Raw genomic sequence first — 114,494 nt, forward strand, 5'->3', positions numbered from 1 at the left:
TACGACGGGAAGATCTCATGGGGACTCACTCCATTTATATTGAACTGACGCCGTTCTGATGACGACGGTCCCCAAGCATAGCAATGAAGCCGCCGCGCGTGACGGTCCAAATGATAGAGATAAGCGGATCGGTAGGGAGACGGGGCACAACAGGGCACGACGGGGCGCGACGAAAGGCGCCGCGCCTCGCGCATTCGCGTGCATTTACGTACATCAGGCGTGTCGTGCGTATCAAGCGCGCCCGGCCAGTTCGCAAACCCGCTGCGCAATCGCGAGCGACGCGGTCAAGCCCGGCGACTCGATGCCGAACAGATTGACGAGCCCGCGCACGCCATGCGCCGCCGGCCCCTGAATCACGAAATCCGCGGCGGGCTCGCCGGGACCGGACAGCTTCGGGCGAATGCCCGCATAGGCGGGCTGCAATGCGTCGTCGGGCAACGCGGGCCAGTACGCGCGAATCGCGGCGTAAAACGATTCCGCGCGGCGCGGATCGACGTCGTAATTGATCGTGTCGACCCATTCGACATCGGGGCCGAAGCGCGCCTGGCCGCCGAGGTCGATCGTCAGATGCACGCCGAGGCCGGCCTCGTTCGGCATCGGATAGATCAGGCGGCTGAACGGCGCGCGCCCCGAGATGCCGAAGTAGTTGCCGCGCGCGAAATAGAGCGGCGGCACGTGACGCGCATCGAGCCCGCGAATCTTGCGCGCGAGCGCGTTCGCATGGAGGCCCGCGCTGTTTATCACGCACGCGGCGCTGATCGTGGTCGGCGCACCGCCGCCCACCGAGATGACGAAGCGCCCGTTGCGCGCCTCGATCGCCTCGACCGGCGCATGAAACGCGCACATCGTGCCATCGCGCTCGGCATCGCCTTGCAGCGCGAGCATGAACTGATGACTATCGACGATCCCCGTCTGCGGCGAGAACACCGCCGCCACGCATTCGAGCGCTGGTTCGAGCGCCTGCGCCTGATCGCTGGTGATACGCATCAGATCGAGCACGCCGTTATCGCGCCCTTTCGCCATGATGCTTTCGAGCTGCGGAATCTGGTTGCGCGAGGTGGCGACGAGCAGCTTGCCGCAGCGCGAATGCGGCACGTTGTGCTCGGCGCAATAGTCATAAAGCATTTCGCGGCCGTGCACGCACAGCGCGGCCTTCAGCGAGCCGCGCGGATAGTAGATGCCCGCGTGAATCACTTCGCTATTGCGCGAGCTGGTGCCCACGCCGATCGCCTCGGCGGCTTCCAGCACGATCACCTCGCGCCCGCGCGCCGCCAGCGCGCGCGCCGTCGCGAGGCCGACCACGCCGGCGCCGATCACTACACATTCGATCTGATCCATATCCTTTGACGCGGCCTGCTGCGCCGCGCACTGCCTCATTCAGCCGATGGAGAGGAAGACAGGATGCCGCGCCTGCGTGCCGCGGTCCGCTCGCTGTCGAACACCGCTGTCAAACACATTGGCCTGCATCTGTCCGCTCGCGTCCTTCTATAACCGTCATTAAAATTGTACGACGCGGTACAGACAGAAATGCCCGCAGGTCGTAGAGCTGCGGGCATTTCTGTCTCGAGCGCACGCAAGATGCGGCGGCCCGACTGCTTCAGTGTATGCCGTCGAAGAGCGCAGTGCCGACTTCTTCGCACCGCAAGCCGGTGCGCCGCCGGGCTCGCCGAAGCCGCTCACGCGGGTCGGCCAGCCGGCCTGCGCACGGGCCCGGCATCCGGCCAGCCCGCCACGTACCATCCGATACGCATCGAGTGCGCCTCAAAAATAGCAATAATTGCCGCAACATTGATCTTATTCCAGGTACGAATTCCCGCCCCAAGTCCCACAAACTGCCAAGAAAGGTGGTTTTCTGTCGAAAAATGGGCAAAAAACCTCAAAAACCGATCGGTTTTCGCCGGTTTCCGTAATCGAGGCGGATATCGGCGGATTCGATCTCGTTGCGGCCGGCGATCCGCGCCGCGCCGAAGCCGTTCAGAATCGCGCGGCGCATTTCGCGCGGCGAAGCGCGCTTGAGCGCGTCGAGCGCCGGGTCGCCGAGCGTTTCCGGGAAGCGCAGCCCCCAGTTGTGCGCCGAGCGGATCTCGTCGTAGATCGATTGCGCGATGCGCCGCGCGCCGTCGTGGTCCGGCGGCGGAATCTCGTACACGTTCATGCGGTTCAGGATCGGCTCGGGAATCGCGCGCTCGTCGTTGGCGGTCGCGATCCAGATCACGTTGCCCGCGTTGATCGGAATCTCGGCGAACTCGTCGATGAAGCTCTGCGCGGTATCGTGCTCGAGCAGCGCATAGAGCGCGCCGAGCGGGTCGTACTGCGAATCGCCGGTGGCCTTGTCGATTTCGTCGACGGCAATCACCGGATTCGCATAGCTGCCGTTGACGAGCGCATCGAACACCTTGCCCGGCTTCGCGTTCTTCCATTGCGACGACGCGCCCGACAAAATCCAGCCGGCCGTCAGCGAACTCATCGCGACGTACTGATAGGCGGTGCCGAGCAGACGCGCGAGCTGCTTCGCGAAATGCGTCTTGCCGATGCCGGGGTCGCCGAGCAGCAGAATCGGCATCAGCTCGAGCCGGTCTTCGGTTTCGAGGCACAACGCGACCTGCTTGCGGATGTCGTCGAGCGGTGCGGAAAAATTGGGCAGCGCGTCGATCAGATCGTCGATCGACGGCATCCGGTTCGGCTTCACGCAGAAACGCAGATTGCCGGTTTTCAGCATCTTCTCGTAGGTCACGCGCAGCGCCTCGTTCGCGCTGTCGCCAAGGCCGTTCAGCGCGGTTTCGACCTGATCGAGGTCGTACACCCGGCTGAAGGAGGCCACGGCGATTTCCTGTTTGACCATTGCTGTCGTCATCGCTCACCCCGTTTGGCTGGTCCCGCTGCGGCGGCGCCTCGTGGGCGCCGGTTCAGGTCCAGTGTAGCGACGACTTGATCGCGTGCAAGCCAGCAGTCGTGCGGCTCTGCTGCTAACAGCCGCGTGTTTTTGGCGCCTGTTTTGGGCATCTGTTTCCAGAGCCCGTTTCCGGCGACGCCCCGAAGGGGCTCCCTTGGGAAACACCCCGAAGGAAGTGCCCTTGGGGCATTCCCATCCTTATCCGGAATGGATTGTTGCTGAACCGGAGCGCCGTTGGGCCTGTCAGAAACCGGTGCGGCCATCCGGGGTAAGATGGCTTTCTGCCTACTTGGTAACTTACCCGGCAACTGCACGAACCGACGCCGTGACCGGAGATTCCTTCCATGTGGAAAACCAGTATCGCCGCCATGCTGCTTGGCGCTTCGTTGCTCGCACACGCGCAACAACGGCCGGCGCAGCAGGTCGTGCAATGGCAGTTGCAGGTCATGCAGGACGGTCAGCAGATCGACTCGTTCGAGGGCACCACCACCGTCGGCCAGGCGCGCACGGACACGCATCACCGGGTCGTGCAGCATAACGTCGGCTGCAAGGATCAACCGGCCGGCAGCATCGACCTGTCGCGCACGCTAACCGTCTCGCCGTTGCGCGTGGACCCGGAAGGCGTGATGCTGTCGATCGAGACGCAGGAAACGCTCGAAGACGCCACCGCCCAGCGCACCGACATCGGCTGCAAGCTGCCGCCGCAGCCGCGCCAGGTGAGCGCGAGCCATCCGGGCCTCGTCGTGCCGCCGGATCAGTGGGCGAGCTGGACGATCATCGAGCGCAACCCGAACCTGGTTTATCGCGTGCATGCGAGCGCCGTGAACGGCAACGGCGGTGCGAACGGCAATGCGGCCAGTGCGGCGAACGGCAATGCGAGCGGCAACGCAGCCAGTGCGGCGCACGGCAATACGAACGGCAACGCGGCCGGCAACTCGAACTGACATGAACAGCGGACCCGAGCACCACGCTTTACCAAAGCCTTCAAACAGAACACGTGGATAACGCGGCATGCGAAACCCAGAAGAATTGATCCGCGAGAGCCTCGCGCCGAACGATTTCGTCGCGGTGAGCTGGAACCTGCACAAGGGCCGCACGCCACTCGGCTTTCAGGCCTGGCAAGCCATGCAGCGATGGGTGCAATCGACCCACGCGGATGCCTACTTCCTCCAGGAAGCGATGGCGCGGCGCATGCCGTCGCCAATGCTCGCGAGCAGCTTCGGCGCACCGATGGAGGATCCGCTGTCAGACGTCTGGCACTGCCAGGCGACCGAAATCGCCCGCTCGCTCGAACTCGAAGTCGCGCTCGGGCCGAACGTGTTCAAGCCGTCATGGCGGCACGGCAACGCGATTCTGTCGCCGCATCCGCTCGATCTCGGCGGGCGCTGGGACATCTCCGCGCACCGCTTCGAAAAGCGCGGCCTGCTGGTCGCGCGCGCCACGTTCGGCGGACACCTCGTCACGCTGCTGTGCGCCCACCTTGCACTGACGCGCCCGGCACGCCTGCGGCAGATGAACTGGATCGCGCACTGGATCGCGAAGGAAGCGCCCGCTGGCCCGCTCGTGCTGGCCGGCGATTTCAACGACTGGCGCAACGACTCGGTGCCGCTGTTCCGCGAGCATGGTCTGCAGGAAGTGGCGACGCTGCTCGGCGAACCGGCTCGCACGTTCCCGGCGTTCTCGCCGGCGCTCTCGCTCGACAAGATGTTCGTGCGCGGCATGCAGCCGGTCGAATGGATCCAGCCGACGCAGGAAACCGCGTGGCTGTCGGATCACCTGCCCTATATGGCGCGCTTGCGGCTCGAGTAGACGCCATCACTCCCGATGCGGCGTCCAGGTCAGCGCCGCCTCGATCTCCTCGCCCGGCTGCAACACGCAGCCGCCGACCTGTTCGCGCATGCCCACCGCGTTGAAGCAGTCGGTCGTGTTCGTCACCGGCTCCACGCACAGTTGCGGATCGTTAGCGGGCGCGAACACCACCATGTGGTCGAACGGCGCGTCGGCGGTCATCGTCAGGCTGCGGTGTTCGTCGGGCCACGCAATCGTCGCCTCGCGCGCCCAGTTCGCGAAGTTGTTGTCGAGATCGAACGCATCCGGCGACATGCCCGCGCGCAACGCATCGACTGCGGGATGCGCGCCGAAATGGGTGGGCAGCACCTCGGCGTCGGCGTGCCACATCGCCTGCACGTCGGCATACACGCGCGTCTGCGCGGTGCGCGGGTAGTACGGGTGATGTCCCATGCCGAACGGCATCGGCCGGTCAGCGAGATTCTGCGCGGACAGCGTGATGCGCAACGCGCCGCCGCTCAACTCGATGCGCTGCCGCGCGCGGTAGCGAAACGGCCAGTCGCCGCGTACGCGCGGGTCCGGCCGATGCTCGAAGGACAGTTCCGCCGCGCTTTCGTCAAGCGCGTCCACTCGCCACGGATGCCGCCACGCGTTGCCGTGCAGCGCATGCGCGAAGCGCGCGTCGTTGCCGGCGAGGTCGATCGTCGCGCCGTCGAACTCGAAACGCGCGTCGCGAATCCGGTTGCAATACGGAAACAGCGGGAAGCTCGCCATGCGCAGCGGATCGCGCGCCTCGAACGCTTGCGGGACCGCCGGGCGCAGCCAGTGCAACGGTCCCGCGGACGTGGCTTCGTAGAAAGCCGCAAGCGCGCCGCCGACGTCGGGCGCGATCACCACCCGCAAAGCGCCGGCCGTCAACGTGACGAGCCGCGCGGCGATGACGGGATCGTCCAGCCACGAAAGTTGTGCCGCGAGATGTGTCATAGGCTGTGTCGCAAGCGGCCGGCGCGGATTAAGGGAAGCGTCGCGCATAGTCAGAAAAGGCGAAAAAATGGTTGCTGTAACGTGCCGCACACAGCCCGCGGCCGGCGGACCGTCTGGGCCCGCCCGAGCGAGAATCGCACGACCGGGCACGATTGGTCAATATTATTAGTAATAAATTCGCTGAAAGAATTGGTTAGGAACGCGGCTCCAGGTTCCCAAATGGCGGGTTAGCGCGCGTTGCCGTGTGCATATTATTAGTGGTACCGTCATCGGCATGATGCCAGCGGCATCCCCATGCTTTCGCGCCGTCTCCATGCGGCCCGCACAATGAAAAAATCGACTCAACGCCGTCCGACCATGACCGACATCGCCAAACTCACCGGCGTGTCGCAATCCACTGTTTCGCTCGTGCTGAACAACGCGGCCGGCGCGAAGTTCTCCGAGACCACCCGCAACAAGGTGCTGAAGGCCGCGCACGACCTCGGCTACCGGCTTTCGCTGCGCGAGCCGGTCGCGGCGTCGGGCGACGAGCGCAACCTGATCGTCTATCTCGCCGACGAGATCTCGACGAGCCCGCATCCGGTCGTCAACGTCGACGGCGCGCGCGACGCCGCATACGCGAGCGGCAAGATGCTCGCCGTCTATTCGACGCACGGCAATGCCGACATCGAAAAGCAGGTGCTCGACACGGTCCTCACCAACCCGCACGTGTTCGGCGTGATCTACGCGACCGTCTACACGCGCAAGGTCGCGCCGCCGGCCGCGCTCTCGCAGATGCCGACTGTGCTGCTCAATTGCTACACCGGCGACAGCACGTTTTCCTCGGTGGTGCCGGCCGAGGTCGCGGGCGGCCATCTCGCCACCGACTACCTGCTGCAGGCCGGTCACCGGCGCGTCGGCTACATCAACGGCGAGCCGTGGCAGGACGCCGCGAAGGACCGCCTCAAGGGCTACCGCACCGCGCTCGCCACGGCCGATCTGCCGTTCGCGCCCGAACTCGTGCGCGACGGCGACTGGAGCTCCGGCCTCGGCTTCGAGATGACGCTTTCGCTGATGCGCGAAGCCAATCCGCCCACCGCGATCTTCTGCGCGAACGACCTGACCGCGATCGGCGCGATCGAAGCGCTCAAGCAGCTCGGGCTGCGCGTGCCCGAAGACGTGTCGGTGCTCGGCTACGACGACCAGGAAATCGCCCGCCACACGCATCCGCCGCTCTCGACGGTGGTGCTGCCGAACTATGAACTCGGCCGCTGGGCCGTCGAGACGCTGCTGCAGGAAGAGCACAACCGCGCGGCCGGCGCGCCGGTGCGGCATCGCACGGTGAAACTCGACGGGCCGCTCGTCGAACGCGCCTCGGTCAGGGTAATTACCGAGGCTAAAAAGCCAATAATTAATATTATTAGTGATTGACCGATAATAATTCTGAGTGGAATAATCGGCACGTCGGGTCGGGAAGGAAACGCACCGGCTGGTGATAGTGATAACCCGGCCGTCTCGCTTCGGCGAAAAACTGGCAGGACCCGGCAAACACCCGAGGCAATACCGAGCAGCACAAAAAGCAAATACAACCCTCACCCGGTTACTGGAGGAAGACATGGCGTCGCTCAATACGCAGTCGCGCAAGCACGCGCGCAAGCAGCAGATTCGTCCGCTGGCAGCTTCGCTGCTGGCTCTGGCAATCGGTCTCGGCGCCGCGGCCGCGCACGCCGACGACGCGTTGCCGAAGTTGCCCAACAAGACGCCGCTGAAGGTCGGCTTCGCGCAGACCGAAAGCAACAACCCGTGGCGTCTCGCGGAAACCAAGAGCTTCAAGGACATCGCCGCGAAGTGCGGCTGGCAGATCGTGATGACCGACGCCAACGGCTCGAACTCCAAACAGGTTTCCGACATCCAGAACATGATCGCGCAGCACGTCGATCTGCTCGTGTTCCCGCCGCGTGAAGAAAAGCCGCTCGCGCCGGTCGTGCTGCAGGCCAAGAAGGCCGGCATTCCGGTGATCCTCGTCGACCGCGACGTCGACCAGTCGGTGGCCAAGGCGGGCCGCGACTACATCACGTTCATCGGCTCGGACTTCATCGATCAGGGCCACCGCGCCGCCGACTGGCTCGTCAAGGCCACCAACGGCAAGGCGAAGATCATCGAACTCGAAGGCACGACCGGCGCGTCGGCTGCAAACGACCGCAAGAAGGGCTTCGACGAAGTGATCGCGAAGAATCCGGGCATGACGATCATCGCTTCGCAAAGCGGCGACTTCGCGCGCGACACCGGCCGCAAGGTGATGGAAACGCTGCTGCAGGCGCATCCGGACGTGACCGCCGTCTACGCGCACAACGACGAAATGGCGCTCGGCGCGATCGCCGCGATCAAGGCGGCCGGCAAGCAGCCGGGCAAGGACATCCAGATCGTCACGATCGACGGCACCAAGGGCGGCATGGACGCGATCGCCGCGGGCGAACTCGGCGCGAGCGTGCAGTCGAGCCCGTTCTTCGGCCCGCTCGCGTGCGACGTCGCGCAACGCTACGCGAAGGGCGAAAAGATCCCGACGTGGGTCAAGGTGTCCGACCGCTTCTACGATAAGGAAAACGTGCAGCAGAACATGCAGTACGGCTACTGATCGCAAGCATTGGGGAGCCCCCTGAGAACAGCATTTCCTCAGGGACTTCCGCAGGCGTTGTAGCAGGAAGTCACCCGCCTTCCATGAATGTCTCCTCGTCGGGCGGGTGGCGGGAAGGGTTCGAAGCGACGCGCCCGTGACCGCACGGACCGTCGCTTCGTTTTTATGCGGCGTAACATGGGTCGGGTGCGCGTGCACCGCAGACCCGCGTCGACCGCACGTGGCCGCTCGCCGGTTCACGCTCTGCGCTACTCGCGCTGCGCGCCGGACGGCATAGACGCAGCGGCGCAGGCGTCACGACAACGCAGGCAGCAGCACAGACAGCCGGTCGACATGGACGCCAAAGCGGCAACATCGGCAGTATCCGCATCAGGAGAACACCCGTGACGGAATCCGGCAAAGAGACGCCACATTCCCCCCTCAACCGTTCGCCGCTGCTCGAGATGCAGGACATCGGCATCAGCTTCGGCGGCGTGCCCGCGTTGCGCAGCGCCAATCTGAGCGTCGCCGCGGGCGAAGTGCATGCGCTGATCGGCCAGAACGGCGCCGGCAAATCGACGATGATCAAGATCCTGACCGGCGCCTATCGGCGCGGCTCGGGCAGCGTGCGCTTCGAAGGCCGCGAGGTCGATTTCCGCACGCCGAAGCAGGCGCGCGAAGCAGGCATCAGCACGATCTACCAGGAGATCAACCTGGTGCCGTTCCGCTCGGTCGCGGAAAACATTTTTCTCGGTCGCGAGCCGCGCCGCTTTGGTCTGATCGACTGGCGCACGGTGCAGCAGCGCGCGGCCGCGCTGCTCGAATCGTTCGGTCTGCAGATCGACGTGAAGAAACCGGTCAGCCGCTATTCGACCGCGATCCAGCAGATGGTGGCGCTCGCGCGCGCGGTGTCGTCGGACGCGAAGATGGTCATCATGGATGAATCGACCTCGTCGCTCGACGAACGCGAAGTGGAACTGCTCTTCACGGTCGTGCGCAAGCTGCGCGACGACGGGCGCGCGGTGATTTTCGTCTCGCACCGGCTCGACGAACTGTACGCGCTGTGCGACCGCGTCACCGTGATGCGCGACGGCCAGACGGTCGCGCAAAGCACGATGGCCGAGATGGACAAATTGCAGCTCGTCACGACGATGCTCGGCCGCACACTCGCCGCCGTCGTGCAGGAAGACACCGCCTCGCGCGAAGCGAATCTCGCGCGGCGCGGCAAGCAGGTAATCGGCGCCATGCAGATCGGCGCGCCGCCGAAAGTCAATGAGGTCTCGCTCAACGTGCATGCGGGTGAAGCGGTGGGCCTCGCGGGCCTGCTCGGCTCGGGCCGCACCGAAACGATGCGGCTGATGTTCGGCGCCGATCCGCTCGCGCAGGGCTCGCTCTCGATCGGCGGCGAGACCGTCGCGCTGAAGTCGCCGCAGGACGCGATTGCGCGCGGTCTCGCGTATCTCACCGAAGACCGCAAGGGCGAAGGCATCGTCCCCGAACTGTCGGTGCGCGACAACCTCACGCTCGTGTGCCTGCGCACGCTCGCGAAAAACGGCGTGGTCGACGTGAAGAAGCAGCAGGCGATCGTCGATCGCTTCATTGCGTCGCTCGGCATCAAGCTGCGTTCGGCCGATCAGCCGATTCGTGAACTGTCGGGCGGCAATCAGCAGAAGGTGCTGCTCGCGCGCTGGCTCGCGGCCGAGCCGTCGCTGCTCCTGCTCGACGAGCCGACGCGCGGCATCGACGTCGGCGCGAAGGCCGACGTCGCGAAGATCGTGCGCGAGCTGCGCGACGCGGGGCTCGCGGTGCTGCTCTCCGCGTCCGAACTCGAAGAGCTGACCGCGGTGGCCGATCGCGCGGTCGTAATTCGCGACGGGCGCACCGTCGCCGAACTGAACGGCGCCGAGATGAGCGAAACCGCGATCATGGACGCGATCGCCTACGGCAGCGAAGGCCAGTCGGCATTGGCCGAAGCGGCCCAATCCGCACATATCGAAGACGCGTTGGAGGGCGACCGTCATGGCGCTTAAGCTTCATTCAGATTCGCTTCATTCAGATTCGCTGCACCCGGCTTCCCTGCCCGCCGACACCTTGCGCACCGATGCGGCGCGCGGCGACACCGCCACGCTGGAATCGGTCAACGCGGCCAACGCTCCACGCGCGAAACCGGCGAGCACCGTGCAGAAATGGCGCCATCTCGCGATGCAGCGCGAAGTCATCGTGCTGCTCGCGATGGTGCTGTTCAACCTGATCTTCACGCCGCATTTCTGGTCGCTGCAGACCTTCAACGTGAACATGACGCAGGTCGTGACGATCGTGATCGTCGGCATCGGCATGACGCTCGTCGTGGCGACGGGCGGCATCGATCTGTCGGTCGGCGCGTCGATGGCGATTTCCGGCGCGCTCGCGCCGATGCTGTTTCTCAACATCCCGGGGCCGCTCGGCATCGCGCTCGCATTCGTGCTGCCGGTACTCGCGGCCGCCGCGTGCGGCGTGTTCAACGGCCTGCTCGTGACAAGGCTATCGGTGCAGCCGATCGTCGCGACGCTCGTGCTGTTCATCGCGGGACGCGGCATCGCCCAGGTCGTCACCGACGGCAGCCTGCAGGCATTCGACACGCCCGCGTTCCAGTGGATCGCGCTAGGCAAGGTTGCGGGCGTGCCGTTCCAGGTGCTGCTGATGCTCGCGCTCGTCGCCGTGTTCGTGTGGGTCGTGCGCAAGACGCTGTTCGGCCAGTACCTGCTGATCACCGGCGGCAACGAGAAAGCCGCGTACCTGTGCGGCGTGCCGACCGCGACCGTCAAGCTGATCGCCTACACGCTGTGCGCGGCGCTCGCGGGGCTCGCCGGGCTGATCTCGATCTCGGTGAATTCGTCGTCGGATGCGAATGTGGTCGGGCTTGGCGTCGAGCTCGATGCGATCGCGGCGGTCGCGGTCGGCGGCACGGCGTTGACGGGCGGCAAGGCCTATATCGGCGGCACGCTGATCGGCGCGCTCATCATCCAGTTGCTGCGCTATACGCTGCTCGCGCACGGCATTCCCGATGCGGCCGCGCTCGTCGTGAAGGCCGGCATCATCATCGCGGCGGTTTATGTGCAGCGGCGCTCGCGCTGACGCTTCACGTCGCCCACCGACACTCCCGGACTCGATGCGATGAAAAAGAATCTTCCTATCCTGATTGCGCTCGCGGCTCTCGTCGTCCTTGGGCTCGTGCGCTACGAACACTTCGGCTCGGCGTACAACATCACGTCGTTCTGGCGCTACAACTCGATGTTCGCGCTGATCTCGATCGGCATGGCCTTCGTCATCATCACGGGCGGCATCGATCTGTCGGTCGGCACGGTGGCCGCGCTCGCGAGCGTGGTCGCCGCGCTGACGAGCGTCTACGGCGGCTGGGTCGCGGTGCTCGCGGGCTGCGCGGCCGGGCTTGCGGTCGGCGTGCTGAACGGCATCATCATCACGCGGCTCAAGATTCTGCCGTTCATCGTGACGCTCGCCACCAGCCTCGGCGCGCACGGCGTCGCGCTGCTGCTCGGCAAGAACGACGCCGTATCGATCGCAGCCGATTCGAACTTCGGCAACTTCGGCCAAGGCGATCTGTTCGGGCTGCCGATTCCGGGACTCGTCGCGCTCGCCGCGGCCGTGGCGGGCTGGCTCGCGCTGCGCAGCACGCGCTTCGGACGGCACTCGCTCGCGATCGGCGGCAGCGAAGAGGCCGCGCGGCTGATGGGTCTGAACGTCGACCGCACGCTGGTCACGGCCTATGCGGTGAGCGGTCTGCTTGCCGGCATGGCGGGCGTGATCCTCGCCGCGCAGTTCGGCGCGGGGCAGCCGAACGAAGGCGTCGGCTGGGAGCTGTTCGCGATTTCGGCGGTCGTGCTCGGCGGCACGCTGCTGACCGGCGGCGAAGGCTCGGTCGCGATGACGATTGCCGGCGTGCTACTGCTCGGGCTCGTGTTCAATCTGCTGAACTTCGAGAACGGGCTCGGGTTTATCAGTCTGTCGGCGTACTGGCAGTCGGTGATTCGCGGTGTGTTCCTGCTACTCGTGATCGTGATGCAGGCGCGGGTGTTGAAACAGCGCGGCAAGAAGCGGGTGGCGGCAGCGTGAGCAAGCGGCACCCGCGAGTTGAGCGTCACCAACTGCATCGGACAGAATTTCCTTACCTGACTGAGACTTGCCCCGGCAATCACCGTCCCGGCCCCCTATCTGTGTACCGATAGACTCACCGTCGAACCGTGCGGGCGTGGCGTGCCGCCGACGCGTCACGGCGCCCCAGATCGTCGTCCTGTTTCCGCTTATTGACTGTCTTTGCGCAACGTCCAGACTGTCGCCGTATTCGTGTTGTCGTCTACCGCGGCAAACTGCAGGTGGCGCTTGCTGTCGAGGCCGAATGCAAGACCAAATGCGGAGCCCGACGCAGCGTCGACCGACAGTTGCGCGACGAATTGTCCCTCAACAGTGAACTCGACAATTTCGCTGGGATGCTTCGGGTCGGGATTGACCGCGTCGCCGTTTGCAGTAACGAGATGCCCGTTGGGTGCGAGTGCCAGCGCAAGCGGACCGTGCAGGTGGGTGTTGTCCTGGTAAATCATCCGACCCATTCCGCCATCATGATTCGCGCCGGCAGCGCCGTAGATCGCGAACACCGCGTTGTCGCCTGTCGAGGCGACGTAAAGCGCATCATGCGATGGGTCGTAAGCCAGCCCCGTCGGGCCGACCACGAGCGCCGCCGGGTCGGTGCGGTGCAGGTAGCCTGACGCGATGATGGTCGAGCTCGGCAGCACCTGAACGCCATTCTCCCCGATGGCAAGATCGATCCGCGCGACCTTGCCGTTCAACACATCCGAGACGAAGACCCTGGCGAATTGCCCGCCGTCGATCACGGCCAGGTCCCAGGGACCATCCAGCAGGTTGGGATCGATCAGTTGCTTGACGAGACCGCCCTGCGGATTGATGACGAGCAGCGAGCCCGGCGCGACGACGTTCTTGCCATCCGTAGTCGGCACATTGCCCACCAGCACGAAGCCGCTTCTCAGCACGGCGAGCGCCGTCGTGAGACCGAGGTTGTGGCCCTGGAAGAACGTCACCGGGTTGCTATTGGACACGAGCTTGACGATCGTCGTACCGGTTCCCTGCAGATTCGACTTCGCATTGAAATTCGACACCACCACATCGCCAGGTTTGAGCGTGCTCCAGGACGGCACGCCGGCCGGCACGAACGCAATGCCGTACGGATTGACATCGCCGTTGGCCGGAACGGTCGATGAGGTCACCGAATTTGGCGGCAGGATCACCTCCTGCGCCCCGGCCCCGAGCGTCCCCAACGATAAAGCCAGTAGCCCGGCTCGACACACCGCACGACGCACGAAGCGCGCTGCGCGTACCCGTATCACCAACCCGTTGAAGCCAACGTATGAACCGGATGCAGACATAGCACGAGAAGCTTCCATTTGACACCTCCTACTCGCAGGGACGGCCGGAGCCGTCAGGACGAGTCGCGCAGTCACCCCACTGCATTGCTTCACGCGACTCGCGTGCTGCGTAAACGAGGCAACGTCTGGTGTATTCCCCAAAAAATCGCGCCACGCGAACGATGTCGAAAACCAGGCGATCCCGATTGCGCCGGGAGGGTTCCGCCCCACTTGCCAGTTTTATCAGCAGGGTCAATGCTGCAGCGCACGCCGCCTTTCGGTATGATCCTGAAATTGTTGCCCGCGCGGCGCGCCGCTTTCGCGCATGCCAGGCAGCCAATGGCCCGCCGCCTCGCGCGGCATTCGCCGAATCGCCGTACCCCGCTGAAGCGCGGCCGCACTCACGCCAACGTACTTTGCAGCGCCAAAAAACCGGCGCCGCCGCTTCCTGGTCCGGCAACCCGCTTCACCACGCTCAACCGCCGCGCCGCGGCCCCGCACCGCGGGCACGGTAAAATGGCGGATTGCGCGTGTTTCCCGACCACGGGTTAGCGCAGCATCGCCCTTGCCGTGCCGGCCGGCTCAGACGACTGGCCGCCTTTGTTTTCGCACTATCCAAGAAGCCATGAGCAACCTCAATTCACAAACCGTCCTGAGCGTCCATCACTGGACCGATACGCTTTTCAGCTTCACCTGCACGCGCGATCCGTCGTTCCGCTTCGAAAACGGCCAGTTCACGATGGTGGGCCTCCAGGTCGAAGGCAAGCCGCTGATCCGCGCATATAGCCTCGCCAGTGCGAACTACGAAGAACATCTCGAATTCCTGAGCATCAAGGTGCAGGACGGCCCGCTCACGTCGCGCTTGCAGCACCTGAAGGTCGGCGACGAAGTCCTGATCGGCAAGAAGCCGGTCGGCACGCTGGTGGCCGACAACCTGCTGCCGGGCAAGACGCTGTGGCTGCTCTCCACCGGCACGGGCCTCGCGCCGTTCATGTCGATCATCAAAGATCCGGACATTTACGACCGCTACGAGCGCGTGATCCTCACGCACACCTGCCGTTTCGTCGACGAACTCGCGTACAAGGAATACATCACCGACCACCTGCCGGCGCACGAGCACCTCGGCGAACTGGTGCAGGAAAAGCTGCTGTACTACCCGACCGTCACGCGCGAGGCGTTCCAGAACCGCGGCCGCATCACCGAGCTGATCGAAACCGAAAAGCTGTTCGCCGACCTCGGCGTGCCGGGCTTCTCGCTCGAAAACGACCGCATCATGCTGTGCGGCAGCCCGCACATGCTGCGCGACACGCGCAAGCTGCTCGACGACCTGGGCTTCAAGGAAGGCAGCAACAACGACCCGGGTCACTACGTGGTCGAAAAGGCCTTCGTCGGCTGAACCCCATCCGTTTGCGGCCCTCGGTGCCGCGAATCCCGCAAAAAGGAGCCTCCGGGCTCCTTTTTTGTTGCTGTTACAAATTGCCGCCAGCTAGTTGACATTCTGCGTCGGTATTATTCCGACAAATTTCGATCCGAAAAACATCAAGCAGCGTATGAGAAGTACGCGCTAACCGTTGGTGCGACTGCGCTTTTCTTATTTTTGAGATATTATCGCGCCGCAAGATCAGACGATTCGGCAGCCTTTCGTGGTTCACCTCAATTGTTACTAAACGTAAATTTCGTTACGTTCCAGCTTGGCAATCTGTCCGTTGCGCCCCGTGTGCGACGGACGCACCCGGAGACTTGAGAGTCGCATGCCTTCTTCTGTCTTCATGCCGCCTGTACGCACCTGTTTCGCTGTCCACACCGCATCCTGAGAGGGGAATTCATGGATACGTCGACTGCCGTCCCGTTCAACGCTCCGCCTGCGTCGTCAGCGGCTCGTGATGGCTTCGACGCGCCGTCGCTCGCTGTTGCGCGCGAGCTGGAGCGGCTGCGCGCGCGGGTGCGCGAACTGTCGGCCGAACTCGTGCAGGCGCAGGAGAGCGCGCGCCGTCACGTGGCGCGCGAGTTGCACGACGGCGTCGGCGCCGAGCTGACCGCGACGCGCTTCGCGCTGGCCGGCGTCGAGACCTGGCTGCCCGCCGACGCCCCGCCGCAATGCTCGACCGCGCTCGCGGTCGCAAACCGCTCGCTCGACGCCGTCTATGCCGCGAGCCGCGAGGCCGTCGTGCAACTGCACGCGCCGTCGTTCGAAGCGGGTGTAGCCGGCGCGCTCACGCGCTGGATCAACGAATTCGCTGCGCGCACCCAGTTGCGCGCCACATTCACCTGCGCCGACGACGCACGGCTCGCGCGGCTATCTGCCGACGCGGCGCTCGCCGTGTTCCGTGTCGCGCAGGAAGCGCTGAACAATATTGCGAAACACGCGCGCGCGAGCTGTGCCGAGGTGCGCCTCGAGACCGGCCCGCGCCATCTGACGCTGCTCATCAGCGACGACGGCATCGGCCTGCGGCGCGGCGCGCGCGCGCGTGACGGCCAGGGTGGTGCAGGCGGTCCAGGCGGCCAATTCGGCCTCTCCGGCATGCAGGCGCGCTGCGCCGCGTTCGACGGCACGCTGCAGGTGAGCGCGCGGCGCGCGAGTGCCGGCCGTGGTGGCCGCGGCATTAGCGGCATTAACGGCCGGAGCGGCGACAATCATCAGTCCAGCCACACCGCCAACAACCCAGCCAACGCAAGCAACCAGCCCGCGCGCGGCACCCTCGTCCATGCGCGCTTCGCCTGGGACGCGATGCTCGCGCCCGCGTCGCGCGCCGCCCGGCGCGCGCTGCAATCGTGAGCACGCCATCATGAGCCTGCGCATTCTGATCGCCGAAGATCACGCCGTGGTCCGCGAGAGCGTCCGCCAGTTGCTGCTCGATCGCGGCGTCGCACGCGAGGTCGCCGAGGCGCAAAGCGGCGCGGAAGCGCTCGACGCGGTCGGCCAGCAGAGCTTCGACGTCGCACTGCTCGACATTTCGCTGCCCGACATGAACGGTGTCGAAGTGGTCAAGCGCCTGAAGCGCAAGGCGCCGCGTGTAGCCGTTCTGATCTTCTCGATGTACCGCGAGGACCAGTACGCGGTGCGCGCGCTGAAGGCCGGGGCGTCCGGCTATCTGTCGAAAACGGTCGACGCCGCGCAGATGATCGGCGCGATCCAGCAGGTCGCCGCGGGCCGCAAGTACGTGAGCCCGGCGATGGCCGAAGCGCTCGCCGATTACGTATCGTTCGACGGCGAGCAGCTGCCGCACGAAAAGCTCTCCGATCGCGAATACCAGACGCTCTGCATGCTCGCGTCGGGCAAACGGCTGACGGACATCGCCACCGCGCTGTCGCTATCGGTGAAGACGGTCAGCGTGTACCGCACGCGCCTGCTCGAAAAAATGAAGCTGCGCAACAACGCCGAGCTGACGTTCTACGTGATGAGCAACCGTCTGGTGGACCTGAACCCGGCAATGGCGGGCTGACCTCTCGCCGCACACGCGCGAGGATCCGCCGCGGGAAAAGTGGCCTGCGGCGCCACGGCAACGGCCACGGAGAGATTCCCTCCCCATTCGTCGCTCATCCGGTAAAAGCCATGTTCACAGTTCGCCCTCTGTACGCGAACGCCACCCGGAAGCCCCATCCCGGCGGGAATTTCCGCTCTCCGTCCGTGCCCCAAACGTGCCGCTCCCAGCCGGAGAAGCGGTACGTATCGGCTAGAATGCCGGGTTTTCCCCGACATTCGGCGCGCAACACGCGTGCACTACTGGAGACCCCACGCCAATGTCCCTGTTTCGCAAAAAGAGCGTCGAGCACATGCTCGCGGCGAGCGCTCAGAACGCCGGCCTGAAAAAGGCGCTCGGCGCGCTCGACCTCACTTTCCTCGGCGTCGGCGCCATCATCGGCACCGGCATCTTCGTGCTGACCGGCACGGGCGCCGTGCAAGCCGGCCCCGCGCTGATGATCTCGTTCCTGATCGCAGCGATCGCCTGCGGCTTCGCCGCGCTCGCCTACGCGGAATTCGCGTCGACCATTCCGGTCGCCGGTTCGATCTACACGTACTCGTACGCGACGCTCGGCGAGCTGGCGGCGTGGATCATCGGCTGGGACCTGATGCTCGAGTACGGGCTCGCGACCTCGGCGGTGTCGGTCGGCTGGTCGGGCTACCTGCAATCGCTGCTGTCGGGCTTCGGCGTGTCGCTGCCGATGGCGCTGACGGCGGCCCCCCGCGCCATCCCCGGACACGCAACGCTGTTCAACCTGCCCGCGTTCCTCGTGATGATGGCGATCACCACGCTGCTGTCGCTCGGCGTGCGCGAATCCGCGCGGATCAACAACATCATGGTCGCGATCAAGGTGACGGTCGTGCTGCTCGTGATCGCCGTGGGCGTATTCCACGTGAACCCGGCCAACTGGCATCCGTTCATGCCGAACGGCTGGAGCGGCGTGTTCGGCGCGGCCGCGGTGATGTTCTTCGCGTTCATCGGCTTCGATTCCGTGTCGTCCGCGGCGGAAGAAGTGAAGAATCCGAAGCGCGATCTGCCGATCGGCATCATCGCATCGCTCGGCGTGTGCGCGGTGCTGTACGTCGCGGTGGCGGCGGTTGTGACCGGCATCGTGCCGTCGGCGAAGTTCATGGGCATTTCGCACCCGGTGTCGTATGCGCTGCAACTGGCTGGGCAGAACTGGGTCGCGGGCTTCATCGACCTCGGCGCCGTGCTCGGCATGCTGACCGTGATTCTCGTGATGGCCTACGGCCAGACGCGCGTGATCTTCGCGATGTCGCGCGACGGCCTGTTGCCCGCGAAGCTCTCGAAGGTGCATCCGCGTTTTGCGACGCCGTTCTTCACGACGTGGCTCGTCGGCATTTTCTTCGGCCTGATCGGCGCGCTCGTGCCGCTCAACGTGCTCGCTGAGCTGATCAATATCGGCACGCTCGCCGCGTTTTCGATGGTGTCGATCGCGGTGCTCGTGCTGCGCAAGACGCACCCCGAATTGCCGCGCGCGTTCCGCTGCCCCGGCGTGCCGGTCGTGCCGGTGCTCGCGGTCGCATCGTGCCTGTTCCTGATGTTCAACCTGCAAGGCATCACGTGGGCGGCCTTCGTGATCTGGCTCGCGATCGGCATGGTGATTTACTTCGGCTACTCGCGCCGGCATTCGAAACTGGCGAAGTAAGGGCCGCAGTCTCATCAAACGGCGACCAAACTGCGACCGGACTAACGCTCGCCGCGTAGCCCCCGCTTTCCGCTGATCTATCATGCGCCCCGTCATGCACCGCATACGGGGCGCAACTCTTTTCGGCGTCCCGTTCCTCAGACGTCACACCGCTCTCCGTGCGCTTTCACCCGTCCTCTCGCGTGGAACACACTTCCCCTCATAGCGCGCTCGCGCGATTTGTGCTTTACTTTTCGGCAGACCTATAAAACCCGCAACACCCTCATCGGACCTCGCGAATCGCAATCAGCACGCAGTCGAAGGAAGGCAAGGGCAATAAAAATCACAGGTCCGGTCTCACCCACAGCAACCATCTTGCATGGGATCGGGGTAAGTGCCGAAGCACCCATTCCAGTCGACACGCCATAGCGTGTGGGATCGGAGTCGGTGCCAAAGCGCTCACGCCGATCAACAAGGAGACAGCTTCATGGCGATCAGCATCAGTCTGACGGTCAACGGCGCACCCGTGAGCGCCTCAATCGACCCTGGCACCCTGCTAGTCCAGTTCCTGCGCGAGCAATTGCGTCTGACCGGCACGCACATCGGCTGCGATACGGCCCAATGCGGCGCGTGCACGGTGCATCTGAACGGTCGCGCGATCAAGTCCTGCAACATCCTCGCCGTGCAAGCAGATGGCGCGGAGGTCACGACCATCGAAGGGCTCTCGCACAACGGCACGCTGCATCCGATGCAGGCCGCGTTCAAACACTGCCACGGTCTGCAATGCGGCTTCTGCACACCGGGCATGGTGATGAGCGCGGTATCGCTCGTGCAGCGTCAACCCGATCTGACCGGCGACGACGTGCGCGACCAGCTCGACGGCAATCTGTGCCGCTGTACGGGCTATCACAACATCGTCAAGGCCGTGCTCGAAGGCGCCGCGGGTATGAAGTCCGCCGGCGCCACCGCCGACGCAGCGGCCAGCGCGCCGGCCAACGCCTGAGGAGCCGACGATGAACGCACCCGATACCCCGAGCCTCATCGGCGCCGCTGTCGAACGCAAGGAAGACTATCGCTTCCTGACCGGCAAAGGCCAGTACACCGACGACATCGTCCTGCCGCAACAAACCTACGCCGTGTTCCTGCGCTCGCCGCACGCGCACGCGAAGATCAATCACATCGACACGGCGGCGGCGAAACAGTCGCCGGGCGTCGTCGCGATCTTCACCGGCGCGGACCTCGCCGCCGAGAACGTCGGCGGACTGCCGTGCGGCTGGCTGATCCACAGCATCGACGGCAAGCCGATGAACGAGCCGCCGCATCCGGTGATCGCACATACGAAAGCGCGGCACGTCGGCGATCAGGTCGCGCTCGTGATCGCCGAATCGATCAAGGCCGCGAAAGACGCGGCCGAGCTGATCGACGTCGATTACGACGTGCTGCCGGCCGTGGTCGACACCACGCATGCGTCCGACCCGGGTCAGGCCGCCGTGCACGACGAAGTGCCCGACAACGTCTGCTACAACTGGGGCCACGGCGACAAGGCCGCGACCGACGCCGCGTTCGCCAAAGCCGCACACGTGACCACGCTCGACATCGTCAATAACCGGCTCGTGCCGAACGCGATCGAGCCGCGCGCGGTCAATGCGAACTATTCGGTGCAGGACGAGAGCTACACACTGTACGTGGCGAATCAGAACCCGCATGTCGAGCGGCTGCTGATGGCCGCGTTCGTGCTGTCGCTGCCGGAATCGAAGCTGCGCGTGATCGCACCGGACGTCGGCGGCGGCTTCGGCTCGAAGATCTTCCTGTACGCGGAAGACGTTGCGCTCACATGGGCGTCGAAGAAGATCGGCCGCCCGGTCAAATGGACCGCCGAGCGCTCCGAGGCCTTCCTCTCCGACGCGCACGGCCGCGATCACGTGACGAAAGCCGAACTCGCGATGGACGCCGACGGCAAGTTCCTCGCGATGCGCGTGCACACGATCGCAAACATGGGCGCCTATCTGTCGACGTTCGCGTCGAGCGTGCCGACGATCCTGTACGCGACGCTGCTCGCCGGGCAATACGCAACGCCCGCGATCTACGCGGAAGTGAAGGCGGTGTTCACCAACACGGTTCCCGTCGACGCCTATCGCGGCGCGGGCCGCCCGGAAGCGACGTTCGTCGTCGAGCGTCTCGTCGAAGCCGCGGCGCGCGAGATGAAGCTCGACCCCGCGGAAATCCGCCGCCGCAATTTCATCACCCAGTTTCCGTACGCGACGCCGGTCGGCCTCACGTACGACACCGGCGATTACAACGTGCTACTCGCGCGCGCGCTCGAACTCGCGGACGTCAAAGGCTTCGCCGCGCGTCGGCAGGAATCCGAAAAGAATGGCAAGCGGCGCGGGCTTGGCTACTCGTGCTACATCGAGGCATGCGGTCTCGCGCCATCGAACATCGCGGGCGCGCTCGGCGCGCGTGCGGGTCTATTCGAAGTCGGGCAGATTCGCGTGCATCCGACCGGTTCGGTGACGGTGTTCACGGGCTCGCACAGTCACGGCCAGGGGCATGAAACGACCTTCGCGCAGGTGGTCGCGGACCGGCTCGGCATTCCGCTCGAAAACGTCGAGGTCGTGCACGGCGACACTGGCCGCATCGCGTTCGGCATGGGCACGTACGGCTCGCGCTCGATCGCGGTGGGCGGCTCGGCAATCTCGAAGGCGCTCGACAAAATCGAAGCGAAGGCGAAGAAGATCGCCGCGCATCTGCTCGAAGCATCGGCCGAAGACATCGAATTCCAGAACGGCGTATTTCGCGTCGCGGGCACCGACCGCACGAAGGCATTCGCGGAAATTTCGCTCGCGGCCTACGTGCCGCACAACTATCCGCTCGACGTGCTCGAACCGGGCCTCGAAGAAAGCGCGTTCTACGATCCGACCAACTTCACGTATCCGTCGGGCGCGTACATCTGCGAGATCGAAGTCGATCCTGAGACGGGCGTGTCCCTCATCCAGCAGTTCACGGCGGTCGACGATTTCGGCAACGTGATCAATCCGATGATCGTCGAGGGCCAGGTGCATGGCGGGCTCGCGCAGGGCATCGGCCAGGCGATGCTCGAGCGCTGCGTGTACGACAACGAAAGCGGCCAGTTGCTGTCCGGCTCGTACATGGACTACGCGATGCCCCGTGCGTCCGATCTGCCCAACTTCACGGTGGAAACCGCGAAGGGCACGCCGTGCACGCACAATCCGCTCGGCGTCAAAGGCTGCGGCGAAGCGGGCGCGATCGGCTCGCCGCCGGCGGTCATCAACGCGATCATCGACGCGCTCGCGCCGCTCGGCGTGACCGATCTGCAGATGCCGGCCACGCCGCATCGCGTATGGTCCGCGCTTCAAGCGGCAAAGCAACCCTGACCCAACGATCCTGAGCGGAGCATTCGACATGTATTCATTCGAGTATCAACGCGCGACGGATCCCAAAGCGGCCGCCGCAGCCCTCACCGCCGACAGCGATGCGAAGTTCCTCGCCGGCGGCCAGAGCCTGTTGCCGACGATGCGCCTGCGTCTCGCACAGCCGTCGCAACTGATCGACGTGACGCGCATTCCCGCGCTCAAGTCGATCGCCGCCGACGCGAAAACGGTGACGGTCGGCGCAGCGGTTTGTCACGCTGACGTGGCCGATCACGCGGACGTGCGGCGCGTGCTGCCCGCGCTCGCCGATCTCGCCGGACACATCGGCGACCGGCAGGTGCGCGCGCTCGGCACGATTGGCGGCTCGCTCGCCAACAACGATCCGGCCGCGTGCTATCCGGCAGCCGCCCTCGCGCTCGATGCGACCATCGTCACCGACCGGCGGCGCATCACGGCTAGCGACTTTTTCGTGGGGATGTACGAGACCGCGCTCGAACCCGACGAGCTGATCGTCGCCGTCGAGTTTCCGGTGCCCGAGCGCGCGGCCTACGAGAAGTTCAACAATCCCGCGTCGCATTTCGCGCTCGTCGGCGTGTTCGTCGCGAAGTTCGCGAGCGGCGTGCGCGTCGCGGTGACGGGCGCGGCGTCGTCGGTATTTCGTGTGCCCGAACTCGAAAGCGCGCTGTCGGCGAACTTCGCGCCGGACGCCGCGCGTGCGGTGAGCGTGCCGTCCAGCGATCTGAACGACGACATGCACGCAAGCGCCGAGTACCGCGCGCATCTGATTCCGTTGCTCGCCGCGCGCGCGGTCACGAAGGCAAATAGTTAGCAATCTTGACTAATCAGGCCGACTTGCCGCGCATCGATTCATTGCGCGGGCAAGCCGGCTTCGCTCACTTCGCGCGCAAGGCAAATGCGAGGCCTTATTCCGCTTTTTCGCGCCTTGCTCGTTTTTTGCATGGCACTCGCGCCACGCTTCAGCGAGCGCCAGCCAGACACTAGTCAGGCATCCGTCACACCAGATCGCGCAGATTCAGGACCACCATGCAGCCGGCTTCAATCGACGACACCCTCGCCCAACTCGCCGCCCAACGCTATTTCGCGAGCCGCGAACTCGCGACCGCGCTGTATCTCGCGCTGCGTATGGAGCGGCCACTGTTCGTCGAAGGCGAGCCGGGCGTCGGCAAGACCGAACTCGCGAAAGCGGCGGCGGGCATGCTCGGCACCACGCTCCTGCGGCTGCAATGCTACGAGGGACTCGACACCGCGAGCGCGCTCTATGAATGGGACTACCCGCGCCAGATCATGGCCCTGCGGCTTGCCGAAGCCACCGGCGAGCGGCCCGGCAACGACACGCTGTATCGCAACGAATTCCTGCTCAAGCGTCCGCTCTTGCAGGCGCTGATGCCCGACGAACATCACCCCGGCGCGCGGCGCGTGCTGCTGATCGACGAAATCGATCGCGCCGACGAACCGTTCGAGGCGTTCCTGCTCGAACTGCTTTCGGACTTCCAGGTATCGATTCCCGAATACGGCACCGTGCGCGCGGCGCAACCGCCGCTCGTCGTCATGACCTCGAACCGCACGCGCGAAGTACACGACGCGCTGAAGCGCCGTTGCCTCTATCAATGGATCGGCTATCCCGAGCGCGAGCGCGAACTCGAGATCGTCGCTGCGCGCGCGCCGCAAACGTCGGCGGAATTGCAGCGGCGCGCGGTCGATTTCGTGCATCGGCTGCGCGGCATGGATCTGTTCAAGGCGCCGGGCATCGCGGAAACGATCGACTGGTGCCGCGCGCTCGAAGCACTGGCCGTGACGGAACTCGATCCGCAATCGGTGCAGAACACGCTCGGCGTGCTGCTCAAGTACCAGGACGATCTCGCGCGCGTGGACGCCGCGCAGATCACGCAGTGTCTGTCCGCCTGAGGATAGTTGGCATGGCGAACCAAACCGGCCCGGACAATCGCAGCGACGTGCGCCAGCGAGCCACGCCGGACGATAGCGCGCCGATGCTCGCGCGCAACGTCGTCCATTTCGTGCGCGTGCTGCGCGGCGCGGGCCTGCCGATGTCTCCCGCGCAATCCGTCGACGCACTCGCCGCGCTGCACTGGATCGACCTCGGCCGCCGCGACGACGTGCGCGCCGCCCTCGCCGCGCTGCTCGTCACCGCGCCCGACGAACGCGAACTCTTCAACGCCGCGTTCGACCTGTTCTGGCGCGACCCCGACTGGGAAGGCAAGCTGCGCGCGCTGCTGCTGCCGAAAGTTCGCGACGGGCTGCCACCGCCAAAACGCAACAACCGCCTCGCCGATGCGCTCGCGGTGCGCATGCCGGCGTCCCCGCACCTCAAAACGCAGCAGGAAACCGAACAGCACGAACTGCGCGCGCACCTCACGTTCAGCGCCGAAGAGCGCTTGCGTCATCGCGATTTCGACACGCTCACCGCCGACGAATGGCGCACGCTGCGCCATCTGATCCGCGCTCAGCGTCTGCCGCTCGCCACCGAGCCGACACGACGCCTGAAGGCCGCCTCGCACGGCACGCATGCGGACCTGCGCGCGAGCGCGCGGCACGCGGTGCGCGCGGGCGGCGACTGGACCGTGTGGAAATATCGCGCGACCGTCGAGCGCAAGCCGCCGCTCGTGCTGTTGCTCGACATCTCCGGTTCGATGAGCAGCTATTCGCGCGCGGTGCTGTACTTCTGCCACGCACTGCTGCAATCGCGCGAACGGCTACAGGTGTTCCTGTTCGGCACGCGGCTCACGAACGCGACGCGCGCATTGCGCGAGCGCGACCCGGACGTGGCGATTGCCACGCTCAGCGATCAGGTGCTCGACTGGTCGGGTGGCACGCGCATCGGCATGGCGCTCGCCGAATTCAACCGGCGCTGGGCGCGCCGCGTGCTCACAGGCCGCGCGACCGTGCTGCTCGTCACCGACGGTCTCGATCACGAAGCGATCGACGTGCTCGACACCGAAATGGCACGCCTCGCGCGCTTCGCGCATCGCATCGTCTGGCTCAATCCGCTGCTGCGTTTCAGCGGCTTCACTCCGAAAGCGCGCGGCGTGCAGGCGATCCTGCCGTATGTCGACGCGCATCGTCCGGTTCATAATCTAGACAGTCTGGCAGCGTTCGGCCGCGATCTCGCGCAACTCACGCGCGCACCTCGCCACGCCGTTGCCGCTACGACAATCGCAGGAGCAACGTCATGGAATTGAGCGAAACTCACTCGCTGCCGGTTGCGCAGCAGCAAACGTGGGATGCGTTGAACGACACGGAGATTCTGCGCGCCTGCATCCCGGGCTGCGAAAGCATCGACCCCGATGGCGAGAACGCGTATCTGGTGGCGCTGAGCGCGGCGGTCGGCCCGGTCAAGGCGCGCTTCAAGGGGCGCATGCAATTGACCGACATCGATGCGCCGAACGCCTATACGATCGTCTTCGAAGGCCAGGGCGGCGCCGCCGGTTTCGCCAAGGGCAACGCGCACGTCACGCTCGAAGCCGACGGCGATGCCGCGACGACGCTCTCGTACACGGCGAACGCGCAGATCGGCGGCAAGCTCGCGCAGATCGGCTCGCGGCTCGTCGACGGCGCGGCGCGCAAGATTGCCGGAGAATTCTTCAAACGCTTCAGCGCCCAGTTCTCGGGCGACAATAACGAAGAAGCGGCGGATGGCGACGCAGCGGTTGCGGCCGGGGCCGAAACCGGCGCCGCGAGCGCATCAACTGAATCGAACGAGGCCGCGGACGGCGAGTCCAGCGGCGAGGCAACGAAAGGAAAGAAATCATGGACAGCGTGGATCTCGAAGTTCTGAAGTCCAGCGCCCGCTGGCTGCACGAAGGACATCGCGCGCTACTGGTGACAGTCGTGAAGACGTGGGGCTCGTCGCCGCGTCCCGAGGGCGCGATGCTCGCGGTGCGCGATGACGGACTCGTGGTGGGTTCGGTATCGGGCGGCTGTATCGAAGACGATCTGATCGATCGCGTGCGGCAACGGGGCATCGAGCAGACACATCCGGAAGCGGTGAAGTACGGCATCACGGCGGAAGAAGCGCATCGCTTCGGTCTGCCGTGCGGCGGCACGATCCAGCTCGTGCTCGAACCGTTGACACAGCAAAGCGGCATTGCCGAGCTATGCCATACGGTGGAGAGCGGGCGGCTCGTCGCGCGCGAAGTCGACATGGTGAGCGGCGCGGTGCGGCTCGACGACGCGCTCGCCACCGACGGCGTGCATTTCGACGGCGAGCGTCTGCTGACGATTCACGGCCCGCGCTACCGCATGCTCGTGATCGGCGCGGGGCAGTTGTCGCGCTATCTGTGCAATATCGCGGTGGGGCTCGATTATCAGGTGACGGTGTGCGATCCGCGCGAGGAGTACACGGAGGAGTGGGACGTACCCGGCACGAAGATCGTGCGCACGATGCCGGACGACACCGTGATCGACATGAAGCTCGACGAGCGCTGCGCGGTGATCGCGCTCACGCACGACCCGAAGCTCGACGACCTCGCGCTGATGGAAGCGTTGAAAACGCCGGCGTTTTACGTCGGCGCGCTCGGTTCGCGAAGGAACAATCACGCGCGGCGCGAACGGCTCAAGGAGTTCGATCTGAACGAAGCCGAGCTGGCGCGTCTGCATGGACCAGTCGGCATTTATATCGGCAGCCGCACGCCGCCCGAGATCGCGGTCTCGATTCTCGCCGAGGTGACGGCGGCGAAGAACGGCGTATCGCTGCCTACGCTGCTGCAGGTCGAAGGCGCGAAGGCCGCGCGAGAAATTGCGGCGTCGGGCGGGGCCGCGTGTAGCGTATAGCGCTCCGGATGCAACGCGGCGGGCGCGGCGTGGTTACATCAACCCGCAAACCACCGCCGCGAGCACCGACCCGCCCACGAGCATCACGCCCACGGTGCGGCGTTTATTCAGTTCGGTCCACAGCAGCACGCCGGTCAGCGAAAGCAGGATCAGACTACCCGCAAGCGTGTCGATCAGCAGCACCCAGCCGACGCTCAGGCCCACGCCTTTATGCAGGTTGTTCAGCGTCGCGAGAAACGTGTTGTGCGTGCGCTTCACCGAGACGAAGCCGTTGCCGACCCAGTACTCCGCCTGCACGCCTTGCTTCGGTCCCATGATGCCGACCTGCCACAACTCCGGCTGGATCGTGCCGTGCTCGCCCCACGCGACCGGATGCGCGGGCTCGCGCTTCGTGCGCCCAGGTTTACCGTCGATCTTCAGTTCGCCCTGCAGCCACTTCGCCATTTCCATCGGCGAGCGCCATGGTTTCTGCGGCACCGCGATCTGCATTTCCTCGACCTGCGGCGCGCCCGTCGAAATCTTCAGCGGACCGCCGCGGTGGTTCAGCATGAAACCGGTGACACCGAACATCAGACCCAGCACCGCGCCCCACAGACCGACCCAGCCATGTACCTTGCGCAGCCACTTGATGAAACTCGCGCGCCGCGAGCGCTGCCGGCGTGCCCCCTGCTCCGCGTCGTCCAGCAGCGGAAGAGCGCGCTGCGATGCATCGGCGGTATAGGGCATCTCGCCAGCGGCGGCAGGTTTGAAATCGGTCGACTCAGGCGCGTTCACAACGAACTCCAGACGCAGCGGGTTAAGCCGTTGCCGACGCGCGGGCGGCGCAAAGAGGATGCGCGCAACCCGCAACCGTATGGCAGCGGTGGAAAAAAATCCTTGGGGAATGAACCGGATCGCCCGACTTGGAGTTCAGGCGGTCCGGCCGAGAGGCTGGCTGGCAGTCACAGAGGAGGAGAAATGTGACAGGAAGCTGGCGGCGCCTTTCAATTGAGAATTGTTATCATTACACATTCAGGCGGTTTGCTCAATGCCGTCGTGCGCCGAACGGATAGAAGCGATCAAGGGCGCGACGCGCGCCGAGGTTTCAGACAGGCCAGAGCGGCCCTTCCTGCATCGCGCCGATCTGCTCGCGCATCTCCAGGATGCGATCTTCCCAATAGCGCTGAGTGTTGAACCACGGAAACGCGGCCGGAAACGCCGGATCGTCCCAGCGGCGCGCGAGCCACGCCTGGTAATGAATCAGGCGCAGCGTGCGCAACGCCTCGATCAGATAGAGTTCGCGTGTCTCGAAGTCGCAGAAATCCTCGTAACCGGCGAGCAGGTCGGCAAGTGCGCGCGACGCCTCGGCGCGCTCGCCCGGCAGCAGCAGCCAGAGGTCCTGAATCGCCGGGCCCATGCGGCTGTCGTCGAAGTCGACGAAATGCGGACCCGCGTCGGTCCACAACACGTTGCTCGGATGACAATCGCCGTGCAAACGCAGCGCGCGAATTTCGCCGGCCCGCTCGAACGCGCGCGCGACGCCTTCGAGTGCAAGGTTCACGACGGTTTCCCACGCGGTGCGCAGGTCGTCGGGCACGAAGCGGTGAGTGAGCAGGAAGTCGCGCGGCTCGTAGCCGAACGTGTCGATATCGAGCGTGGGACGCTCGGCGTAGTTTTGCGTCTGCCCGATCGCGTGAATGCGGCCGATGAAGCGCCCCAGCCATTCGAGCGTATCGCGCCGGTCGAGATCGGGCGCGCGGCCGCCGCGCCGCTCGAAGACCGAGAAGCGAAAACCGTCGAAGGTATGAAGCGTGCGCCCGTCGAGCACGCGTGCAGGCACGGCCGGAATTTCGCGCTCGACGAGTTCCGCGACGAACGCGTGCTCTTCGAGGATCGCGGCATCACTCCAGCGCTCGGGGCGATAGAACTTCGCAACCACCGGCGGACCGTCTTCGACGCCCACCTGATACACGCGATTTTCGTAACTGTTGAGCGGCAGCAGGCGACCGTCGGTGCGCACGCCGGCCGTGGCGAGCACGCCGTCGAGTGCATCGAGCACGGTTTCCGGCGTGAGTCTGGCAAACGGCACGGCGCTGTTCGCGCCGGCCTCGGGATCGGGAATGTCGGGAGTGGTGTCGTTCATGCCCGCATTGTGCGCCGCGCCGCCGGTAAAGACGAGGCCGGCGATTCACACACGGATCAACCGTGCCTTACAGCACCACTACAACTGACGCACCAACGGGCACGCGCGTGCCGCTCGAAACTGCGATCGACTCGCGAGCCACCGAGTACAACAGCCACAAGCCACAGCGTTCAATGCATCTGCGCGCCGGCCGGGCGCACGAGCTCACCCGTGTCGATCAGATCTTCGAGAAAAAAGGGTTCGGTATTCAGTTGCGGCGATGCGCCGGGTTCGCCGGCGTACCACGCCACCATCGCCATGTCGCCAAGGATGCGCATGACGATTCCGCGCGCGCCTTGCGGCACGGCGATATGCACCGATCGGACGATGGAACCGACTTGCATGATATTTCCCCGTTTCCCCTTGCCGGCTTTATGATTTCACGCCGGTCGAGATGATGATAAAAAGCGCCGCTTCGCCGCTAACGTTGCGTACGCACCTAATCTGCCGCGCGCATTGCGCGTGAGAGGCCTCGGGTCATTGTTGCCGTTTTGCAGTGCTTTGGGAAGCGCGAACCCATGGCTTTTCACCAGTCGTTTCGCCCTATTCCAATTACGCTGCGCACGGCCGATGATCTCGCCGTAAGACCTCGTAACGAAGACCATCATAAACCCTGCGGGGAGGAGACATCAAAAACGTGCACTGCCCGGACGATCAGCCTGACAGGGGCGCAGCGCCGGTGCGCGCCCGTTTTCGCTGCACCCGCTGCACGTCTTGCGCGCGCCGCGGCCATTGCGTTCGCCCCGCGCGCGGCGCGGCTGCCCGCCTCGCCTTAGCCCGCTTCATTCGTTCGCACTAGTCATGTGGATCGTTCGCCTCGCCCTGCGGCGCCCCTATACGTTCGTCGTGCTGGCCCTGCTGCTGTTGATCGTCGGACCGTTGACGATTCTGCGCACGCCCACCGACATCTTTCCGAACATCGACATCCCGGTGCTCTCGGTGATCTGGTCGTACAACGGCCTGCCCGCCGACGAGATGGAGCGGCGCATCGCGCTCAACTACGAGCGCGGCTTGTCGGTCGCGGTCAACGACATCGAGCACACGGAATCGACGTCGCTGAACGGCATCTCGGTCATCAAGATCTTTTTCCAGCCGGGCGCGAATATCGACGAAGCGCTCGCCCAGGTCACCGCACTCTCGCAATCACAAGTGCGCTCGCTGCCGCCCGGCATCACGCCGCCGTTCATCCTGCGCTATAACGCGTCGACGGTGCCGATCTTGCGGCTCGCGTTGTCGTCCGCATCGCTGACCGAGCAGGAACTGTTCGACTTCGGCAACAACTTCCTGAAGACGCAACTCGCCACCGTGCCCGGTGCATCCGCGCCGTTGCCGTACGGCGGCAAGCAGCGGCAGATCATGGTCGATATCGATTCGCGCAAGCTGCAGGAGCGCAATCTTTCGCCGATGGACGTCGTCAACGCGGTCTCCGCACAGAATCTGATCCTGCCCTCGGGCACCGCGAAAATCGGCTCGACCGAGTACTCGGTGGAAATGAACGGCAGCCCCGATTCGCTCGCGGGTCTCAACAACATTCCGATTCGCACGACCGCGAACGGCACCGTGTATATCCGCGACGTCGCGCACGTGCGCGACGGTTTCCAGCCGCAGACCAACATCGTGCGCGTGAACGGCCAGCGCGCCGCGCTGCTCACGATCAACAAAAGCGGCAACACGTCCACACTCGATATCGTCGATCGCATCAAGACCATGATGCCGACGCTGCGCAATCTCGTGCCGCCGTCGCTCAATATCGACCCCGTCGCCGACCAGTCGCTGTTCGTGCGCGCCTCGGTGCAGGGCGTGCTGCGCGAAGCGCTGATCGCCGCGTGCCTGACCGCGCTGATGATCCTGCTGTTCCTCGGCAACTGGCGCGCGACGCTGATTATCGCGGTGTCGATTCCGCTCTCGATGATTACATCGATCATCGCGCTCTCCGCGCTCGGCCAGACGATCAACATCATGACGCTCGGCGGGCTCGCGCTCGCGGTCGGGATTCTCGTCGACGACGCGACCGTGGCGATCGAAAACATCAGCCATCAGCTCGAGCAGGGCAAGACGCTCGAGCAGGCGATTCTCGACGGCGCGCATCAGATCGCGATTCCGACGCTCGTGTCGACGCTGTCGATCTGCATCGTGTTCGTGCCGATGTTCCTGCTCACGGGCGTCGCGCACTATCTGTTCATCCCGCTTGCCGAAGCGGTGGTGTTCGCGATGCTCGCGTCGTATTTCTTCTCGCGCACGCTCGTGCCGACGCTCGCGAAATATCTGCTGCGCTTTCATCACAAGTCCGCGGATTCGCATCACACGTCCGCGCCGACGCGCAATCCGTTCATGCGCGTGCACTATGCGTTCGAGCGCGGCTTTGCGCGTTTGCGCGAGCGTTACCGCATGTTCCTCGAAGCGCGCGTCGCGCGGCCGGGATGGTTCGTCACGCTGTTCCTCGTGTGCTGCTGCGCTTCGATGCTGTTGCTGCCGTTTATCGGCCGCGACTTTTTCCCGGCCGTCGATGCGGGCACGATCGCGCTGCACATGCGCGCGAAAACCGGCATGCGTGTCGAGGAAACCGCGGTGCTGACCGATCGCGTCGATACGCGCATCCGTCAGCTGATTCCGGCTGGCGAACTGCATTCGATCATCGACAACATCGGCCTGCCGGTGTCGGGCATCAACCTCTCGTACAGCAACACGGGCACGATCGGCACCTCGGATTCGGACATCCTGATTACGCTGAACCCCGGTCATCATCCGAGCGCCGACTACGTGCACACGCTGCGGCGCACGCTCAGCGACGAATTCCCCGGCGTGCAGTTCGCGTTTCTACCCGCCGATATCGTGAGCCAGACGCTCAACTTCGGTATGCCGTCGCCGATCGACATCCAGATCGTGGGCCGTGAAGTGGCAGCGAACCGCGCATTCGCCGCGAAGCTGCTGAACCGTCTGCGCACGGTGCCGGGTCTTGCCGACGCGCGCATCCAGCAGCCCGCCGATCTGCCGCGTATCTTCATCGACGTCGATCGCACGCGCGCGCAGCAGGCGGGCTTCTCGCAGCGCGATATCGCGAGCGACCTGCTCATCACGCTGTCCGGCAGCCAGCAGACCACGCCGACGTTCTGGCTCAATCCGCGCAACGGCGTGAGCTACAACGTCATCACGGAAGCACCGCAATACACGATCGATTCGCTGCAATCGCTCGCGAACATTCCGCTCAACGCAAACGGACGCAGCAACATTCTCGGCTCGCTCGCGACGATGCGCCGCGAAGCCGGCAACGCGGTGCTCACGCACTACAACGCGCAGACCACGATCGATATTTACGGCACCGCCGATGGCCGCGATCTCGGCGGTGTCTCCGACGACATTCGCAAGATCATCGACGAATCGAAAGCCGAGCTGCCGCAAAGCTCGACCATCGAACTGCGCGGCCAGGTGCAGACGATGAACGATTCGTTCTCGGGTCTGCTCGCCGGTCTGCTGTTCGCGGTGCTGCTCGTGTATCTGCTGATCGTCGTCAATTTCCAGTCGTGGCTCGATCCGTTCATCATCATCACCGCGCTGCCGGGCGCGCTCGCGGGCATCGTGTGGACACTGTTCCTCACGCACACCACGCTGTCGATTCCCGCGCTCACGGGCGCGATTATGTGTATCGGCATCGCGACTGCAAACTCGATTCTCGTCATCAGCTTCGCGCGCGAACAACTGCTGCTGCACGGCGATGCGACGCGCGCCGCGATCGAAGCGGGCTTCACACGCTTCCGTCCGGTGCTGATGACGGCGCTCGCGATGGTGATCGGCATGGTGCCGATGGCGATCGGTCTCGGCGAAGGCGGCGAGCAGAATGCGCCGCTCGGGCGCGCGGTGATCGGCGGTCTCACGGTCGGCACGATCGCCACGCTGATCTTCGTGCCCGTCGTGTTCTCGATGATCTATCGGCGGCTCGCGGCACGGCATCGGCGCGCGGCGGAACACGTGGTGCAGAAGCCATGAACATGAAGCGCGGGACGATGACGAGAAGCGGCGTGCGCTGCACGCGAAATTTCACGGCAACCGTCTTTGATGGGACCACAGTAAGTGCTGAAGCACTTACTCCGGTCGACCGCAAAAATTGCATGGGACCAGATTAAGCGCTGAAGCGCTAACTCCGGTCGACACAGGGGAAGTTTGATGGAAGCACAACGTCCAGACGACTCTGGTTCCGGTTCGGGGTCCGGTTCGAGTCCGGCCTCAGGCGGCAACGCCGCGCATGACCCCGCGAAAGCGCGGCGCACGCGCTGGATCGCGATCGCCGCGGCCGTCGCGGTGCTCGCGCTCGCCGCGCAAGGCATCTGGTCACGCCACGATGCGCACGCGGCGCTCGAACGCGATGCCGCACATGCGAGCCAGATGAGCGTCGAGGTCGTGCTGCCGCAGAAGTCATCCGCCGGGGTCGATCTCGTGTTGCCCGGCAACGTGCAGGCTTTTCTCGATACGCCGATCTACGCGCGCACCAACGGATATCTGAAGAAGTGGTACGCCGACATCGGCGCGCACGTGAAAAACGGCCAGTTGCTCGCGGAAATCGACACGCCCGAAGTGGACGACCAGTTGCGCGCCGCCCGCGCCGATCTCGCGAACGCCGAAGCGAACTATGCGCTCGCGAAAAGCACCGCCGATCGCTGGACCGACATGCTGAAGAGCAAATCGGTCTCGAAGCAGGAGACCGACGAGAAAGTCGGCGACATGCTCGCGAAGAAAGCCACGCTCAATGCGGCGAGTTTCAACGTCGCGCGTCTCGAGAAAACGCAATCGTTCCAGAGGGTCTATGCACCGTTCGACGGCATCGTGACCGCGCGCAACGTCGATGTCGGCGCGTTGATCGATGCGGGCAGTTCCGGCGGTCCCGCGAAGGAGCTGTTTCATGTCGCGCAGGCGAACCGTCTGCGCGTCTATGTGAACGTGCCGCAGGCGTACGCGCAACAGGTGCGCGCACGGCAGTCGGCTTATCTGACGCTGACCGAGACGCCAGCGCGGCACTATCCGGGGACGGTCGCGCGCACGGCGGGCGCGGTCGATGCGCAGCAGCGCACGATGCTCGTCGAAGTCGATGTCGACAATCGCGACGGCGAACTGTTGCCGGGTGCGTATGCCCAGGTGCATTTCGCGCTCGGCACGGGCGCGGCGCCGTACACGCTGCCAGGTAATGCGCTGCTGTTCCGGCCTGACGGCGTGAAAGTCGCGACCGTCGACGCTCGACACAAGGTGAAGCTGCTGCCGGTGTCGCTCGGCACGGACTTCGGCACGCGTGTCGCGATCGTGTCCGGTTTGAACGGCCGCGAGCAGGTGATTTTGAATCCGCAGGATTCGATCGTCGATGGCGCGCCGGTACGGATCGTGCCGCGCAAAGCAGAAGGTGGTGGCGGTGCGGAAGGTGCTGCTGGAGCAGCAGGGGCAGCGGCAACCGGCGCGGCGGCAAGTTCGGCGGCTGCGTTGGGCGGCGGCCAGCCGGCCGCGAGGACGCAATCATGAAGATGCTGGTTTTGCGGCGCGCTGCGGCCTCTGCCTCTGCGGCCGCGGCCGCACACGTCCTCATTCGCGCATCGACGCGCCCGCGTGCACGAACTTCGCCTGGCATTGCGATACGCCTCCCAATGAGCACCGCAATACGCGCGTCAATACGCGCCCCAGCATTCGCCTTGACGCTCGCCTGCACCCTCACCGCCTGCACCGTCGGTCCCGACTACGTGAGGCCCGTCACCGCCACGCCTGCGACCTGGCGCGAACTCGAAGGCACCGGCTGGAAGCCCGCGCAACCCGCCGACACGCTCGCGCGCGGCGCCTGGTGGCAGATCTACGCAGACCCGTCGCTCGATGCGCTCGAGCAGCAGGTCGCAGGCGCGAACCAGGACGTGCAGGCCGCCGAAGCGCGCTTTCGCGCGGCCCGCGCGAGCGTCGCGCAATATCGCTCGGAGTTTTTCCCGGTGGTCAGCGCGAGCGGCAACTATTCGCGCGCGCGAACCTCGGAGAACGTGCTGCACAAATCGACTGCGGGCCTCACGCTGAACGACTACATCGTGCAGGCCGACGCATCGTGGGAGCCGGACCTGTGGGGCCGCATCTCACGCAGCGTCGAGGGCGCGAAAGCCGCCGCGCAGGCGAGCGCCGCCGACGTCGAAGCCGCGCTTCTCTCGATGCAGGCCGAACTCGCGACCGACTACTTCGAGCTGCGCGGACTCGATCAGGAGCGCCAACTACTCGACGACACGATCAAGGCCTACCAGGAAGCGCTGGAGTTGACACAGCATCGCTACGCGGGCGGCATCGCCACCGACGCCGACGTCGCGCAGGCCCAAACGCAGTTGAAGACCACGCAGGCGCAGGCGCTCGACCTCGGCGTACAGCGCGCGCAACTCGAACACGCGATCGCGATCCTGATCGGCCAGTCGCCCTCGACGTTCACGCTGCCGGCCGCGCCGCTCGTGGCCGTGCCGGTCGTCGCGGCGGCCGGCGTGCCGTCGGATCTGCTCGAACGGCGTCCCGACATCGCGTCGGCGGAGCGGCACATCGCCGACATGAACGCGCAGATCGGCGTCGCGACCGCGGCGTTTTTCCCGAGCCTCATCCTCTCGGTGACGGGCGGGCTCGAAGCGACCAACTACAGCCAGTGGCTGCTCGCGCCGAGCCGGCTGTGGTCGCTCGGGCCGACGCTCGCGGGCACGCTGCTCGACTTCGGCGGGCGCGCGGCCGTCAAGGAACAGGCGCGCGCGCACTACGACGAAAGCGTCGCGCAATACCGGCAGACGGTGCTGGACGCGTTCGGCCAGGTCGAGGACAACCTCGCCGCGCTGCGTGTGCTCGAACAGGAAGCCGCCGCGCAGGACGATGCGGTGGCAGCGGCGCAGCGTTCGCTCGCGGTCGTGTCGAATCGCTACAAGAACGGCGCGATCACCTATCTCGACGTGGTGGTCGCGCAGACGACCGCGCTCACCAACGAGCGCAACGCCGTGGCGATCGCGCGCCGCCGCATGGCCGCGAGCGTCGCACTCGTGAAGGCGCTCGGCGGCGGCTGGGACACGTCGGCGCTGCCGGGTGGGGAGGAAATTGTGCATCCGTCGACGTCGACGTCAGCACCGGCGCCCACACCGGCGAGCGCAACCGCGGCGCGCGGCTAGGGAACCGCGCGAGTGTGGGGCTTGGGGCGTACGGCTGCGGCTACCGCCACGGCCTTCGTCCCGCGCGACAACGGCTCATCCCTCAAGCCACACTTGGTACCGCTTTGCACTCGCCGCCGGTCCGAGTTTCTTTTTCAGCGTATCCTTAACTCTTTTGAGCATTTTTGCGTGACCCAAGGAGTTTTGTTGTGACCCTGCCGCCGGAATCCCAGCGGACTGCTTCTGCCGTTCCTTCCTCGAGCACAGCTTCGGCGGCTCCTCTTCGCACTTCGTCCGTATCGGACCTCCCCTATCTCGAACGCGGCACGCGCGCGTACTGGCGTGCCGCCATCGCGCTGCTGTTCGCCGGCTACGCGACGTTCTCGCTGCTCTACTGCGTGCAGCCGCTGCTGCCGTCTTTTTCCGAGGCGTTCAACGTGACGCCCGCGCAAAGCAGTCTGTCGTTGTCGCTCTCCACCGCCGCGCTGGCGCTCGCGATCTTCGTCGCCGGTTTCGTCTCCGAGGGCTGGAGCCGTCACAAGCTGATGACGCTGTCGCTCACGGCCTCGGCGCTGCTGACCATCGGCGTGTCGATCGCGCCGCACTGGCATCAGCTGCTCGTGCTTCGCACGCTCGAAGGACTCGCGCTCGGCGGTGTGCCGGCCGTCGCGATGGCCTATCTCGCCGAGGAAGTGCATCCCGATGGCCTCGGCCTCGCGATGGGGCTGTACGTCGGCGGCACGGCGATCGGCGGCATGGCCGGGCGCGTGATTACCGGCGTCGTCGCGGATCTGTTTTCGTGGCGTGTCGCGATCGGCACGATCGGCGTGCTCGGTCTGCTGTCGATGCTGGCGTTTCGCGCGCTGCTGCCGCCGTCGCGCCATTTCGTGCCGCGCCGCGGACTCGGCTTCGCGCATCACCGCACCGCGCTGCTCAGGCAGTTCACGCGACCGGGTCTGCCGGTGCTGTTCCTGCTCGGCTTCGTGCTGATGGGCAGCTTCGTCACGCTGTACAACTACATCGGCTACCGGCTGCTCGCGCCGCCGTATCGACTGAACCAGACCGAGATCGGCGCGATTTTCGTCGTGTATCTGACCGGCGTGGTCGCGTCGCCGTGGTCCGGACGCATGGCCGATACGTTCGGCCGCGCGCGCGTGCTGATCGCGAGCCTGCTGCTGATGATGTTCGGCCTCGTGCTGACGATGCTGCATCCGCTCGCGGCGATCGCGACCGGCATCGCGTGCGTGACCTTCGGCTTCTTCGCGGGGCACTCGGTGGCGAGCGGCTGGGTCGGCCGTCTCGCCAAAGACGCGAAAGGCCAGGCTGCCGCGCTGTACCTGCTCGCGTACTACATCGGCTCGAGCGTGGTCGGTTCGTACGGCGGCCACGTGTGGGCCGGTCATGGCTGGAATGGTGTCGTGGGGCTGGTGGGTACGCTGATCGTCATCGGACTACTGGGGGGCATGCGTTTGCGCGGGTATGAATAACCCAACAGGCGAGGTGCGCGGCTGACGGACCAAGAGCCACGCGCATCGAGCCTGCCTCCGGGATTGCTTCGCATCATCCGGCACGACGCGGCGCGATTTATCCCGGTACGATTCAACCCGCATGAATTCGTAGCAAAACGTAAGACACACGTAAGCAAACACTTCATACGTTCCACTATCTTTGCTGCGCCGCGCCAATCTCCGTATGCCCGGCGGCACGCGGGTCAACAGCCTGCGAGTCGGCACCATTCCATCGTTTGGCGCCGTTTCGCGCCCTCATGCCGCTGCGCCGGTCTCCTATACTCGAATTGAGCGGGGCACTGCCGGTTGTCGGAGCCGCCGCCTTCGTTAGTGATACACAGCAACCATCCTGCATGGGATCGGAGTCAGTGCTAAACGCCCACTCCGGTCGACCGCGATAAATCGCATGGGACCGGAATCAGTGCTGAAGCGCTAACTCCGGTCGACAAAGGAGACGAATATGACGACGTACTTTACGATCGGCGATTTCATCCTGGTCATTCCGATGGCGCTAGCGGGCGCATTGTTCGTCGGCGCGCTACCCTGCAAGACCGAGGTACGGCACAACGCGCTGCGCGTGCTCGGTGCGGTGATCGGTGTGGTTTGCGCGGTTGCGCTGGTCGAAGGTCTGCCAGCGCTGGTGTAGCGCAACATCACGAAAAAAGCCGCACGCTGAACGTGCGGCTTTCTCTGTCCCGTCATTTCCGCGGACGCTCCGTTGGTCCGCGGGGCCGCGGATCCGTTACGCGATCAGATCGCCTGATCCGTCGACGGCTTTTCCCACAGATTGATCCCGCCTTCGGTCGCATAGCGATCGATTTCGGCGAGTTCGTCCGCTGAGAACGCAAGATTCCCGAGCGCGCCGACGTTCTCGCGCACCTGCTCCGCACGGCTCGCACCGATCAGCACCGAAGTCACGCGCGCATCGCGCAGCGCCCATGCGAGCGCCATTTGCGCGAGGCTCTGGCCGCGACGCTGCGCGATGTCGTTGAGCTTGCGCACGTGCTCGATGTTCTGCTCGCTCAGGTGCTCCTGCTTCAGCGAACCGCCACCTGCTTTGTTGACGCGCGCATCGGCCGGCACGCCGTTCAGGTACTTGCCGGTCAGGAGTCCTTGAGCCAACGGCGTGAACGCAATCGCGCCAGCCCCGACCTCTTCGAGCGTATCGAGCAGGCCGCGCTCGATCCAGCGGTTCAGCATGTTGTACGACGGCTGATGGATAAGCAGCGGCACCTTGTATTCGGCGAGCAGCTTCGCCATTTCGAGCGTCTTCGCGGACGAATACGACGAGATGCCGATGTAGAGCGCCTTGCCCTGCTGCACCGCGCTCGCGAGCGCGCCCGCGGTTTCCTCGAGCGGCGTATGCGCGTCGAAACGATGCGAATAGAAGATGTCGACGTAATCGAGACCCATGCGCTTCAAGCTCTGGTCGAGGCTCGCGAGCACGTACTTGCGCGAGCCGCCGCCCTGGCCGTACGGGCCCGGCCACATGTCCCAGCCGGCCTTCGACGAAATCAGCAGCTCGTCGCGATACGGTTTGAAATCGTCCTTGAAGAGACGGCCGAAATTGGTTTCCGCGCTGCCGTACGGCGGGCCGTAGTTGTTCGCGAGATCGAAGTGCGTGATGCCGAGATCGAAGGCCGTGCGCAGGATGTCGCGCTGCGTGGAGATCGGCGTGGTGTCGCCGAAGTTGTGCCACAGGCCGAGCGACAGTGCCGGCAGTTTGAGACCCGACTTGCCGCAGACGCGGTATTGCATGTCCGAATAGCGTTCTGAAGCTGCTTCGTAAGCCATTGCTGATGTCCTTGTCGATGAAATCGCCCGGCGATTGCGGGCGTGAGGATTCGCGCGTTGCGGGAGGCGTGCTGCTGGAGAGATGGATTGTCGTAGTGCGGCCAGACCGCTATGGTAGCCAATCGACTTCATCCTTGCAGGCGCCCAGTATGCGGGATGGACGATCGCCAACGGCTCCCCTACACTCTCGCCGGACAAAGCTGATGGGAGAACCAGATGACGAAAGCGATTTCGATCGCGCTGATTGTCGGCGGCATCGTATTGCTGTATTTCGGCGGGCAGGCGTTCAACTCGATGAGCAGCGACGTGTCGCGCTTCTTTACCGGTTCGCCGACCAACAAGGCGATCGTGCTGATCGTGGCGGGCGTGGTGGCGACGCTGGCCGGGCTGACAGGGGTCGCGTTGGGGCGCAAACGGTAGGGCTTGCCGGCAGGGTTGGCTGGCGAGGTTTTCGACAAGGGCCTGCGTAAAGCAGTAAAGCAGGCCCTTGCGGCGTCTGCACACGCTCTAGAACGCAATCTCAGGCTTCGCGGCCGAACGCGTGCCTGGCAGCGGCACATTGCTCGCACCGTGATAGGTGAACACCAGCGAAAACTTCACCTGATCGCTGAGATTCTTGCCGGCCGAGTGCAACGTATTGCAGTGGAAGAACACCACGTCCCCGGTCTTCAACTCGGGCGATATCGCAGTGCGGATCTCGGCCTGGTTCTCTTCGAGATCCGCGCGGAAAAATTTGGCTTCGTCGAAACGCTCGGACGTGAAGGCGGCGCCATGCGATTTCGGCACGAACCACAACGCGCCGTTGTCGACGGTTTCGGGGCCCACCGCAAGCCACACGGACACGAGATCGTCCCGCTCGAACGACCAGTAACGCACGTCGCGATGCCAGCCGGTCAGGCTGCCGTACGCGGGATGCTTGGTCATCATGCAATTGTGATGCGCGCGCGACAGACGCGGCTCCTCGCCGAAATACAGCTCCATCCAGCCGCGAATTTCCGGCGCGGTCGCCCATTGCGCAAAAGCCGGGTGACGCCCGTACGCATCGAGCAGACGCCTCACGGTGTGCCCGCCCGGCGCATGCTTCGACGACGGCGCGCCCGGATACTGCAGATCCGCTTCGAACTCGATCGGCGCCGCCGCTTCGTGCAACTGCTGCTGCGCGATCTGCGTCAGTTCTTCGCAACGCTCGGGCGACACGAGACCTGGCACCACGACAAAACCTTGCTCCCGCAACGTCTGAATCTGCTCTTTTTTCGAATGGAGTGACATGGTGTTCCGTTACTGTCGACGAACCGATGTTCGATTGTAAAACGGGCGCGATCGGGATGCGTTTGTCGCCGACGATTTCGACACAGATTTCGCGATGCGCTGATGCACGACTTTCATGCGCCGCCCCGGTTTCGCGGCACATTCCATGGGCACGCGCGCACGATAATCGACCGCAAAGGGTACGACCACACAAGCGAAGCGCGACGATCCGACTCAGGAAGAACCCCCGATCGCAGGGTAAAAACGGACTTTCTGACGTCATGAATCGCGTGTAGCCTGCACCTATGTTGATCGTCGCTTACGCACTTCTGCACCGCGCGCGGGCCGTCCGGGCCCATGTCGCCGGCTTCTGCGCGTTTTCCCGTCCAATTTCCGGCTTTCACGCCGTTCACCGCAACCCCGCCATTGGCACATTTGGTGCTGCTTTGCGTGCACATTCCAGCGCACGGGCCGACGTGCGGTACTTTGCCTACTTGTGAAGCCATGCATACTCTTCTGAGCACCCGTCTTACCCGCGCCTCGCTGAAAGCGGCGCGTCCCGCGCGACGCCACCTGATGCGCGCGCTGCGTCACCATGCCGCCCGCACTCGCGCGCTCGGCAAACAATGGCGCGACGCCAGGGCTGTCGACGGCATCCGTACCTGGTTCCACGCGTTCTTCTCGGCACTGCGCCAGCAAAGCGGTGCGCGCCGTTTCTCGCTGCGCACGCTGCTGCGCAAGCCGACGCCGCTGCGACTCGTCGTCGCGAAACGCGCACCGGCCACGCCGGTCAATACGAGCCGCCGCCCGCGCCGGCTGTCGACGAGCAGCAGCGGGTGGTTCGCGTTCGCGTTTGCGAGCCGTTGAGGCGAGTTGCCCGGATGGCTTGCTGAAACGTCAGCCGCTGAATTGCTGCTTCCTGGTCCTGGCTTACGTTGCTCCAGATAAAGAAAAACCCCGCCCGGCTCGCGCCGGCGGGGTTTTTTGCGTGAAGCGGTCGGCTCGCGCTTATTCGGCGAGCGCCGCAACCGGTTCGGTGCCGGCGGCTTCGGCGAGTGCAAGCGCTTTGTCAGTGGCTTCCCACGTGAATTCCGGCTCTTCGCGGCCGAAGTGGCCGTAGGCGGCGCTCTTCTCGTAGACCGGGCGCAGCAGATCGAGCATCTGGATGATGCCCTTCGGACGCAGGTCGAAATGCTGGCGCACGAGTTCCGTGATCGTCGCATCCGACACGCGGCCCGTGCCGAACGTGTTGACCATGACCGAGGTCGGCTGGGCGACGCCGATTGCGTACGACACCTGGATCAGGCAGCGCGACGCGAGGCCCGCTGCCACGATGTTCTTCGCGACATAACGGCCGGCATAAGCCGCCGAGCGGTCGACCTTCGACGGGTCCTTGCCCGAGAACGCGCCGCCGCCGTGGGGCGCCGCGCCGCCGTACGTATCGACGATGATCTTGCGGCCCGTCAGGCCGCAGTCGCCCTGCGGACCGCCAATCACGAAGCGGCCGGTCGGGTTCACGAGGAACTTGATGTCGCCCTTGATGAGGTCGGCCGGCAGCGTCGGCTTGATCACTTCCTCGATCACGGCCTCGCGCAGCGTGTCCAGACTGATGTCCGGCGAATGCTGGGTGGACAGCACGACCGTGTCGATCGAATGCGGCTTGCCGTCGACATAGCGCACGGTGACCTGCGACTTCGCATCCGGACGCAGCCAGGGCAGACGGCCATCGCGGCGCAGATTCGCCTGACGCTCGACGAGACGGTGCGACAGGTGGATCGGCAGCGGCATCAATTCCGTCGTTTCCTCGCACGCATAGCCGAACATCAGGCCCTGGTCGCCCGCGCCCTGGTCGAGGTTGTTGTCGTGCGCACGGTCCACGCCCTGGGCGATGTCCGGCGACTGCTTGTCGTACGCGACGAGCACCGCGCAGCCGCGGTAGTCGATGCCGTAGTCGGTGTTGTCGTAGCCGATGCGCTTGATCGTGTTCCGCGCGATCTGGATGTAGTCGACGTTCGCGGTCGTGGTGATTTCACCGGCCAGCACGACCAGACCCGTGTTGCACAGCGTTTCGGCCGCGACACGCGAATACTTGTCCTGAGCGAGGATGGCGTCGAGGATGGCGTCCGAAATCTGGTCCGCGACCTTGTCGGGATGGCCTTCGGAAACGGATTCGGAGGTGAAGAGATAGTCGTTTGCCACGTTGCAGACTCCTGTTTTGTGGTTACGGTTGAGTTTCACGTAGCCAGCTTCGGGAGTCTGAAGCGGCGACGCTTTAGCGGATTACCTTGCCGTTTAGCACTGATCTCGCATGGAAAACCCATGGATCGCACCGGCCAGCTTCGCCCCGCAAGTTGTCTATTAACTCGGCGAAGCCCTTATTATAGCGACTTCCGATGATTGTCACAGAGTGTCCACGAGTGCGGTATCACGTCAATTTTTCCGCTTCCCCGAATCCCGCCACCCGCGGCGCTGCGCGCCCGGAGGCGGCATGCTGAGCCGCTACGGCGCGAAGCTCGCGATCGGGCTGCTCAAACTCTTTGCGCTGTTGCCCTATGGACTCGTCGCCCGTTTCGGCGACGGCGTCGGCTGGCTCCTCTACCAGATTCCGAGCAGCCGCAAGCGCATCGTCCACACCAACCTCAAGCTGTGCTTTCCCGAATGGAGCGACGAGCATCGCGAAGACGTCGCGCAGAAGCACTTCCGCCACGCAATCCGCAGCTATCTCGAACGCAGCGTACAGTGGTTCGGCTCGCCGAAAAAGCTCGAGAAGCTGATTCAGCTCGACAGCGCGATCGACCTGACCGACCCGAATCTGCCGCCCACGCTGTTTCTCGGCTTTCACTTCGTCGGCATCGAGGCCGGTTCGATCTTCCTGAACTACTCGCTCAAGCGCCAATGCGGCTCGCTCTATCAGCCGATGTCGAACCCGGAGCTCGAGGAAGTCGCCAAAGCGGCGCGCGCGCGGTTCGGCGCGGACATGGCAAGCCGCGCCGACAGCGCGCGCATCGTGCTGCGCTGGCTGCGCGAACGCAAACCGGTGATGCTCGGCGCGGACATGGACTACGGCGCGCGCAATTCGACGTTCGTGCCGTTTTTCGGCGTGCCGACCTGCACGCTGACCGCGGTCGGCCGGCTCGCGAAGGTGGGGCACGCACAGGTCGTGCCGTTCATCGGCGAAGTGCTGCCGCACTACAAAGGTTATCGGCTCAAGGTGTTCAAGCCCTGGGACAACTACCCCACTGGCGACGACGACGCCGACGCACGGCGCATGAACGAGTTTCTCGAAGAGCAGATTCCGCTGATACCGGAGCAGTACTACTGGGTGCATAAGCGCTTCAAGACGCGGCCGCCGGGGGTGCCGGGGGTGTATTGAGGCTGGAGTAATCCGCGTTCGACTCGCGCTTATGCCTTTGGATTCACTTCCCGCACCACCAGCGAGTCGCACTCTATGGCAAGTTCAGCACCGAGCGTCGAGTAGACGAACATAAGCACCCCTGCTTTCCTATGGGTAAGCCGCTCGCCGCGCTCAAGCACGGCACGGGCATGCGCGTACTTCGCATCGGTCAGCCGGACGATGTGAATCCCGTTGACGATGTTCAGCATCCCCAAGTCCTCAACGCAGACACACGTAACGCCTTCGAACGTCACGGCTGCACGCCGGTCGCGAAGATACAGGCCAAGCGTCAGCGTTCTCGGTTCTACGTTCGGGCCAATTGCAACACTGTCCAGATACCAGTCATGGAAGTGATTCCACACGGCCAATACGTTGTCTGTCATTTCACTCACCAGGGAAGCAGGGAAACCGGCGCGCCGTCATCGCGATCGTAGCCATCCCAGTTGTGCGCGTGCGGGTTAGGATTACCGTGATGCGCCTCGAGATCGAAATCTGTCAGCGGCGTACCATTCGAGCCGTATTGGCGCATTTGCGGCATAGTGCCGGGCATACTCGATATCCATGTTCCAGGCGCACCATTGAACGGCATCCCGGCAATCTGCCCGGCCTCGCCGTCGGGCAGATCGGGCTGATAGTCGAACGCCTGCGCATCGCCGAGCGGTGTCGATACCGGCGTGGCGATGGTTCCATCGGGCAGTACGTCGCCGGGACGGGCGAACCAGATGGCGAGGCCATCCTCGGCTGCCAGCCGCGGCAATTTGGGGCGCTCGAACGAGCGCGCAACGCGTACCACGGGCAACGCGCGCCGGAATAGCTGCGACGGCGTGACGGTTGCATAGTACGGCCGGATCTGCTGTTCGATAGGTGCGCCGCCTCCGCCCGAGGCGCGCGGCTCCGGCGCGAGCGCAATCACATCGCCGCGCTCGACGGCGGCCCGTAGCACTCGGGCGAGTTGATCCGGCGCCGCGCCGCTCGCAGTTGCGCCGGCGCGCGCATTGCGCATGAACTGAAAGAGCTGTGCTAGCTGGCGCGTGTCGTGCGTGAGCTCCCATGCGCTGGCCGAGATAATGAGCCGGCGGCCGGCGCGCGCCTCGTCGCTAAAGGGGTTGCCGCGATATTCCTGCCGCATGTAGAGTGTGCAGTTCCGGTGGGTTCCAACCTTGAAGTCAATCGCCATCCGCCTCCCCTGTGCTGTGCCATGTATACGAACACAGCTCCGAAACGGCATTTGCAAAAAATCTTCGCCGCGCGAAGCGGCGGCGCGCGACGCCCGCTCACAACGGCCGCCGGAACTGAGCCGCCGGAATCCGGGCAAGCTGCGGCGACCTGTTAGAAACCGTTAAGGTAGCGGCGTACGGCACAGGGTAATGCGCTTCGAAACAAGCGCATTACCCTGTGCCCGCCATACCGGGCCGGTGTCTCAGCGTGTATCATCCTCTATCCCCCTGGTTCACCATGAATGGGTAGCCAGATGGGTAGCTAGACGGCTTTTCGCACCCAAAAAACTAGCGCAGAGCCTTATTCGGCAAGGACAAAAGGCTCATCGTGAAGCTTAAATTCACCAAAATGCACGGCGCGGGCAACGATTTCGTCGTGCTCGACGGCTACACCGAACCGGTCGACCTGACCACGGCACAGGTGCGCGCGCTCGCGAACCGCCATTTCGGCATCGGCGCCGACCAGTTGCTGCTGGTGGAAAAGCCCACCGTCGAAGGCGTCGATTTCAGATACCGCATCTTCAATTGCGACGGCGGCGAGGTCGAGCACTGCGGCAACGGCGCGCGCTGCTTCGTCAAGTTCGTGCGCGATCGCGGTCTGACCGATCAGCGTAGCGTGCGCGTGCAGGTGCAGAAAGGCACGATCACGCTCACGATGCAGGACAACGGCGAAGTGATCGTCGACATGGGCGCGCCGGTGTTCGATCCCGAACGCGTGCCGTTCGCGACCAAGGGTCTGCAAAGCCGCCGCGAAGGCGCGGACACGCTCTGGCCGCTCGACGTGAACGGCGCGACGCGCTGGATTTCTGTGGTGTCGATGGGCAATCCGCACGCGGTGCAGGTCGTCGGGAATGCCGAAGCGTTCCCGGTGCTCGTCGAAGGTCCGGTGATCGAAAGGCACGCGCGCTTCCCGCAGCGCGTGAACGCGGGCTTCATGCAGATCGTCAGCCGCGGCGAGATCCGGCTGCGCGTCTACGAGCGCGGCGCGGGCGAAACGCTCGCGTGCGGCACGGGCGCGTGCGCGGCGGTCGCGGCCGGCATCCGGCGCGGGCTGCTCGACTCGCCGGTGCTCGTGCACACGCACGGCGGCGATCTCACGATCACGTGGGACAGCTCGCGGGAAGGCGCGCCGCTATTGATGGCCGGCCCCGCGACGACCGTCTTCGAAGGCGAGATCGAGCTGGCGGATGAGCCGGCCGACGAGCCATCCGCAGGGCCGCAAAAAGATTCGCAGAAAGACTCACCCGGCAAGCCGGCCGCCGTTGCGCCAGTTGCCTAACTCATTGACCGACGCGCCGCCCGAGGCGGCCGTCCCGTAGTCCTCTAGCCGAAACCATGAACGATCGCGAAGTCGCCGAATACCTGCTCGCCAATCCCGAATTCTTCGTCGAACACGCGGAAACACTCGCGACTATCCGGCTCGCGAACCCGCACGGCAAAGCCGCGGTGTCGCTGCAGGAGCGGCAGATGGAGATGCTGCGCGACAAGAACAAGCATCTCGAACGGCGCCTCGCCGAACTGCTGCGCTACGGTCACGAGAACGACAGCATCGCGTCGAAATTCAACCGCTGGACCATCCGCGTGATGGCCGAGCGCGATCCGTACGCGTTGCCGCGCACGATCGCCAACGGGCTGCGCGACGTCTTCGACGTGCCGCAAGCCGCGCTGCGCGTGTGGGACGTCGCCGAACCCTACGCGCAGGCCGACTTCGCGCGCCACGTCAGCGAGGAAGTGCGCATTTTCGCGGGCAGCCTGACGACGCCGTACTGCGGCACGAACACCGGCTTCGAAGCGGCGCAGTGGCTCGCGTCGGCGGCGGGTGGAGCCGCGAATGGCGCAGCAGGCGGTGCGACGGGCGGAGCAACAGGCGCGGTGGACGAAAACGGCTCCGCGGCAGGCGAAGCCGCGCACGCGACCGAATCGATCGCGCTGCTCGCGCTGCGCGACCCCGAAGGCGCCGAAGACGCGCCCACGTTCGGCCTGCTCGTGATGGGCTCGGCCGACGCGCGCCGCTTCCACGACGGCATGGCCACCGATTTCTTGACGCAGATCGGCGCGCTCGCGAGCGCCGCGCTGAGCCGGCTGCTGCCGCGCTGAGTCAGGCCAATTCCGCGCCAATTCCGCGCTGACTCCACGCCACCTCGAAGCTCACTCGCGCCTACCGCCCAACCCACCGTGACCTCCGCCGCCCCGATCGCCGCCTACCTGTCGCATCTCGAACACGAGCGGCGGCTGTCGGCGCACACGCTGCGCGGCTACACGCACGAACTCGCGGAACTCGAGCTGCTCGCCAAAGGCCGGCCGCTCGAAAGCCTTACCGCGGTCGACATTCGCGGCGCCGTCGCCCGTGCGCACGCGGGCGGCCTGACGGCGCGCTCGATCGGCCACCGGTTGTCGGCGTGGCGCGCGTTTTATCGCTGGCTCGCCGGCCGCGTCGATCTGCCGGCCAATCCGGTTGCGGCCGTGCGCGCGCCGAAGCAGGCCAAAACGCTGCCCAAGGCGCTCTCCGTCGACGACGCCGCGCGCCTGATGAACAATCCGCCCACCGCCTCGCCCGAAGGCTTGCGCGATCACGCGATGCTCGAACTGTTCTACTCGTCCGGCTTGCGGCTCGCGGAGCTGGTCGGTCTCGACGTGCGTTTCGCCGACGCCGACGGCTACCGTTCCGCCGGCTGGCTCAAGCTCGATTCCGCCGAAGTCGAAGTGCTCGGCAAAGGCAACCGGCGCCGCGTCGTGCCGGTCGGCAGCAAGGCGGTGGAAGCGCTGAACGCGTGGCTCGCGGTGCGCGACCAGATGGTGAAGCACGATCCCCATCCGCTCTTTCTGTCGGCGCGCGGCAAGCGACTCTCGCCGAACGTCGTACGCGAGCGCGTGAAACGCGCGGCGCTCGTCGCCGGGATTCCGGCCAATGTGCATCCGCACGTGCTGCGGCATTCGTTCGCGACGCACGTGCTGCAGTCGAGCGGCGATCTGCGCGCGGTGCAGGAACTGCTCGGCCACGCGAGCATCACCGCGACGCAGGTTTATACGGCGCTCGATTTCCAGCACCTCGCCCATGTCTACGACAGCGCGCATCCGCGCGCCAGAAAACGCAACTGAGAACACGACGGACAACGCGACCGCGCGCCGCCCGCCGCGGCGCGCAGTCCTCGCCTTTGCTTCACTCGCCGCGCCGGGCTTGCCCCGCGGCCCATTGCTCCCGCTGACAATCCCGATGAATATCGTTACGCTCAAACCGTCGAAAGAAAAATCGCTGCTGCGCCGCCATCCGTGGGTCTATGCCAACGCGATCGAGCACGTCGACGGCCACCCGGCGCCGGGCACCACCGTGCTCGTACGCGCGCGCGACGGCCGCTTTCTCGCGCGCGCCGCGTATAGCCCGCACTCGCAGATTCGCGCACGCGTGTGGAGCTTCGACGAAGCCGAGCCGATCGATCACGCGTTCTTCAAGCGCCGCGTGCAGCACGCGCTCGCGCATCGTCAGTCGATGGTGCGCGACACCGGCGCGGTGCGGCTGATTTTCGGCGAAGCGGACGGCTTACCCGGCCTGATCGTCGATCACTACGTCGCCGAGGACGCAGGCCAGCGCAGCCAGCTCGTGTGCCAGTTCATGGCCGCGGGCGTCGAGGCGTGGAAGGAGGCGATCGTCGCGGCGCTCGTCGGCGCGACCGGCTGCCCGAACGTCTACGAGCGCTCGGACGTGTCGATCCGCCAGAAGGAAGGGCTCGAGCAGATCACCGGCGTGCTGGCGGGCGAGCCGCCGTCGGACAAGCTGATCGCGAGCGAAAATGGCGTGCGTTATCACGTCGACGTGCGCAACGGTCACAAGACCGGCTTCTACGTCGATCAGCGCGACAACCGCCTGCTCCTGCAGCAGCTCGCGCAGGACCGCGACGTGCTGAACTGCTTCTGCTACACCGGCGGCTTTTCGCTGGCGGCGTTGAAGGGCGGCGCGAGGCGCGTGGTGTCGGTCGATTCGTCGGGCGAAGCGCTCGCGCTTGCGCAGCAGAACGTGGCGGCCAACGGCTTCGACGCCGAACGCGCGACCTGGCTCGACGCCGACGCGTTCAAAACACTGCGCCGCCTCTATGACGAGGGCGAGCGCTTCGACCTGATCGTGCTCGATCCGCCGAAATTCGCGCCGTCGCGCGAGCATGTGGACCGCGCGTCGCGCGCGTACAAGGACATCAACCTGACCGGCCTCAAACTGCTGCGCCCGGGCGGGTTGCTGTTCACCTACTCGTGCTCGGGCGCGATCGATTCCGAGCTGTTCCAGAAGATCGTCTCCAGCGCGGCCGCCGACGCGCGCGTCGATGCGCGCATTCTGAAGCGGCTCGGCGCGGGCGTCGATCATCCGCTGCTGACCGCTTTCCCCGAAGGCGAATACCTGAAAGGGCTGCTGTTGCAAATCGCCTGATCGCCCTTATTTGGGAGCGATTGCACGTGCCGGCGGTAGCGGCGGCGGGCATTGGCGGCCGTGCAGGCCATGGCAGCGGCGGCCATGACCGCATACGCCTGCGCCCGCCTGGCAAATATGTTTCAATAACCGGCTAGACGGGCTGCGCGCCATCCGGCTGCGGCGCCCGGCCTAACGCATTCGGCTAGCCCCGGGCTAGCGTTCGATCACGCACCGTTTCACGACTTACAGGCGACCCACATGATTCCAGTCACCATCCTGACCGGCTTTCTCGGCAGCGGCAAAACCACCCTGCTCAAGCGCATCCTGAACGAAAAGCACGGCATGAAGATCGCCGTCATCGAGAACGAGTTCGGCGAAGAGAACATCGACAACGAGATCCTCGTGCAGGACACCGCCGAGCAGATCATCCAGATGAGCAACGGCTGCATCTGCTGCACGATCCGCGGCGACCTGTCGCGCGTGCTCAACGATCTGGCCGCGAAGAAGCAGGCGGGCGAAGTGGACTTCGACCGCGTCGTGATCGAAACCACCGGCCTCGCGAATCCGGGCCCGGTCGCGCAAACCTTCTTCATGGACGACCAGATCGCGAGCGAATTCCTGCTCGACGCGATCATTACGCTCGTCGACGCGAAGCACGCGAATCACCAGCTCGACGAGCACGAAGTGGTGCAGCGCCAGGTCGGCTTCGCGGACCGCCTGTTCATCACGAAGGCCGATCTCGTCGACGAGAATCACGTGGCCGATCTGCGCCACCGTCTGTTGCACATGAACCCGAAGGCGGCGATCAAGGTCGTCAATTTCGGCGAAGCGGACATCAAGGAAATCTTCGATCTGCGCGGCTTCAACCTCAATTCGAAGCTCGAAATCGATCCGGACTTCCTCGCCGAAGACGAGCACGCGCACAACCACGCGCATGCGCACGACGAGCACGGCCACACGCACGCCGATCATGACCACGATCACGACCACGCCAACTGCGATCACGATCACGGCCATTGCGACCACGAAGGCCACGATCACGCGCATCACCACCATGCGCACCACGACGACAAGATCAAGTCGTTCGTGTATCGCAGCGACCGTCCGTTCGATCCGAACAAGCTCGAAGACTTCCTTGGCGGCATTCTGCAGATCTACGGCGAGCATCTGCTGCGCTACAAGGGCGTGCTGTACATGAAGGGCGTCGATCGCAAGGTCGTATTCCAGGGCGTGCACCAGATGATGGGCAGCGATCTCGCCGCGAAGTGGCAACCCGCTGAGAAGAAGACCAACAAGATGGTGTTCATCGGCATCGAACTGCCGCAGGATCTCATCACCGACGGTCTCGACGCCTGTCTCGCCTGAGCGGCCGCGCCGCTCCTCCACCAGCCGGCAAGGTACACGGCATGCCGCGAAATGCGCGTGGCATGCCGCGCTACTGCTAACACGCCCGAAGCGCCTGCCGCTGCCGCCTGCCGCCAGTCGCGCGGGCGTCAATCCTCTGCTGAAAGTGCGACGAGGCGGCCGGAAGGCCATCCGAAAGCCGGTTGTATGAAAAGCGCGTGAAAACCCTGCTGTATCAAACAGCGCACGACCATCGCTTTTTAGCCCTGTGCGCGCTATATTTTCGGGATATCAATGCGCCGCAGGCAGATTTTCGGCAGTTGCGGTGGCTGATTGTGATTCAGTTACAATACGTGCCCACTGGAGAATGAGAACGAATTGCCCGGTCGCGCGTATCCCGCGACGGGCCAGAAACGGCGCCGGAAAATCTTGTCCGGGGACACGCCGAAAACGCCGGCGGCATGGCCTGAAAGGGCCCGCGCCTGTCGGCAAACAATGCCTCAGGAGCATCTGAGAATCGGTTTCCAGAGGAGTTCGGCCCCGCATCGGCGTAGACAGCAACGCCCGGCGTGGGGGCGCCAGGCGCTTCGGCGTCACGACAGTCCACCGTTCGTGGCCACCCTGCGCTGCGCGTCCGCGCGACGCCTTTGCGGGCAATACGAAAGTGCGGGCACTTGTAAGAGTTTTGCCTCACATTGAAGAAGTAAGCCAGATGACGACGAAACGACTCTTGACCGAAGCCGAAATCCTGAAGATGAGCGACAAGGATTACATGAATGAGGATCAGCTCGCCTTCTTCAAGAACAGGCTCGAACAGTTGCAGGCGGACATTCTCCGCAATGCCGGCCAGACGACCGAGAACCTGCGCGAAACGGTCATCGTGCCGGACCCGGCCGACCGCGCAACGATCGAGGAAGAGCATGCGCTCGAACTGCGCACGCGCGACCGCGAACGCAAGCTGCTGAAGAAGGTGCAGCAGTCGATCGCGCGCATCGAGGCGGGTGACTACGGCTGGTGCGAAGAAACCGGTGAGCCGATCGGCATTCCGCGTCTGCTCGCGCGGCCCACGGCCACGCTGTCGCTCGAAGCACAGGAGCGCCGCGAACTGCGCCAGAAGCTGTTCGGCGACTGACCGCCGGCGGCGCGGGCTTCGGCCCCGCGCCCTTCAACGCTGCTTCGTCGAGAGGCGCACGGTGAGCCGTGCGCCTTTTCTTTTGGTGTCGTCGGCTCCGTGTCATCGTTCGTGAGCGTTTGCGGGCCCTGCTGCGGGCCCGGTCGTGCGCTCCGCTGCGCGCGTTCATTGCGAAGTTTCGTCGCGCATTCTTTTCCCGTGCCCGATTCGCACGTTCCCTCGCACGCTTTCTCGCTCCCCTTTTTTGCACGACGCCGGCGCACGCGCCGCTGTGCCGCCGCGCCGCCCCCGCCCTTTCCCTCGCCGCGCGCCGGACACCCTGTTTTTCGTCCTATGCCTTTCGGCGGATCTTGATATGACCGCGCACGCCCTAAAATACATCCGACATGCGCTGCGAGCGCGCCAACAACTGGTGCGCCGTCCGCTGACAGGATTCATGCGGTAGCGCACCGCGCTATCGCGTCCTACCCGTTTTGCAAAGAGGAACGCATATGGAGCAATTTCACGGCACGACGATCGTTTCCGTGCGCCGCGGCAACAAGGTCGCGCTCGGCGGCGACGGCCAGGTGACCCTCGGCAACATCGTCATGAAAGGCGGGGCGAAGAAGGTCCGGCGCATCTACAACGGCAAGGTGCTGGTCGGCTTCGCCGGCGGCACGGCCGACGCCTTCTCGCTGCTCGACCGCTTCGAGGCGAAGCTGGAAAAACATCAGGGCAATCTCACGCGCTCGGCGGTCGAGCTCGCGAAAGACTGGCGCACCGACCGCATGCTGCGCCGCCTCGAAGCGATGCTGATCGCGGCTGACGCCACCACCACGCTCGTCATCACCGGCAACGGCGACGTGCTCGACCCCGAAGGCGGCATCTGCGCAATCGGCTCGGGCGGCGCCTATGCGCAGGCGGCCGCGAAAGCGCTTGCCGACAACACTGAACTCTCGCCGCGCGAAATCGTGGAGAAGTCGCTCGAAATTGCCGGCGACATGTGCATCTACACGAACCACAACCGCGTCATTGAGACGATCGAGTAAGGACCCACGATGAGCACCATGACCCCTGCCGAGATCGTCTCCGAACTCGACAAACACATCATCGGCCAAGGCCGCGCGAAAAAAGCCGTGGCCGTCGCGCTGCGCAACCGCTGGCGCCGTCAGCAGGTCGCGGAGCCGCTGCGCCAGGAAATCACGCCGAAGAACATTCTGATGATCGGACCGACCGGTGTCGGCAAGACCGAAATCGCGCGGCGTCTCGCGAAGCTCGCCGACGCGCCGTTCATCAAGATCGAAGCAACCAAATTCACCGAAGTCGGCTACGTGGGCCGCGACGTCGACAGCATCGTGCGCGATCTGATCGAGATTTCGGTCAAGCAGACGCGTGAAACGGAAATGCGCAAAGTGCGGACCAAGGCGGGCGATCTCGCCGAAGACCGCATCCTCGACATCCTGCTGCCGACCGCGCGCCCGGTCGGCTTCGGTTCGAGCTCGAGCGCCACGGACACCGCCGACGAAGGCGGCACCACGCGTCAAACGTTCCGCAAGCGCTTGCGCGAAGGCACGCTCGACGACAAGGAAATCGAACTCGACGTCGAACAGCCGCAGGTCGGCATGGACATCATGGGGCCGCCGGGCATGGAAGACATGACCGAGCAGATTCGCTCGATGTTCGCCAACATCGGCGGAGGCAAGAAAACGCGCCGCAAGATGAAGGTGAAGGAAGCGCTCAAGGTGCTCACCGACGAAGAAGCCGGCAAGATGCTGAACGACGAGGAAGTGAAAGCCAAGGCGGTGCAAAACGTCGAGCAGAACGGCATCGTGTTTCTCGACGAGATCGACAAGATCGCGTCGCGCAGCGAAGCCGGTGGCGGCGAGGTATCGCGTCAGGGTGTGCAGCGCGATCTGCTGCCGCTCGTCGAAGGCACGACGATCAACACCAAGTACGGCATGGTGAAGACCGACCACATTCTGTTCATCGCGAGCGGTGCGTTCCATCTCGCGAAGCCGAGCGATCTGATTCCTGAATTGCAGGGGCGTTTCCCGATTCGCGTCGAACTCGACTCGCTGTCGGTGAACGACTTCGAGTCGATCCTCGTGTCGACGGACGCGAGCCTCGTCAAGCAATACCAGGCACTGCTCGCCACCGAAGACGTGCACCTCGAATTCGCCGCCGACGGCATCCGCCGTCTGGCCGAAATCGCGTACGCGGTGAACGAGAAGACCGAGAACATCGGCGCGCGGCGTCTTTATACGGTCATCGAAAAGCTGCTCGAAGAAGTGTCGTTCTCGGCCGGCAATCATTCGGGCCGCACCGTGCAGATCGACGCGACGTATGTCGATCGCGCGCTCAACGAAGTCGCGGAAGACGAGGATCTGTCGCGCTACGTGCTGTGATATGTGCCGTGATGCGTGCTGCGGTATGTACGGTGATACCGCTTCGCGCTGATGCATGAAAAAAACGGGCTGCCCTTTACACAGGCAGCCCGTTCTGTTTTGTGCCGTTCAACACATGGCGGCGTCGCCTCGAACGGCCAGCGCCGCGCCAGGCGTTTGCAGCTTATTGCTTCACCGGCCGCTTCGCGAGCTTGCGCTGCAAGGTCCGCCGATGCATGTTCAACGCGCGCGCGGTGGCCGAAATATTGCCGCCGTTCTCGGCGAGCACGCGCTGAATATGCTCCCATTCGAGCCGCGCCACCGACAGCGGTTGAGGATGCTCGATCGCCTCTTCGGCCTGCAGTGCGCTCGCCTCGCTTTGCAACGCGGACAGAATCGTCTCGACATTGGCGGGCTTCGCGAGATAGTTGTCCGCGCCGTCCTTCACGGCCTGCACCGCCGTGGCGATGCTCGCGTAGCCGGTCAGCACCAGCATGCGCGCATCCGGTTGCAGATCGCGCAAGGGCGCCACGAGCGTGAGGCCGGAGTCGTTGCCGAGATGCAGATCCACGGTGATCTGGCTGAACTTCTGCTGATTCGCAAGCCGGATCGCCTCGTCCGCGTTGTGCGCTTCGCTCACGGTGTAGCCGCGCCGCGTCAACCCGCGGGCGAGGATGCCGGAGAACACTTCGTCGTCGTCGATCACCAGAAAATTCTTTTCGCTCATGCCTGTTTCTCCGTGTTGGATGGTGCGCCGCCTTGTGGGCTCGCTCCAGAAAATTTGCGCCCGGCCAGCGGCAGTCGCAGTACCGCACGCGTGCCGCGCGGCGTGGCCGCGCTGACATCGGTCAGCTCGATCGATCCCTTCAGACGCGCGGCCGCCGAAAACGCCAGATACAGGCCCACGCCGTGACCACCCTGCGTGCTGTTCACCGGCATCGCGCCGAGCGAGCCGCGCAGCGCGGCCGGAATGCCCGGCCCCGCGTCGCACACTTCGAACACGATCTGGTCGCCGCGCGCCGCGAGCGCGCAGGACAGCGTCACGTGATCGCGGCTTGCGCGCGCCGCGTTGTCGAGCAGGATCGTGAGTACCTGGCTGACGGCCACCGTATCGTCGAGGCTCACGTCGGCGGGCGGCGTGCCGATCCGCTCGAACTTCACGTGCGGATGACGCAGGCGCCACTGCTCGGCAAACGATTCGAGCCATTCGCCGACCGGCTGGTGGTTCGTCCTCGTCGACGCGCGGCTGCGCAGTCGCGCGAGCGCCGATGTGCAAAGCGTCATCTGCTGCTCGAGCAGTTCGAGATCGGCGCTGTAGGGCGCGAGTCCCGCGTCGGTACGCGCCGCGTCGCGCAATTCCTCGGACAACATCGCGATTGTAGATAGAGGCGTGCCGATTTCGTGAGCGACGGTGGCCGCCTGTACGCCGAGCGCGACCGCCCGTTCGTCGTGAAGCAAGCGCTGCTGCGCTTCTCCGAGCGCTGCGTCACGTAGCCGCAGCGCCCGCGACATGCGCGCGACGAACCACGCGATGAGCCCGACGCTCACCATGAAGTTGACCCACATGCCGGCGCGATAGTAATCGAACAGATTCGCGGGATTGTCGAGATTGAGCGGCACCGAATCGAAACCGAGCACCGCGTAGCAGGCGACCGCGAACGCGGCGAGCCAGGCCATCAGATGCCAGGGCAGCACGGCCGCGGCGATGGCGAGCGACGGCAGGTACAGCGAAACGAACGGATTGGTGGTGCCGCCGGAGAGGAACAGCAACGCGGACAACGCGCCGAGATCGACCCATATCTGCCCGAACAGCTCCATGTTGGACTCGGGCCGCTGCTGCGAGACGCGCCACCACGTGAGCGCGTTGAACAGCACTTCGAGCGCGATCACGAGCAGCATCGCGGGCAACGGCAGATTCACGCCGATGAAGATCTGCACGAACGCAATCGTCAGCAGTTGACCGATGATCGCGAGGCTGCGCAGCCAGAACAGATGACCGAGATTGACCCGGCCGGTGTTGGTTATACGGTGCATCATCCTAGTCTACCCGTTAGGACGGTTCCTACTGACTTCGCGGCCCGACTGCCGGTAACATGATTGTCTCCGAGACAGCGCTGCGCGAGCATGCTGCATCAACGGATCTTGCGCGCCACCCATTCATGCCACCGCCCTCCATTCACGAAGACAACGCTTCGTCAGCTTTCCTGACTTTTCTGCGCGACGCCGCCGCGGCGAAGGCAAGCGGCGCGACGGCGCAGGAAGCCAGTTGCCTCGAGGCCGCCGCCGGACTGCATCCGATCGATGACGCCTCGCTCGACGCGCTCGTCTCGACGTTGATCGAGCAGCATCGCCATGCCGAAGCGATCGAACTCGCCGCCATTATTGCCCAACTCGATCCGCACAGTGCCCTCGCTCACTTCCGTGCCGGCTACACGCTACAGATGGCCGGTCGCCACGCCGAAGCGATCGCTCCGTATCGCCGCGCGCTCGCGCTCGATCCGGCGCTGCCGCAGCTGCGCAACAATCTCGCCAGCGCGCTGACCCTCACCGATGGCGACCTGAACGAGCAGATTGCGTTGCTGGAAAGTGTGGTCCGCGATACGCCCGAGGACGCCAACGCATGGATCAATCTAGCCAACACGTATCGCCAGAACCTCGACCTGCCCCGTGCGCTCGAAGCCGGCGCACGCGCCGTGCAATGCGCGCCGGCGAGCCCGCTCGCGCACAACAACTATGCGATGGCACTTCGCGAAGCGCAACGCTGGGACGACGCGGAGCAGGCCGCCGCCACGGCCTGCGAGCTGGCGCCACAGAACGCCACGATGCGCTCCAACCTTGGCATGCTGCAGCTCACACGCGGCAATTACATGCAAGGCTGGCCGTTGCACGAGGCACGGTGGGAAGGCTCGCGGGAACTCGGCGGCAACCGTCCGGTGATGCCGGCGCCGACCTGGCGCGGCGAACCGCTCGCCGGCAAGACGCTGCTCGTCTGGGGCGAGCAGGGCATGGGCGACGTCCTGCAATTCAGCCGCTATATCCCCATGCTCGGCCAACACATTCATCGCGAAGGCGGCCGCCTCATCTGGAATTCGTTTCCGCAGATGGGTACGTTGCTGCCGCGCAGCCTCGGCTCTCATGTGGATAGCTATTCGGCTGGCGGCGGCATCGAATCGCTGCCGCCGATCGATTACGAAATTCCACTGCTGAGCCTGCCCCTGTTATTCGACACGCGCGAAGACACCATCCCGGCCGCGTCGCCCTATCTATTCGCGGACGCAGCCGCGCGCGAGTCGTGGCGCAAGCAGCTTGCCGGCGAACGGCGCCTGAAGGTCGGGCTCGCATGGACCGGCAGCCGCGGGCATCAGCGCAATCCGTTTCGCAGCGTCGGCTGGCAACGCTATGCCGCGCACCTCGGCGGCATGCGCGACGTCGCGTTCTATTCGCTGCAGCCGGGCGCGGCCGCCGATGTCGCCGCCGCAGGCGCAGCCGGCCTGCCGATGACCGACTACACCGACCGATTCACAACGTTCGACGACACCGCCGCGTTTGTCAGCGCGCTCGATCTCGTTATCACGGTGTGCACGTCGGTCGCGCACCTGAGCGGCGCGCTGGGTGCGCGGACCTGGGTGTTGCTCGACGTCAACCCGCACTGGGTCTGGCTGCTCGAGCGCAGCGACAGCCCGTGGTATCCGAGCGCCACGTTGTACCGGCAGCCTCGGTTCGGCGAATGGGAGCCTGCGCTGGAGACGGTCGCTCGCGATCTGCGGGTATTAGCGGCGCAGCATCGCGGCGCATAGGCCCAGGCGCCCCTCAATCACGGCCGCTCATCCCCGGCCACCCCCCTGCGCCGCCCGCGCGATCTCCCCAGCGAGACACTCCGGACACAGGCAGCGGCCGCCCGGCTCCAGCCGCTCGGCCGGCAACGGCGGCAGCGCGCGGCACCAGCAGTGGGACGTCCCGTCCTGCATGCCGCAGTCGAACGCGTTGCCGCAGCGCGGACAGCGCACGCTGCGCTCGGATCGGGTAGAGGATCGGTTCATTGCAGGCTGGCGGGAGGCGCCGCAGGCATCGGTCGGGAAATGATGCCACGATCGGCGAGCGCCGGTGCATCGTCCATCCGGCTGATTCACAGCCGTCATGCAGGCGCGTTAAGCTTGCTCCTCGCCCGGTCTCCGAGGGCGGTCATGGTGCGGTACGCCAATCCCGCGCCGCCCGTCGCTCGCGCCGCTGAGGAAAGCCCTGTTGCAGCGCGCCAGTCCTGTACAATTCGCGCTGTTTTAACTGTTCCGTGCCTGAGCCTGCCGCCATGTCCGAACTTCCCGACCTTTCGCAGATCGCGCCCACCCTGAAGGCTGAAATTCTGGCCGAGGCGCTGCCTTACATCCGCCAGTACCACGGCAAGACCGTGGTCATCAAATACGGCGGCAACGCCATGACCGAAGAGCGTCTGAAGCAGGGCTTCGCGCGCGACGTGATTCTGTTGAAGCTGGTCGGCATCAATCCGGTCATCGTCCACGGCGGCGGTCCGCAAATCGACCAGGCGCTGAAGAAGATCGGCAAACAGGGCACGTTCATCCAGGGCATGCGCGTCACCGACGAAGAGACGATGGAAGTCGTCGAATGGGTGCTCGGCGGCGAGGTGCAGCAGGACATCGTCACGCTGATCAATCACTTCGGCGGCCACGCGGTCGGTCTGACCGGCAAGGACGGCGGCCTGATCCACGCGCGCAAGATGCTGATGCCGGATCGCGACAATCCGGGCCAGTACGTCGACATCGGCCAGGTGGGCGAAGTCGAGTCGATCAACCCGGCCGTCGTGAAGGCGTTGCAGGACGACGCGTTCATTCCGGTGATCTCGCCGATCGGCTTCGGCGAAGACGGCCTGTCGTACAACATCAACGCGGACCTCGTCGCGGGCAAGCTGGCGGTCGTGCTGAACGCCGAAAAGCTCGTGATGATGACCAACATCCCCGGCGTGATGGACAAGGAAGGCAATCTGCTGACCGACCTGTCGGCGCGCGAAATCGACGGTCTGTTCGCCGACGGCACGATCTCCGGCGGCATGCTGCCGAAAATCTCGTCCGCGCTCGATGCGGCCAAAAGCGGCGTGCACTCGGTGCACATCATCGACGGCCGCATCGAGCACTCGGTGCTGCTGGAAATTCTCACCGAACAGCCGTTCGGCACGATGATCCGCTCGCATTGATCGCTGCGCCAAACCCGGCACACGCGGCTCGCCAGCACGGCGCGGCGTGTGTGCCGAACGGCGCGGCTCGCCGGTCATGCGGCGCCAGCGTTGGCAAAAGCAGCAGCGGCGCCTCGCGCACGAGCGCAAACTGTCCGCTCAGGTCAGCGCACAGAACCGGCTCGCAGCAAGACGACTCGCTGCGCGCCGCCACCGTGCGTCCCGCCGCGCCCCCGGGCGTCCACGCGGCAAACCGTCCGCATTCGCGGTATGAAACGCCCATCAGCGCCTGAAGGCCTCCACCATGCGCACCCCCACTTCACGGCGCCGTCGCCCTGATATCGCGGGCGGCAAGCCAGTCTGGCTGTTCGATCTCGACAACACGCTGCACCGCGCGTCGCACGCCATTTTCCCGGCAATCAATCGCGGGATGACGCAATACATCATCGACGCGCTGCGCGTGGACATCGACGAAGCGAACCGTCTGCGCACCGGCTACACGCAGCGCTACGGCGCTGCGCTGCTCGGCCTCACGCGCCACCATCCTCTCGACGCGCACGATTTCCTGAAAGTCGTGCACACGTTCCCCGATCTCGGCTCGATGATCCGGCACGAACGCGGCGTCGCGCGTCTCGTCGCCGCGCTGCCGGGCCGCAAGATCGTGCTGACCAACGCGCCCGAAGCCTACGCGCGCGCGGTGCTCGCCGAGTTGCGCATCGAGCGGCTGTTCGAACAGGTGATCGCAATCGAGCACATGCGCGACCGCCGCCAGTGGCGCGCGAAGCCCGACCACGCGATGCTGCGCCGCGCGATGCGCGACGCGCGCGCGTCGCTGAAAGACGCGATCCTCGTCGAAGACACGCGCTCGCATCTCAAGAACTATCGGCGGCTCGGCATCCGCACCGTGTGGATCACCGGCCATCTGCCGCGCAAGCCGCACGCGGACGGCGTGCCGGTGCGCCTGCCGGGCACCGGCCGGCCGCACTATGTCGATCGCAGCATTCGTTCGCTAAAATCGCTACGGCTGGGCACCCGCTCGGCTCGATGGAAGGGACGCAAGCCGGGACCATAGGAAAGAAAGCCGCCACGACAGCAACCGGGGGACAGCCATGCAGCCGATCGACAAGCCTGACGAAGCCTCAGCCGAGCCCTCCCCCGCGGCGCCCGCCGCCACACGCGCCCCGCGCCTGAAGCCTGGCGAGCGCCGCGTGCACATCCTGCAGACGCTCGCCGGCATGCTCGAGGCGCCGAAAAGCGAGAAGATCACCACGGCGGCACTCGCCGCCCGGCTCGGCGTTTCGGAAGCCGCGCTATATCGCCATTTCGCCAGCAAGGCGCAGATGTTCGAAGGGCTGATCGAATTCATCGAGCAAACGCTCTTCGGGCTCATCAACCAGATCACCGGTCACGAAAGCAACGGCGTGCTGCAAGCGCGTGCGATCGCACTGATGCTGCTCAACTTTCCCGCGAAAAATCCCGGTATGACGCGCGTGCTGACCTGCGAGGCGCTGGTCGGCGAACACGAGCGGCTGACCGAGCGCGTGAACCAGATGCTCGAACGTGTCGAGGCATCGCTGAAGCAGTGCCTGCGGCTCGCGCAAACGGAAGCGTTGGCCGGAACGAACGGCAGCGCCGGCCAGCACACAGACCACCCCACCGAGCCGCATGCGCGCGAACATGCCGAGCCGCACGCCGCTGCGCTGCCCGCCGGCTACGATCCGGCGATTCGCGCGAGCCTGCTGCTGAGCTATGTGATAGGCCGCTGGCATCGCTATGTGCGCAGCGGTTTCGCGCGCCCGCCCGCCGAACACGCGGATGCGCAACTACTGCTGATTCTCCAGTAGTCCGCACGGCTCGCGGCGCTTGCGCTGCGACGCCCGCGACGCTGCCGCGCGGAATTTTCCGCTATACTTTGCGCCTAACGCTGCACCCTCGTTGCACCTTTCGTTGTACTTTCTCACGCGCCGATTTGCTGACTCGATTGCGGGCGCGCGAACCACCGGCCACCGGCCCGCGGTTCACTATAAATGCGGCTAAAGAGGTCGTCAGCTGCGCACACAGCCCTTCTCCCCCGTGCTTCGCCGACGCCGTTTAGCCGCCCTGTTGACTCAATGGCGGAATGAATGGACTCCATCGGCATCGTCGCTCCCCAAAAAATGCATTTCACCGAGCCGCTGCAATTGTGCAACGGCAGCGCGCTTGCAGGCTACGACCTGATGGTCGAGACCTACGGCACGCTCAATGCCGCGCGCAGCAACGCGGTGCTCGTGTGCCATGCGCTCAACGCGTCGCATCACGTGGCGGGTGTCTACGCCGACAATCCGAAAGACGTCGGCTGGTGGGACAACCTGGTCGGTCCGGGCAAGCCGCTCGATACCGACAGATTCTTCGTGATCGGCGTGAACAACCTCGGTTCGTGCTTCGGCTCGACCGGCCCGATGAGCATCGACCCTGCCACCGGCAAGCCGTATGGCGCCGCGTTTCCGGTCGTCACGGTGGAAGACTGGGTCAATGCGCAGGCGCGCGTCGCCGATGAATTCGGCATCACGCGCTTCGCCGCGGTAATGGGCGGCAGCCTCGGCGGCATGCAGGCGCTCGCGTGGAGCATGATGTACCCGGAGCGCGTTGCCCATTGCATCGTGATCGCGTCGACGCCGAAGCTCTCGGCGCAGAACATCGCGTTCAACGAGGTCGCGCGCTCGGCGATCTTGTCGGACCCCGACTTCCACGGCGGCGACTACTACGCGCACGGCGTGAAGCCGAAGCGCGGCCTGCGCGTCGCGCGCATGATCGGCCACATCACCTATCTGTCGGACGACGACATGGCCGAGAAATTCGGCCGCTCGCTGCGCCGCGCGGAAGGCGCGCTCGACGACTACAACTTCAGCTTCGACGTCGAGTTCGAAGTGGAGTCGTACCTGCGCTACCAGGGCGACAAGTTCGCCGACTACTTCGACGCCAATACCTACCTGCTGATTACGCGCGCGCTCGACTACTTCGATCCGGCCAAGGCCTTCGCCGGCGATCTGACGGCCGCGCTCGCGCACACCACGGCCAAATATCTGATCGCGAGCTTCTCGACCGACTGGCGGTTCGCGCCGGCGCGCTCGCGCGAACTCGTGAAGGCGCTGCTCGACCACAAGCGCACCGTCACCTACGCGGAAATCGACGCGCCGCACGGCCACGACGCCTTCCTGCTCGACGACGCGCGCTATCACAACCTGCTGCGCGCCTATTACGAACGCATTGCGAACGAGGTGAACGCATGAACCAGCGAGCACTTGATTACCTGGCGTTGCGCCCGGACTTTCGCGCGATCGCCCGCTGGGTCGAACCGCGCGCCACCGTGCTCGATCTCGGCTGCGGCGACGGCTCGCTGCTGTCGCTCCTGACCGAGGAACTGGACGTGCAGGGCTACGGCATCGAAATCAACGATGCGGGCGTGCTCGCGGCGACGCAGAACGGCGTCAACGTGATCCAGCAGAATCTCGAAGACGGCCTGCGCCTGTTCGAAGACGGCAGCTTCGATTTCGCGGTCCTGTCGCAGACGCTGCAAACGATCCATCAGACCGCTGCGATCCTGCGCGAGACGGTGCGCGTCGGCAAGGAATGCATCGTGTCGTTTCCGAATTTCGGCTACTGGACACACCGGCTGTCGGTGCTGAAAGGCCGCATGCCGGTGTCGAAGTCGCTGCCTTATCAATGGCACAACACGCCGAACGTGCGCGTGCTGACTATCGAGGACTTCGAAGCACTCGCGCCCGAAGTCGGCATCGAAATTCTCGACCGGGTCGTGCTGCACGATGGGCAGGTGGTGCGTTGGGGTGTGAACTGGCGTGGTAGTCTTGCGGTCTATCGCGTCAAGAAAAGCTAACGCCACTTATCCACATGTCGAACCCGCCGCACGAGGCGCCCGCACTTACCGCTCACGAAGAACATCCCGGCTGGCGCGCGTTTTTGAATACGCGCATGCTGATCTGCGTCTTTCTCGGCTTCACGTCGGGATTGCCGCTGTTCACGCTCGTCTATCTCGTGCAGGCCTGGCTGCGCTCCGAGGGCGTCAATCTGAAGGAAATCGGCCTCTTTGCGCTGATCCAGTTTCCGTACACGTGGAAGTTCGTCTGGGCGCCGCTGATGGACCGCTACGTGCCGCGTCTGCCGGGCTGGCGTCCTGGCAGACGGCGCGGCTGGATGCTGGTCACGCAGATTCTCGTGGCAGGCGCCATCGCCACACTGGGCTTCGTATCGCCGCGCGAATCGATCTGGACGGTCGCGGCGCTCACCGCGCTGGTCGCGTTTTTCGGCGCGAGCCAGGACATCTCGATCGACGCGTACCGGCGTGAATTGCTGAGCGACACGCAGCAAGGCCTCGGCAATGCGGTGCACGTGAACGCCTACAAGATCGCGGCGCTCGTGCCGGGCTCGCTCGCGCTGATCCTGTCGGACCATCTGCCGTGGACCACGGTGTTCATCGTGACGGCCGCGTTCATGCTGCCGGGCATGGTGATGACGCTCGTGGTGCGTGAGCCCGAGGTGCACGGCAAGCCGCCGAAGAATCTGCGCGAAGCGATCGTGCAACCGTTCAGGGAATTCATTCAGCGCGACGGCTGGAGCGGTGCGCTGTTCGTGCTCGGCTTCATCTTTCTGTACAAGCTCGGCGATACGATGGCGACCACGCTGTCCACATCGTTCTTCCTCGACATCGGTTTTTCACGCACGCAAATCGGCGTGATCGCGAAGACGACCGCGTTCGGCGCGAGTCTCGCGGGCGGCATCGTCGGTGGCATCTGGCTGATGAAAATCGGCATCGGCCGCGGCTTGTGGATTTTCGGTCTGCTGCAGATGGTGTCGACGCTCGGCTTTGCCTGGCTCGCGCATCTCGGCCCGGATTCGCCCGGCCTCGCGGCAATCTACGACATCGCAGTTGCGCTGAGCCAGGGGACGACGAAGCTGCTTGCGCTTGTCGGCATCGACTGGTCCGTGCAGCTCGAGCCGCGCTCGGTCGCGCTCGCGCTCGTCTACGGCTTCGAGACCTTCGCGACCGGTCTGACGATGGCGGCATTTACCGCGTATATCGCGAGCACCACCGATCCGCGCTACACGGCCACGCAGTTCGCGCTGTTCACGAGTCTTGCCTCGGTGCCGCGCACGCTTGCTTCGGCGGCGAGCGGCTACGTCGTTGCGAAGATCGGCTGGTTCGACTACTTCCTGGTGTGTACCGCGCTCGCCGTGCCCGGCATGCTGCTGTTGTTGCGCATCGCGCCGTGGAGGGTCCGGTCGTGACGGCGAGGCTCATCACGCGCGCTCAGCGCTTCGCTACGGCTCGCGCTTTCCCTCACGGTGTCAGCCGCGCGGCGCGGCGCACAGCGTGGGTGCTTGGCTGCGCGAGCATGGCGCTGACGATGCCGTCGGGCGCATTCGCAGCGGGTTCGGCCACAACTGGCAGCGCGGGCAGCACTGGCGGCGGCGCAGCTGCGAGCGCCGCTGCACCAGCACCGGCCGCGGCGACGGCCGCAACTGCGACCGACACGGCGACGGCGCCTGCGGCCAAATCCGCGACGACCGCCGCAAGCGCGGAAAACGCGACCTCGGCAACGCCTGGCGCAAACGGCAACAGCGGCGCAGGCAACAGCACAAGCAGCGACACAAGCAGTGGGACAAACAACGCGCCCAACAGCGGCACGAACGCGAATGCTCCCAGCACCGGCAGCAGTGCCCCGGCCACCGCCGCGCCTGGTGCCGCTGCGCAGTCTCCACAGCCGCCCCAATCTTCGCCACCACCCACCGCCGCGAAAGCGCCTGCCGGAACATCCGCGCCGGCCGCCGCCATCCCTCCGCCCTACTACGTCAGCCCGCAACTGCGCTACGGCGGCTACATGGTGTTCCGCAATCTGATTCCGTCGCCGATGCTCGAGGCGCAAGCCACTCAGGAGTTCGGCCAGATCGTGTACGGCGCCGAGCACGCGAATCGTCTCTATAGCGACACCGACCCGCACGTCACGCGCGTGCGCTCGATCGTCGACCGGATGATTCCGTACTCGCTGAAGTGGAACGAGCGGGCCAAGGGCTGGAAGTGGGAAGTGGCGGTGGTGCGCTCGAACGACATCCGCATGTATTGCCTGCCGGGCGGCAAGATCGTCATCTATGGCGGGCTGCTCGACCGCATGCGCCTGAACGACAACGAACTCGGCATGCTGATCGGCCACGAGATCGCGCACGCGCTACGCGAGCATGCGCGCATGCGGCTCGGTCAGCTTCAGGCGAGCCAGCTCGATTCGTCGGGCACGATCCCGCAGCTATTCGGCCTTGCCGATCTCGGCATGGCGCCGCTTGGCATCGGCTCGCGTCTGCTGGAAATGAAATACGAGAGCACCGACGAAACCGAAGCCGACGTGATCGGCAGCGATATCGCCTCACGCGCCGGCTTCGATCCGCGCGCGGCGGTCACGCTGTGGGACAAGATCGCGCAGGCGACGCGCGGCAACCGCGAGCAGGGCTTCATCTACGTGCACCCGTACACGCCGGCGCGTCGCCAGGACATCATCAAGCGGCTGCCGGACATGCTGCCGCTCTACGCGAAGGCGATCGGCAAAAGCGTCGATGCGTTGCCCGATTACGCGGGCATCGGCCGGCCGACCCGCAAGCAGACCGGCAACTGACTCGGCCCCGCGCGGGCCGAAGAAGTGGGTCGAAGACTTGGGTCAAAGACGCGCGCCTCAGTAACGACGCGCCCGCGTGCGCTTACTTCCTGACCTTGTGGTCGTAGTCGACGGTCAGCGGCGCATGGTCGCTGAACTTGATGTCGCGGAACACGTCGGTGCGCTTCGCCTTGCCCGCGATGCCCGGCGTCGCGATCTGGTAATCGATCCGCCACCCGACGTTCTTCGCATACGCCTGGCCTCGGTTGCTCCACCACGTGTACTGTTCGGGGCGCTGATCGAGCGTGCGGAACACGTCCACATAGCCGACTTCGTCGAACAGTTTGTCGAGCCACGCGCGCTCTTCCGGCAAGCAGCCCGAGTTCTTCTGGTTGCTCTTCCAGTTCTTGATGTCGATTTCCTTGTGGACGATGTTCACGTCGCCGCACACGATCACTTCGCGCTCGCGCGCGAGTTCAGCGAGATGCGGCATGAACTCGTCCATGAAACGGTACTTGGCCTGCTGACGCTCGTCACCGCTCGAACCGGACGGCACGTACACCGAAATCACCGAGAGCTTGCCGAAGCGCAGTTCGACATAACGCCCTTCCGGGTCGAATTCCTCGCTGCCGAAGCCGATCACCACTTCGTCCGGCTCGTGACGCGTGTAGACGCCCGCGCCGCTATAGCCCTTCTTCACCGCATGCTGGAAATAGCCGGTGAAGTCATGCGGCGCCATGAATTCCGGCGTCATATCGTCCTGCGAGCACTTGATTTCCTGCACGCACAGCACGTCGGCTTTCTGCTCGCCGAACCAGTCGAAAAAGCCTTTCTTCGCCGCCGAGCGGATGCCGTTCAGGTTCGCGGTAATCACACGCAACATGTCGTTCCTCTTATGTTCGATTCGTTTTCAAAGCCAGGGGGCTGGAGCCTGTTCACGCCAAGCCGCTTTCATTCGACCTTGACGCCCTTCAGCGATTCCTTGGCAGGCGGATATTCGAGCTTCAGCGCGTCGAGCGTGCGCAGCAGCAGTTCAGCAACCATCACGTTGCGATGCGTCTTCGAGTCGGCGGGAATCACGTACCACGGCGCATATTCGGTCGACGTCGCAGCGAGCGCGTCGCAATACGCCGACTGATACGCGTCCCACTGCTTGCGCGCTTCGAGATCGGACACGTCGAATTTCCAGTGCTTGTTCGGGTCGTCGATACGCGCCTGCAAACGCGTGCGCTGCTCGTCCTTCGAAATGTGCAGCATGCACTTGAGAATCGTCGTGCCGCTGTAGGAAAGCATCTCCTCGAACTGGCGGATCTGAGCACAACGCCGCTCGAACGCCTGCGCGTCGAGTTCGCCGAGCACGGTCGGCACGAGCAGGTCCTCGTAGTGACTGCGATTGAAGATGGTCAGCTCGCCGGCGGCGGGCACCCGCGAATGCACGCGCCACAGAAAATCATGCGCGAGTTCGACAGGCGTCGGCGCCTTGAACGGCACGATGCGCAAGCCGAGCGGATCGACTTCGTGAAACACCGCGCGGATCGTGCCGTCCTTGCCGCTCGTGTCCATACCTTGCAGCACCAGCAGCACGCGGCGCTTCCTCTGCGCATGCAGACGCTCCTGCAGATTGTCGAGCTGCATGCCGATCACGGAGAGTCGCGCACGATCCGCCTCTTTCGAACCGCTCGAAAACGGCTTGGCCGCCGGGTCGAAATCGCCGAGCGAGAAGAGGGGTTTCTTCTTGCCGTCGTCGAAATACGGCACGCGGAAATCGTCGAGTTCGGGTTGCTTCGCCATGCACACACTCCGTGGTCTGCGTTCGAGAGACTCGTCAAAGCAGAGTCGCAAAATGAAACGGGCCGTCGCCCTACTTTCGTTTCCGGCAACAGCCCGCGATGGCCCAAGTCCTGTTCACGCCAACAACAGGCCATGGACGCGCACGCCCGGCCGTGGCGCGTCGATTCAGGACAGCTTCTTCTTCAGCAATTCATTGACCTGCGCCGGGTTCGCTTTACCCTTGGTCGCTTTCATCGCCTGGCCGATCAGCGCATTGAACGCCTTCTCCTTGCCGGCGCGGAATTCGTCGACCGACTTCTGGTTCGCGGCGAGCACTTCGTCGATGATCGCTTCGAGCGCGCCGGTATCCGAAATCTGCTTCAGGCCCTTCGCCTCGATGATGCGGTCGGCGGCGGCTTCGTCGCTGGCTTTCTCTTCCCAGATCGCGAGGAAGATTTCCTTGGCGATCTTGTTCGAGATCGTGCCATCGGCAATGCGTTGCAAAAGCAGCGCGAGTTGCGCGGACGACACCGGGCACGCGGAAATCTCGAGCCCTTCGCGATTCAGTTGCGACGACACTTCGCCCATCAGCCAGTTGGCCGCGACCTTCGCGTTCGCCGGGCCGACCTTCGCGACCACCGCTTCGTAGTACGCGGCCATCGCCTTGCTCGATATGAGCACGTTCGCGTCGTAGGGCGTGAGGCCGTATTGCGACACGAAGCGCTGCTGGATCGCCTCGGGCAGCTCCGGCATCCCGCTCTTCACACGCTCGACCCACGCGGCGTCGATCACGAGCGGCATCAGGTCGGGGTCGGGGAAATAGCGGTAGTCGTGCGCGTCTTCCTTGCTGCGCATCGAGCGCGTTTCGCGCTTGTCCGGATCGTACAGACGCGTTTCCTGCACCACCGTGCCACCGTCCTCGATCAGCTCGATCTGGCGGCGCACTTCGTACTGGATCGCCTCTTCGAGGAAGCGGAACGAATTCAGGTTCTTGATCTCGGCGCGCGTGCCGAATTCCTGCTGACCGACCGGGCGCACCGACACGTTCGCATCGCAGCGGAACGAGCCTTCCTGCATGTTGCCGTCGCAGATACCGAGCCACACGACGAGCGTATGCAGCGTCTTCGCATAGGCAACCGCCTCGGCCGCGCTGCGCATTTCAGGTTCCGTAACGATTTCGAGCAGCGGCGTGCCGGCGCGATTCAGATCGATACCGGTCATGCCTGCGAAGTCTTCGTGCAGCGACTTGCCCGCGTCTTCTTCGAGGTGAGCGCGCGTGAGGTTGATGGTTTTCTCGTACGCTTCCTTGCCCGCTTTTTCGTTGGCCGGCACCTGGATCGTCACCTGGCCGCCCTGCACGACGGGGATTTCGTACTGGCTGATCTGATAGCCCTTCGGCAGATCGGGATAGAAATAATTCTTGCGCGCGAAGATGCTGCGCGGCGCGACCGTCGCGCCGATCGCGAGACCGAACTGGATCGCGCGCTCCACGGCGCCGCGGTTCATGACCGGCAACGTGCCCGGCAAGGCGAGGTCGACGGGGTTCGCCTGCGTGTTCGGCGCGGCGCCGAATTGCGTCGCGGTGCCCGAGAAGATTTTCGAATGCGTCGACAACTGCGTGTGGGTCTCCAGACCGATCACGACTTCCCATTGTTTGGTCATGGTGCTCACACTCCTGCCGGTGCCTGACGGTGCCAGTCGGTCGCGCGCTGGAACGCGTCGGCCACCTGGAGCATCCGGGCTTCGTTGAAATAGTTGCCGATGATCTGCAAACCGACCGGGCGCTGCGCATTCGCGCCCGCACCGAAGCCGCACGGCACGCTCATGCCCGGCAGACCGGCAAGGCTCACCGACAGCGTGTAGATGTCGGCCAGATACATCTGCACCGGATCGTCGCCCTTCGCGCCGAGATCCCATGCAACGGAAGGCGCGACCGGTCCCATGATGACGTCGCACTGCTTGAACGCTTCCTGGAAGTCCTGCGCGATGATGCGGCGGATCTTCTGCGCCTGCAGATAGTACGCGTCGTAGTAGCCGTGCGACAGCACGTAGGTGCCGACCAGAATGCGGCGCTTCACCTCGGGCCCGAAGCCTTCGGCGCGCGACTTCTTGTACATGTCGAGCAGATCGCGGTATTCCGCGGCGCGGTGGCCGAAGCGCACGCCGTCGAAACGCGACAGGTTCGACGAGGCTTCCGCCGGCGCGATCACGTAATAGACGGGGATCGACAGCTCGGTTTTCGGCAGCGAGACGTCGACCAGCGTCGCGCCGAGCGCTTCGTATTGCTTGAGCGCTGCGTCGATCGACGCGCGCACGTCGTCGGCGAGACCGGCGCCGAAGTATTCCTTCGGCAGGCCGATGCGCAGGCCGGCGAGCGGCTTGTCCGCGCCGCCTTCCTGCCACGGCTTGCCGACGTAGCGCGTGTAGTCTTCGTGCTCGTGCGCGAGGCTCGTCGAATCGCGCTCGTCGAAGCCGGCCATCGCGTTGAGCAGCGTCGCGCAGTCGGCGGCGCTTTGCGCCATCGGGCCGCCCTGATCGAGCGACGACGCGAACGCGATCATGCCGTAGCGCGACACGCGGCCGTACGTCGGCTTGATGCCGGTGATGCCCGCGAACGATGCCGGCTGACGGATCGAGCCGCCGGTGTCGGTGCCTGTCGCGGCGGGCGCGAGACGCGCGGCCACGGCGGCGGCCGAGCCGCCCGACGAACCGCCCGGCACGGCCTTGCGGTCCCACGGATTCTGCACCGGGCCGAAGTACGAATTCTCGTTGGACGAGCCCATCGCGAATTCGTCCATGTTGGTCTTGCCCACGCACACCATGCCGGCGTTCTGCAGACGCGCAACGACGGTCGCGTCGAACGGGCTTTCGTAGTTCGCGAGCATCTTCGAGCCGGCCGTGGAGCGCCAGCCCTTCGTCACGAACACGTCCTTGTGCGCGATCGGCAGGCCGACGAGCGGGCCGGCGTGGCCGGTGTGCAGCAGCGCGTCGGCGGCTTTCGCCTGCGCGAGCGTCAGTTCGGGATCGACCTGGATGAACGCGTTCAGGCCCTTGGCCGCGTCGATCCGATTCAGATACGACTGCGCCAGCTCGACTGCGGAGCATTCCTTGGCCGCCAGTGCGGCGCGCAGTTCAGTCAGACTTTTTTCATGCATTGCGTTTTATCCTGGATAAGCGCGGCAGCGTGGTCATGCTGCCGTGAAGGCGTTCGGCTGCCCGCCGGCAAGCCGGACCGGGAAAGCTTGCGCTGCAACGCGCACAGCGCGGGTCGTGCCGGTTACCGGTTGCCGGGGCCGCGCCGCGCGAGGCGCATGGCGCTTGCCCGCGAGCCGCGCCGGGCTGGCCGGAACGGGGCTTATTCGATCACCTTCGGCACGAGGTACAGGCCGTCCTGCACGGCCGGCGCCGGACGCTGGAAAGCCTCGCGTTCGACCGTCTCGGTTACGGCGTCATCGCGCAGCCGCAGCGCGACGTCTTCGATCTGCTCGATCGGATGGGCAAGCGGGGCGATGCCGGTGGTATCGACCGCCTGCATTTGCTCGACGAGGCCGAAAAAATCATTGAGCTGGGCACGCGTGTGCTCGGCGTCGGCGTCGGCCAGTTCGAGCCGCGCGAGATGCGCAATGCGTTTCACATCTGTCAGGGTCAGAGCCATGCAGTCACCGAAAAGGGGTAGAGCGTCGCAATACTTAAAAAAACCGCGTTGTAACAGCGGGTTACGGCGCATTAGGACAATCCTGAAAAAGGACCGGTTGCAGCAAAAAGTGCCCTCCGTGTCCTTCAAAACATCCAAAATTATAAGGTATCATTACGCGTTCGACCCAAACCCGGACCGACTTACCAAGGCCTTACGGACAATTCCCAAGAACGTCCGGTGTTTTCCGCCTTGGCTTCGCAACGGCCTCCGGTAGACTCCCCCGCAGCTTCAAGTTCCTGTGGCGCCACTTCGCCGGGCTGGAGCTGTTATTTTTCCGCTGCCGCCCTACGCATACGGTGCGAGGCCCGGCCCCCAGCGAGACAGGATTTTTGAATGTTCGGCTTTTTGCGCAGCTACTTCTCCAACGATCTGGCGATTGACCTCGGCACCGCCAACACGCTCATCTATATGCGTGGCAAGGGCATCGTGCTCGACGAACCGTCGGTCGTGTCGATCCGCCAGGAAGGCGGCCCCAACGGCAAAAAGACCATCCAGGCGGTCGGCAAGGAAGCCAAGCAGATGCTCGGCAAGGTGCCGGGCAACATCGAGGCGATCCGCCCGATGAAAGACGGCGTGATCGCCGACTTCACCGTCACCGAACAGATGATCAAGCAGTTCATCAAGACTGCTCACGAATCGCGCATGTTCTCGCCGTCGCCGCGCATCATCATTTGCGTGCCGTGCGGTTCGACTCAGGTCGAGCGCCGCGCAATCAAGGAAGCCGCGCACGGCGCGGGCGCCTCGCAGGTCTATCTGATCGAAGAGCCGATGGCCGCCGCGATCGGCGCCGGTCTGCCGGTTTCGGAAGCAACAGGCTCGATGGTCGTCGACATCGGCGGCGGCACGACCGAAGTCGGCGTGATCTCGCTCGGCGGCATCGTCTATAAGGGTTCGGTGCGCGTCGGCGGCGACAAGTTCGACGAAGCGATCGTCAACTATATCCGCCGCAATTACGGCATGCTGATCGGCGAACAGACCGCCGAAGCGATCAAGAAGGAAATCGGCTCCGCGTTCCCGGGCTCCGAAGTCAAGGAAATGGAAGTGAAGGGTCGCAATCTGTCGGAAGGCATTCCGCGCAGCTTCACGATCTCGAGCAACGAAATTCTCGAAGCACTCACCGATCCGCTGAACCAGATCGTGTCGTCGGTGAAAATCGCGCTGGAGCAAACGCCGCCGGAACTCGGCGCCGACATCGCCGAACGCGGCATGATGCTCACGGGCGGTGGCGCGCTGCTGCGCGATCTGGACCGCCTGCTCGCGGAAGAAACCGGCCTGCCGGTGCTCGTCGCCGAAGACCCGCTGACCTGCGTCGTGCGCGGCTCGGGCATGGCGCTCGAGCGCATGGACAAGCTCGGCAGCATCTTCTCGTACGAGTAAGCGAGCTTTTCTCCCATGTCAGTAGCGCGGATCTGGCACACGGCCCCTTGTGGGCCGCTTTGCCGTTGGCTGGGCCAACCAGCCGCCGCGCGCTGACCGCGCGCGCCTCGCGCGCCGCTGTCTCACCCAACCGCTCACGCCCCCGGCGCCGACCATGGAATACAGTCCGCCGCCCCTGTTCAAGCAAGGCCCCTCCGCTCTCGCACGACTCGTGTTCTTTGTCGTGCTGGCGATCGCCTTGCTGATCTCCGATGCCCGCTTCCAGACGCTTGAGATCGTCCGCGGCGTGCTCGGCGCGGGTCTTTATCCGTTGCAGCGCGCGGCCCTCGTGCCGCGCGACATCTTCATGGGCGCCGCCGACCTCGCCGTGACCAGCGCCGCGCTGCGCAACGAAAACGAGAAGCTGCGCGCGAAAGATCTGCTGCTCTCGCAGCAAGCCAACACGGCCGCCTCGCTTGCCGCCGAAAACGGTCATCTGCGTGCGCTGCTGCAACTGTCGCAGCACCTGACCACGCAATCGCTGCCGGCCGAAATCCAGTACGACACGCGCGACCCGTTCACGCAGAAGGTCGTGATCGGACGCGGCGCGCAGCAGGGCATCCAGAACGGCTCGCCGGTCGTCAACGAAGACGGCGTGATCGGTCAGGTTACGCGCGTGTTCCCGCTGCAGGCGGAAGTCACGCTGCTCACTGACAAAGATCAGGCCGTGCCGGTTGAAATCCTGCGCACGGGCTTGCGCAGCGTGATCTACGGCACGCCGAAGGGCGACACGCTCGATCTGCGCTTCGTGCCGATCAGCGCCGACGTGCAAGCCGGCGACGAACTCGTCACGAGCGGACTCGACGGCGTGTATCCGCCGGGGCTGCCGGTCGCGAAGGTCGTGCGCGTCGACAAACTGGCCGACACCGCGTTTGCGCACGTGGTCAGCCTGCCCGTCGCGGCGGTGCGCGGCGCGCGTCAGGTGCTCGTGCTGCACGTCGAGAACAACGTGCCGCCGCGCCCGGCCGACGAGCCCGATGCAGCCACGGCCGCGAAGGAAGCGAAAGCGAAAAAGGGCGGCAAGCCGGCGGACGGCAAGGGCACGGCGGATAAATCCGCGGCCAAAGCAGCCGACAAGACCGCCGGCGACAAAGCCGCGGCCGCCAAACCCGCCGCGAAGTCCGCGGAAAAAGCGCCGGTCAAGGCTGCCGCCGCTGAGAAGAAATCCGAGAAGTCCGCCGCCGGCAAAAAAGCCGAGAAGCAGACTGACAAGCAGACTGAAAAGCAGACCGACAAGCAAGCCGAGAAACCGGCCGCCGCGAAGAATGTGAAGCCGCAAGCCACGCCGGGGGCTCAGCCATGAACCGCCCGCAATACATCCTGCAGCCGGTCAATCCGTACTTCATCGCGTTCAGCCTCGCCGCGGCGTTCCTGCTGAACCTGATGCCGTGGGGACGCCTTGCCGGCGTACCGGATTTCGTCGCGCTCGTGCTGCTGTTCTGGAACGTGCATCAGCCGCGCAAGGTCGGCATGGGCATCGCGTTCCTGCTCGGCCTGCTGATGGACGTGCACAACGCGAGCCTGCTCGGCGAGCACGCGCTCGCGTATACGCTGCTGTCGTACGGCGCGATCACGATTCACCGCCGCGTGCTGTGGATGTCGCTCGGCGTGCAGATGTTCGCGGTCATGCCGCTTCTGGTCGTCGCGCAACTGGTGCCGTTCGTGATCCGTCTGCTGACGGGCGCGGCGTTTCCGGGCTGGAGTTATCTGATCGACGGTTTCGTCGAAGCCGCGTTGTGGCCGGTCGCGAGCGTGCTGCTGCTGATGCCGCAGCGCCGACCCGCCGACCCGGACGACACGCGGCCCATTTGATTCCGCATCGGGCCCGCCGGCCGCTGCGTTGGGCGAATCGCAACGAAGCACGACGCAACCCGCGCGCCGCCGGCCGGCCCGGCGCGCATTGCAGTTCCTGCCCCTGGTTCCGGCCGGATTGGGCGCACACTCTTGATGGCCGCAAACCGGCCTTTTGCAGAATCGCATGACCGAATTCAACGACACTCAACAGCAGCTCACGAAATTCCGCCTGCGCGTCGCGGCGGCGGGCCTGTTCGTGTTCGTCTGCTTCGGGCTGATCGGCTTCCGTTTCCTGTTCCTGCAAGTCTGGCACTACAGCAAGTACTCGCTGCAGGCCGACGAAAACCGCATTTCCGTCGCGCCGATCGTGCCGAACCGCGGCATCATCACCGACCGCAACGGCGTCGTGCTCGCGAAAAACTACTCGGCCTACACGCTCGAAATCACGCCGTCGAAGTTGAACGACACGCTCGACAACGTGATCGACAACCTTGCCACGGTCATCTCGATCGACGCGCGCGACCGCCGCCGCTTCAAGAAGCTGCAGGAAGACTCGAAGAACTTCGAAAGTCTGCCGATCCGCACGCGCCTCACCGACGACGAAGTCGCGCGCTTCACCGCACAGCGCTTCCGCTTCCCGGGCGTCGAAGTGCGCGCGCGGCTGTTTCGCCAGTACCCGCTCGGGCCGACCGCCGCGCACGTGATCGGCTACATCGGGCGGATTTCGCAGCGCGACCAGGAGCGCATCGACGACGCGAGCGATCAGAACGACAGCGATCCGGACCACTACGATCCGCGCCTCGATGCCAACAACTACAAGGGCACCGACTACATCGGCAAGATCGGTGTCGAGCAGAGCTATGAAACCGAGCTGCACGGCCAGACCGGTTTCGAGGAAGTCGAAGTGACGGCGGGCGGCCGGCCCGTGCGCACGCTGTCGCGCACCCAGGCGACGCCGGGCAACAACCTCGAGCTGTCGCTCGACATCGGCTTGCAGCAAGTTGCTGAACAAGCCTTCGCCGGGCGCCGTGGCGCGCTGGTCGCGATCGAGCCGTCCACCGGCGACGTGCTCGCGTTCGTGTCGGCGCCGAGCTTCGATCCGAATTCCTTCGTCGACGGCATCGACCAGCAGACCTGGGACGAACTCAACAACTCGCCGGACCATCCGCTCCTGAACCGGCCGCTGCACGGCACCTATCCGCCGGGTTCGACCTACAAGCCGTTCATGGCGCTCGCCGCGCTGACACTGCACAAGCGCACGCCGGGCTGGGGCTTCCAGGATCCGGGCTCGTACACGTTCGGCGGTCACACGTTCCGCAACGACGTGCGCTCGGGCCAGGGCTGGGTCGACATGAACCGCGCGATCGTCGTGTCGAACGACACGTATTTCTACATGCTCGCGCACGACCTGGGCGTCAACAACATCGCGAATTTCATGAAGCCGTGGGGCTTCGGCCAGATCACCGGCATCGACATCGCGGGCGAGGCGCGTGGCATCCTGCCGTCCACCGAGTGGAAGCGCAAGGCCTACCGCAAGCCCGAGCAGCAGAAGTGGTACGAAGGCGAGACGATCAGCCTCGGCATCGGCCAGGGCTACAACTCGTTCACGATCCTGCAGCTCGCTCATGCCACGGCGACGCTCGCGAACAACGGCGTCGTCATGAAGCCGCACCTCGTGCGCGACATCGAGAATCCGATCACGAAGGAAACGCGGCCGGTCGTGCGCGATCCGAGCGACAAGATCGCGGTCAGGCAGCAGGACATCGACTTCATCAAGCGTGCGATGGAAGGCGTCGCGACGAACGGCACGGCGGCCAAGGTGTTCGCGGGCGCACCGTATCAGGCGGCCGCCAAGACCGGTACGGCGCAGGTCTACTCGCTGCAGGGCGCGAACTACAGGGGGCACGCGATCGCCGAGCATCTGCGCGACCATGCGCTGTTCATCGCGTTCGCGCCCGCCGAGCAGCCGAAGATCGCGCTCGCGCTGATCGTCGAAAACGGCGGCTGGGGCGCGGAGGCGGCGGGTCCGATCGCGCGCAAGGTGCTCGACTACTACCTCATCGGCAGGAACAAGCCGGGCGCCGAAGCGGCAGCCGTCGCGGCGGCGGCTTCGGCGACGCTCGACGCGTCCGCGCCGCAGGTCGGCGACGCGCCGCCGTCACGCGACAGCGCACAGCCGATCAAGATCGCGGCGGGCTTTACGGCCCTGTCGGGGGCGTCGGACGCGGCGGTTGCCGGGGCGGCGTCGGGTGCCTCGGCTGCTGTCGCGGCTTCGGCGGCGAACGGTTCGTCTGCGCCGCTGGCGGCGTCGGCTGGCACTGCGGCAACGGCGCCGGTCACCGCGCCTGCCAAGGCAGCGCGAGCCGCGTCGGCAGCCAAGCCCGCTTCGGCTTCCGCCGCGGCAAAGAAATCCGCGTCGCGTTCGTCCGGCGCACCGCATAAACCCCGTCCGGCGAGCGAGCCGGCGCCGACCGTGGTGGCGCCATCGCGCGAGGACGCCGTCCAGGATGCGTCGCCACGCCAGCCGGCCGCCGGCGGCATCGACGAATAAGGAGAAAGGCATGCAATTCGACAAGCGCGCCTGGCTCGACCGCATCAAACGGATGTTCGTGGGCTTCGACCGTCCGCTCGCACTGATCGTGTTTCTGCTGCTGTGCGTCGGCATCGTCACGCTGTACAGCGCGACTCTCGACATGCCCGGCCGCGTGGAAGACCAGTTGCGCAACATCCTGCTGACCTTCGTGCTGATGTGGGCGCTCGCCAATGTGCCGCCCAATACGCTCATGCGCTTCGCGGTCCCGCTCTATACGTTCGGGATCGCGCTACTGGTCGCGGTCGCCATGTTCGGCCTCACGCGCAAAGGCGCGAAGCGCTGGATCAACGTCGGCGTGGTCATCCAGCCGTCCGAAATCCTGAAGATCGCGACGCCGTTGATGCTCGCGTGGTACTACCAGCGCCGCGAAGGTGTGATGCGCTGGTACGACTATCTGGTCGGTTTCGTGATTCTCGCGGTGCCGGTCGGTCTGATCGCGAAGCAGCCCGACCTCGGCACGGCCGTGCTCGTGTTCGCGGCCGGCTTCTTCGTGATTTATTTCGCGGGCCTGAGCTTCAAGCTGATCGTGCCGGTGCTGATTGCGTGCGTGATCGCGGTCGCGTCGATCGCGGCGTTTCAGGACAAAATCTGCCAGCCCGAAGTGCAGTGGCCGCTGATGCACGACTACCAGAAGCACCGCATCTGCACGCTGCTCGACCCGACCTCCGACCCGCTCGGCAAGGGCTTCCACACGATCCAGGCGGTGATTGCGATCGGCTCGGGCGGGCCGTTCGGCAAGGGCTGGCTGAAGGGCACGCAGGCGCATCTGGAGTTCATCCCCGAGAAGCACACAGACTTTATTTTCGCGGTGTTTTCCGAGGAGTTCGGGCTCGCGGGCGGGATCGTGCTGCTCACGCTATACATGCTGCTGATCGCACGCGGGCTGTATATCGCGGCCAATGGCGCAACGCTATTCGGGCGATTATTGGCCGGCTCATTGACGATGGCGTTCTTCACCTACGCGTTCGTCAACATCGGCATGGTGAGCGGGATTCTGCCGGTGGTCGGCGTGCCGTTGCCGTTCATGAGTTACGGCGGCACCGCGCTGACTACGCTGGGGGTCGCGATCGGGCTCATCATGAGCGTCGCGCGGCAGAAGCGGCTGATGCAGAGCTAACGCCTGCGGCACGCAGGAATGCAGGAATGCAGGAACGGAAATGCACAAAGGGGCGCCCGATCGGAGCGCCCTTTTTTCATTACTGCGGCTTCATTTCCTTCTGATCGCGTAACTGCGCGCTCAGTTGCTGATACTTCAGACGCGCCGCCGGGTCGCCCTGCGCAGCCGCAGCCGCATAATACGCGCGCGCCACGTTCAGGTTCTGGTCGACGCCGTCGCCGCCACGCTCGTAGAACGAGCCAGTCACGTATTGCGCGGTCATGTCGCCGCCCTGCGCGGCTTTCTTGTACCAGATGAACGCCTGCTTGTTGTCGCGCTCGGTGCCGCGTCCGTCGAGGAACTGATTGGCGAGCGCGAGTTCCGCCTGCACGTGTCCCTGCTCCGCTGCCTTCATGAACCAGCGATGCGCCTCGACCGGGTCGCGCGCGACGAACTCGCCATCGTCATACATCTTGCCGTACACGTATTGCGCGTGCGACATGTTCGCGTCGGCAGCCTTGCGCAGCCACTTCTTGCCTTCCTCGACATTGACGGGCGTGCCCTCGCCGTTGAGCAGCATCATCGCGTAATTGAATTCGGCGAGCCGGCTGCCGCGCTCGGCGGCCTGGCGGAACTCGGTCAGCGCCGCGCCGAGATTGCCGGCGTTGTAGTCGGCCACCGCGGATTGCGTCTGCGGATCGTTCGACTTCGCGACCCGATCCTGCGCGTACGCGGCATCCAATGCGCCACTCGCGAGCAGCGCCACCGCGACGGCAACATGAGCGGCCACCTGCACCGCAACCTGCCCAGCGACGCCCTGCACTCTGCCGTTCATGACCTCACCTCCTGTAATGCCTGCCGGGTCGCACGCAACATCCAGATGACGTCGGCGGCCAGCGCAATGAAGCGAAAGCCCGTATCGCGATGCTGCCGCGCGCCCGCCACGTCCATCGCGAAAATGCCCGCGGCGATGCCGGCCTTGTCTGCGGCGCTGACGATGCGCGCCATCGCCGCTTGCACGTCCGCGTGTTTGGCGTCGCCGAGATGACCCAGGCTCGCGGCCAGATCGGCCGGCCCGACGAACACACAGTCGACGCCCGGCGTCGCCGCGATCTTCTCGACCTCCTGCAAGCCGCGCCCCGACTCGATCTGCACGATCGTCGATATCTGCGCATTAGCCGTCTGCACGTAGTCGCGCCGCATGCCGTAGCCGGCCGCGCGCACGACACCCGCGACGCCGCGCTCGCCACCCAGCGCTTGCGCGGTCGGATACTGGGTGAGACGCACGGCGCGTGCCGCCTCTTCAGCGGATTCGATATTCGGGAACATCAGTGTGCGCGCGCCGGCATCGAGCACGCGCTTGACGAGCCACGGCTCGCTCGCGGGCACGCGCACCACCGGTTCGCTCGGCAGATGCGCAGCGGCGATCGCGCGCAATTGCGATTCGACGCCGCCGCTATCGTTCGGCGCGTGCTCCATGTCGATCAGCAGCCAGTCGAAGCCGGCGTGCGCGAGCGCTTCCGCGGCCGCATCGCTGCCGAGCGACAGCCACAGCCCGAACAGCGGCACGGGTTCCTTCAGACGTTGCTTGAGGGGATTGGTGAAGGTGCTCATCGGCCGGCCTCGCACAGGTTTTCAGCCAGAAGCGAAGCGATAAGCGGGGGCAGATAGGAAGCCAGGCGGAAACCGGGGCGCTGACGGCCTCGATGCCTGCTGCGACGCAATGCGGTGACCGGCATGTCTCGCTCCGTGTGGTTGTCGGAACGATCATACCGTGTCAATAACGCGAGGGTGGGATCAGGCGGCGGCCTCGCGAGGGGCGTGCCTCGCGGCGAACCGGCGGGCCTCGTGGCGTGTTTAGTCGCGGACCACGTCGGCCCAGCAGTTCGGCGTTTCGTACAGACGCACCTTGTGCAGACGCAGATTCACGCCATAGTGCGCGTCGTAGACATTCGCGAGCATCTCGAACGCGATCGCGGCGAGGTTTTCGACAGTGGGAATGCGATCGAGCACGACCGTCTTGTGGCCCGCCATACTTTCGAGAAAGCTGCGCACCTGCGTGTCGCCTTCGTAGACGAGAAACGCGTGATCCCACTTGTCGACCAGATGCTCGACCGCGAGCGACTTCACGTCGGCGAAATCCATCACCATGCCGCGATCGGGCGCGCCTTCGGTGTCGACCAGATCGCCTTGCAGCGTGATTTCGAGCACATAGCGATGGCCGTGCAGATTACGGCATTGGCTGCGGTGATCGGGGATGCGGTGGCCCGCGTCGAATTCGAGTTTTCGGGTAATCGTCAGCACGGCAAATCAGGGAATGTTCAGATACTTGTGAGTCTGCATCGACAGGCGCCACTGCGGATGACGTTTGCACCAGTCGATCGCGAGCTTCGTGTTGATGTCGCGTGACGGGCCATCCATCGGCTGGACGAGGAAATACTCGAAGTCGAGCTTCGCGTAGTCGGCGAGGCGCTGGTTGTCCTGCGGAATCACGACTTTCAGTTCGTTGCCCTTCGTCACGACGAGCGGCGCGTCGGCCTTCGGGCTCACACAGATCCAGTCGATCGTCTCGAGCACCGGCAGCGAGCCGTTGGTCTCGATCGCGATTTCGAAGCCGGCTGCGTGCAGCGCGTCGACGAGCGGCTGATCGATCTGCAGCATCGGCTCGCCACCGGTGCAGACCACGAAACGCTCGCCCTCGCCTTGCGGCCATTGCGACGCGATCATCGCGACCAGTTCGTCAGGCGTGCGGTACTTGCCGCCGTTCTCGCCGTCGGTGCCGACGAAATCGGTATCGCAGAAGCGGCACACGGCATCCGCGCGATCCTCTTCGCGGCCCGACCACAGATTGCAGCCCGCGAAGCGGCAAAACACGGCCGGACGCCCGGCATTCGCGCCCTCGCCCTGCAACGTGTAGAAGATTTCCTTGACCGCGTAAGTCATGCTGCTTTCTGCCCTGTGTTCCTGAATTCCTGAAGTGAATGATCAGCGCCGCACCGCCGCCCTGACCGTCAGACCGGCTCGCTGACTTTTTCGCCGGCGAGGTAGGCCTCATAACCGCGTTTGCGCAAGCGGCAGGCCGGGCACTCGCCGCAGCCGAAACCCCACGCATGCAATTCGGCGCGTTCGCCGACGTAGCAGGTATGCGTCTCGACGCGCACCAGTTCGACCAGTTCGTCGCCGCCCAACTCGTGAGCGAGGCGCCACGTATCAGCTTTGTCGAGCCACATGAGCGGCGTTTCGAGTGCAAAGCGCGTGTCCATGCCGAGATTGAGCGCGACCTGCAATGCCTTCATCGTGTCGTCGCGGCAATCGGGATAGCCGGAGAAATCCGTCTCGCACATGCCGCCAACCAGCACCTGCAAACCGCGCCGATAGGCGATGGCCGCTGCGATCGTCATGAACATCAGATTGCGGCCCGGCACGAACGTGTTCGGCAAACCGTTGGCCGTCGCCCGAATCTCGATCTCGCGCGTCATCGCCGTGTCGCTGATCGTGCCGAGCAGCGACAGGTCGATCATGTGATCGTCACCGAGACGATCGGCCCATGCCGGAAACGCACGCGTGACGGCCTCGCGAAACCCTTCGCGGCATTCGAGTTCGACGCGATGCCGCTGACCGTAATCGAAGCCGAGCGTTTCGACCGTGTCATAACGTTCGAGCGCCCACGCGAGACAGGTGGCGGAATCCTGGCCGCCGGAAAACAGCACGAGCGCGCTACGCTTAGCGTCTTTGCGGATCACCGTGAAACTCCGTGTGTGAGAGTGCCACGTCGCGCTCGCGCGAGGCGCACCATGCAAGCAACGCGGCGCGACGTGCGCCGGCATTGCTGCCGGCCAAAGCAGTATAGGTCGCGCGTTGCGCGTGAACGTTGCGGGGCGCTTATACCGTAGATCGTCGGGCGACAGGTTCTGTGCAGGTAGCGCCATTCACGCACTGCACTCGCGTGCTGCGTTGATTCAGCCGCTGCACTGATACGCGAATGAGGCAACGAATGGAAGCAACACGTCCGCATGCAAGTCCTTGAACTGGCGCGATTTTATCACGCGACGCCGAACGCCGCGCGAGCTGCCGCCGACCCAGCCCGCGCTGCAGACCGCAAAAAGGATGCTCGCCTGAAACGGAAAAGCCCCAGGAACCTTGCGATTTCCTGGGGCTGAATCCTGGTGGCCTGGGGCGGAATCGAACCACCGACACGCGGATTTTCAATCCGCTGCTCTACCAACTGAGCTACCGGGCCAACGAAGAACGAAACTATATCAAAGGGTTTTTAGTTCAGCAAGCCCTTTCGGGCAAAAATCTATCGAGACGCATTTGCACGCAAGTCGCTGCGTTCATTCCCCCTTGTTCTTGCCCAGATCGACGCCGAGTTGCTTGAGCTTGCGATAAAGATGCGTGCGCTCGAGACCAGTCTTTTCAGCGACGCGCGTCATGCTGCCGTTCTCGCGTGCGAGGTGATATTCGAAGTACGCGCGCTCGAAGGCGTCGCGTGCATCGCGCAGCGGAATGTCGAACGAGATCGACGCCGTTTGCGCGGCCAATGCACCGCCGCCCATACCGTCGGCCGAGAGCAGCGGCAATGCTGCCGCCGACGCCACCGTCGACGCGCTGACCGGCATCGCCGGCTTTGCCGCCGCGCCGCCAGGCGCCGGCGCATTGCCGCGCGCAAGCCCCTGCTCGACTGCCTTCAGCAGCTTCTGCAACGCAATCGGCTTTTCGAGGAAGTTGAGCGCACCGATCTTCGTGGCTTCAACTGCGGTGTCGATGGTCGCGTGGCCGGACATCATGATCACCGGCATGGTCAGCTGACCTTGTGCGGCCCATTCCTTGAGCAATGTCACGCCGTCGGTGTCGGGCATCCAGATGTCGAGCAGCACCAGGTCCGGCGCCTGACGCAGACGGAACTCGCGCGCCTCCTGCGCATTTTCAGCGGCCTCCACGACATGCCCCTCGTCGCTCAGGATCTCCGAGAGCAATTCCCGGATGCCCATTTCATCATCTACCACCAGGATGGTTGCCATTTACGCTGCCCTTGTCTGCACTGTTGCTTTTGTCGTTCCCTGCGACGTACCGCCATGCGCCGGATGCGCGCCTGGACCATGCGCGCCGGGTGCCGCGGTGTCGTCCGCCAGTTGAAGGAAGAGGATCGAAATCTGCGCGCCTTCGATCACGTCGCCGGCTTTCATGCGATTACGAATGTCGATGCGCGCGCCATGTTCGTCGACGATCTTCTTGACCATCGCAAGACCCAGGCCCGTACCTTTGGCCTTGGTCGTCACGTAAGGCTCGAACGCGCGCGTGAGAATACGCGCGGGGAAACCCGGTCCGTTATCCGACACTGTCAGACGTACCGCGACGCGTACCTTTCCTTCCGCATCGGGGTCTCCGTATTCTACTGTCCTCGTCTCGAGCAAAACACGCGGATGCGCGACCTCGGCTACCGCATCCTGCGCGTTCTGCAGCAGGTTGTGAATCACCTGGCGCAATTGCGTCGCGTCGCCGCGAATCGCGGGCAACGCGGCAAGCTCGACCGCGATCGCGCCTTTGCCTTCCTCGATACCGTACAGCGTGAGCACTTCGCTGACCAGATCATTCAGTTGCAGATGCGCAAGCACCGCGGGCGGCGTGCGCGCGTAATCGCGGAAATTGTCGACCATCTGCTTCATTGCGGCGACCTGGTTCACGATCGTAGTCGCGCCGCGCTTCAACACGTCCGCATCGGATGGCGCGAGCTTGTCGGCGAGTTTCATCTGCAAGCGCTCGGCGGAAAGCTGGATCGGCGTGAGCGGATTCTTGATCTCGTGCGCGAGGCGCCGCGCGACTTCGCCCCAGGCAATCGAACGCTGCGCGGAGATCACGTCCGAGATGTCGTCGAACACGATGACGTAACCCGAGGTCTGCAAGTCGTCGCCGTCGCGCGCGTTCGCCGCGACGAGGCGCGCGCCGCGCACGAGCAGCGTGAGCGGCTCGGTTTCGCCGGGCACCTGCACCGAGAACTGCTGCTGCCAGTGGCCGTTGTCGTTGTGACCGTCGCCGCTCGCCGCTTCGCGGTCGGCAAACGCCTTGCGCACCATCGCGCCGAATTCGCTGAGCACGCTGATCTGATCGAGCGACGCACCGAGCACAGTCTGGAACGGCTGACGGAAAATCCGCTCGGCGCCGCGATTCGCGGTGGTAAGCCTGAACTGCCGGTCGAACACGAACACGCCCGCGGTCAGATTGGCGAGGATGCTCTCGAGATACGCCTTCGAATGCTCGAGCGCGATGCGGTTGTTCTCGACCGCCGCACGCGCTTCGGACAACTGCCGCGTCATCGCGTTGAACGACTGCGTGAGGAAGCCGAGTTCGTCGCGCGACTTGATCTCGCGCTTCGGCGTGTAGTCGCCCTCGGTAATTTCCTTGGTGCCCTGCGCGAGCAGGAACAACGGCCGCGCGAGCTGATTGCCGAGCGCGAGCGCAAGCATCATCGCGATGAAGGTGGCGAGAAACAGCGACAACGTCAGCGTGCCGATATACATCTTGCGCAGACCGGTGCGCCCGAGCGCCTTCTCCTGATACTCGCGATACGCGCGCTGCACCGCATCGGCATTGCGCGCAAGCGTTGTCGAGACCGGCTGAGTGAGTTGCAGGAAGCGCTCGGTGGGCTGCAACAGCGACGCGTTCGAATCGGGTATGCGCTGCACGACGCGCAGACGCAGCACGCCCTTGCCGCCGGGCGCATTCGCGTCACCGTCCACTTCGCCTTCGATCGCCGCATAGCCGCGGCCGCGCGCCTGGTCGATCATCAGCGGCGTGGGCAGATCGTTCGGCACGAGCGTCGCGTAATTGCCGGATGCCTGTGCGACCACGTGCATGTCGGGCGTCGCGCCCGACATGCTGCGCGTCGGCTCGACGATCGTCGCGTCCTGCACGCCGAACTGGTCGCGCAAACGCAGCAGCGTCAGCGTGGTGCCGGCGGCGTCGGCGCTCGCCAGTTGCTCGGACATCAGACGCGCCTTCGTCTGCAGGTCGGACAGCGACGCGTCGAGCATGCCGCGCCCGAGATTGAGGCCGGACGCGAGCGCGGTTTCGACGTTCACGTCGAACCACGATTCGATGCTGCGCGAGACGAACTGATACGACACGATGTAGATGATGCCGCCCGGCACTACGCCGACGAGCGCCATGAAGAACGCGAGCTTCGCGAGCAGCCGTGTGCCGAACTTGCCCTTGCGCAATCGCACGATGATGATGATGACGAGCGTCGCCACCACCAGCAGAAAGATCATCGCGACCACGACGTTGGCTGCGTAGAGCCACTGGTAGTAGCGGTCGAAGAATTCGGTATTCGCGCTCGCGGCGGCCAGCAGCACGAGCAGCAGCACGGCCGTGACCGCGACCGTCGACACCAGCACGCGCACGACGATGCTGCTGACACTGGTGTTGGATGAGCGCACTTTATTTAGCACGTTCGGCCGCCGTGAAGGTAAAGCGCTTCCATTCGGAGGCGAGGTTCCAGTCGCGGTTGTTCACCGCGTCGATCTGGAACGGCTTGGGCATCAGCCCGATGTCGAGTTGCATGCGCACCGACGCAGTATAGGTTTCGCCCGTGTGCACCTCATTGCGGTCGATCACGTGCCACGACGTGACGTGCTTGATGACAGCGAGCGCGTCCTTGAGCGAGGAAAAGCCGAGCTGCAATCCGCCCGACGAAACGCTCGAGACACGATACTCGCGCGTGAGCGGCTGGAACGACAGGCGCAGACTCTGCGACACGCTGACCGGCTGCTCGTCGAACCAGTACCAGCGCGGCCGGCTCAGTTCGAAATCGGTCGTGAAGTAAAGCGGAATGCCTTTGTTGACCGCGTCTTCGAGATTGCTGTTCAGGTCGAATTCGAAATGCGCGTCGAGACTCCAGCCGCTGTTATCGGCCTGCAGCGACGCCCGCTGCACCGCGATCGAATCAGCGTGCGCCGCGCCCGGCGCTGCAAGCCAGACGGCCAGCGCGATCCAGAGCACGGCAGCGAGCCGAAGCGGGAAGAAGCGTTTGATGGTCACCGTTTCTGAAAGCGCGCGTAGAAAAATCCGTCGTGGTCTGAGTTCGCGCCGGCGCTGTCTTCAGCGGGCTGTCCGGCATGGGAACCGGCCGATGGGTCGGCGGGCGCGCGGGCAACTGAGGGTAAAAGCTGCCCCGGCGCGTCCAATCGTACCGCATCCTGATACTTGTTTCCAAACCACTGGGCCTGCAACTCGCACTCTTCGGGGAAGATCGAACACGTAACGTAGAGCAACTCGCCGCCTGGTTTCACGAGCGGCCAGAGCGCGTCGAGAATGCGGCGCTGTTCGGCGGCGAGCGCGGCGATATCGGACTCGCGGCGCAGCCAGCGGATATCCGGATGACGCCGCACGATGCCCGAGGCCGAGCACGGCACGTCGGCGAGAATGCGGTCGAACGGCTGATCGAGGTCGTCGTGCCATTGCGCCGGCGTGCCCGCGTCGCCGATGCGCACTTCCGCTTCGAGCTTGAGCCGCCGCAGGTTTTCGCCGATGCGGCGCGCGCGCGACGCATCGCTCTCGAGCGCGACGAGCTGCAGATTGGCGAGTTCGAGCAGATGCCCGGTCTTGCCGCCGGGCGCCGCGCAGGCATCGAGCACGCGCATGCCGTCGCGCGCGCCGAGCAATTGCGCGGCGAGTTGCGCGCCTGCGTCCTGCACCGACACGACGCCTTCGCTGAAGCCCGGAATGCGATCCACCGGCATCGGCGTGTCGAGCCGAACCGCCTGCTCGCCCGCCTTGCTCGCGGCGATGTGCTGGCGCTGCAGCACTTGCAGATAGGCGTCGACGGTCGAATGGCGCGCGTTCACCCGCAGCGTGAGCGGACCTTGCGTGTTGCCGGCGGCAAGCACGGCTTGCCACGCATCGGGCCACGCGCGCTTCACCGCGCCGATCCACCAGGCGGGGTAGTTCCAGCGCGCGACTTCGTCGGCTTGCGCGGCGGCGAGAAGCGCCTCGCGCTCGCGCAGGAAATTACGCAGCACCGCGTTGACGAGCCCCTTCGCGAACGCGAATTCGCGACGCGCACCGATTACGCTCACTGCCTGGTCGACCACCGTGAACGGCGTGTAGGCGGCGCTCGCGTCATCGTCGATGAGCAGCGCAAGCGCGCACGCGAGCACATGGCCGACGTGCGGCGGCGGCGCCTTCTTCACGAGCTTTGCGACCAGCCACTCGACGGTCGCGAGACGCCGCATCGTGCGGTACGCGATGTCTTGCACCGCTCCGCGCGCCGCCGCGGCGCTACCCTCGGGCACGGACACGAAAACGGATTGCAGCGCCGCGGGCAAGGCCGCGCCAAGACGCACGGCACCGACGGCCTGGGCGGCACAGTCGAGCGCAAACCCGAGCGATTCGGGCGACAGATGCAGCGTCGATAAACGGGATTCGCGCGCACGCGCCAACGAGGAAGCAGAACGCGAAGAAGGCTTTGATGTCATGAAAGGAGCAAGGGCAAGCCGCACGGTGCGCGCGGCGCAATCAGCGCACATTGTAGCGTGGCGCTGGGTGCGGGCCGCGGCGGACAGATCGTGACGGGCGTCGGCCCGGATTGCCGCCGCTGGAAAGCGTGCCCGATTGACTGCGATTGGCAGCGGCGCATGCGATGTGTCGGAGCAAAAAAAGCGGGCCTCGCAGGCCCGCTCTTCAACATTCCACGCTTACGCGCTGATCGACTCGGCAACTCAGTCGAAGCGACCCGTGCGCGCCATTTCCATCAGACGCGCAACGCGTTCCTCAGTAGCCGGGTGCGTCGAGAACAGATTCGAGAGACCACCGCCCGACAGCGGATTCATGATCATCATCTGCGCAGTAGCCGGATGTGCTTCGGCGACCGGAAACGGAATACCGCTCGCATAGCGATGAATCTTGTCGAGCGCCGAAGCAAGCGCCTGCGGATCGCCGGAAATCTGCGCACCGCCACGGTCGGCTTCGAACTCGCGAGCCCGCGAAATCGCCATCTGGATCATCGCGCCCGCAATCGGCGCGAGCAGCGCCACCGCGATGCTCGCGATCGGATTGGCGCGACGGCCGCTCTCGTCGCGGCCACCGAAGAACATCGCGAAGTTCGCCAGCGCGGAAATCGCGCCGGCCATCGTTGCCGAAATCGTCGAGATCAGAATGTCGCGGTGCTGCACGTGCGCGAGTTCGTGCGCCATCACGCCGCGCATTTCACGCTCGGAAAGAACCCGCAAAATGCCAGTGGTCGCCGCGACAGCCGCGTTCTCCGGATTGCGGCCAGTGGCAAACGCATTCGGCGCGTCTTCGTTGATCAGGTACACGCGCGGCATCGGCAGATTCGCGCGCGTGGCGAGTTCACGCACCATTCGATAGAACTGCGGCGCACTGTTTTCGTCGACTTCCTGCGCGTTGTACATGCGCAAGACCATCTTGTCGGAGAACCAGTACGAGAAGAAATTCATCCCGAGGGCGATCACGAGCGCGATCATCATGCCTCGCGACCCGCCGATCATCCCGCCGATCACGATGAAAAGGGCCGTGATGGCGGCCATCAACATCGCGGTTTTAACCCAGTTGAACATGTCTGCAACTCCTTGCCCCAAGCGTGGGCTTCGTCTCTCGCCGCGCGATTACAGCGCCGAATTGTAGGCTAAATGTTAGATATGGGCGGCGAAGGAAAATTCAATCATCGTGAGGCGGTCGCGAGCTTGATCCCGAGGCCGACGAACGCACTGCCGACGCCGCGATCGAGCCAACGCTTCACCGTGGGCTTGCCGGAGAAGCGCTGCGTCACGCTGCCGGCGATCCACGCGACAAAACTGTTCCAGACCATGCTCATCAGAACGAACACCGCGCCGAGCGTGAGGAACGCGAAGGTTTTGTGCTCGCTGCCCGTCGCCACGAATTGCGGGAAGAACGAGACGAAGAACAGCACCACCTTGGGGTTCAGCACATTGGTCCAGAAGCCCTGCAGGAAAAGCTGGCGCAGCGACTTCGGCGCGGACGGCGCGCGCGCTTCGCCAGCAGGCGCATCCGGCGCCGGTTTCGCGAAAATCAGGCGCACGCCGAGATAAATCAGATACATGGCACCGACAAATTTGATGACGGTGAATGCCGTGACCGATGCGGCAAGCAGCGCGGTCAGGCCAAACGCGCAGGCGAGCGAGTGAATGCAGCATCCGGCCGAAATGCCGAGCGCGGACATCAGCCCCGCGCCGCGGCCCTGAGCGACGCTGCGCCCGACGATATAAGCCGTATCCGGCCCCGGCGTGATATTGAGCAGAAAAACCGCGACGACGAAAAACTCGAAATGGACGATGCCGAACATATGAACCCTCGAAACTTTGCCATGTTGCATAGAGGATTCTAACGCGCGGCAAGCTCGCGGCGGGGGCCGTGAACATCGGCCGAACGGGCGATGTTCAGCTCATGCGCAGGCGGCTATTCTGCTTCGGGAAGTTGAAAGCGCTGTCCCGCTGCAAGCGTCGAACCGGCCAGGAATTCGCGCACCGGCAGGCGCTTGCCGCCGGGTTTCTGCAATTGCGTGAGGCGCAGCGCGCCTTCGCCGCAGGCCACGACCACACCTTCGGGCGAGACGTCCGTGATGGTGCCGGGTTCTTTTTTGCCGTTGTTGCTGCTCCCGGCCGGCGTGGCAACCGCGGCCCAGATCTTGACGACGCTGCCGTCTTCGAGCGTACCCGCGCCACCGGGAAATGGATCGAACGCGCGCACCCGCCGCGCGAGCGCCTCGGCCGGCTGGCGCCAGTCCAGCGCCGCTTCGTGCTTGGCGATTTTTTCGGCATAGGTCACGCCGTCCGCAGGCTGCGGCGTCGATGCGAGCTTGCCGCTGCGCTCGAGTTCGATCAGCGCCTCGACGATCAGCTTCGCGCCGTCCTGCGCGAGGCGGTCGTGCAGCGTGGCCGTGGTGTCGTCGGCGGAAATGGGGGTACGCGTTTCGGAAATCATCGCGCCGGTATCGAGGCCGACGTCCATCTGCATCAGCGTGATGCCGGTTTGCGCGTCGCCCGCTTCGAGTGCGCGATGAATCGGCGCCGCGCCGCGCCAGCGCGGCAGCAGCGACGCGTGAATGTTGATGCAGCCGAAGCGGGGAATGTCGAGCACTTCCTGCGGCAAGATCAGACCGTACGCGGCGACCACCATCACGTCGTGCGGCGTGGCACGCAACTGGTCGATGGCCGCGGCGGCTTCCTGCGGATATTTGCCGGCGCGGCGCAGCGACGTGGGCTGCGCGACGGCCAGCCCGTGCTCCTGCGCGTAGCGCTTGACCGGGCTCGCCTGCAGCTTCATGCCGCGTCCGGCGGGCCGGTCAGGCTGGGTCAGCACGAGCGGCACGGGAAAACCGGCGCGATGAATCTCGGCCAGCGCGGCGGCGGCGAACTCCGGCGTACCGGCAAAGATGACGCGCAACGAATGACTCATGAATGGGCGGTAGCGAGGTGAACGCGCGTTACATCGCGTGGGCGAGCTTCTTCATCTTGCTCTTGATGCGCGTTTGCTTCAGCGGCGACAGGTATTCGACGAACACGCGGCCCATCAGGTGATCCATTTCGTGCTGGATGCACACGGCGAGCAGCCCCTCGCAATCCAGCTCGAAGGTCTCGCCCTTCTCGTCGAGCGCCCGCACGCGCACTTTCTCAGCGCGCTCGACGTTGTCGTAAATGCCCGGCACCGACAGGCAGCCCTCTTCCGACAGCTTCCTCTCGTCGCTCGACCAGACGATTTCCGGGTTGATGAACGCGAGGAGTTCATCGTGCGTCTCCGAGACGTCGATCACGATCACGCGCTCGTGCACGTCCACCTGAGTGGCGGCGAGGCCGACGCCGGGCGCCGCATACATGGTTTCGGCCATGTCCGCGACGAGGCGGCGGATGCGCTCGTTGACTTCCGCGACCGGCTTCGCCACCTTGTGCAGCCGTTTGTCCGGGTAATTGATGATGTTCAGTAAAGCCATGATTTTGAGTGTGTTTTCAGACGCCGCCAACCATTGGCAAGCTCGCGTTGGCCGTTTGGCCAGGTTGTGAGCCCGTCGTAATACGCAGAGGATAGATAGTGTCGAACCGGTTCGGTTCAACGCGCCCCGTGCGACAACGACAAACGCGCGCGAGTGGGCGCGGCGTCGCAGTTATTCGCGACTATTCGATTCGCGGTTATTTCGGATGATGAAAATTTTAGCATGGCGCCCGCCTGCCCGCTGGCCCCTGCAAGAGGAGCGTTCCACATGCACACTTTGCCCGCAACCCATCTCGAACTTGCCGCCTGGCTGCGGCTGTCGCTCGCGCCGGGGTTGAAGCCCGAGGCTTTGCGCCTCCTGTTGAGCGTTTTCGGGCTGCCGGAAGCGATTTTTGAGCAGTCGCAGGAAGCGCTCGCCGAGGTTGCCGGTGAAGTCGCGGCGCGTGCAGTGCTCGCGCCTCCGGGACCGGAATTCGATGGCCGGCTCGACGCGGTGCTCGCGTGGCGCGAGTCGCCCGGCAATCAGATCGTGACGCTCGACGACCCCGCGTACCCGCCCGCGCTGCTGATGATGCCCGACCCGCCGCCGCTGCTATATATAAAGGGCCGGCTCGATCTCCTGCATACGAGGGCGGTGGCGCTGGTGGGTAGCCGCAGCGCGACGCCGCAGGGCATCGAGGACGCGCAGCGGTTTGCGCGCGAACTGTCCGCGGCGGGCGTAACCATCGTGTCGGGGCTCGCGCTCGGCATCGACGGCGCCGCGCATCAGGGCGGCCTCGACGGCATCGGCGGGACGGTCGCGGTAATCGGCACTGGCGCGGACCTCGTGTACCCGGCCGCGCATCACGCGCTTGCACGGCAGATCGCGGTGCAGGGCGCAATCCTTTCGGAGTGGCCGCTCGGCACGCCGGCGCGCGCCGCCAATTTTCCGCAGCGCAATCGTCTGATTGCCGGGCTAGTCAGCGGCGTCGTGATCGTCGAGGCCGCGATGCGCTCCGGCTCGCTGATCACCGCGCGGCTCGCCAATGAAATGGGACGCGATATTTTTGCGTTGCCCGGCTCGATCCACGCGCCGCTATCGCGCGGCTGTCATCGGATCATCAAGCAGGGCGCGAAACTCGTCGAGACGCCGGATGAAGTGCTGGAGGAGCTCGGTTTTGCCCCGCGTCCGCTAGCACGGGCCGCCCGGACAGGCCGGCAGACCGTTCCGCTCGATCACGCCGGTTCGCGGGCTTCGACGGTGCGTGGGTCCGCTTCGCCGGGTTCGTCCGCGCTATCCCCCAAACCGCTCGACCCCGAAGCGCAGCGTCTGCTCGCCGCGCTCGGCCATTCTCCGACCACGCTTGAAATTCTTGCCGCCCGCACCGAGATGGGGGACGCCGCCTTGCAAACCACCTTGCTGCAACTCGAACTCGCCGGCGAGGTGACGCTGCTGCCCGGCGGCCGCTTCATGCGAGCCCAACATGGCTGACCCGCGACCGGCCCCACGCGACCCGGCATTGACCACTCATCGGGACCGGCCATGCTACATTCGCGCCAAAGCACCCGATATAACGCCAAGGAAACGACCCCATGCCCGCGCTGAATCTCGACACCGATCAGGACCGGATTGCCGAGCGCGTCAACGAGCCCGATACACTGTTCGTTGCCTGCCTCTGCGCGGAATGGTGCGGAACGTGCCGTGAGTACCGGGACGCTTTCAACAAGCTTGCCGAGCGGCACCCGGAAGTCTGTTTCGCATGGATCGACATCGAAACGCATGCAGACCGTTTCGACGATCTGGACGTCGAGAATTTCCCGACCATCCTGATCGAAGACTCGGTTACGACACGATTCTTCGGTACGGTTTTGCCGCAGGTATCGATTGTGGAGCGCATGTTGTCGGACCTGACGACGCTGCCCGGCGTGACCGGCGCGCCCAAGTTGCGGCCAGCGCTGGCGGTTGCCTGAAAGCGGCTTCGCGCTGCCGGGCCGCACGGCGCAAAGGCTTGTGGCGCGGGATTTGCGCCGCGTGTCTTACAGACCCCGTGGCAACCGGCGCCGGGCGTTTGCCGCGGCTTGCTCAATCGCGAAGCGCGCAATTATGATGGCGCGCTTTTATGGCACTTGACACGCCGGGTTCTCGCCTTGTGCTATAAAGCGGTCGTCAATGGGTCGCAGAAGGGCACAAACGAGCGTCGCGCGCTAATTTGGCGCGCTCAAGGCCATCAACCCGGATCTACCAACCTCACATCGAGTCATGTCCAAAGCACTAATCATCGCTGAAAAGCCTTCTGTCGCGAACGACATCGCGCGCGCTTTGGGCGGTTTTACCAAGCATGACGAATACTACGAAAGCGACGACTACGTCCTTTCCTCGGCAGTGGGCCACCTGCTGGAAATTGCCGCGCCCGACGACTACGAAGTCAAGCGCGGCAAGTGGAGCTTTGCCAATCTGCCCGTCATTCCACCGCATTTCGATCTGAATCCGATCGCAAAGAGCGAGTCGCGCCTGAAGGTGCTGACCAGGCTCATCAAGCGCAAGGACATCGACCGGCTGATCAACGCATGCGACGCGGGGCGCGAGGGCGAACTGATTTTCCGTCTGATCGCGCAGCACGCCAAAGCCAAGCAGCCAGTGCAACGGCTGTGGCTGCAGTCGATGACAGCAGGCTCAATCCGCGATGGTTTCGCACGCCTGCGCAGCGATGAAGAGATGCAGCCGCTCGCCGATGCGGCGCGCTGCCGCTCGGAGGCGGACTGGCTCGTCGGCATCAACGGCACGCGGGCGATGACCGCGTTCAACAGCAAGGGCGGCGGCTTCTTCCTGACCACGGTCGGGCGCGTGCAGACGCCGACGCTGTCGATCGTCGTCGAGCGCGAAGAAAAGATTCGCCGCTTCGTGCCGCGCGACTACTGGGAAGTGAAAGCGGAATTCGTCTGCGCGGGGGGCTTCTACGAAGGCCGCTGGTTCGATACGAAATTCAAGCGCGACGAATTCGACCCCGAAAAGCGCGATTCGCGTCTGTGGTCGCTGCCCGCCGCCGAGACGATCGTCGCGGCCTGCCGCGGCCAGCTCGGCACGGTGACCGAAGAGTCGAAGCCGTCCACGCAACTGTCGCCGGCGCTCTTCGACCTGACCAGCCTGCAGCGCGAAGCCAACGGCCGCTTCGGCTTCTCGGCGAAAAACACGCTGGGCCTGGCTCAAGCGCTGTACGAAAAGCACAAGGTGCTGACCTATCCGCGAACCGATGCGCGCGCGCTGCCGGAAGACTATATGGATACGGTCAAGCAGACGCTCGGCATGCTCAAGGAGAGCAACAACTACCTGCCGTTTGCGAAGCAGGTGCTCGACAAGGGCTGGGTGAAGCCGAACAAGCGCATCTTCGACAACTCGAAGATCAGCGACCACTTCGCCATCATCCCAACGCTGCAGGCGCCGAAAAATCTGTCCGAGCCGGAGCAGAAGCTTTACGACCTCGTCGTGAAGCGCTTCCTCTCGGTGTTCTTCCCGGCTGCCGAATATCGCGTGACGACGCGCATCACCGAGGTGGTCGGCCATCACTTCAAGACCGAAGGCAAGGTGCTCGTCGAGCCGGGCTGGCTGCAGATCTACGGCCGTGAAATCAGTGGCGACGACGCCAACCTCGTGCCCGTGCAGAAGGACGAGAAGGTCAAGACCGACAAGATCGCCGCACAGCAACTGGTGACGAAGCCGCCTGCGCGCTACAACGAAGCGACGCTGCTCTCGGCGATGGAAGGCGCGGGCAAGCTCGTCGAGGACGACGAGCTGCGCGAAGCAATGGCGGCCAAGGGTCTCGGCACGCCGGCTACGCGCGCAGCCATCATCGAAGGTCTGCTGAGTGAAAAGTATCTGATCCGCGAAGGCCGCGACCTGATTCCGGCCGCCAAGGCTTTCCAGTTGATGACGCTGCTGCGCGGCCTCGGTGTGAAGGAGCTGACCGCGCCGGAATTGACCGGCGAATGGGAGTACAAACTCTCGCAGATGGAACGTGGCAACCTGCCGCGCGACGCGTTCATGCAGGAAATCGCGCGCATGACGCAGACCATCGTCAAGCGCGCGAAGGAATACGATTCCGACACGATCCCAGGCGATTACGCGACGTTGGAAACAACTTGCCCGAACTGCGGCGGCCAGGTGAAGGAAAACTACCGGCGTTTCGCGTGCTCGAAATGCGAGTTTTCGATTTCGAAGATTCCGGGCGGACGCCAGTTCGAAATCGCGGAAGTCGAAGAGTTGCTGCAGAACAAGACGATTGGTCCGCTGTCGGGCTTTCGCAGCAAGATGGGCAGGCCGTTCTCGGCAATCCTGAAGCTTTCCTTCGACGACGAAATCAAGAACTACAAGCTCGAATTCGACTTCGGCCAGGATGCGGCCGGCGAAGACGGCGAACCGCCCGACTTCTCCGACCAGCAACCGGTAGGCGCGTGTCCGAAGTGTGGCGCGCGCGTGTTCGAGCACGGCATGAGCTATGTCTGCGAGAACTCGGTCGCCAGTCCGAAGAGTTGCGACTTCCGCTCCGGCAAAGTGATCCTGCAGCAGGAAATTGCCCGCGAGCAGATGGCTAAACTTCTCGAAGAAGGTCGCACGGATCTGCTGACGAACTTCAAGTCGTCGCGTACGGGCCGTAATTTCAAGGCGTTCCTCGTCAAGCAGAGCGACGGCAAGATCGGCTTCGAATTCGAGAAGAAGGAACCGGCGGCGGGGAAAACCGCAGCGGCAAAAACCGCCGCGGCCCGGTCGGCGGCGAAGGCGATGCCGGAAGCTGAAGAAGGTGATACCGCAGTAGCCGTGAAGGCAGAGCCGGCAGCGAAGAAGGTGGCGGCGAAGAAAGCACCGGCCGCCAAGACTGCGGCAGCGAAGAAAGCGCCGGCAAAGAAAACCGCGGCGCGTAAAACCGGCTCGTAAAACCGGCTCGGAAAGCAGGCGCGAGGCTGGCGGCAGACGCTGCTGGCTGCCGCACGGCGGGCGATCCGCTTGCCAGCGGCGGCTTCACCAGCATCTGCCCATGAAAAAAAGCGCAGTCACTTGAAGTGACTGCGCTTTTTCTTTTTTGACGCTCGTTTTTTGCGCTGCGGCGACGTTAGCGCTTAACGCATCTGACGCTTACAGCGGCGATAAAACCGTCGACCGGGTGCGATTGGTCGTCTTCGTCAACGTTTTCGACACCGGCGACAACTCGCTATCGAGCAGTCGCGAGAGCGGCTCGGCACCGTCGAACGCCTCCGGCGCCCTTGACTGCTCGGCGGGATCGAACGCCGCCGACGCTGCGGGCTGCTCCAGACCGTCCTTGATCCACTGTTCGCCGAGCAGGCTGTTCGGCGTCTGGTTGAAGTGCTCGACCAGATGGTCGATGAACGTGCGCACCTTGGCCGGCAAGTGACGGCGGCTCGGGTACGCAATGTTGATCTCGACCTGCGGCAGACGGTAATCGCCGAGCAGGCGCACGAGCCTGCCGCGCGTCATGTCGCGGCCAATCAGATAGCTCGGCAGAATCGCGATGCCCATGCCGAGCAGCGCAAACTGCCGCAGCATCTCCGTGTTGTTCGCGACGATCACGTTCGATGGGCGCACTCGCACTTCACCTTCCGGGCCGGTAAACACGCGCTCGTCGCCCCAATATTCGGACGGCAGGCTCAGGCACGGATGCTCGAGCAGATGCTCGGGACGCGTTGGTAGGCCATGCTTCTCAAGATAGGCCGGCGTCGCGCAGACGGTCATGCAGCCGGTGGTGAGGCGCCGCGTGACGATGCTGGCGCTGCGCATCTGCCGCGCGATCACGATGCCGACGTCGAAGCCTTCTTCGACGAGATCGACCTGGCGGTCGACCAGCGTGACGTCCGGGATGACTTTCGGATAGCGCTCCGCGTACGTCTGCAGCACGGGCGCGAGGTTATGCAGCCCGAACACGACGGGCGCGACGATGCGCAGTGTGCCGACGGGTTCGTGATTGCGCGCAACCACCATCTGTTCGACGTCTTCCAGTTCGTCGAGGATCTGGCGTGCGCGCTCGAGATACACCTGACCGGATTCGGTTAGCGACAAGCTGCGGGTTGTGCGATTGAGCAGCCGCGTACCGAGCCGGCCTTCGAGGTCGGCGACGTGACGGGTGGCGACCGCGTTGGAAATATCCATCGCGCTCGCGGCGCGGGCAAAACTGCCGAGATCCGCCACCTTGACGAAAACTCGCATCGACTGCAAATGGTCCATGAGACAACTCCTGCCGTGTTACAGCTTCCTGACAATTAGTGAAAACCAGTGAAGCGAACTTGGAATTCTCCTACGACTCGCAAAATCGTGCAGAAGTTGCCCTCGAAATACGAAATATTGTCAATTTTGATGCAACTGTTTGTGCAAAGGCGGGGGACGACCACCAATTGTTTCCCGATTCGAAACAATCTGCTGCGCTGCAGCTTGCGCTGTCTTTTTTGTTCGAACAGACGCAAAGGTCAGCCCGGCGCTGTGGAATCCGAAAATATGGAGATAAGTGCGCCTCAAAAAGAAAAACCGCCCGAAGGCGGCTTTCTTTGCGAAGTGAACACTCACATGATCAGGCTGTGAGCTTCTCTTCAAGCGCGCGCTTGGCGTCGCTAAGGGCCGGTGGCAGACCATGTTGCAGCGTGTCAAACAACTCCGCGTGCAATGCGAGTTCCGCGCGCCAGGCAGCGTCGTCGACGGAAATCACCTGCTCGAACTGTTCGCGGCTGAAGTTCAGGCCGCTCCAGTCGATGTCCTCATAGTGCGGCGAAACGCCGAACGTGTGCTCCTCGCCCTGCGCCTTGCCCTCGATTCGGCCAACCATCCAGCTCAGCACGCGCATGTTCTCGCCAAAGCCCGGCCAGACGAACTTGCCGTCCGGACCTTTGCGGAACCAGTTGACGCAGAAGATTTTCGGCAGCTTCGCGTTGAGTTGCTGCAGACGCTCGCCGGTCTTCAGCCAGTGAGCGAAGTAATCACTCATGTTGTAGCCGCAGAACGGCAGCATCGCGAACGGATCGCGGCGTACCACGCCCTGCTGGCCGGCGGCCGCAGCGGTGGTCTCGGAACCCATGGTCGCCGCCATGTAGACGCCCTCGACCCAGTTGCGCGCTTCGGTGACGAGCGGCACGGTGGTCGAGCGGCGGCCGCCGAAGATGAACGCGTCGATCGCGACGCCTGCCGGGTTTTCCCAGTCCGCGTCGATCGACGGGCACTGCGAAGCCGGCGCCGTGAAGCGCGCGTTCGGGTGCGCCGCCTTGCGGCCGCTTTCCTTCGCGTCGGCCGGCGTCCAGTCCTTGCCCTGCCAGTCGATCAGATGCGCGGGCGGCTCGTCGGTCATGCCTTCCCACCAGACGTCGCCGTCGTCGGTCAACGCGACGTTCGTGAAGATCACGTTTTCCTTCAGCGTGGCGAGCGCGTTGTAGTTGGTTTTCTCGCTCGTGCCTGGCGCCACGCCGAAGTAGCCGGCTTCCGGGTTGATCGCGTACAGGCGGCCGTCCTTGCCCGGCTTGATCCATGCAATATCGTCGCCGATCGTGGAGATTTTCCAGCCGTTCAGGCCAGCCGGCGGAATCAGCATCGCGAAGTTGGTCTTGCCGCATGCCGACGGAAACGCCGCCGCGACATGGTGCTTCCGCCCTTGCGGCGACGTCACGCCGAGAATCAGCATGTGTTCGGCGAGCCAGCCTTCGTCGCGTCCCATCGTCGACGCGATGCGCAGCGCGAAACACTTCTTGCCGAGCAGCGCATTGCCGCCGTAGCCGGAGCCGAAGCTCCAGATTTCACGCGATTCGGGAAAGTGGACGATGTACTTGGTCTTGTTGCACGGCCACGACACGTCCTGCTCGCCCGCCGCGAGCGGCGCGCCGACCGAATGGACGCACGGCACGAACTCGCCGTCTTCGCCGAGCACGTCGTACACCTTGCGGCCCATGCGCGTCATGATGCGCATGTTGGTCACCACGTACGGGCTGTCGCTCAGCTCGACGCCGATATGCGCGATCGGCGAACCGAGCGGGCCCATCGAGAATGGCACGACGTACATGGTGCGGCCGCGCATCGCGCCGTCGAACAGGCCGTCGAGCGTCGAGCGCATCTCGGCCGGCGCGATCCAGTTGTTGGTGGGACCGGCATCTTCTGCGCGCTGCGAGCAGATGAACGTACGATCCTCGACGCGCGCGACGTCGGACGGATCGGAGCATGCAAGGTAGGAATTGGGACGTTTGGCGGGATTGAGCTTCTTGAGGGTGCCCGCTTCGACCATCTGCGCGCACAGGCGGTCATATTCTTCCTGGGAGCCGTCACACCAGACGATCTTCTCGGGCTTGGTCAGCGCGGCGATGCGCTGGACCCAGTCGATCAGCTTGCGGTGCTTGACCCATGCGGGCGCCTTGATAGTGGGCTGCCCTTCGAATGAAGGATGATTCATCGACCTGTCTCCGTTTTGAAAGCAATAGAAAAACGGTACAAGCCCGGCGACGCTGCATGCGAGAGGCATTCAATTCACCGCGCCGGGGTGTCGATTTCACTTCCGGCGCAAGATTGCGCAGATCGTCCTGGGCCACACAGCTTGCCAGGCTGAGGCGCCCTGCCGACAAGGCTTCTGCAACCTTGTGTAAAGCGGCTTGCCTCAACACGCAACAAACTGTAAAAACGTTCTCAATTCGCCCTCACGTAGTGCTGCCGTTCTTTTTGCGGCAGCTTCTACGGTAAGGCATTCAGCCAGACCAGCATGTGACCTAAGTCACATGCTGGGACAGTCAGCATAACATTCCGTTCGCACCACCCAGGTGCGCCGCAAAATACATACCATGAAGATTGCCATCCTCGACGATTACCAGGACGCCGTCCGCAAACTCGACTGCTTTCAGTTGCTGGCCGACCAGGAAGTCAAAGTTTTCAACAACACCGTGCGCGGTCTCGGTCAGCTGGCGAGCCGTCTTTCCGAAGTCGACGCACTCGTCCTGATTCGCGAACGCACCCGCATCACCTCGCAACTGCTCGACAAATTGCCGCGTTTGCGCATGATCAGTCAGACCGGCAAAGTGGCGGGCCATATCGATCTCGCGGCCTGCACGGAGCGCGGCATCGCCGTGCTGGAGGGCACCGGCTCGCCGGTCGCGCCTGCCGAACTGACGTGGGCACTCATCATGGCCGCCCAGCGCCGCATTCCGCAATACGTAGCAAACCTTAAGCAAGGCGCCTGGCAGCAATCCGGACTGAAGACGTCCGCGCTGCCGCCGAACTTCGGTCTCGGCCAGGTGCTGCGCGGTCAGACGCTCGGGATCTGGGGTTACGGCAAGATCGGACGACTGGTGGCCGGCTACGGCAAGGCGTTCGGCATGAACGTGCTGGTCTGGGGCCGTGAGCATTCGCGCGAAGCCGCTCTCGCGGACGGTTACGGCGTCGCGGAAAGCCGCGAGTCGCTGTTCGAGAACAGCGACGTGCTGTCCCTGCATTTGCGCCTGCACGACGACACACGAGGTATCGTGAAGCAGGACGATCTGATGCGTATGAAGCCGACCGCGTTGCTCGTGAACACGAGCCGCGCCGAACTGCTCGAGGAAAACGCGCTCGTGAGCGCGCTGTCGCACAATCGTCCGGGGATGGTTGCGATCGACGTCTACGAAAGCGAGCCGATCCTGCAGGGCTACAGCCTGCTACGGATGGAAAACGTGATCTGCACGCCGCACATCGGCTATGTGGAACGCGAAAGCTACGAGCTGTATTTCGGCGCGGCGTTCAAGAATATTCTTGCGTTCGATGCCGGTGATACCGCGAGCGTGGCGAATCCGGAAGCGCTGCATGGCGGACGGCGGTGATTTGCAGGTGACGCGGCCGGCAGGGTGGGTTCGAGCGCCGCGATCCCGCAGTTCAGCGCGCTTCGTGCGCCCCCGCCCCCAGTAAAGCAGGCACGCGTTCGAGAAACACCTCGCCATCGGCACGGCCGAGGTTGTATGCGTGCACCATCTGCGAAGGGCTCGTGTAATCCCAGCTCGAAATCGGCACCTTGCGCGACGGCTGCACATAAAGCCGCTGCTGCACGCCATGCGGCACGACGAACATCTGCGGCCGCGGATAAAGACGCGTGACCATCACGAGCACGTTGCCCGGCACATCGGCATCGAGCGCGCCGACCGGCACGTTGTCCACCATGCCGCCATCCAGCACCGGCCGGCCGTTGCGCCGCAGAACCGGCGTGAACGGCGGCGTGCTCGATGATTGCAGAATCAGGTCCGCGAGATCCTCGACGCTCGCGCAATCCTGCGCACGCACGAATTCCGGATGAAACCCGAGCGTCTGACCCAAGGTCGGATGCAGCGTCTTGCGCACGTATTTTTCGATGTTGTACGCGATTAGCCCCGCGGCAACCGCGCTCCTCGCACCGAGCCAGCGCGGCAAATGCGACACGCCGATGCGAATTTCCGGTGCCTTCGCGAGGCTCGAAAACTTTTCACCGTAGATGTCGAGCAGCGCCTGCCGATAGATCCGGTAGTGCGGAAACACCGATTCGCCGCGCAGCAGGTTGCCCCAATACGCGTTGCGGGTGTTGTGGCGCAGCGCGTCTTCGTAATAGCGCATGACCCAGTCGGAATCGCGCGTGTAGAGCATGCACGCGGTGGCGGCGCCGGCAGAGATGCCGGCGATCACGCGCGGACGGATATGCAACTGCGGCTGCACGACATCCCAGAAGCCTGCCTGCCACCAGCAGCGGTTACCGCCGCCGGCGAATACGACCTGATCGAACATCCTGCCTTTCCTTGCTTTTCTTTGTGACGCTGGGCGGCCCGCTTTGCCTGGACATTCAGTCGAGCAGCGCGTAAGTGGTGGTGGCATGGACAGCCATGTTGCCGCCCTCGTCGAACAATTCGACTTCGCCGAATACCAGATTGCGGCCCATGCGCAGGACGCGCGCGTTGATCAGCACATCGCCTTTGCGGACCGCGCGCATGAAGTTGATATTCAGCGACACCGTGCTCATCGGCCTGAAGCTGCCGAGCGCCGCGGTAATCGCGACGATCATCGCCGTATCAGCGGCCGCCATGAACACTTGGCCACTAATCATGCCGCCCGAGTGGCGCCACTCGCCCGAAAACGGCAGACGCAGCGTCACGCCTTCCTCGCCGGCCTTGACCGGCGTCAGCGTGAGCGCCCGAACCCATGGCGCGAGGACCCGGTCGAGCAGCTCGGCAATCTCTTTGTCATCCATGGCAATCCCCGGTTGAAAGCCGCGTGACGCTCCGTGCGGCGCGGTGTCCGCGACATGATACCGGGACGACCGGGCGCGGCGATGTTTTCAAGATAGCGGCTTTGTCGAGGAAAAGTTCGAGCCCGGATGATGTGAATTTCTTAATAAATTTGCTAAAAGGGCTTGGCAATCTCAAAAAGTTACTGCATAATTTCGCTTCTGTCGGGGGCGTTAGCTCAGTTGGTAGAGCAGCGGACTCTTAATCCGTAGGTCGAGTGTTCGAGTCACTCACGCCCCACCACCAAATTCTGTAGTTGAAAATCAAGCACTTGCGAACGATCGCGGTGCTTTTTTTTCGTCTGTAGCTCGCGTGTACAGGCGTCAAAAACTGGCCTTTGCTGGAAAACTATTGGAACGGAAGACTCCAGACCAAGTGCAACTCACCTTCCACATGGAGTCTGGAAAATGGCCTATATCAGTCAACGCGGCGCTTACTGGCACTGGCGCGCTGAAGTCCGCCGGCGCGGTTACGGGCCGGTTTATCGATCGTCGTTCGACACCAATTTGAATCCAGAAATCTTGCTCGTGAAACTCAGGTGATATCTAATATTCACGAATCGACACGCTGCAAAATAATGTCCTGAGTCGGCGCCGCAAACAGAAGCTCTATAGCGTTCATATCGTCAATAGCAGACCGGCATTTTTTTGAAGCTAGCGCCGTACATTTCTTCGGAATCGACTCCCAAGTCTTCCCACGCGTAACGTGACCACAAGCCGGACAAGTCACCTGCCACCCGCTGATAATCTTCGTCATTCGATAGCCACTAAATTTAATTAAATTTGCGATCGTCACCGTCTGCTTATCGATGTCATACGTCTCCCAAGGTTCGGGCGTTATTCCGCCTCGCACCAAATCGATCAGACGATAAGTTCGTGTTAGCCGTGGCTCGCCCGAGATACGGTCTTTGGTAGACGTAGTAAAGTACTCGAAACGATATTCATTCCCAGGAGAATCCAGAACAATTTTTAGATCCGGATTCGTCAATAATTTACGAATATTATTTTCACCGAATAACTCAGACGACATACCTATCTCCGAGGAAAATCATATCAGTAATTCGTTATGCTATTTTTCTCTATCCGCGAGATTTAACATCTCAATGAAATCACCCTCCTTCAATATTCGAATCACTTGACCCTTCGCTATCAAGTCTTCGGCTTTTCTATGTTTAATACTTCTCTCATGGCCTGCAAGTTTCTGAACGTCCTGATCACCAACGATTAGAAGTGTCGTCGTCTTCCTTACATTCGACGCTACATCGCAGCCGGCCTTGGCGGCAAGTGCAGCGGCCTCACGCCGCGGCAACGTAAGCGCGCCAGTAAACACTATTTCCTCCCCCGCAAGCACGCCATCGGGATCGCCTTGCATCGCAATTGGCGCAACAGTAGCGGGATCAATAGGCTGGTGGACACGGCTCATCCAACTTTCCAGTTCAATACCGGTAGCCTCGATCGCATACAGAAGCACTTCCCCGGCAGCGCGAGCATCTTCGACAGCTTCGTGAGCAGTAAATGCTATGCCCAGCTTTCCACATACATTGGTTAGCCCATATCCCTTTTTCGACCATTCCGTCCACGCCCGGCGGACAACGCGCGCCGAATCTAGCCATTGGCAGAAAATATGAGAGAGGTTGTGTTTCGTGGCAGCTTGAAAAAGAGCAGTTCGATCGAATGCGGTATGACTGACGACGATCTGATTCTCAAGGCGTTGACGTAGCGCGCTGTATAGCTGGGGAAACGTAGGCGCATCCTTGACGGTTGTTTCATCAATTCCGTGGATTTCAACGTTGACCCAATCGAAATAATCCTGCGGATTAACCAACGCGGCCCAGCTCTCGACGACTCTCCCATCCTCGAACGTAACCACGCCTATTTGGCAGATGCTCGCCAGGTCGGCGTTGGCCGTTTCAAAATCAATAGCCACAAATTTCTGCGACATGATGGTCGGAATCCCGTTATAAATTAGGCTCGGACAAATTCCCCACACAAGCGATTGTAGTATCTGCTGATATTCCAAGGGCGACAAGATACTCGCCGAACGGCAACGCAGGTAACAGAAGTCCAAGCGCGGCTTCCCCTTCAATGGCATGCCGCGTGGTTTCTCACCTCCTGTTACTCCCTTCACTCCCCCGTAATCGGAGATGTGGCCAGCCAGGCTCGGTATGATTCCCGCCCTAGCCGTTTCCATGATCCGGAGGGTAAATCGCCCGTTTTGTAAATGGCGCCGTCGCATTATTTTTTTGAGCTTTTGCGAATCGCAACCGTGTCGCGGGTTTTCCCCACGCCTCTTTCCCCCCAGCAATTTCCTTCAATACACACCCTCATCGCCCCGCTACCGTTGAGCGTCGCAATCAATCCGCGCACTCACGTATCGAGGCATCCGATGACCGCATTACTCTCCATGGCCGCCTTCGCGCTCGCCTGTTCCATTTCTCCCGGCCCGGTAAACGTCGTGGCGCTCAGCGCCGGCGCACAGCACGGGCTCGCTGCGACTCTGCGGCACGTCACCGGCGCGACGGTCGGCTTCACCGTGTTGCTTCTACTGATCGGCCTGGGCCTGCATGAATTGCTCGCGCACTTTCCGAAGCTGATCGAGATCGTCAAATGGGTGGGCGTCGGCTTTCTGCTTTACATGGCCTACAAGCTCGCCGTCGATAACGGCCAGCTCGGCGCCGACAAGCCGGATCGTGGACCGTCGTTCGCGTATGGCGCGGCGATGCAATGGCTCAATCCGAAAGCGTGGCTCGCGTCGCTGGCCGGCATGGGCGCATATGCGGCCAACGGCGACGGCCGGCTCGTCTGGCAATTCGCCGCGCTGTACTTCGTGATCTGCTATGTGTCGATTGCGAGTTGGGCTTATGCGGGCACGTTCCTGCGTCAGCATTTGCGTGAAGCAAAGCGTGTCCGGTTGTTCAATCGCGTGATGGCGACGCTGCTCGCGGCGAGCGCTCTCTATCTGCTCGTGGAGTGAAGCACTGAGATGACGTGAAGCACGCTCACCGAGCGCGCCAAATGAATCGCCCTAACGGCAGCAGGACTCACAACCGCACGCTCAACTGCGATACTGCCCCGGCGTCGCCGCGACCAGCCGCTTAAAGGTCCGTTGCAAATGCGCCTGGTCGGCGAAACCGGCATCGAGCGCGACGTCGGCGATCAGGCAACCGCGCCTCAATTGCGCGCGGCTGTACTGGATGCGCCGATTGATCAGATACGCATGCGGCGTCATGCCGTAGCGCTGCTTGAACGCGCGAATCAGATGCGACGCGGACAGCCCGGCCGCCTTGCATATGTCCTCGAGTTTCAGCGAACGCGTGCAGTTATCGGCGATGAACTCGGCGGCCCGCGCGAGTTGGGCACTCGCGTCATAAACCGGCAGGCTCGCCGGATTGAGCCTGCGCTGCACCTCGGAGAAGAACGTGATTGCCGCGCTTTCCTTGTGCAGTGTCTCGGCGTCGTGATCGACGAGAATCGCGCAGAGCCGGTTCAGGCCATCGAACAACGCAGGGTCCAACGTCATGGTCTGCGAGAACGCCCGAAACGCGCCGTTCGCGCTGAAGCCCAGTTCATGCTGCAATTTCGTGAGCCATGCAACGTCGACGTGCAGCATGCGATACGACCAGCGTTCGTCGGCAACGGGATTGCAAGCGTGCACGTCGTCCGGGTTCATCATCACGACCGCGCCGGCGCCGATCCATTCCTTTGCGTGGCGATTCACATACACGCTACGGCCGCCGGTCACGGCGCCGATCGAAAACGTCTCATGCGAGTGCCTGGCGTAGCAAACCTTGCGGCCGTCGTCGATGGAACGTGCCTCGATGAACGGCAGCGCGTCACTGCGCCAGAAACACGGCGCGGCTGCGCTCGCGGCGTGCGCTTTCTTCGCGGCCGCGTTCTTCGGGTGAATTGCCGCCTCGGTCATCTCGGCCATGTGCGCCCTCCGGTTGATCCGTCGGCTTCGCCATGACGAATCATGAAACGAAGCCCGGATATCGTAGCCGTCAAACGCGCCGTCAACAAGCGAACGCGCGGCGCTCGCGAGGAGCGTCACGCAACCCGCATCGCGCGACTACTTCGCGCTCACGTCGATATTGCCGAGATACTTCGCCGCGAGCGTCTTCACGGTGCCGTCAGCCTGCACCTTCGCGATCGCGGCATTCAACCGGTCGCGCAACGCCGTGTCGCCCTTGCGAATCCCGTATGCGATACCGCTGCCGAGAATCTTGTCGTCACGCACAGGCTGGCCGACGAACGCGTAGTCCTTGCCGTCCGGCTTCGACAGAAAACCCGATTGCCCCGCGGGCGCGAGCACGAGTGTCGCGTCGAGACGACCCGCCATCAGATCGGCGTACACCTGGTTCTGGTCCTGATACGGCAGCACGGTCACGCCGACCGGCTCCCAATGCACCTTCGCGAAGGTCTCCTGAATCGAGCCCTGCAACACGCCCACGCGCTTGCCCTTCAACGACGCGGGCGTCGGCAGCAGGCCGCTGTCGCGCCGCGCGATCAGTTGTGTCGGCACGCGATAGACGACCGTCGTGAAATCGATTGCCTGGCGACGCTGCTCGGTCGCGTTCATCGCCGAATTGATCGCATCGAACTTGCGGCCCTGCAGCGCGGGAATCAATCCGTCGAACGAGGTTTCGACCCACTTGCACGTCATATGCGCGGCCTCGCAGACCGCATTGCCCACGTCGATATCGAGCCCTTGCAGCTGGCCGCCCGGGCCTTTCGATTCGAACGGCGGATACTGCGCTTCGAGCCCGAAACGCAGCGTCGAGGTATCGGCAGCGCTCGCGGCGGGCACCATCGCGAGCGACGCGAATGCAAAGGCCAGCGCCAACAAAGGCTTGAGCAACTTCATAACATCTCCCTTCTTTCTTCTCATGCTTCGATTGCTTCAATGACTTCGAATGTGCCGTCACACAAGCGATTTACCCACTCGTGCGTGACGAGACGACGATCATACTGCGTTCAAAATTACCGCTTGCCGGCGTGCCGAGGGTGCACGCTCAGATTTCGCACAAACGCCGCGCGCCTTCGATCAGCGTCGCGTCGTCCTTCGAGAAACTCAGGCGAATCAGGCCGGAATCCGTGCCGTCGGTATAGAACGCCGACAACGGAATCGTCGCGACGCGGGCATCGCGAATCAGGCGCAGCACGAAGTCGCTGTCGCTTTCGTCGGAGAAGCCGCGAAAACGGGCGAGCATGAAGAAGCTGCCTTCGCTCGGCAACAGCTCGAAGCGCGATTCGCGCAGCGCATGCGCGAGCAGGTCGCGCTTCTTCTGATAGAACGCGGAGAGGCCGAGATAGCTCTCGCGATTGGCGAGCGCGTCGACGAACGCGTGCTGCATGGGTGTGTCGGCGGAAAACACCATGAATTGATGGACCTTGCGAATCTCGTCCATCAGCGCGGCGGGCGCGAGGCAATAGCCGACGCGCCAGCCCGTCACGTGATACGACTTGCCGAACGACGACACGATCACGCTGCGCTCCGCAAGCTCGCGATGGCAGGCCATGCTCTGATGCTTCGCGCCGTCGAACACGACGTGCTCATAGACCTCGTCGGACAGAATCACGATGCCGGTGTTGCGCGTGAGCGCCTTGAGCCGCTCGATATCGGCCTCATTGAACACGGTCGCGGTCGGGTTATGCGGCGTATTGATGATGATCATGCGCGTCTTCGGCGTGATCGCGGCGGCCACTTCGTCCCAGTTCACGCGAAAGTCGGTGAGCGACAGCTTGATCGCGATGGGCGTCGCGCCCTGCAACCGCACGATCGGGCCGTAGCTGTCGAACGAGGGCTCGAAGTAGATCACTTCGTCACCGGGATGCACGAGCGCGCTGATCGTCGAATAAAGACCTTCGCTTGCGCTCGCGATCACGGTCACTTCGCTGGCCGGGTCGTAGCGCACGCCATACAGCGTTTCGACCTTGTCGGCGAGCGCTTCGCGCAACGCCATGATGCCGGCCATCGGCGCGTACTGGTTGTGACCGTCGCGCATCGCCTGCGCGACGTCGTCGACGAGCTTCGCGTCCGGCGCGAAATTCGGCGCGCCTTGCGACAGGTTGAGCGCATCGTATTGCGCGGCCAACTGGCCGATCACTGTAAAAATCGTGGTGCCGACGTCCGGCAGTTTCGAGCGGGCTTGCATGGCGCTCTGCATAGACTTTCTCCATTTCTTCGCCCGGCAGCGGCTGCGCGAACGGCGGCTGCGTGGCGGTCTTTCCGATGGGGTGATTAGGCATCAGCCAAAGAACGGTCACAATCGAAACTTTGTCATGCGCGGCATGCATTTACGTCATGGCTCGCGCGAAGCCGCTCCGTGTCGGGCAGTGCCAGGCGGATCACGATTTTCAGGGACGCGATTGGGCGGAGAGAGGAACGCGGGAAACCGCGCAGGTATGACGGAATGTGATGGATAAGGGAACGGCCGCGGGTGCGGCCGTTTGGGATGTAGCGGACTTCAGGCCTTATTGGGGCTTTTGGGCGTTCTGTTCTGCGAGCCCTTGGACCATCAACCTGTCAATCTCCGTCCATCAAACGAACCTTCACCTTGCGACCCTTCAGCTTGCCCACGCCGAGCCTGCGCACCGCCTCGCGCGCGATGCTGCGCTCCACCGCGACATAGGTCGACATGTCGGTCACATTGATCTTGCCGATCTGCGAGCCCGCGAAACCAGCGTCGCCGGTCAGCGCGCCCAGCACGTCGCCGGGACGGATCTTCTCCTTGCGGCCGCCGAGAATCTGCAGCGTTTCCATCGGCGGCAGCAGCGGCTCATTGCTCGCCGCCTTGAGTTCCGACAGCTTGTGCCATTCGACGTCGCGTTTTTGCGCCTGCTCGATACCGCCCACGCGGCCCATCTCGTCCATGCTCGCGAGACTGAGCGCCCAGCCTTCCTCGTCGGCGCGGCCCGTGCGGCCGATGCGGTGCACGTGCACTTCGGGGTCCGGCGTCACGTCGACGTTGATTACCGCCTCGAGTTGCGCGATGTCGAGGCCGCGCGCGGCGACGTCGGTCGCAACCAGCACCGAGCAGCTGCGATTCGCGAACTGGATCAGCACCTGGTCGCGCTCGCGCTGATCGAGCTCGCCGTGCAGCGCGAGCGCATGAAAGCCCTGTGCGCGCAGCACGTCGAGCAGATCGCGGCACTGCTGCTTCGTGTTGCAGAACGCGATCGTGCTAACCGGACGATAGTGGTTCAGCAGCAGTCCGACCGCGTGCAGACGCTCGTCCTCGCTCACCTCATAGAAACGCTGGCGGATCTTGCTGTCGCCATGCCGCTCGGCGAGCTTGATTTCCTTCGGATTCCGGAGGAATTGCTGACTCAGCTTCGCGATGCCCTCGGGGTACGTCGCCGAAAACAGCAGCGTTTGCCGCTCTTTCGGGCATTGTCTTGCGACCTTCGCGATGTCATCGAAGAAACCCATGTCGAGCATGCGGTCGGCCTCGTCGAGCACCAGCGTGTTGAGCGACTGCAACGCAAGGCTGCCGCGCTCGAGGTGATCCATGATGCGGCCCGGCGTGCCAACCACGATGTGCGCGCCGTGTTCGAGGCTCGCCGTTTGTGGGCGCATCGGCGTGCCGCCGCACAAGGTCAGCACCTTGATGTTTTCTTCCGCGCGCGCAAGACGGCGGATTTCCTGCGTGACCTGATCGGCAAGTTCGCGCGTCGGGCACAGCACCATCGCCTGCACGGCGAAGTTGCGCGCGTCGAGCCGTGCGAGCAGCGCGAGCGAAAACGCCGCGGTCTTGCCGCTGCCGGTTTTCGCCTGGGCGATCAGATCGTGGCCGGCAAGCGCGGTCGGCAGGCTCGCGGCCTGGATCGGCGTCATCTCGACGTAGCCGAGCTGCGTCAGGTTCGCGAGCGTGGCGGGCGGCAACGGCAGCTCGCTGAATGCGGCGCCGGCGGGGGTGGGACTATTCATAGGGACGTCGGTAGGGATCGGCTAAAGGCGAGGCTGGCGATAGAACTGATGACGCGAACTTACTCGGCCAACGGGCCCAGATCGGGGCGGCCCGGCAACTGTTCGTACAGCACCGCGCCGTCGTCGCCGTCGAAACGCTCGACGTAATTGCGCGCGCCGCACAGCGGGCAGCGGAACAGCAGCCCCTGCCCTTCGTTCTTGATGACGACGTCGGATTGCTCCCACTGCGCGCCGCAGGACTGGTTTCTACAGGTAAACACGTTGATTCTCCAACTGGATTCGATGATCGGTCGGCCTGGCCGCACCAGCGGCCAGACTTTGCATGGGATTGCTGCCCCGGCGAAGCGTCGTTACGCGACGGCCCGCATGCCTAGGCCCAACGCTTCAGCCCAGATGCGTATGCCGCACTCGCGGTGCGGCCACATCCATGTCGGTCAGGCCGTGCACGATGCCGCAGTCCTCGACCGCCTGCTCGCCGTGGCATTGCTCCCGCAGCGTGGTCAATTGCGCTTTCAACTGCTGCAACTCTTCGATACGCGTGTCGACGTGTGCGATGTGCTCGTCGATCAGCGAATTGATGCCGCCGCAGCCGTTGGCCGGCGCGTCGGTCAGACGCAGCAACGCGCGGATTTCGTCGTGGGTCATGTCGAGCGCGCGGCAATTGCGGATGAAGCGCAGGCGTTCGACGTGCTTCGCCGTGTAACTACGGTAATTGGCTTCGGTGCGCTCCGCCTCGGGCAGCAGGCGCTCCTTTTCATAGAAACGGATGGTTTCAGTCGTGCAATGGGCGATTTTCGCCAGTTCGCCGATTTTCATGGACCCTCCTTCTACGCGGGCTTGACCTCGGGTCTTGACCTTGTAGTGGCTTCAAGGTGTTTACTAGACCACAAATCGAACAAGGAAGCCACTATGTCTGAAGCCAGCCGTCTGGAAGTTGATCGCCCCGAATCGGGCGGAACCTGTGCGCACGGGGCTTGCGGGCAGGTTCAGACGCAGCGGGACGAGCGGGAACATGGGCACGATCATGGGCCGGACCTGGCCGGCGGCTGCGGGCACGATGGGCCGGTGGATGGGCAGGGGCACGCTCGAAACCCGGGCGGAAGCTGCGCTCATCGGCATGAAGGGCACGATCACGACCACCACGACGGCCACGCCCACAACTCCGCCTCCTCCGACCATGACCACGACGGCCATGACCACACTCAGGACCACGCCTCGGCCTCGGCCTCGGCCTCAGCCCACGCCCACGCCGACGGCGCCTGCTGCGCGCCCGCCGCTTTCGCACCGACGCCGCTGCGTCTGCCGCCTTCCGAAGCCGTCGGCGACGACCTGCGCACCGCGATCCGCATCATGCAGATGGACTGTCCCACGGAAGAAGCGCTGATCCGCAAGAAGCTCGGCCGCATGCCCGCCGTGCGCAGCATGAACTTCAATCTGATCCAGCGCGTGCTAACCGTCGTCCACGCACCGGATGCGCTCGAACCGATCCTCGCCGCACTGCGCTCGCTCGATTTCACCCCCGAACTCGCGGACGACGCCAACGCAGCGCCCACAACCCCCGGCAACGCCGCGCCGAAGCCATGGTGGCCGCTCATCCTCGCCGGCGTCGTTGCGGCCGCCTCGGAGGCCGCTGGCTGGCTCGGCGCGCCCGCCTGGATGGTGGCCGGACTCGCGCTCGTCGCGATCGCCTCCTGCGGCCTCACGACGTATCGCAAAGGCTGGCTCGCGCTGCGCAACGGCAACCTGAACATCAACGCGCTGATGAGCATCGCGGTGACCGGCGCGGCGCTGCTCGGCCAGTGGCCCGAGGCCGCGATGGTGATGGTGCTCTTCACGATCGCGGAGCTGATCGAAGCGCGCTCGCTCGACCGCGCGCGCAACGCGATCGAAGGACTCATGCGGCTCACGCCCGACGAGGCAAGCGTGCAGCAACCCGACGGCACGTGGCAACTCACGCGCGTCGACGCGATCGCGCCCGGCGCGCTGGTGCGCGTGAAACCGGGCGAGCGGATCGCGCTCGACGGCGAGATCGTCACGGGCCGCTCGAGCGTCGATCAGGCGCCGATCACCGGCGAAAGCCTGCCGATCGACAAGACCACTGGCGACACCGTGTTCGCCGGCACGATCAACCAGACGGGCTCATTCGACTATCGCGTGACGGCCGCGGCCGGCCACACGACGCTCGCGCGCATCATCCACGCGGTCGAGGAAGCGCAGGGCACGAAGGCGCCGACGCAGCGCTTCGTCGATGAATTCGCGCGCGTCTACACGCCGATCGTGTTCGCGATCGCGCTCGCCGTCGCGGTCGTGCCGCCGCTGCTGTTCGGCGCGGCGTGGCACGCGTGGGTCTACAAGGCGCTCGTGCTGCTGGTGATCGCGTGTCCGTGCGCGCTCGTGATCTCGACGCCGGTGACGATCGTGAGCGGACTCGCCGCTGCGGCGCGTAAGGGGATTCTGATCAAGGGCGGCGTTTATCTCGAACAGGGACGCAAGCTGAGCCGCCTGGCGCTCGATAAGACCGGGACGATTACGCATGGGAAGCCGGTGCAGACGGAGTTCGAACTGGTTGGAAATGAAGTTGGAGCTGACGTTAGTGCTGACGGTGTCGGCGGCCATGCCGACGCCAACGCGATCCGCTACCGCACGCTCGCGGCGAGTCTCGCGGGACGCTCCGATCATCCGGTGTCGATGGCGATTGCGGCGGCCGCGCACGGCGACGGCATCGCGCACGTGCCCGTCGATGCATTCGAAGCGCTGGCGGGACGCGGCGTGCGCGGCGAGATCGACGGCGTTGCGTACTGGCTCGGCAATCATCGCCTGATCGAAGAACTCGGGCGCTGTTCGGCATTGCTCGAAACGCGCCTCGATGCGCTCGAACAGCAGGGCAAGACCGTCGTGATGCTCGCCGACTCCCAGCGCGTGCTCGCGCTCTTCGCGGTCGCCGATACGGTGAAGGACACGAGCCGCGTCGCCGTGGCCGAATTGCGGCAGCTCGGCGTCGGCACCGCGATGCTCACCGGCGACAACCGCCACACGGCCGCGGCGATCGCGCAGCAGGTCGGCGTCGACGAAGCGCGCGGCGACCAGTTGCCCGAGGACAAGCTCAACACGGTCGCGCAATGGTCGGCCGATGGCGCGACGGTCGGCATGGTCGGCGACGGCATCAACGATGCACCCGCGCTCGCACGCGCCGACATCGGCTTCGCGATGGGCGCGATGGGCACCGACACCGCGATCGAAACCGCCGACGTCGCGCTGATGGACGACGACCTGCGCAAGATTCCGGCGTTCATCCGCCTGTCGAAGGCGACGCATGCAGTGCTGGTGCAGAACATCGCGCTCGCGCTCGGCATCAAGAGCGTATTTCTCGTGCTGACGTTGATGGGGCTCGGCACGATGTGGATGGCGGTGTTTGCTGACGTAGGCGCGAGTTTGCTGGTGGTGGGGAATGGGTTGAGGTTGTTGCGGAAGTGAGCGCGGTGTTTACGGCGCGCCTGAATCCGAACCGTCGCTCACTG

104 protein-coding genes and 2 tRNA genes (2 of these 106 only partly in view) are annotated in these 114,494 nt (G+C 64.3%); 57 read left to right on the forward strand and 49 right to left on the reverse strand.

The window, feature by feature from the left end; translation table 11 throughout:
- From B9Z01_RS10610 to B9Z01_RS10620, 3 genes are all read right to left on the reverse strand, one after another.
- Window positions 1–19 carry the start of a high-potential iron-sulfur protein gene (locus B9Z01_RS10610; protein ID WP_085482670.1) on the reverse strand. The gene continues 293 nt to the left of window position 1, outside the view, so only the first 19 of its 312 coding nucleotides appear in the window; its start codon is at window positions 17–19; the stop codon falls past the left edge of the window.
- A gap of 212 nt (window positions 20–231) precedes the next feature.
- A complete protein-coding gene (locus B9Z01_RS10615) occupies window positions 232–1,338 on the reverse strand; it encodes an NAD(P)/FAD-dependent oxidoreductase (RefSeq protein ID WP_085482672.1) in 1,107 nt (368 codons plus the stop codon).
- Between the two features lie 538 nt (window positions 1,339–1,876).
- Window positions 1,877–2,854 (reverse strand): AAA family ATPase, encoded by a 978-nt coding sequence (locus B9Z01_RS10620; protein ID WP_085482674.1) that lies wholly within the window; start codon window positions 2,852–2,854, stop codon window positions 1,877–1,879.
- Between the two features lie 383 nt (window positions 2,855–3,237).
- On the opposite strand from B9Z01_RS10620, the gene B9Z01_RS10625 reads away from it, so the two are divergent.
- Window positions 3,238–3,837, forward strand: coding sequence for a hypothetical protein (locus tag B9Z01_RS10625; protein WP_085482676.1), 600 nt, complete (start codon window positions 3,238–3,240; stop codon window positions 3,835–3,837).
- 67 nt (window positions 3,838–3,904) lie between these two features.
- A complete protein-coding gene (locus B9Z01_RS10630; protein ID WP_085482678.1) occupies window positions 3,905–4,702 on the forward strand; it encodes an endonuclease/exonuclease/phosphatase family protein in 798 nt (265 codons plus the stop codon).
- Between the two features lie 6 nt (window positions 4,703–4,708).
- Here the strand turns inward: B9Z01_RS10630 and B9Z01_RS10635 are convergent, their stop codons facing one another.
- Window positions 4,709–5,665, reverse strand: a complete 957-nt coding sequence (locus B9Z01_RS10635; RefSeq protein WP_244195982.1) for an aldose 1-epimerase — start codon at window positions 5,663–5,665, stop codon at window positions 4,709–4,711.
- 357 nt (window positions 5,666–6,022) lie between these two features.
- Here B9Z01_RS10635 and B9Z01_RS10640 point away from each other — a divergent pair, with 357 nt between their 5' ends.
- From B9Z01_RS10640 to B9Z01_RS10660, 5 genes are all read left to right on the forward strand, one after another.
- Window positions 6,023–7,075, forward strand: coding sequence for a LacI family DNA-binding transcriptional regulator (locus B9Z01_RS10640; protein ID WP_085482682.1), 1,053 nt, complete (start codon window positions 6,023–6,025; stop codon window positions 7,073–7,075).
- 184 nt (window positions 7,076–7,259) lie between these two features.
- Entirely contained in the window at window positions 7,260–8,279 is a 1,020-nt protein-coding gene (locus B9Z01_RS10645; RefSeq protein WP_085482684.1) for an ABC transporter substrate-binding protein, read from the forward strand.
- A gap of 443 nt (window positions 8,280–8,722) precedes the next feature.
- Entirely contained in the window at window positions 8,723–10,288 is a 1,566-nt protein-coding gene (locus B9Z01_RS10650; protein ID WP_244196003.1) for a sugar ABC transporter ATP-binding protein, read from the forward strand.
- Between the two features lie 172 nt (window positions 10,289–10,460).
- Window positions 10,461–11,372, forward strand: a complete 912-nt coding sequence (locus tag B9Z01_RS10655; RefSeq protein ID WP_420814662.1) for an ABC transporter permease — start codon at window positions 10,461–10,463, stop codon at window positions 11,370–11,372.
- 39 nt (window positions 11,373–11,411) lie between these two features.
- Complete coding sequence (locus B9Z01_RS10660; protein WP_085482688.1) at window positions 11,412–12,368, forward strand: ABC transporter permease; 957 nt, start codon at window positions 11,412–11,414, stop codon at window positions 12,366–12,368.
- 188 nt (window positions 12,369–12,556) lie between these two features.
- Here the strand turns inward: B9Z01_RS10660 and B9Z01_RS10665 are convergent, their stop codons facing one another.
- Window positions 12,557–13,711: an NHL repeat-containing protein gene (locus B9Z01_RS10665; protein WP_420814659.1), complete on the reverse strand. Its 1,155-nt coding sequence runs from the start codon at window positions 13,709–13,711 to the stop codon at window positions 12,557–12,559.
- 216 nt (window positions 13,712–13,927) lie between these two features.
- On the opposite strand from B9Z01_RS10665, the gene B9Z01_RS10670 reads away from it, so the two are divergent.
- The 12 genes from B9Z01_RS10670 (at window position 13,928) to B9Z01_RS10725 (ending at window position 26,985) form a co-directional block, all read left to right on the forward strand.
- Complete coding sequence (locus tag B9Z01_RS10670; RefSeq protein ID WP_085482690.1) at window positions 13,928–14,224, forward strand: hypothetical protein; 297 nt, start codon at window positions 13,928–13,930, stop codon at window positions 14,222–14,224.
- A gap of 73 nt (window positions 14,225–14,297) precedes the next feature.
- Window positions 14,298–15,068, forward strand: a complete 771-nt coding sequence (locus B9Z01_RS10675; RefSeq protein WP_085482692.1) for a ferredoxin--NADP reductase — start codon at window positions 14,298–14,300, stop codon at window positions 15,066–15,068.
- 429 nt (window positions 15,069–15,497) lie between these two features.
- On the forward strand, window positions 15,498–16,448 hold the full coding sequence (locus tag B9Z01_RS10680) for a sensor histidine kinase (RefSeq protein WP_085482694.1): 951 nt from the start codon (window positions 15,498–15,500) through the stop codon (window positions 16,446–16,448).
- Window positions 16,449–16,458: 10 nt separating this feature from the next.
- A complete protein-coding gene (gene rqpR, locus B9Z01_RS10685; RefSeq protein WP_085483497.1) occupies window positions 16,459–17,115 on the forward strand; it encodes a response regulator transcription factor RqpR in 657 nt (218 codons plus the stop codon).
- A gap of 298 nt (window positions 17,116–17,413) precedes the next feature.
- Window positions 17,414–18,805 carry a branched-chain amino acid transporter BcaP gene (locus B9Z01_RS10690; RefSeq protein WP_085482696.1) on the forward strand — a complete coding sequence of 464 codons (1,392 nt, stop codon included), beginning with the start codon at window positions 17,414–17,416 and terminating at the stop codon, window positions 18,803–18,805.
- Window positions 18,806–19,271: 466 nt separating this feature from the next.
- A complete protein-coding gene (locus B9Z01_RS10695; protein ID WP_085482698.1) occupies window positions 19,272–19,787 on the forward strand; it encodes a (2Fe-2S)-binding protein in 516 nt (171 codons plus the stop codon).
- A 10-nt stretch (window positions 19,788–19,797) separates the two neighbouring features.
- Window positions 19,798–22,179: a xanthine dehydrogenase family protein molybdopterin-binding subunit gene (locus B9Z01_RS10700; RefSeq protein ID WP_085482700.1), complete on the forward strand. Its 2,382-nt coding sequence runs from the start codon at window positions 19,798–19,800 to the stop codon at window positions 22,177–22,179.
- 28 nt (window positions 22,180–22,207) lie between these two features.
- Entirely contained in the window at window positions 22,208–23,005 is a 798-nt protein-coding gene (locus tag B9Z01_RS10705) for an FAD binding domain-containing protein (RefSeq protein WP_085482702.1), read from the forward strand.
- A gap of 215 nt (window positions 23,006–23,220) precedes the next feature.
- Complete coding sequence (locus B9Z01_RS10710; protein WP_085482704.1) at window positions 23,221–24,102, forward strand: AAA family ATPase; 882 nt, start codon at window positions 23,221–23,223, stop codon at window positions 24,100–24,102.
- An 83-nt stretch (window positions 24,103–24,185) separates the two neighbouring features.
- A complete protein-coding gene (locus B9Z01_RS10715) occupies window positions 24,186–25,394 on the forward strand; it encodes a vWA domain-containing protein (RefSeq protein ID WP_085483499.1) in 1,209 nt (402 codons plus the stop codon).
- Window positions 25,385–25,990 carry an SRPBCC family protein gene (locus tag B9Z01_RS10720; protein WP_085482706.1) on the forward strand — a complete coding sequence of 202 codons (606 nt, stop codon included), beginning with the start codon at window positions 25,385–25,387 and terminating at the stop codon, window positions 25,988–25,990. Before B9Z01_RS10715 ends, B9Z01_RS10720 begins: the two co-directional genes overlap by 10 nt.
- Window positions 25,963–26,985 carry an XdhC family protein gene (locus B9Z01_RS10725; protein WP_085482708.1) on the forward strand — a complete coding sequence of 341 codons (1,023 nt, stop codon included), beginning with the start codon at window positions 25,963–25,965 and terminating at the stop codon, window positions 26,983–26,985. The genes B9Z01_RS10720 and B9Z01_RS10725 overlap by 28 nt, the downstream gene beginning before the upstream one ends.
- A gap of 33 nt (window positions 26,986–27,018) precedes the next feature.
- On the opposite strand, the gene B9Z01_RS10730 is transcribed toward B9Z01_RS10725, so the two are convergent.
- The 3 genes from B9Z01_RS10730 to B9Z01_RS10740 form a co-directional block, all read right to left on the reverse strand.
- Window positions 27,019–27,759, reverse strand: coding sequence for a PepSY-associated TM helix domain-containing protein (locus tag B9Z01_RS10730; RefSeq protein WP_085482710.1), 741 nt, complete (start codon window positions 27,757–27,759; stop codon window positions 27,019–27,021).
- Window positions 27,760–28,069: 310 nt separating this feature from the next.
- Window positions 28,070–29,107 (reverse strand): serine/threonine protein kinase, encoded by a 1,038-nt coding sequence (locus tag B9Z01_RS10735; protein ID WP_085482712.1) that lies wholly within the window; start codon window positions 29,105–29,107, stop codon window positions 28,070–28,072.
- Between the two features lie 170 nt (window positions 29,108–29,277).
- A complete protein-coding gene (locus B9Z01_RS10740) occupies window positions 29,278–29,490 on the reverse strand; it encodes a hypothetical protein (protein WP_085482714.1) in 213 nt (70 codons plus the stop codon).
- A gap of 457 nt (window positions 29,491–29,947) precedes the next feature.
- On the opposite strand from B9Z01_RS10740, the gene B9Z01_RS10745 reads away from it, so the two are divergent.
- The 5 genes from B9Z01_RS10745 (at window position 29,948) to B9Z01_RS10765 (ending at window position 38,424) form a co-directional block, all read left to right on the forward strand.
- Complete coding sequence (locus B9Z01_RS10745; RefSeq protein ID WP_085482716.1) at window positions 29,948–33,130, forward strand: efflux RND transporter permease subunit; 3,183 nt, start codon at window positions 29,948–29,950, stop codon at window positions 33,128–33,130.
- Between the two features lie 177 nt (window positions 33,131–33,307).
- Window positions 33,308–34,648, forward strand: coding sequence for an efflux RND transporter periplasmic adaptor subunit (locus B9Z01_RS10750; RefSeq protein WP_085482718.1), 1,341 nt, complete (start codon window positions 33,308–33,310; stop codon window positions 34,646–34,648).
- A gap of 122 nt (window positions 34,649–34,770) precedes the next feature.
- Window positions 34,771–36,291, forward strand: a complete 1,521-nt coding sequence (locus B9Z01_RS10755; protein WP_244195983.1) for an efflux transporter outer membrane subunit — start codon at window positions 34,771–34,773, stop codon at window positions 36,289–36,291.
- A 188-nt stretch (window positions 36,292–36,479) separates the two neighbouring features.
- The gene (locus tag B9Z01_RS10760) at window positions 36,480–37,757 is read left to right on the forward strand and encodes an MFS transporter (protein ID WP_085482720.1); all 1,278 of its coding nucleotides are present in this window, start codon (window positions 36,480–36,482) and stop codon (window positions 37,755–37,757) included.
- Between the two features lie 481 nt (window positions 37,758–38,238).
- The gene (locus tag B9Z01_RS10765) at window positions 38,239–38,424 is read left to right on the forward strand and encodes a hypothetical protein (RefSeq protein ID WP_085482722.1); all 186 of its coding nucleotides are present in this window, start codon (window positions 38,239–38,241) and stop codon (window positions 38,422–38,424) included.
- A 104-nt stretch (window positions 38,425–38,528) separates the two neighbouring features.
- On the opposite strand, the gene mgrA is transcribed toward B9Z01_RS10765, so the two are convergent.
- Window positions 38,529–39,572, reverse strand: coding sequence for an L-glyceraldehyde 3-phosphate reductase (gene mgrA, locus B9Z01_RS10770; RefSeq protein WP_085482724.1), 1,044 nt, complete (start codon window positions 39,570–39,572; stop codon window positions 38,529–38,531).
- 216 nt (window positions 39,573–39,788) lie between these two features.
- Between mgrA and B9Z01_RS10775 the strand changes: the two genes are divergently transcribed.
- A complete protein-coding gene (locus B9Z01_RS10775) occupies window positions 39,789–39,992 on the forward strand; it encodes a DUF3185 family protein (RefSeq protein WP_085482726.1) in 204 nt (67 codons plus the stop codon).
- A gap of 87 nt (window positions 39,993–40,079) precedes the next feature.
- Here the strand turns inward: B9Z01_RS10775 and B9Z01_RS10780 are convergent, their stop codons facing one another.
- Window positions 40,080–40,841 (reverse strand): phytanoyl-CoA dioxygenase family protein, encoded by a 762-nt coding sequence (locus B9Z01_RS10780; protein WP_085482728.1) that lies wholly within the window; start codon window positions 40,839–40,841, stop codon window positions 40,080–40,082.
- A 483-nt stretch (window positions 40,842–41,324) separates the two neighbouring features.
- Between B9Z01_RS10780 and B9Z01_RS10785 the strand changes: the two genes are divergently transcribed.
- The gene (locus tag B9Z01_RS10785; protein ID WP_085482730.1) at window positions 41,325–41,687 is read left to right on the forward strand and encodes a hypothetical protein; all 363 of its coding nucleotides are present in this window, start codon (window positions 41,325–41,327) and stop codon (window positions 41,685–41,687) included.
- A 141-nt stretch (window positions 41,688–41,828) separates the two neighbouring features.
- Here the strand turns inward: B9Z01_RS10785 and metK are convergent, their stop codons facing one another.
- Window positions 41,829–43,019 (reverse strand): methionine adenosyltransferase, encoded by a 1,191-nt coding sequence (gene metK / locus B9Z01_RS10790; protein ID WP_085482732.1) that lies wholly within the window; start codon window positions 43,017–43,019, stop codon window positions 41,829–41,831.
- Between the two features lie 289 nt (window positions 43,020–43,308).
- Between metK and B9Z01_RS10795 the strand changes: the two genes are divergently transcribed.
- Complete coding sequence (locus B9Z01_RS10795) at window positions 43,309–44,193, forward strand: lipid A biosynthesis lauroyl acyltransferase (RefSeq protein WP_085482734.1); 885 nt, start codon at window positions 43,309–43,311, stop codon at window positions 44,191–44,193.
- A gap of 29 nt (window positions 44,194–44,222) precedes the next feature.
- Here the strand turns inward: B9Z01_RS10795 and B9Z01_RS10800 are convergent, their stop codons facing one another.
- Both B9Z01_RS10800 and B9Z01_RS10805 read right to left on the reverse strand, forming a co-directional pair.
- Complete coding sequence (locus B9Z01_RS10800) at window positions 44,223–44,597, reverse strand: hypothetical protein (protein WP_085482736.1); 375 nt, start codon at window positions 44,595–44,597, stop codon at window positions 44,223–44,225.
- Window positions 44,598–44,602: 5 nt separating this feature from the next.
- The gene (locus B9Z01_RS10805) at window positions 44,603–45,529 is read right to left on the reverse strand and encodes a hypothetical protein (RefSeq protein ID WP_143808888.1); all 927 of its coding nucleotides are present in this window, start codon (window positions 45,527–45,529) and stop codon (window positions 44,603–44,605) included.
- Between the two features lie 230 nt (window positions 45,530–45,759).
- Here B9Z01_RS10805 and dapF point away from each other — a divergent pair, with 230 nt between their 5' ends.
- The 9 genes from dapF (at window position 45,760) to hslU (ending at window position 54,690) form a co-directional block, all read left to right on the forward strand.
- Window positions 45,760–46,710, forward strand: a complete 951-nt coding sequence (gene dapF / locus B9Z01_RS10810) for a diaminopimelate epimerase (protein WP_085482740.1) — start codon at window positions 45,760–45,762, stop codon at window positions 46,708–46,710.
- A gap of 56 nt (window positions 46,711–46,766) precedes the next feature.
- A complete protein-coding gene (locus tag B9Z01_RS10815; protein ID WP_085482742.1) occupies window positions 46,767–47,528 on the forward strand; it encodes a DUF484 family protein in 762 nt (253 codons plus the stop codon).
- A 78-nt stretch (window positions 47,529–47,606) separates the two neighbouring features.
- Window positions 47,607–48,530: a tyrosine recombinase XerC gene (gene xerC / locus B9Z01_RS10820; RefSeq protein WP_085482744.1), complete on the forward strand. Its 924-nt coding sequence runs from the start codon at window positions 47,607–47,609 to the stop codon at window positions 48,528–48,530.
- Window positions 48,531–48,645: 115 nt separating this feature from the next.
- The gene (locus tag B9Z01_RS10825) at window positions 48,646–49,848 is read left to right on the forward strand and encodes a class I SAM-dependent rRNA methyltransferase (protein WP_085483503.1); all 1,203 of its coding nucleotides are present in this window, start codon (window positions 48,646–48,648) and stop codon (window positions 49,846–49,848) included.
- Window positions 49,849–50,088: 240 nt separating this feature from the next.
- The gene (locus B9Z01_RS10830; RefSeq protein ID WP_085482746.1) at window positions 50,089–51,195 is read left to right on the forward strand and encodes a CobW family GTP-binding protein; all 1,107 of its coding nucleotides are present in this window, start codon (window positions 50,089–50,091) and stop codon (window positions 51,193–51,195) included.
- A 197-nt stretch (window positions 51,196–51,392) separates the two neighbouring features.
- Entirely contained in the window at window positions 51,393–51,545 is a 153-nt protein-coding gene (locus tag B9Z01_RS35500; protein ID WP_167387463.1) for a hypothetical protein, read from the forward strand.
- Window positions 51,546–51,886: 341 nt separating this feature from the next.
- On the forward strand, window positions 51,887–52,306 hold the full coding sequence (gene dksA / locus B9Z01_RS10835; protein WP_008923580.1) for an RNA polymerase-binding protein DksA: 420 nt from the start codon (window positions 51,887–51,889) through the stop codon (window positions 52,304–52,306).
- A gap of 491 nt (window positions 52,307–52,797) precedes the next feature.
- The gene (gene hslV, locus B9Z01_RS10840) at window positions 52,798–53,334 is read left to right on the forward strand and encodes an ATP-dependent protease subunit HslV (protein ID WP_085482747.1); all 537 of its coding nucleotides are present in this window, start codon (window positions 52,798–52,800) and stop codon (window positions 53,332–53,334) included.
- 9 nt (window positions 53,335–53,343) lie between these two features.
- Window positions 53,344–54,690 (forward strand): ATP-dependent protease ATPase subunit HslU, encoded by a 1,347-nt coding sequence (gene hslU / locus B9Z01_RS10845; protein WP_085482749.1) that lies wholly within the window; start codon window positions 53,344–53,346, stop codon window positions 54,688–54,690.
- 163 nt (window positions 54,691–54,853) lie between these two features.
- On the opposite strand, the gene B9Z01_RS10850 is transcribed toward hslU, so the two are convergent.
- Complete coding sequence (locus tag B9Z01_RS10850) at window positions 54,854–55,396, reverse strand: response regulator transcription factor (protein ID WP_085482751.1); 543 nt, start codon at window positions 55,394–55,396, stop codon at window positions 54,854–54,856.
- Window positions 55,393–56,703 (reverse strand): ATP-binding protein, encoded by a 1,311-nt coding sequence (locus B9Z01_RS10855; protein ID WP_085483505.1) that lies wholly within the window; start codon window positions 56,701–56,703, stop codon window positions 55,393–55,395. The genes B9Z01_RS10850 and B9Z01_RS10855 overlap by 4 nt, the downstream gene beginning before the upstream one ends.
- Window positions 56,704–56,828: 125 nt before the next feature.
- On the opposite strand from B9Z01_RS10855, the gene B9Z01_RS10860 reads away from it, so the two are divergent.
- Window positions 56,829–58,466, forward strand: coding sequence for a tetratricopeptide repeat protein (locus B9Z01_RS10860; protein ID WP_085482753.1), 1,638 nt, complete (start codon window positions 56,829–56,831; stop codon window positions 58,464–58,466).
- 27 nt (window positions 58,467–58,493) lie between these two features.
- Here the strand turns inward: B9Z01_RS10860 and B9Z01_RS10865 are convergent, their stop codons facing one another.
- Window positions 58,494–58,709 (reverse strand): cysteine-rich CWC family protein, encoded by a 216-nt coding sequence (locus B9Z01_RS10865; RefSeq protein ID WP_085482755.1) that lies wholly within the window; start codon window positions 58,707–58,709, stop codon window positions 58,494–58,496.
- A 266-nt stretch (window positions 58,710–58,975) separates the two neighbouring features.
- Here B9Z01_RS10865 and argB point away from each other — a divergent pair, with 266 nt between their 5' ends.
- From argB to B9Z01_RS10905, 7 genes are all read left to right on the forward strand, one after another.
- Entirely contained in the window at window positions 58,976–59,875 is a 900-nt protein-coding gene (gene argB, locus B9Z01_RS10870) for an acetylglutamate kinase (protein WP_085482757.1), read from the forward strand.
- Between the two features lie 283 nt (window positions 59,876–60,158).
- A complete protein-coding gene (locus B9Z01_RS10875) occupies window positions 60,159–60,926 on the forward strand; it encodes a pyrimidine 5'-nucleotidase (protein ID WP_085482759.1) in 768 nt (255 codons plus the stop codon).
- A 37-nt stretch (window positions 60,927–60,963) separates the two neighbouring features.
- Window positions 60,964–61,698 (forward strand): nucleoid occlusion factor SlmA, encoded by a 735-nt coding sequence (gene slmA / locus B9Z01_RS10880; protein WP_085482761.1) that lies wholly within the window; start codon window positions 60,964–60,966, stop codon window positions 61,696–61,698.
- A 279-nt stretch (window positions 61,699–61,977) separates the two neighbouring features.
- Window positions 61,978–63,123 carry a homoserine O-succinyltransferase MetX gene (gene metX / locus B9Z01_RS10890; RefSeq protein WP_085482763.1) on the forward strand — a complete coding sequence of 382 codons (1,146 nt, stop codon included), beginning with the start codon at window positions 61,978–61,980 and terminating at the stop codon, window positions 63,121–63,123.
- Entirely contained in the window at window positions 63,120–63,728 is a 609-nt protein-coding gene (gene metW, locus B9Z01_RS10895) for a methionine biosynthesis protein MetW (RefSeq protein WP_085482765.1), read from the forward strand. The genes metX and metW overlap by 4 nt, the downstream gene beginning before the upstream one ends.
- A gap of 14 nt (window positions 63,729–63,742) precedes the next feature.
- Window positions 63,743–65,137 carry an AmpG family muropeptide MFS transporter gene (locus tag B9Z01_RS10900; RefSeq protein WP_085482767.1) on the forward strand — a complete coding sequence of 465 codons (1,395 nt, stop codon included), beginning with the start codon at window positions 63,743–63,745 and terminating at the stop codon, window positions 65,135–65,137.
- The gene (locus B9Z01_RS10905; RefSeq protein ID WP_085482769.1) at window positions 65,119–66,513 is read left to right on the forward strand and encodes a M48 family metallopeptidase; all 1,395 of its coding nucleotides are present in this window, start codon (window positions 65,119–65,121) and stop codon (window positions 66,511–66,513) included. Before B9Z01_RS10900 ends, B9Z01_RS10905 begins: the two co-directional genes overlap by 19 nt.
- 82 nt (window positions 66,514–66,595) lie before the next feature.
- On the opposite strand, the gene B9Z01_RS10910 is transcribed toward B9Z01_RS10905, so the two are convergent.
- From B9Z01_RS10910 to gatC, 5 genes are all read right to left on the reverse strand, one after another.
- Entirely contained in the window at window positions 66,596–67,375 is a 780-nt protein-coding gene (locus B9Z01_RS10910) for an exodeoxyribonuclease III (protein WP_085482771.1), read from the reverse strand.
- 68 nt (window positions 67,376–67,443) lie between these two features.
- Window positions 67,444–68,283, reverse strand: a complete 840-nt coding sequence (locus tag B9Z01_RS10915; RefSeq protein WP_085482773.1) for a PPK2 family polyphosphate kinase — start codon at window positions 68,281–68,283, stop codon at window positions 67,444–67,446.
- A gap of 165 nt (window positions 68,284–68,448) precedes the next feature.
- A complete protein-coding gene (gatB, locus tag B9Z01_RS10920; RefSeq protein WP_085482775.1) occupies window positions 68,449–69,924 on the reverse strand; it encodes an Asp-tRNA(Asn)/Glu-tRNA(Gln) amidotransferase subunit GatB in 1,476 nt (491 codons plus the stop codon).
- A gap of 5 nt (window positions 69,925–69,929) precedes the next feature.
- On the reverse strand, window positions 69,930–71,417 hold the full coding sequence (gene gatA / locus B9Z01_RS10925; RefSeq protein WP_085482777.1) for an Asp-tRNA(Asn)/Glu-tRNA(Gln) amidotransferase subunit GatA: 1,488 nt from the start codon (window positions 71,415–71,417) through the stop codon (window positions 69,930–69,932).
- Window positions 71,418–71,617: 200 nt separating this feature from the next.
- Window positions 71,618–71,917: an Asp-tRNA(Asn)/Glu-tRNA(Gln) amidotransferase subunit GatC gene (gene gatC / locus B9Z01_RS10930; RefSeq protein WP_018419087.1), complete on the reverse strand. Its 300-nt coding sequence runs from the start codon at window positions 71,915–71,917 to the stop codon at window positions 71,618–71,620.
- Window positions 71,918–72,292: 375 nt separating this feature from the next.
- Between gatC and B9Z01_RS10935 the strand changes: the two genes are divergently transcribed.
- From B9Z01_RS10935 to rodA, 5 genes are all read left to right on the forward strand, one after another.
- On the forward strand, window positions 72,293–73,336 hold the full coding sequence (locus tag B9Z01_RS10935; protein ID WP_004189550.1) for a rod shape-determining protein: 1,044 nt from the start codon (window positions 72,293–72,295) through the stop codon (window positions 73,334–73,336).
- 154 nt (window positions 73,337–73,490) lie between these two features.
- Window positions 73,491–74,678 (forward strand): rod shape-determining protein MreC, encoded by a 1,188-nt coding sequence (gene mreC / locus B9Z01_RS10940; RefSeq protein ID WP_085483507.1) that lies wholly within the window; start codon window positions 73,491–73,493, stop codon window positions 74,676–74,678.
- Entirely contained in the window at window positions 74,675–75,187 is a 513-nt protein-coding gene (gene mreD, locus B9Z01_RS10945) for a rod shape-determining protein MreD (protein WP_085482779.1), read from the forward strand. Before mreC ends, mreD begins: the two co-directional genes overlap by 4 nt.
- Window positions 75,188–75,353: 166 nt before the next feature.
- On the forward strand, window positions 75,354–77,720 hold the full coding sequence (mrdA, locus tag B9Z01_RS10950) for a penicillin-binding protein 2 (protein ID WP_085482781.1): 2,367 nt from the start codon (window positions 75,354–75,356) through the stop codon (window positions 77,718–77,720).
- A gap of 10 nt (window positions 77,721–77,730) precedes the next feature.
- Window positions 77,731–78,879, forward strand: coding sequence for a rod shape-determining protein RodA (rodA, locus tag B9Z01_RS10955; RefSeq protein WP_085482783.1), 1,149 nt, complete (start codon window positions 77,731–77,733; stop codon window positions 78,877–78,879).
- A gap of 79 nt (window positions 78,880–78,958) precedes the next feature.
- On the opposite strand, the gene B9Z01_RS10960 is transcribed toward rodA, so the two are convergent.
- The 14 genes from B9Z01_RS10960 to def all read right to left on the reverse strand — a co-directional run bounded on the left by B9Z01_RS10960 (window position 78,959) and on the right by def (window position 91,822).
- Window positions 78,959–79,693 (reverse strand): tetratricopeptide repeat protein, encoded by a 735-nt coding sequence (locus B9Z01_RS10960; protein ID WP_085482785.1) that lies wholly within the window; start codon window positions 79,691–79,693, stop codon window positions 78,959–78,961.
- A complete protein-coding gene (locus tag B9Z01_RS10965) occupies window positions 79,690–80,472 on the reverse strand; it encodes an HpcH/HpaI aldolase family protein (protein ID WP_085482787.1) in 783 nt (260 codons plus the stop codon). The genes B9Z01_RS10960 and B9Z01_RS10965 overlap by 4 nt, the downstream gene beginning before the upstream one ends.
- A 243-nt stretch (window positions 80,473–80,715) precedes the next feature.
- A complete protein-coding gene (gene queD, locus B9Z01_RS10970) occupies window positions 80,716–81,159 on the reverse strand; it encodes a 6-carboxytetrahydropterin synthase QueD (protein WP_143808916.1) in 444 nt (147 codons plus the stop codon).
- Window positions 81,160–81,168: 9 nt separating this feature from the next.
- Window positions 81,169–81,801 carry a 7-carboxy-7-deazaguanine synthase gene (gene queE, locus B9Z01_RS10975; RefSeq protein ID WP_085482790.1) on the reverse strand — a complete coding sequence of 211 codons (633 nt, stop codon included), beginning with the start codon at window positions 81,799–81,801 and terminating at the stop codon, window positions 81,169–81,171.
- A gap of 68 nt (window positions 81,802–81,869) precedes the next feature.
- On the reverse strand, window positions 81,870–82,601 hold the full coding sequence (gene queC, locus B9Z01_RS10980; RefSeq protein WP_085482792.1) for a 7-cyano-7-deazaguanine synthase QueC: 732 nt from the start codon (window positions 82,599–82,601) through the stop codon (window positions 81,870–81,872).
- Between the two features lie 421 nt (window positions 82,602–83,022).
- A tRNA-Phe gene (locus tag B9Z01_RS10985) sits at window positions 83,023–83,098 on the reverse strand.
- Between the two features lie 94 nt (window positions 83,099–83,192).
- The gene (esaR, locus tag B9Z01_RS10990) at window positions 83,193–83,879 is read right to left on the reverse strand and encodes a response regulator transcription factor EsaR (RefSeq protein WP_085482794.1); all 687 of its coding nucleotides are present in this window, start codon (window positions 83,877–83,879) and stop codon (window positions 83,193–83,195) included.
- Window positions 83,880–86,306 (reverse strand): sensor histidine kinase, encoded by a 2,427-nt coding sequence (locus B9Z01_RS10995; protein WP_085482796.1) that lies wholly within the window; start codon window positions 86,304–86,306, stop codon window positions 83,880–83,882.
- The gene (locus B9Z01_RS11000; protein WP_085482798.1) at window positions 86,296–86,895 is read right to left on the reverse strand and encodes a DUF4390 domain-containing protein; all 600 of its coding nucleotides are present in this window, start codon (window positions 86,893–86,895) and stop codon (window positions 86,296–86,298) included. Before B9Z01_RS11000 ends, B9Z01_RS10995 begins: the two co-directional genes overlap by 11 nt.
- Window positions 86,892–88,331 (reverse strand): 16S rRNA (cytosine(967)-C(5))-methyltransferase RsmB, encoded by a 1,440-nt coding sequence (rsmB, locus tag B9Z01_RS11005; protein ID WP_085482800.1) that lies wholly within the window; start codon window positions 88,329–88,331, stop codon window positions 86,892–86,894. The genes B9Z01_RS11000 and rsmB overlap by 4 nt, the downstream gene beginning before the upstream one ends.
- Before the next feature lie 243 nt (window positions 88,332–88,574).
- Complete coding sequence (gene htpX, locus B9Z01_RS11010; RefSeq protein ID WP_085482802.1) at window positions 88,575–89,432, reverse strand: zinc metalloprotease HtpX; 858 nt, start codon at window positions 89,430–89,432, stop codon at window positions 88,575–88,577.
- Window positions 89,433–89,536: 104 nt separating this feature from the next.
- Window positions 89,537–90,178 carry a LysE family translocator gene (locus B9Z01_RS11015; protein WP_085482804.1) on the reverse strand — a complete coding sequence of 214 codons (642 nt, stop codon included), beginning with the start codon at window positions 90,176–90,178 and terminating at the stop codon, window positions 89,537–89,539.
- A 113-nt stretch (window positions 90,179–90,291) separates the two neighbouring features.
- Window positions 90,292–91,290 carry a methionyl-tRNA formyltransferase gene (gene fmt, locus B9Z01_RS11020; RefSeq protein WP_085482806.1) on the reverse strand — a complete coding sequence of 333 codons (999 nt, stop codon included), beginning with the start codon at window positions 91,288–91,290 and terminating at the stop codon, window positions 90,292–90,294.
- 28 nt (window positions 91,291–91,318) lie between these two features.
- The gene (def, locus tag B9Z01_RS11025; RefSeq protein ID WP_085482808.1) at window positions 91,319–91,822 is read right to left on the reverse strand and encodes a peptide deformylase; all 504 of its coding nucleotides are present in this window, start codon (window positions 91,820–91,822) and stop codon (window positions 91,319–91,321) included.
- A gap of 267 nt (window positions 91,823–92,089) precedes the next feature.
- On the opposite strand from def, the gene dprA reads away from it, so the two are divergent.
- The 3 genes from dprA (at window position 92,090) to B9Z01_RS11040 (ending at window position 96,730) form a co-directional block, all read left to right on the forward strand.
- A complete protein-coding gene (gene dprA, locus B9Z01_RS11030; RefSeq protein WP_085482810.1) occupies window positions 92,090–93,292 on the forward strand; it encodes a DNA-processing protein DprA in 1,203 nt (400 codons plus the stop codon).
- Between the two features lie 101 nt (window positions 93,293–93,393).
- On the forward strand, window positions 93,394–93,771 hold the full coding sequence (locus B9Z01_RS11035) for a thioredoxin family protein (protein WP_085482812.1): 378 nt from the start codon (window positions 93,394–93,396) through the stop codon (window positions 93,769–93,771).
- 289 nt (window positions 93,772–94,060) lie between these two features.
- Window positions 94,061–96,730, forward strand: coding sequence for a DNA topoisomerase III (locus B9Z01_RS11040; protein ID WP_085482814.1), 2,670 nt, complete (start codon window positions 94,061–94,063; stop codon window positions 96,728–96,730).
- 198 nt (window positions 96,731–96,928) lie between these two features.
- Here B9Z01_RS11040 and B9Z01_RS11045 read toward each other — a convergent pair whose 3' ends face one another.
- Window positions 96,929–98,032: a LysR family transcriptional regulator gene (locus B9Z01_RS11045; RefSeq protein WP_085482816.1), complete on the reverse strand. Its 1,104-nt coding sequence runs from the start codon at window positions 98,030–98,032 to the stop codon at window positions 96,929–96,931.
- 340 nt (window positions 98,033–98,372) lie between these two features.
- A complete protein-coding gene (locus B9Z01_RS11050; RefSeq protein ID WP_085482818.1) occupies window positions 98,373–100,229 on the reverse strand; it encodes a phosphoenolpyruvate carboxykinase (GTP) in 1,857 nt (618 codons plus the stop codon).
- A gap of 382 nt (window positions 100,230–100,611) precedes the next feature.
- On the opposite strand from B9Z01_RS11050, the gene B9Z01_RS11055 reads away from it, so the two are divergent.
- On the forward strand, window positions 100,612–101,622 hold the full coding sequence (locus B9Z01_RS11055) for a D-2-hydroxyacid dehydrogenase family protein (protein WP_085482820.1): 1,011 nt from the start codon (window positions 100,612–100,614) through the stop codon (window positions 101,620–101,622).
- Window positions 101,623–101,674: 52 nt separating this feature from the next.
- Here the strand turns inward: B9Z01_RS11055 and B9Z01_RS11060 are convergent, their stop codons facing one another.
- The gene (locus B9Z01_RS11060; protein WP_085482822.1) at window positions 101,675–102,550 is read right to left on the reverse strand and encodes a patatin-like phospholipase family protein; all 876 of its coding nucleotides are present in this window, start codon (window positions 102,548–102,550) and stop codon (window positions 101,675–101,677) included.
- 55 nt (window positions 102,551–102,605) lie between these two features.
- A complete protein-coding gene (locus tag B9Z01_RS11065; protein WP_085482824.1) occupies window positions 102,606–103,010 on the reverse strand; it encodes a PaaI family thioesterase in 405 nt (134 codons plus the stop codon).
- Between the two features lie 204 nt (window positions 103,011–103,214).
- Here B9Z01_RS11065 and B9Z01_RS11070 point away from each other — a divergent pair.
- Both B9Z01_RS11070 and B9Z01_RS36640 read left to right on the forward strand, forming a co-directional pair.
- Window positions 103,215–103,290, forward strand: a tRNA-Lys gene (locus tag B9Z01_RS11070).
- Window positions 103,291–103,454: 164 nt separating this feature from the next.
- A complete protein-coding gene (locus B9Z01_RS36640) occupies window positions 103,455–103,589 on the forward strand; it encodes a hypothetical protein (RefSeq protein WP_275937496.1) in 135 nt (44 codons plus the stop codon).
- A 10-nt stretch (window positions 103,590–103,599) separates the two neighbouring features.
- Here B9Z01_RS36640 and B9Z01_RS34785 read toward each other — a convergent pair whose 3' ends face one another.
- Complete coding sequence (locus B9Z01_RS34785; protein WP_143808889.1) at window positions 103,600–104,076, reverse strand: hypothetical protein; 477 nt, start codon at window positions 104,074–104,076, stop codon at window positions 103,600–103,602.
- Between the two features lie 39 nt (window positions 104,077–104,115).
- Window positions 104,116–104,988 carry an exonuclease domain-containing protein gene (locus B9Z01_RS11075; protein WP_085483509.1) on the reverse strand — a complete coding sequence of 291 codons (873 nt, stop codon included), beginning with the start codon at window positions 104,986–104,988 and terminating at the stop codon, window positions 104,116–104,118.
- 444 nt (window positions 104,989–105,432) lie between these two features.
- Here B9Z01_RS11075 and B9Z01_RS11080 point away from each other — a divergent pair, with 444 nt between their 5' ends.
- Complete coding sequence (locus tag B9Z01_RS11080) at window positions 105,433–106,020, forward strand: LysE family translocator (protein WP_085482826.1); 588 nt, start codon at window positions 105,433–105,435, stop codon at window positions 106,018–106,020.
- 81 nt (window positions 106,021–106,101) lie between these two features.
- On the opposite strand, the gene B9Z01_RS11085 is transcribed toward B9Z01_RS11080, so the two are convergent.
- The 7 genes from B9Z01_RS11085 to B9Z01_RS36165 form a co-directional block, all read right to left on the reverse strand.
- Window positions 106,102–106,977 carry an AraC family transcriptional regulator gene (locus B9Z01_RS11085; protein ID WP_085482828.1) on the reverse strand — a complete coding sequence of 292 codons (876 nt, stop codon included), beginning with the start codon at window positions 106,975–106,977 and terminating at the stop codon, window positions 106,102–106,104.
- A 138-nt stretch (window positions 106,978–107,115) separates the two neighbouring features.
- The gene (locus tag B9Z01_RS11090) at window positions 107,116–107,910 is read right to left on the reverse strand and encodes an ABC transporter substrate-binding protein (protein ID WP_085482830.1); all 795 of its coding nucleotides are present in this window, start codon (window positions 107,908–107,910) and stop codon (window positions 107,116–107,118) included.
- A gap of 148 nt (window positions 107,911–108,058) precedes the next feature.
- A complete protein-coding gene (locus B9Z01_RS11095; RefSeq protein ID WP_085482832.1) occupies window positions 108,059–109,213 on the reverse strand; it encodes a pyridoxal phosphate-dependent aminotransferase in 1,155 nt (384 codons plus the stop codon).
- A 359-nt stretch (window positions 109,214–109,572) separates the two neighbouring features.
- Entirely contained in the window at window positions 109,573–110,976 is a 1,404-nt protein-coding gene (dbpA, locus tag B9Z01_RS11100; protein ID WP_085482834.1) for an ATP-dependent RNA helicase DbpA, read from the reverse strand.
- Between the two features lie 59 nt (window positions 110,977–111,035).
- Window positions 111,036–111,236 (reverse strand): hypothetical protein, encoded by a 201-nt coding sequence (locus B9Z01_RS11105; protein WP_085482836.1) that lies wholly within the window; start codon window positions 111,234–111,236, stop codon window positions 111,036–111,038.
- A gap of 124 nt (window positions 111,237–111,360) precedes the next feature.
- Complete coding sequence (gene cadR, locus B9Z01_RS11110) at window positions 111,361–111,792, reverse strand: Cd(II)/Pb(II)-responsive transcriptional regulator (RefSeq protein WP_085482838.1); 432 nt, start codon at window positions 111,790–111,792, stop codon at window positions 111,361–111,363.
- A 63-nt stretch (window positions 111,793–111,855) separates the two neighbouring features.
- Window positions 111,856–112,170 carry a hypothetical protein gene (locus B9Z01_RS36165; protein ID WP_244195984.1) on the reverse strand — a complete coding sequence of 105 codons (315 nt, stop codon included), beginning with the start codon at window positions 112,168–112,170 and terminating at the stop codon, window positions 111,856–111,858.
- Window positions 112,171–112,332: 162 nt separating this feature from the next.
- On the opposite strand from B9Z01_RS36165, the gene B9Z01_RS11115 reads away from it, so the two are divergent.
- Window positions 112,333–114,450: a heavy metal translocating P-type ATPase gene (locus tag B9Z01_RS11115; RefSeq protein WP_244195985.1), complete on the forward strand. Its 2,118-nt coding sequence runs from the start codon at window positions 112,333–112,335 to the stop codon at window positions 114,448–114,450.
- Between the two features lie 9 nt (window positions 114,451–114,459).
- Here the strand turns inward: B9Z01_RS11115 and eutC are convergent, their stop codons facing one another.
- Window positions 114,460–114,494 carry the 3' portion of an ethanolamine ammonia-lyase subunit EutC gene (eutC, locus tag B9Z01_RS11120; RefSeq protein ID WP_085482842.1) on the reverse strand. 763 nt of this gene lie beyond the right edge of the window, so the window shows 35 of its 798 coding nt (coding positions 764–798); the start codon falls outside the window, past its right edge; its stop codon occupies window positions 114,460–114,462.

The sequence above is a fragment of the Paraburkholderia susongensis genome (assembly GCF_900177725.1).
Classification (GTDB): Bacteria; Pseudomonadota; Gammaproteobacteria; order Burkholderiales; family Burkholderiaceae; genus Paraburkholderia; species Paraburkholderia susongensis.

Bases quoted from the DNA above. Each gene is read 5' to 3' on its own strand.
- B9Z01_RS11055 (WP_085482820.1), top strand. From the start codon at position 100,612: ATGAAGATTGCCATCCTCGACGATTACCAGGACGCCGTCCGCAAACTC.
- B9Z01_RS11015 (WP_085482804.1), bottom strand. From the start codon at position 90,178: ATGTTCGGCATCGTCCATTTCGAGTTTTTCGTCGTCGCGGTTTTTCTG.
- B9Z01_RS10650 (WP_244196003.1), top strand. From the start codon at position 8,723: ATGCAGGACATCGGCATCAGCTTCGGCGGCGTGCCCGCGTTGCGCAGC.
- dprA (WP_085482810.1), top strand. From the start codon at position 92,090: ATGCACACTTTGCCCGCAACCCATCTCGAACTTGCCGCCTGGCTGCGG.
- argB (WP_085482757.1), top strand. From the start codon at position 58,976: ATGTCCGAACTTCCCGACCTTTCGCAGATCGCGCCCACCCTGAAGGCT.
- B9Z01_RS10935 (WP_004189550.1), top strand. From the start codon at position 72,293: ATGTTCGGCTTTTTGCGCAGCTACTTCTCCAACGATCTGGCGATTGAC.
- B9Z01_RS10750 (WP_085482718.1), top strand. From the start codon at position 33,308: ATGGAAGCACAACGTCCAGACGACTCTGGTTCCGGTTCGGGGTCCGGT.
- gatC (WP_018419087.1), bottom strand. From the start codon at position 71,917: ATGGCTCTGACCCTGACAGATGTGAAACGCATTGCGCATCTCGCGCGG.
- htpX (WP_085482802.1), bottom strand. From the start codon at position 89,432: ATGTTCAACTGGGTTAAAACCGCGATGTTGATGGCCGCCATCACGGCC.
- B9Z01_RS10695 (WP_085482698.1), top strand. From the start codon at position 19,272: ATGGCGATCAGCATCAGTCTGACGGTCAACGGCGCACCCGTGAGCGCC.
- B9Z01_RS10765 (WP_085482722.1), top strand. From the start codon at position 38,239: ATGACGACGTACTTTACGATCGGCGATTTCATCCTGGTCATTCCGATG.
- B9Z01_RS10785 (WP_085482730.1), top strand. From the start codon at position 41,325: ATGCATACTCTTCTGAGCACCCGTCTTACCCGCGCCTCGCTGAAAGCG.
- gatA (WP_085482777.1), bottom strand. From the start codon at position 71,417: ATGCATGAAAAAAGTCTGACTGAACTGCGCGCCGCACTGGCGGCCAAG.
- B9Z01_RS10855 (WP_085483505.1), bottom strand. From the start codon at position 56,703: ATGCACCGTATAACCAACACCGGCCGGGTCAATCTCGGTCATCTGTTC.
- B9Z01_RS11050 (WP_085482818.1), bottom strand. From the start codon at position 100,229: ATGAATCATCCTTCATTCGAAGGGCAGCCCACTATCAAGGCGCCCGCA.
- B9Z01_RS11040 (WP_085482814.1), top strand. From the start codon at position 94,061: ATGTCCAAAGCACTAATCATCGCTGAAAAGCCTTCTGTCGCGAACGAC.
- B9Z01_RS10615 (WP_085482672.1), bottom strand. From the start codon at position 1,338: ATGGATCAGATCGAATGTGTAGTGATCGGCGCCGGCGTGGTCGGCCTC.
- B9Z01_RS11095 (WP_085482832.1), bottom strand. From the start codon at position 109,213: ATGCAGAGCGCCATGCAAGCCCGCTCGAAACTGCCGGACGTCGGCACC.
- B9Z01_RS10735 (WP_085482712.1), bottom strand. From the start codon at position 29,107: ATGAACGACACCACTCCCGACATTCCCGATCCCGAGGCCGGCGCGAAC.
- B9Z01_RS11080 (WP_085482826.1), top strand. From the start codon at position 105,433: ATGACCGCATTACTCTCCATGGCCGCCTTCGCGCTCGCCTGTTCCATT.
- B9Z01_RS10710 (WP_085482704.1), top strand. From the start codon at position 23,221: ATGCAGCCGGCTTCAATCGACGACACCCTCGCCCAACTCGCCGCCCAA.
- metW (WP_085482765.1), top strand. From the start codon at position 63,120: ATGAACCAGCGAGCACTTGATTACCTGGCGTTGCGCCCGGACTTTCGC.
- B9Z01_RS11115 (WP_244195985.1), top strand. From the start codon at position 112,333: ATGGACTGTCCCACGGAAGAAGCGCTGATCCGCAAGAAGCTCGGCCGC.
- dbpA (WP_085482834.1), bottom strand. From the start codon at position 110,976: ATGAATAGTCCCACCCCCGCCGGCGCCGCATTCAGCGAGCTGCCGTTG.
- B9Z01_RS10825 (WP_085483503.1), top strand. From the start codon at position 48,646: ATGAATATCGTTACGCTCAAACCGTCGAAAGAAAAATCGCTGCTGCGC.
- B9Z01_RS10635 (WP_244195982.1), bottom strand. From the start codon at position 5,665: ATGACACATCTCGCGGCACAACTTTCGTGGCTGGACGATCCCGTCATC.
- cadR (WP_085482838.1), bottom strand. From the start codon at position 111,792: ATGAAAATCGGCGAACTGGCGAAAATCGCCCATTGCACGACTGAAACC.
- B9Z01_RS10850 (WP_085482751.1), bottom strand. From the start codon at position 55,396: ATGAGCGAAAAGAATTTTCTGGTGATCGACGACGACGAAGTGTTCTCC.
- mgrA (WP_085482724.1), bottom strand. From the start codon at position 39,572: ATGGCTTACGAAGCAGCTTCAGAACGCTATTCGGACATGCAATACCGC.
- def (WP_085482808.1), bottom strand. From the start codon at position 91,822: ATGGCTTTACTGAACATCATCAATTACCCGGACAAACGGCTGCACAAG.
- metX (WP_085482763.1), top strand. From the start codon at position 61,978: ATGGACTCCATCGGCATCGTCGCTCCCCAAAAAATGCATTTCACCGAG.
- B9Z01_RS10875 (WP_085482759.1), top strand. From the start codon at position 60,159: ATGCGCACCCCCACTTCACGGCGCCGTCGCCCTGATATCGCGGGCGGC.
- B9Z01_RS10960 (WP_085482785.1), bottom strand. From the start codon at position 79,693: ATGAACGGCAGAGTGCAGGGCGTCGCTGGGCAGGTTGCGGTGCAGGTG.
- B9Z01_RS10860 (WP_085482753.1), top strand. From the start codon at position 56,829: ATGCCACCGCCCTCCATTCACGAAGACAACGCTTCGTCAGCTTTCCTG.
- B9Z01_RS10815 (WP_085482742.1), top strand. From the start codon at position 46,767: ATGAACGATCGCGAAGTCGCCGAATACCTGCTCGCCAATCCCGAATTC.
- B9Z01_RS10700 (WP_085482700.1), top strand. From the start codon at position 19,798: ATGAACGCACCCGATACCCCGAGCCTCATCGGCGCCGCTGTCGAACGC.
- B9Z01_RS34785 (WP_143808889.1), bottom strand. From the start codon at position 104,076: ATGTCGTCTGAGTTATTCGGTGAAAATAATATTCGTAAATTATTGACG.
- B9Z01_RS10915 (WP_085482773.1), bottom strand. From the start codon at position 68,283: ATGGCGAAGCAACCCGAACTCGACGATTTCCGCGTGCCGTATTTCGAC.
- B9Z01_RS10645 (WP_085482684.1), top strand. From the start codon at position 7,260: ATGGCGTCGCTCAATACGCAGTCGCGCAAGCACGCGCGCAAGCAGCAG.
- fmt (WP_085482806.1), bottom strand. From the start codon at position 91,290: ATGAGTCATTCGTTGCGCGTCATCTTTGCCGGTACGCCGGAGTTCGCC.
- B9Z01_RS11045 (WP_085482816.1), bottom strand. From the start codon at position 98,032: ATGGACCATTTGCAGTCGATGCGAGTTTTCGTCAAGGTGGCGGATCTC.
- B9Z01_RS10725 (WP_085482708.1), top strand. From the start codon at position 25,963: ATGGACAGCGTGGATCTCGAAGTTCTGAAGTCCAGCGCCCGCTGGCTG.
- B9Z01_RS36165 (WP_244195984.1), bottom strand. From the start codon at position 112,170: ATGGCCGTCGTGGTCATGGTCGGAGGAGGCGGAGTTGTGGGCGTGGCC.
- B9Z01_RS10660 (WP_085482688.1), top strand. From the start codon at position 11,412: ATGAAAAAGAATCTTCCTATCCTGATTGCGCTCGCGGCTCTCGTCGTC.
- B9Z01_RS10680 (WP_085482694.1), top strand. From the start codon at position 15,498: ATGGATACGTCGACTGCCGTCCCGTTCAACGCTCCGCCTGCGTCGTCA.
- slmA (WP_085482761.1), top strand. From the start codon at position 60,964: ATGCAGCCGATCGACAAGCCTGACGAAGCCTCAGCCGAGCCCTCCCCC.
- B9Z01_RS10965 (WP_085482787.1), bottom strand. From the start codon at position 80,472: ATGAGCACCTTCACCAATCCCCTCAAGCAACGTCTGAAGGAACCCGTG.
- B9Z01_RS10720 (WP_085482706.1), top strand. From the start codon at position 25,385: ATGGAATTGAGCGAAACTCACTCGCTGCCGGTTGCGCAGCAGCAAACG.
- B9Z01_RS10755 (WP_244195983.1), top strand. From the start codon at position 34,771: ATGAGCACCGCAATACGCGCGTCAATACGCGCCCCAGCATTCGCCTTG.
- rodA (WP_085482783.1), top strand. From the start codon at position 77,731: ATGCAATTCGACAAGCGCGCCTGGCTCGACCGCATCAAACGGATGTTC.
- B9Z01_RS10900 (WP_085482767.1), top strand. From the start codon at position 63,743: ATGTCGAACCCGCCGCACGAGGCGCCCGCACTTACCGCTCACGAAGAA.
- B9Z01_RS10800 (WP_085482736.1), bottom strand. From the start codon at position 44,597: ATGACAGACAACGTATTGGCCGTGTGGAATCACTTCCATGACTGGTAT.
- rsmB (WP_085482800.1), bottom strand. From the start codon at position 88,331: ATGACATCAAAGCCTTCTTCGCGTTCTGCTTCCTCGTTGGCGCGTGCG.
- B9Z01_RS10665 (WP_420814659.1), bottom strand. From the start codon at position 13,711: ATGGAAGCTTCTCGTGCTATGTCTGCATCCGGTTCATACGTTGGCTTC.
- B9Z01_RS36640 (WP_275937496.1), top strand. From the start codon at position 103,455: ATGGCCTATATCAGTCAACGCGGCGCTTACTGGCACTGGCGCGCTGAA.
- B9Z01_RS10675 (WP_085482692.1), top strand. From the start codon at position 14,298: ATGAGCAACCTCAATTCACAAACCGTCCTGAGCGTCCATCACTGGACC.
- B9Z01_RS11060 (WP_085482822.1), bottom strand. From the start codon at position 102,550: ATGTTCGATCAGGTCGTATTCGCCGGCGGCGGTAACCGCTGCTGGTGG.
- B9Z01_RS10830 (WP_085482746.1), top strand. From the start codon at position 50,089: ATGATTCCAGTCACCATCCTGACCGGCTTTCTCGGCAGCGGCAAAACC.
- mreD (WP_085482779.1), top strand. From the start codon at position 74,675: ATGAACCGCCCGCAATACATCCTGCAGCCGGTCAATCCGTACTTCATC.
- mrdA (WP_085482781.1), top strand. From the start codon at position 75,354: ATGACCGAATTCAACGACACTCAACAGCAGCTCACGAAATTCCGCCTG.
- B9Z01_RS11090 (WP_085482830.1), bottom strand. From the start codon at position 107,910: ATGAAGTTGCTCAAGCCTTTGTTGGCGCTGGCCTTTGCATTCGCGTCG.
- B9Z01_RS11085 (WP_085482828.1), bottom strand. From the start codon at position 106,977: ATGGCCGAGATGACCGAGGCGGCAATTCACCCGAAGAACGCGGCCGCG.
- dksA (WP_008923580.1), top strand. From the start codon at position 51,887: ATGACGACGAAACGACTCTTGACCGAAGCCGAAATCCTGAAGATGAGC.
- B9Z01_RS10640 (WP_085482682.1), top strand. From the start codon at position 6,023: ATGACCGACATCGCCAAACTCACCGGCGTGTCGCAATCCACTGTTTCG.
- B9Z01_RS10780 (WP_085482728.1), bottom strand. From the start codon at position 40,841: ATGTCACTCCATTCGAAAAAAGAGCAGATTCAGACGTTGCGGGAGCAA.
- B9Z01_RS10740 (WP_085482714.1), bottom strand. From the start codon at position 29,490: ATGCAAGTCGGTTCCATCGTCCGATCGGTGCATATCGCCGTGCCGCAA.
- queE (WP_085482790.1), bottom strand. From the start codon at position 81,801: ATGACTTACGCGGTCAAGGAAATCTTCTACACGTTGCAGGGCGAGGGC.
- B9Z01_RS10620 (WP_085482674.1), bottom strand. From the start codon at position 2,854: ATGACGACAGCAATGGTCAAACAGGAAATCGCCGTGGCCTCCTTCAGC.
- esaR (WP_085482794.1), bottom strand. From the start codon at position 83,879: ATGGCAACCATCCTGGTGGTAGATGATGAAATGGGCATCCGGGAATTG.
- B9Z01_RS11035 (WP_085482812.1), top strand. From the start codon at position 93,394: ATGCCCGCGCTGAATCTCGACACCGATCAGGACCGGATTGCCGAGCGC.
- B9Z01_RS10715 (WP_085483499.1), top strand. From the start codon at position 24,186: ATGCTCGCGCGCAACGTCGTCCATTTCGTGCGCGTGCTGCGCGGCGCG.
- B9Z01_RS10625 (WP_085482676.1), top strand. From the start codon at position 3,238: ATGTGGAAAACCAGTATCGCCGCCATGCTGCTTGGCGCTTCGTTGCTC.
- B9Z01_RS11065 (WP_085482824.1), bottom strand. From the start codon at position 103,010: ATGGATGACAAAGAGATTGCCGAGCTGCTCGACCGGGTCCTCGCGCCA.
- B9Z01_RS11075 (WP_085483509.1), bottom strand. From the start codon at position 104,988: ATGTCGCAGAAATTTGTGGCTATTGATTTTGAAACGGCCAACGCCGAC.
- B9Z01_RS10745 (WP_085482716.1), top strand. From the start codon at position 29,948: ATGTGGATCGTTCGCCTCGCCCTGCGGCGCCCCTATACGTTCGTCGTG.
- mreC (WP_085483507.1), top strand. From the start codon at position 73,491: ATGGAATACAGTCCGCCGCCCCTGTTCAAGCAAGGCCCCTCCGCTCTC.
- B9Z01_RS10775 (WP_085482726.1), top strand. From the start codon at position 39,789: ATGACGAAAGCGATTTCGATCGCGCTGATTGTCGGCGGCATCGTATTG.
- hslV (WP_085482747.1), top strand. From the start codon at position 52,798: ATGGAGCAATTTCACGGCACGACGATCGTTTCCGTGCGCCGCGGCAAC.
- rqpR (WP_085483497.1), top strand. From the start codon at position 16,459: ATGAGCCTGCGCATTCTGATCGCCGAAGATCACGCCGTGGTCCGCGAG.
- B9Z01_RS10865 (WP_085482755.1), bottom strand. From the start codon at position 58,709: ATGAACCGATCCTCTACCCGATCCGAGCGCAGCGTGCGCTGTCCGCGC.
- B9Z01_RS10910 (WP_085482771.1), bottom strand. From the start codon at position 67,375: ATGTTGCGTGTGATTACCGCGAACCTGAACGGCATCCGCTCGGCGGCG.
- B9Z01_RS10690 (WP_085482696.1), top strand. From the start codon at position 17,414: ATGTCCCTGTTTCGCAAAAAGAGCGTCGAGCACATGCTCGCGGCGAGC.
- B9Z01_RS10630 (WP_085482678.1), top strand. From the start codon at position 3,905: ATGCGAAACCCAGAAGAATTGATCCGCGAGAGCCTCGCGCCGAACGAT.
- B9Z01_RS10705 (WP_085482702.1), top strand. From the start codon at position 22,208: ATGTATTCATTCGAGTATCAACGCGCGACGGATCCCAAAGCGGCCGCC.
- B9Z01_RS10670 (WP_085482690.1), top strand. From the start codon at position 13,928: ATGCTGCAGCGCACGCCGCCTTTCGGTATGATCCTGAAATTGTTGCCC.
- B9Z01_RS10655 (WP_420814662.1), top strand. From the start codon at position 10,461: ATGCAGCGCGAAGTCATCGTGCTGCTCGCGATGGTGCTGTTCAACCTG.
- hslU (WP_085482749.1), top strand. From the start codon at position 53,344: ATGAGCACCATGACCCCTGCCGAGATCGTCTCCGAACTCGACAAACAC.
- B9Z01_RS10795 (WP_085482734.1), top strand. From the start codon at position 43,309: ATGCTGAGCCGCTACGGCGCGAAGCTCGCGATCGGGCTGCTCAAACTC.
- gatB (WP_085482775.1), bottom strand. From the start codon at position 69,924: ATGACCAAACAATGGGAAGTCGTGATCGGTCTGGAGACCCACACGCAG.